We start from the raw sequence: 112,789 nt of genomic DNA, 5'->3' as shown, positions 1-112,789 counted from the left end.
TGCGGGACGAGCTGCTTGGCGTTCTGTCCGCCGGCGACGACGAGCTTGTCACCGACCACCGCGGCCGCCGGTGCCGCCCGAGCGTGGGTGAGGCCGGCCAACTCCACCCAATTACCGCCCCGCAAGGCGAACACCTTGGTGGACGCCTGTGTGAGATCGCCGCTGGCGCCGCCGAGCACGACCACCTCGCCGCGATAGGTGGCAGCCGCGGCGTGGTGGAGCGGAACGGGCAACGGGGGTTGCGTCTGCCAGGCGCCGGTGCGCGGGTCATAGCTCTCGACCGTCTGGAGGGCGGCCCCGTCCCGTAGGCCGCCCATGATCCAGATCTTGTCGCCCAGCACGGTCCACGCGGTCATCAGCCTCGGTGTCGGCGCGTCCGGTAGGGCGCGCCACTGCGCGGCCGGCTGGGTCAGGCGCGCCGGCAGCTGCAACGCTTCGGCCGTGGAGGTCACCTGCTCGTCGCCGGCAGCGGTCGACCCGCCGATGGCGTAGACCGCTTTCCCCACCGCATCGACCGCCATACCGTGGCGTGCAGTTCCCATGTCCGGCAGGCCATCCCACGTCTTCGCCGACAGGTCGAACACCGCCACGCTCTTGAGAACCTGCCCCGCCGCCTGGCCCCCGGCGGCGACCAGGCGGCGATCGGCGATCGCCACGCCGAGGTCGCTGCGCGGTTGGGGAAGGTCGGGCAGTTTCGTCCAGGTTTTCGCGACCGGGTCATACGCCTCGACCGCCGCCAGGTCGGAATTCCCGTTGGTTCCGCCAACCGCGTACACCAGCTTCCCGTCCGACGCCGCGGCCAGCATCTGTCGCGGGGTCGGGATGGGCGTGGCGAGGGTCCAGGCGTTGCCGTCGAAGATCTCGGTGGTGTTCAGCAGGGCCCCGTTGGCATCGACGCCGCCCGTGACGACGATGCGGTCCCCCGCCCCGGCCGCCGCCGCTGCCGCGCGGGGCTGTAACAAATGGGGCAGCTCCACCCAGTGGCTGTTGACCACACGCCAAACCTGGTCGCTGGCAACCTTTTGCGCGCCCGCGGCACGCCAGCCGCCGAGCACAATCGGGTTACCCTGCCACGTGACGGCCATGGCGTGCTGAACCGGAACCGGCAGGTCGTCGCCGCTCTTCCAGCTGTCGATGACGGGGTCATACCCCTCGTGATTTGCGACGACAGCGTGGTCGCTCCCGGTTCCGCCGAAAATCCAGATCGTGCCGTCGGACTGGGTGGTTGCCGCCGCGTCGCGCGCGATGCGCGCGTTCGTGATCGGCTGCCACTTCACCAACGCCTGGCTCGGCCGGCCCGCGGCGGCCTGGGTGTGCCGTTTGCCGTGCGTCAGCAGCACGTAGACGCCGCTGCCCAGCACCAACACCGCCACCACGATCCCCACGGCGATCAACGCCGCCGTGACGCGACTCCGCTTCGTTTTCGACGGCTTCAGCCACGCCACCGCTCCGGTCGCCAGTCCGCGGGGCGTGCTCGTCGGCGCGATCGCGTCGGTGGCGCTGGTCTGTTCGGGGATCGCTCGGGTCGGCTCGGAGGTGTTGGGCGAGGCCGGATTCGGGCGCCTCGATCCCGCTCCGTATGGGCCGCGCGCGACAGCGGGCGCGCCGCCCGGCTGTTGCCGGCCGGCCGGCCGTGACGGCGGTAGCGGTGGCGTCGACGTGGTGCGATCGCCCAGCGCATTCATCAGCGAGGTGGCGCTTTCCGGGCCGGCGATCCGTGGGCCCGGTTTGGCGATCCTCGGCGGTCTCGGCGCCGGCCGCGCGATGCGCCCCGAATTCGCACCGGTGGCGGTAATCGCCATGGAATCGGGCTTTAACCCGTTGCGGCGCAGGCTCTCCTGCAATCCGCGGCCAAACTCCGCCGCCGAGGCCGGCCGTTGCGCCGGGTCGAACGCCATCGCCTTCTCGATCGCCGAACATACCGCGTCGGGGATTCCATTGGAGCGTAAGTCCGGGACCCGCGTGCTGCTGATCCGCGTGTACTGCGCGAGGAGGTCTTCGCCGCTGCGGCGCTCGTATGCGGCGTTGCCGGCAATGAGCGCATAAAGCGTGGCGCCGAGGGAGTAGACATCGGTCTCGACCGTCGCCGGATCGCCGGTCATCACCTCGGGAGCGAGGAAATCGACTGTGCCAGAGAATAACCCGGATGCCGTTTCATATCCCCCGGCGATGTGCGCCGTCCCGAAATCGGTGAGTTGCGGTTCGCCGTAATCGTTGACGAGGACGTTGGCGGGCTTGATATCGCGGTGCAAAGTGCCGGTCAGGTGGGCGGTTTCGAGCGCCCCGCACAATTTCACACCGATCCGCATGGCTTCGGGCCAGGCGATCGGCCCCTCGCGCTGCACCCGGAGGCCCAGGGAACCGGCCGCGCAGTAGGACATCACGATGTAAGGACGGGCGCCCGCGGTGACGCCGACGCGCAGAATGTTGACGATGTTGGGATGCCCCGAGAGCCCGCCCATGGCGTAGCCCTCGCGGAGGAATCGTTCACGACTCTCGTCGTCGACGAACGTCGGCAACACCTTGATGGCGACGTTTCGCCCGAGCGCAGTCTCGCGACAGCGATACACCACGCCGGCGGCGCCTCGAGCGATCTGGCGCGCATTGTCGAATCCGGCGGCAGCCAACTCCGCGACGATGTCGCTCGGTCCCGCCGCTGGAGGGCGAGCCTTGGGTCTTTCAGCCATTTCGTGGCCTCAACTTCCCAGGCGACTACTGAATGCAGCTAAGGGTAGCGAACATCGACTCGCGGCTGAATGGTTCCGGCGAGGATGGTTGCGCAGGGAGTTCGCCGAATGCACTGGAGACCACCGGGCCTACCGAGCAAGACTGGCGGCTATGAGTTTCGTGGAGGAAAAGGTGCTCCCGCCGCTGCTGCGGGTGCACGACAAGGTGTATCGGAAGACGAATGGGTGGATCGGTCACCGCGCGCTGTGGATCCCGAGCCTGCTGCTGCATACGGTCGGCGCGAAGACCGGTCAAAAGCGCACCACGTCGCTGACCTACGCCCGCGACGGCGATACGTATCTGGTCGTCGCTTCCAAGGCGGGTTCGCCCCGGGCCCCCGGCTGGTACCACAATCTGAAAGCCAATCCCGATGTCGAGATCAACGTCGGCCCAAGGCGTTTCGCTGTCACCGCCCGGGCGGTGCTGCCCGACGAAGCCGACTACCCGCGGCTGTGGCGGGTCGTCAACGACAACAATCAAAACCGCTACGTGGAATATCAGAAGCGGACGTCGCGCCCGCTGCCCGTGGTGGTCTTGACGCCGAAAAGCTAGAGCATCCCCGTGACGTCGTCGAACAAGGTTTGAAAGCGGCGAGTCTGGATAAGCCACAGGAACCAGGAAGGAGTTTTGAGATGATGCTCTCCAAGGTTGCCATGAAGACGACGGCGGCCGCCGTCGGCGTCGCGACGGCAGGAATCCTGATGGCCACGCCGGCCTGGGCGGACCCGCAAGTCGTGGCGTTCGGCCAATCGGCAGAAATTCCGAGCGCAAACGGCGCAGAGGCCATCAACTACACCGTGAACAACCTGCAGCCCAGCGGTCACAACGACGGAATCTGGTACTCCGACGTAACGGCCACGGGTGTGCGCGGTAACGCGACTCCTGTCATTGCCGACTTCAACGCGCGTGCCGTCAACAGTTCGACCTATGCGGTGATGAAGGGGCATGAAGTGGACGGCCTTCCTAACCAGCCGATCGCACCGGGCGCCCAGGCAACCGGGCGGCTGTACTTCGACGTCCGCGGGGGCACGGCGCCGGACAGCGTCGTCTACCGGGATGCCGCCGGCGTCGACAAGGTCGTGTGGAAGAGCTAACGGCGCAGACGGGCTGTTGACCGCTCGTCAGCAATTGAGCTGCGGCGCCGAGGCACGATGTCTCCCATGGTCGCCGTCTACCGCGCGCCGATGCGATCCCGCAACGATGCCGTCGAGCCACAAGCCACGATCGATCGGGCTCGCCGGCTCGGGCTGTGCGGCTTCGGGCAATCCGTGAGTCGGTCGGGCGAACAAGAGCGGCTTGCCCGTCGGGTGGGCCGATTCGCCGAGGTTGACGACGGCTCGTTCGTATGGACCCGCGACACCAATGGATGGTTCTGGTTGGGGCGTATCTGCGGGCCTTACTTCTACGACGCCGACGAAACCGCTGCAGCGGTGGATTTGGTGCACACAAGACCCTGCGAGTGGGCGCCGACGCCGGTGCTGGAGCAGGATGCGCCGACCGCGGTCGTTGCCACATTTCGCCGGGGTGGACGGAACTTCCAGGAAATCCACCACCCGTCGATCGGTGGGGAGACACAAAGTATTTGGAATGCGCGGGCAAAACAGCGAGACGGATGCGATTGAAAAAGAACTGGCCAGACGTTGTGAGCTCTGGCCAGTTCGCTTTCGGTGGAGCTGCCGGGAATCGAACCCGGGTCCTACGGCATTCCCTCAAGACTTCTCCGTGCGCAGTTCGCTATGCCTCTGCTCGGATCTCCCGGTCACGCGAACAAGCCGAGATGACGATCCCAGTCGCTGTTGGTGTCCCGATAAGTCCCGCGACCGGACTCATCGGTGGATCCCTCTAGCTGACGCCAGGCTCCGGGTCGAGGGCTTTCCCGGTCTGACGGACTAGCTGTCGCTTAGGCAGCGAGAGCGTAGTCGCGCTGATGTGAATCGGCGCTTATCTGTTTGCAACGACGCTCACGGTGGTCGGTTGCCTGCACCGGCACGCTTCCCTTGATTCGATGCGCGAAGTCGAAACCTTTCAGCCCCTCGCACCCCGCCGACTTTCGGCAGGAACATCAATGGTACCTGCCTATCAACCAGCGGCAACGGGATTATCTTCCCCGCCGGGCTGCGATCAGATCACAAAGTTGAGGTGCTCGACGATCTGGCCGGCGACCTTTTCGTCACCGCCGAGCTCGACGTCCTGGGCGCGCGCCGGGCACATCGGGCGCCCGCCGGCCAGTCGGGTGAACTGCAGCCCGTCCAGCCGGATCGTCGCGGTGGGTTCCTGTCCCGCGAAGTTGTCGACGACGGCGGCACGGCCGTCGACGCTGACCCGGATGGTGCGGGCCAGCGGTCCGGTGAGCTCGAACTGGACGCGCGAACCCTCGGGCGCTTTGGCCAGCCGGCCCACGACGTAGCCCATCGTGGCGGCGATCTCGTCGACGGCCAGCGACGCCGCAGGGCCGGCGAGTTCGTCGTCGGAGGGCGGCCGCTCCAAGGCCACGCGGATGTCTTGCTCGTGCATCCAGCAGTCGAACACCCGGATCCGCATGAATCGGCCATAGGAATCCGGGCCGGTGGGAGTCGCCGTCACCGCGTCCCACTCCTCGTCGGGCAGGGCCGTCAGAGCAGCGCGCCGGTCGTCGGTGATCGCCCTGAAGCTTTCCAGCACATCGGAGTCGGCGTGCGCACCGAGATGACGAACCCAGCACTCGTTCATCACCCCGATGTCGTTGCGCACGTGCTCGAGCGCGGAGACGTCGACATCGGGCTGGGGTGCGGCGATACCGGCCAGGAAGGACTCGGTGCCGATCATGTGCGACACCAGGGCTTTGACGTCCCAGCCCGGCAACGGACTCGCGGCCCGCCACTCCGCCTCGGACAACCCGGCCAACAGCGCGTCGAGGTCATCCCAGACGGCGAAAAGACCGGAGAGCACGGCGGACTTGTCCAGCTTGGTGACGGGGCGATCGGCCATGGTCAGGATCGTAGGCGGCTCAGGCCGACGCGATCATCGCCACGGACCCCATGGCCAGCACCATGCCGATCCCCTGCCAGCGGGTCACGCGCTCGCGCAGCACGACCATCGCCAGCACGACCGTCGCCGCCGGATACAGCGAGATCAGGATGCTGGCCAGCGACAGCAGCCAGGTGTGCAGGGCCGCCAGCATGGTGATGTTGGCGAAAATGTCCAGCACGGCCACCGCCACCGCCAATCGCAACGGCTTTCCGCGCGGCATCTTCAGGTTTTGGCTGGTTCCCGCCATCGCGAAGATCACCAGGCTCGCCGCCACTCGGGCGAAGACCAGGGGCCACAGCTTGCAGACGTGGGGCGCCTGATGCAAAAACACCAGGTTCAGTCCCATCGCCGAGCCCGCAACGACTGTGAGCCAGGCCACCTTTGGGGTGAACCGATACGGGGTGCCCTCGACGGGCGCCTCGCGGCTGACCAGCATGACCGCCGCCAGCGCCAGCACGACGCCCACCAGGGCCGCCTGACCCGGCCGCTCCCCCAGGGCCATACCCACCGCGACGGGCACCGCGGCGTTGAGCACGGCGGCCAGCGGTGAGACGACCGAGATCGGCCCCGAACCCAGCGCGGCAAAGAACGCCCACATACCGAAGGCCATGCCGATGCCGTACAGGGTGCCCCACAAAACGGCCCCGACATGAATAGGGCCACCGACGAAGATGGCCATCACACCGAGTAAGACTGTCTCGATCGGATAGGCGACCAGCATGACGCGCAGCGCGGCCACTCGCCGAGCTGCGACGCCGCCCACAAAATCGCTGACACCGTACGTAACGGCTGACAGCTGGGCGTAAGCGGCCCCGATCAGGTCATGCCCTTTGCTCGGCGCCCAAGTTCACGAACCACTTCGCGCTGTGCGTCGCGCTGGGCCATGTCCTGGCGTTTGTCGTAAGCCCTTTTGCCGCGCGCGAGGGCAAGTTCGACCTTGACCTTGCCCTCGGAGAAATACAGAGAAAGCGGCATCAAGGCGAGGTTACCATCTCGAATCTTGCCCACCAGCCTGTCGATTTGTTGCCGATGTAACAACAACTTTCGGTTGCGCCGCGGGTCATGATTGGTCCAGCTACCGTGCTGATACTCGGCAATGTACAAGTTGCGCAGCCACACTTCGCCGTCGTCGATCGTTGCGAATGCGTCGGCTAACGAGGCTTGACCTTCGCGCAGGCTCTTGACCTCGGTGCCTTGCAACGCCACCCCGGCCTCGAAGGATTCGATGATCGAATAGTTGTGCCGCGCTTTGCGATTGGTGGCCACAACTTGTTTGCTGCCACCTTTGCCGCCCGCCGCCTTGGCCCGGCCGGATCCCTTGGCCACAGCTACCGCCGGATATAGAGGCGCAAGGTCGCATACGCCGTCAGGGCCGCCATCGACACGCCGAGCAGGAACAGCCACGGCGAGATATAGAGGATGTCGGCATAGTCGACCTTGGCGATCAGGTGAGCTTGGTAGAACTGGCTCAGCGCGTTGTCCAGGAACAATGCCCGCACCAGCATCAGGCCGATGACCGCGATGGCGACACCGAGGGACGCGGCCAGCATCGCCTCCACCAGGAAGGGCAGCTGCGTGTACCACCGGCTGGCGCCCACCAGTCGCATGATCCCGATCTCCGTGCGCCGCGTGTAGGCAGCGACCTGCACCATATTGGCGATCAACAGGATCGCCCCGACGGCCTGCACGAGCGCGACGGCGAACGCGGCGTCCCGCAACCCGTCCAGCACCGCGAACAGCCGGTCGATGAGGTCCTTCTCGTTGAGGATGCTGCGCACGCCGGGCTGCCCCTGCATCGCGGCATCGAATTCCGCGTGCTGTTCGGGGTTGTTCAGTTTGACGATGAACGACGCGGGAAACGAGTCCTTGCCCGCGACGTCCTTGAACTCCGGGAACTTCTTGATGGCGTCGTTGTAGGCGTCCTGCCGGTTGACGAAGCGCACCGACTTGACGTCCTGTCGCGCATCGACCTTGTCCCGCAGCGCTTTACACGGCGCGGACGCGCACGTCGCATCGTTGGCGGAGATGTCGTCGGTGAGGAACACCTGCGTCTCGACGCGGTCGAGATAGATCTCCCGGGAATTGTCGGCCAGCCGAACCACCAGCAGACCGCCGCCGAACAGCCCGATCGAGATGGCGGTCGTCAGGATCATCGCGGCCGTCATCGTGACGTTGCGGCGAAGGCCGGTCAGGACCTCGTTGAGCAGGAAGCCGAAGCGCACTTAGCGGTCCATCCCGTAGATGCCGCGCTGCTCGTCGCGCACGAGCCTGCCCAGCGACAGCTCGACGACGCGCTGGCGCATCGAGTCGACGATGTGATGGTCGTGCGTCGCCATCAACACCGTCGTCCCCGTGCGGTTGATGCGCTCCAACAAATCCATGATGTCCTTACTGGTATCTGGGTCGAGGTTGCCCGTCGGCTCGTCCGCCAGCAGCACCAGCGGCCGGTTGACGAACGCGCGGGCGATCGCCACCCGCTGCTGTTCACCACCGGACAACTCGTGGGGCAGCCGATTGGCTTTGCCGGACAGGCCGACGGTTTCCAGCACGTCGGGCACCACCCGGTTGATCGCGTCGGTTCGTTTGCCGATCACTTCCAGGGCGAACGCGACGTTCTCGTAGACCGTCTTTTGCTGCAGCAGCCGGAAGTCCTGGAAAACGCAGCCGATGACTTGCCGCAACCGCGGGATGTGCCGCCCGCGCAGCTTGTTGACGTGGAACTTTGACACCCGGACGTCGCCCGCTGACGGGGTTTCCGCGCCCAGCAGCAGGCGCATGAACGTCGACTTGCCCGAGCCCGACGGACCGATCAGGAAGACGAATTCACCCTTGTCGATCTTGACGTTGACGTCCTCCAGCGCCGGGCGCGCCGACGCTTTGTACTTCTTGCTGACGTGGTCCAGGGTGATCATCACGGCACGCCAGTGTAGCGGTGATTTTCGCTGGCAGGCGAAGTCAACGGGCCGGGGGCGGCGTAGTGGGGGTCGGACCGGGGCCCGGCTGCGGTTGCTCCGGCGTCGGTGTGGGTGGGGTCGTGCTGGGCGGGCAGAACGGCGCCGGGAGTATGCACGGCAGCTTCGGCGGCTGGAACGGCGGCGTGGTGGTGGTGGTCGTGGTCTCCGGGGGCGGCGGCGGAGGCGTCGTGGTCGTCGGGGTCGGCGTATAGGTGACGGTGGCCGGCGGCTGCTGCACGCGGCTGCGCGGCACCCAGGTGTAGTTGGGGTCAGGCACGAACCCCGGCGGCACCACTTGCTGGGCCGGAGGCTTGGGCGCCGGTTCCGGGCGGTAGGTGTCGTAGGTCCACCACACCACAAAAAACGCGATGATCAGCACAAAGGTCGACGTGCGCATCCGCCCGCCGAAGACGTAATTCGGCCAGCGGTGTTCGGCATCCGTGTCGTCGCCGCGCTTCTCGAAGATGTTCAGCGTGAACTTCAACGCTTTTGCCCCGCACCTTGGACGTCATCGTCGGTTTGCTGTTCGGCGGCCTGGGCGGCCGGGACGGACGGATCCTCGACGATTCCCACCCGCGCGTCGGCCGCCGTCACGATCCCGACGCGGGCCAGCGCTCGAATGACCAGGACACGCAGCTGGCGGCCGACCTCGAACTGCTTGCCGGGCAGGGTCCGGGCCACCAGACGCAGGGTGACGGTGTCGACCGCGATGCTTTCGACGCCCATCACGGTGGGCGCATCCAGCAGCAGTTCGCCCAGCACGGGGTTGTCCATCGCGTGGTCGCATTCCTGGTGCAGCACCTCGTTGACCTGATTCAGGTCGGCGCTGGTCGACACCGGGATGTCCACCACCGCGCGCGCCCAGTCCTTGGACAGGTTGACCACCTTGACGATCTGCCCGTTCGGGATGGTCAGCACCTCGCCGTCGGGCGAGCGCAGTCGGGTCACCCGCAGGGTGACATTCTCGACCGTGCCGCTGGCCTCCGTGGCGGCGACGACGGTGAGGGTGACCAGGTCTCCGAAGCCGTACTGCCTTTCCATCAGGATGAAAAAGCCGGACAGCAGGTCCTTCACCAGCTGCTGGGCGCCGAAACCGAGGGCCGCACCGACCACGGTGGCCGGCGCGACCAGGCCCCCGACCGAGAATTGCAGCACGTCGGCGATCTGCAGCATGACCCAGATGCCGATGATGACGACCGACACCCAGGAGATCACCGAGGCCAGCGCCTGGCGGTGCTTGGAGGCTTCCGAGCGGACCAGCGCGTCGCTTTCGGCGAAGCCCAGGTTGAGCTGTCGGGTCACCTGCTGTGCCACCCAGTTGACGAACCGGGCCGCCAGCACCGCGGCGATCAGCACCATGACGATCCGAAGACCGCGTGTGATGATCCACTCACCGAGTTCGCCCCGCCAGAAGTCGTGCCAGCGGTGCGTCATAGGGGCGGCAAGAATGTTTGTGTTATTCGTCATCTTTTCGGTTGCGCCAACGGATTCCCGCTTCCAGGAATCCGTCGATGTCTCCATCCAGGACGGCCGCAGGATTGCCGACCTCGTACTCGGTCCGCAGGTCCTTCACCATCTGATAGGGGTGCAGCACGTAGGAGCGCATCTGGTTGCCCCACGAACTACCACCTTCGCCTTTTAACGCGTCCAGCTCCGCGCGCTCTTCGGATCGCTTGCGCTCCAACAACTTTGCCTGAAGCACGCGCATTGCCGAGATCTTGTTCTGCAACTGCGATTTTTCGTTCTGGCAAGTCACGACGATACCCGTTGGGACGTGGGTTAAACGTACCGCGGAGTCGGTGGTGTTCACGGATTGGCCACCGGGGCCACTCGAGCGGTAAACGTCAACGCGCACATCGCCTTCCGGAATGTCGATGTGATCGGTGGTCTCCACCACAGGCAGCACCTCGACTTCGGCGAAAGAGGTCTGGCGCCGGCTTTGGTTGTCGAACGGGCTGATTCGCACCAACCGATGGGTGCCCTGCTCCACCGACAGCGTGCCGTACGCGAACGGGGCGTGCACCGCGAACGTCGCGCTCTTGATGCCGGCCTCCTCCGCGTAGGAGGTGTCGAACAGCTCGACGGGATACTTGTGCTGCTCGGCCCACCGGATATACATCCGCATCAGCATCTCGGCCCAGTCGGCGGCGTCCACCCCACCGGCCCCGGAACGGATCGTGACCAGCGCCTCGCGCTCGTCGTACTCGCCCGAGAGCAGAGTGCGCACCTCGGTGGCTTCGATCTCGGCCTGCAGCGCCTTCAGCTCGGCGTCGGCCTCGGCCAGCGCGTCCGCCGCGCCTTCGCCCTCCTCGGCGGCCAGCTCGTAGAGCACGGGCAGATCATCCAGACGCCCCCGCAGCTCTTCGATCCGGCGTAGTTCGCCCTGCGCGTGGGACAACTCGCTGGTCACCCGTTGGGCGCGGGCCTGGTCGTCCCACAACTGCGGATCCGACGCCTCGTGTTCGAGCTTCTCGATGCGGGCGCGCAGACCGTCCACATCGAGCACCCGCTCCACCGTGGTCAGGGTGGAGTCGAGGGCGGCGATGTCGGCTTGACGGTCGGGTTCCACAGCCGACAACGTTACCGGGGGCCTCCAAGCTGCTCGGCCACCGGCGAGTGCTGAGGTCACGACCAGCGGTCATGCGTTTAGAGTCGAGGCACGATCATGTGCGCCCCGCGTTGCGCGCGACAGCCCCCTGCGCGCTAACCGGGCCCGAACAGAAGGTCAGAATGCGCCCATACCACGTTGCAATCGTCGGCTCCGGACCGTCGGGGTTCTTCGCCGCGTCGTCCTTGCTGAAGGCGGCCGACGGATCCGAGGAGGTCGACGTCGCCGTTGACATGCTGGAGATGCTTCCCACCCCGTGGGGGCTGGTGCGCTCCGGTGTCGCGCCCGATCACCCGAAGATCAAGTCGATCAGTAAGCAATTCGAGAAGACGGCCCAAGATCCGCGCTTCCGGTTCTTCGGCAACGTCGCGGTCGGCGAGCACGTGCAGGCCAGTGAGCTCGCCGAGCGCTACGACGCTGTCGTCTATGCCGTCGGGGCGCAGTCCGACCGCGCGCTGAACATCCCCGGCGAGGAGTTGCCGGGCAGCATCGCCGCCGTCGATTTCGTGGGCTGGTACAACGCGCACCCGAACTTCGAGGAGGCCACGCCCGACCTGTCGGGCGCGCGGGCCGTGGTGGTCGGCAACGGCAACGTCGCCCTCGACGTCGCCCGCATCCTGGTCACCGATCCCGACGTGCTGGGCCAGACCGACATCGCCGACCACGCGCTGGAGTCGTTGCGGCCGTGCGGGGTCGACGAAGTGGTGGTCATCGGTCGGCGCGGCCCGCTGCAGACCGCCTTCACCACGCTCGAACTCCGGGAGCTGGGCGATCTGGAGAACGTCGACGTGATCGTCGATCCGGCGCAGCTCGAGGGCGTGAGCGACGAGGATGCCGCCGCGGCAGGCAAGACGGCCAAGCAGAACATCAACGTGCTGCGTGACTACGCGAAGCGCTCCCCGCGCCCGGGGCATCGCCGGATCGTCTTGCGCTTCATGACCTCGCCGATCGAGATCAAGGGGACGGAGAGAGTCGAGGCAATCGTGCTCGGCCGCAACGAACTGGTCACCGACGACAGTGGGCGGGTGTCCGCCAGAGACACCGGCGAGCGCGAGGAGCTACCGGTTCAGCTGGTGGTGCGCTCGGTCGGTTACCGCGGAGTGCCCACACCGGGACTGCCGTTCGATGAGAAGAGCGCAACGATCCCCAACAGCGGCGGCCGGATCGAAGACCGCCGCAACGAATACGTGGTGGGGTGGATCAAGCGCGGGCCGACCGGCGTTATCGGCACCAATAAGAAGGACTCCCAGGACACCGTGGACACGCTGCTCGCCGACCTGGCCGGTGGCGGTACCGAGGGCGGTCTGGCGGATTTTCCCGCCGACCACGCCGACCAGCTGGCCGACTGGCTGGCGTCGCGGCAACCCAAACTGGTCACCTCGGCGCACTGGGAGCTCATCGACGCCCATGAGCGGGCGGCCGGCGAACCGCACGGGCGGCCCCGCGTCAAGCTGCCGAGCCTGGCCAAGTTGCTTCGGATCAGCCACGGCTAGATTGGGGTCGTGGGTGGCGACGAACCAGTGAGCGTGCTTACTGAAGACGAGAGCTGGAATCTGTTGGGCAGCGTCACGCTGGGCCGGCTGGTCACCAACTTCGCCGGTGAGCCCGAGATCTTTCCGGTCAACTTCGTGGCCCAAGAACGCACCGTGCTGTTCCGGACCGCCGAGGGCACCAAGCTGTTTTCGGCCGTGGCGAACCACGCGGTGGTCTTCGAGGTGGACGACCACAACCTCGTCGAGGGGTGGAGTGTCATCGTCCGCGGTCGCGCTCGGCTGCTGAAAACCGACGCGGACATCGCCAAGGCCGACCGCGCGCAATTACTGCCGTGGACGGCCATGCCCAAGCCGCACTATGTGCGGATCACGCCGACCGAAGTCACCGGTCGTCATTTCCGGTTCGGCCCGGAGCCCGAGTTATAGGTTGCCGCAGCGGATCGCGAGCACGGAGTGCCCCGCGTCGCACAGCGGCTCGGCACGGTAGGTGTCGGTGACCACCAGCCCGCCCGCCTCGTGGTGGGTGCGCAGATACCGGTCGACCGTGCCGCCCGCGACCGCCTGCTCGGCGTGCACGTCGGGATACAACCGCATCCACCGGGCGAGTCGGCGATCCAATTGCGCGTGCGCCGTGGGGTTTCCGAGCGCACCGCCGCTCCCGCGGCGCGAGATCGATACCGCTCGCAGTGTGGCTCCGCGTAGCCGCGCTTCCTCGAACGCGTGCCGCAGCACCGTCCCGTTGTCCACTTCGGCGACGACGCTGCCGACCCGCGCGATTGCCCCACGGCCGGTCGACGGTTGGATGACGGCAACCGGACACAGGGCCGCGCGGACCAACGAGGATGCCACCGAGGGTCCGCCGCGGCAGGCGTGGTTGATCCCGATCCGCCCGACGCAGATCATGACCGCCGACCTCGATTCCTCGATCAGCTTGAAAACCGTTTTGCCCCATAGGATATCCGTTTCCACCTTGACCGGCTCGCCAGCGGCGTCGACGGCGCGATGGGCGTCGGCCAACGCGGCGCGCGCGACGGCGAGACGGGTGTCGCCGCCGCGCACGCCGGAGGCATCGCGCGGATCGATGACGTAGACCAGTCGCAGCGGGATATCGCGGCTGACCGCCTCGTCGATCCCCCATACCGCCGCATGGGTCGCCGCCCGGGATCCGTCGACTCCCACGACAATTGCCGGAGCTGGATATATTTTGCTCATCGCGACTTCCTCCGTTGAGCCATCGGGCCTTCGCTACACCGTTCACCCTTAGGCTATTGCCCGTAAAGCGCTCTCCCCCAGAGGCATTGGTCCCGAAATTGGTGCCATTGGACCCTACTGACCGCGAAGCCGCGCGAATTAACTGTTGCCATCGCGACGCCGGCAACCGAATACTGGGTGCGGACGAAAACCGGGTTTGTATGACATGCGAGACAGCGGGCACCACAGCCATCACCGAGACGGGAGACCTCGCGCATGACCGCTCAACCGACATCCGCCCAACAGCCATCGTCACAGCCCCTGGTCGGCAAGGGCTGGGTTCAGGGCGTCGCCCTCGTCATGATCTTCGGCTTTTTGGTCATGGGCATTTTGGCCTACCGCACCTATTCGGCGTCGATGCCGATGCCGGACAAAGTCGTCAGCGAATCCGGTCGGGTGCTGTTCACCGGTGCGGACATCACCCGTGGGCAAGAGCTCTACCAGGCCCGCGGACTGATGGAATACGGCTCGGTGCTGGGCCATGGCGCCTACCTGGGACCTGACTACACCGCCGAATACCTGCGCTCGGCAACGCAGGATGTCGCCGATCAACTGCGGGCGCAGGGCGTCACCGACCCGCGTGATCGGGTGGTCACCGAGTTCCGCACCAACCGCTACAACCCGGCGACGAAGACGTTGGTGTTCACCGATCGGCAGGCCGCGGCGTTCGACAACATCCAGAGCCGGTACGCCGCCTACTTCGGGGAGAACTCGACGAAATACGGTCTGCTGCCGCACCTGATCACCGACAAGGCGCAAATCCGTGACCTGACGGGATTCTTCGCCTGGACGGCGTGGGCCGCGGCGGCCGAGCGACCCGGCCACAAATACACCTACACCAACAACTGGCCCGCGGAGCCACGCGTCGACAACGGCCCCACCGCGTCGGTGATCGTCTGGTCGGCGCTGTCGCTGATCGCGTTGCTCGGCGGCATCGGGGTCATGTTCGCGGTCTACGGCCGGTGGAGCCAGAAGGTCGGCTGGCACAGCGCCGAGGCGTCCACCCTGTCGTTCCGCCAACCCGGCGAGGTGAGCCTGACCCCGGCGCAGCGGGCCTGCATCTGGTTCTTCGCGATCGTGTCGGTGCTGTTTTTGGCGCAGACGCTGCTGGGCGCGGCGGCCGAGCACTACCGTGCCGATCTGTCGACGTTCTTCGGCATCGATCTGGCCCGGATCTTGCCGTACAACCTGGCCCGCACCTGGCACCTGCAGTTGTCGCTGTTCTGGACCGCGGCGGCCTTTCTGGCCGGTGGCATCTTCTTGGTGCCGTTCATCGCGCGCCGCGAGCCCAGGCGCCAGGCGTTGCTCGCCTACGTGCTGCTCGGCGCCGTCGCCGTGGTGGTGTTCGGCTCGCTGATCTGTGAAGCGCTTTCCATCTACGGCGTGATCCCGGCCGGCGGGCTGTTCTCCCAGCAGTGGGAGTACCTCGACCTGCCGCGGCTGTGGCAGATCCTGCTGATCATCGGCATGTTCCTGTGGATCGCCATCATCTGGCGCGGCATCCGGGGCCGGCTCAAAGGCGAGTCGAAGATGAACATGCCCTGGCTGTTCTTCTTCTCCGGGCTGGCCATCCCGGCCTTCTACGCGGTGGGCCTGTTGGCCGGCAGCGACACTCACTACACGGTCGCCGATTTCTGGCGGTTCTGGGTCGTGCACCTGTGGGTGGAGGACTTCCTGGAGCTGTTCACCACCGTGATGGTGGCCTACATGTTCGTCCTGCTCGGCGTGGTGCGCGAGCGGATCGCGCTGGGCGTGATCTTCCTCGACGTCATCCTGTACTCGGCCGGCGGAGTCATCGGCACCATGCATCATCTGTACTTCTCCGGCACGCCGGTGGAGCACATGGCGTTGGGCGCGTTCTTCTCGGCGGCCGAGGTCATTCCGCTGACCTTCCTGACCGTCGAGGCCTGGGCGTTTCTGCAGCTCGGCGCGCGCCAGCAGTCCGGTGACGCCAACCCGTTCCCCCATCGCTGGGCGGTCATGTTCTTGGTGGCGGTCGGGTTCTGGAACTTCTTGGGGGCGGGCATCTTCGGGTTCCTGATCAACCTGCCCATCGTGTCCTACTACCAGATCGGCACCGCGCTCACAGCCAACCACGGGCACGCCGCGATGATGGGTGTCTACGGCATGCTCGCGGTGGGGCTGGCCATGTTCGCCTTCCGCTACGTGATCCCTGCCGACAAGTGGCCAGAGAAGCTGGCGCGGATCTCGTTCTGGTGCATGAACATCGGGCTGGCCTGGATGGTGTTCGCCACCCTGCTCCCGCTCGGCGTGCTGCAGCTCTACCACTCGGTCAACGACGGCTACTTCGAGGCCCGGTCGCTGGGCTACATCACCAAGCCGGGTAACGCGGTGCTCGAGTGGCTGCGGCTACCCGGTGACGTCATCCTGATCGTCGGCGGGGTCGTGCCGTTCGTCTGGATCGCCTGGACGGCGCTGCGCAACTTCCGGACGGGCACGACGGCGCAGGAGCTGCCCGAAAATCCGCTGTACACCCAGGCCGCGGCCGAGCCGGAGGCCGGCGCCGCGGTGCCGGCGAAGGATTGACGGTGACCGCGCCGGCGACCTCGGTGTGGTTGATCGCGGGGTACTCCGTGGCCCTGCTGGGCGTCGGCTGGAGTTTCGACGTCATGGCGCGACGGGCGTCGGCGCACGCGGCGCGCTGGCGCACAGGACAATTCACCTACCGGCCCGACCATGACGCGTGGATATGTCCCCAGGATCATTGGCTGTGGCCGACGTCATTCGATCCGAGGCATCGGGTCATGCGCTATCGCGCGTTGCCGGTGGTCTGTAACAGCTGCCCCGTCAAATCCGACTGCACCACGTCCGAGCACGGTCGCGAGATAAGCCGAGAGGTAGACCCGTGGCCGCATTCGGATGCCGGCCGCTTTCACCGCGGAATCGCCTGCTGCGTGGCCGCATTGGGGATCGTCTTACCGCTGGCCACATTGGTCGCCAACCACTCCGCTGCGGACACGCTGATCCTGATGGCGACCGTGCTTCTTGTCGCGCTGCTCGGGCTGCCGCTCGTCCGCCACCTGTGGAACACTCCTTCCAACGCGCCCGAATACCTTCCGCACCGCACCGCGATCGAGGACCAGGCGGCCGCGGCGATCGACCGCTATTCCACGCGCTGGGGCGGCTGGAAGCCCAAGGAGGACAACACGACATGACCACGCTGTTGATCGGCCTCGTCGCCGCCGGACTCGTTGTGCTCGCGGTACTCGCGACGTGGTCGCTGGCGGTGCTGCGCGAGTACGAACGCGGGGTGGTGTTCCGGATGGGACACGTACGTCCGCTGTACTCCCCGGGCCTGCGCCTTCTTATTCCGCTTCTGGACAAGATGATTCGCGTCGACCAACGCCTGGTCACCCTGACCATTCCGCCGCAGGAGGTCATCACCCGCGACAACGTGCCGGCCCGTGTCAACGCCGTCGTGATGTTCCAGGTGACCGATCCGCTGAAAGCGATTCTGGCGGTGGAGAATTACGCGGTCGCCACCTCGCAGATCGCCCAGACCACCCTGCGTTCGCTGCTGGGCCGTGCGGACCTGGACACGCTGCTCGCGCACCGCGAGGACCTCAACAGCGATCTGCGCACGATCATCGAGAAGCAGACCGAACCCTGGGGTGTTCAGGTCCGTGTCGTGGAGATCAAAGACGTCGAGATCCCCGAGTCGATGCAGCGGGCGATGGCCCGCGAGGCCGAGGCCGAACGCGAACGCCGCGCCAAGGTCATCAACGCCCGCGGCGAGCTGCAGGCCTCCGAAGAGCTGCGCGAGGCCGCCGAGACCCTCTCGAAGAGCCCAGCCTCGCTGCAGTTGCGTTACCTGCAGACGCTGCTGGAGCTGGGGGCGGATCAGAACTCGACCGTCGTCTTCCCGTTGCCGGTCGACATCATCACGCCGTTTTTGCGCAACCCGGAGATGCTGAAGGGCGTGGTCGACAACTTCAACCACCGCGGCTGACGCGGCGTCAGCCCAGATACCAAGCGCGTCAAACGCTTTCGGTATTCGACACGCGTAGATCTGGACCCGCATTTGGTTAACGGACGATGAACAACAGCCAAACGCCGTCTTAAATCTGCCTGGTCGACCCCGCGAAATAGGCAAAACCCCGCACGTGTGGGCCGCAGCTGCGATTTTTGAAGGGCCCAAAAACCGAAGGTCTCTCGCGATGCCCTGTGCGCACAGTCCGCCAACTCGATAAGTACCGCGCTGCCCCCTAGGCAGGCGCGGAGCAATCGCGCCCGGCCGTTCCATCCCCCGACGCGGGGGTGATCTGTGCCGGCTTGCACAGCCGGCTCGGGATCGGCCCACCAACTTTGATCAACGCCGTTGCGGCAGGCGCCGGCGCCAGTGCCGTTTGTCCGCACACCGCACTTTGAGGGGATGTATCCACATGGATTGGGCTTTTGTTCCACCAGAATTCAACTCCGCCCGGATGTATACGGGTCCCGGGATGGGCTCGCTGTTGGCCGCGGCGGGAAGCTGGGACGCGCTGTCGGCCGAGCTGAGCTCGGCGGCCGAGGGCTACGAATCGGCGCTCGCCGGCCTGGACCTGCAATGGCGTGGTCCCGCAGCGCAGGCGGCGGCGCTCGCGGCCGCCCGCTACGCGCAGTGGCTGCAGGCGACCGCCGAGCAGACCAGGCAGACGGCCATGCAGGCGCGGACGGCCGCGGCCGCCTACGAGCAGGCCTATGCGATGACGGTGCCACCGCCGGTGATCACCGCCAACCGCGCCCTGTTGGCCGCGTTGGTCGCCTCGAACATCGTCGGCCAGAACACCGCGGCGATTGCGGACACCGAGGCGCAGTACGCCGACTATTGGGCACAGGACGCCGCCGCCATGTCCGGCTACTCGGTGTCCTCGGCGGCCGCGACCCAGTTGCCGCAGTTTGCGCCCGCGAACAACTCCACCAACGAGTCCGGGGTGACCGCCCAGAAGGCCGCCGTGACCACGGCCAACACCAACGCCGCTGCCAACAAGGCCGTCACGCAGACGTTTTCAGCGCTAGACGCAACACCGGGAACGACGGAGAACAACTACTACTACTTGGACGCATCGACAACCAACGCGGCCAACGCCAATGCCAACGCGTTCCGGGTCCTCGACGCCATTCAGGGGACGGGCCTCGGCTTCAGCGCTCCCTACAACATGGAACAGTTCGTGTCGGGCATCATCGGGGCCGAGAACAATCTGGGCGTCCTCGCCAAGCCCTTGGCCGCCGCTCCCGCGCTCGCCGCACCCGCACTCTCCGGTGCTGCCACGAGTCTCGGCGGCGGTCTGGGCGGGGGCCTGGGCAATGTCACCGCAAGCCTCTCGCGCGCCGGATCGATCGGGCCGATGTCCGTGCCCGCAAGCTGGGCCGCGCCCACGAGCACCCATATCTCGCCCTTGGAACCGGCCGGTTTCACCACGTTGCCGGGAACCGAAGAGCCGGTGGCGTCCGGTTATCCCGGCTACCCCGGCATGCCGGGCGGCGGCGCCTCGCGAGCCGCCGGCGCGGGTGTCCCGCCCCGCTACGGTGTGCGGCTCACCGTGATGCCCCGCCCGCCGGCCGCCGGGTGACGTGCCGCCAATCCGCCAACTGCCGTCGGTTAGAGAACAAACCGTTATCCGCGAGCAGTTTCGTTGTACGCAGCCGATAGCGCTGTAAGACAATGGATTTCGAATTTCTTCCACCAGAGGTGAACTCTGGCCGCATGTATGCAGGCCCCGGGTCGGGCTCGCTGCTGGCTGCTGCCGGAAGCTGGGACTCGCTCTCGGCCGAGTTGAGCATCACGGCCGCCGTGTACGAATCGGTGCTGTCCGGCCTGACGGCCCTGTACTGGCACGGGCCCGCCTCCCAGGCGATGGCGGCCAGCGCCGCCCCCTATGTGGGATGGCTGTACGCGACGGCCGAGCGCGCACAGCAGACGGCCACACAGGCGCGGGCGGCCGCGGCAGCCTACGAGTTGGCGCGCGCCATGACGGTGCCCCCGCCCGTGATCGCGGCCAACCGCACCCAACTGGCGACGCTGGTGGCAACGAACTTCTTCGGGCAGAACACCGCCGCGATCGCGGCCACCGAAGCCCAATACGGCGGATATTGGGCCCAGGACGCTTCCGCGATGTATGGCTATTCCGCCAGTTCTACTGCGGCCGTGCAGTTTTCGCCGTTCTCCGCGCCGCGCCAGGCCACCGACCCGGCCGGGGTGACGGCTCAAAACGCCGCGGTCGCCCAAGCCGACACCAGCGCCGCCGGCTCCAACGCGGGCTCGCAGGCCGCGTCCGCCGCGCCCGGGGCGTCGCAAATCCCGGCCAACTTTCGGATCCTTGACACGATCCTGGGCACCCAGGTCGCGTTCAGGTCTCTCTTCACGGCGGAAGGCTTCAACGCCGGAATCATCCAGGCCGACAAGAACTTGGGCATCTTGCCGAACCTCGCGGCGGTTCCGGCCTCGCTCCCGAAAGCGCCCGCGCTCAGCGGTGCCGGGGCCGGTCTGGGGCGCGTCAATGCGGTGCTCGCCCGCGCCGGCCGGATCGGCTCGATGTCGGTGCCCGCGGGCTGGGCCACCGCGGCGGGCGACCCCGTCACGGCGGGGTCCGGCGGCGGCCTGTCCGGCCTGCCTGCGACCGAGTCGATAGCCCGTACCGGGCCCGCCACCGCCGGCGTGCCCGGAATACCCGGAGGGACGGTCCGGCGGGCCGCGCTGGTGGTGCCCCGCTACGGCGTTCGCATCACGGTCATGGCGCGCCCGCCCGCGGCCGGCTGATCCGCGCTAGCCCGCCGGTGGCTGCTGCGGCGCGGGCGGAGCGGACGGAGCGAATTTCCAGTTGTCCGGATTCTTCGGCGAATACAGCACCGGAAACAGTTGACCGATGGTCGGCCATTGATTCACGTCGACGGCCATGCGCTGATACACCGCGTGCTCGTTGACCGACGGGCCGTTGATCACCCCGGCGATGGTGACGAATTGCTCGCCGGTGGCGTCGGGTCGCGGGCTGACTCCGGTCACCAGCAGCGTGCCGCTCAGCTGCTCACCCCGGGGGCCGCGCGGCACGAACCGCTGGACGAGAAATACCGCGAGCACCGCGACCAGCAGGACCAGCAGTCCAAATTCCCACACCCCGCCATCGTAGGGCCGTGATAAGACTGCGTCATGAGTCGCACGAGTTCCGACGATCTGGCGCTGGCACTGACGCTGGCCGACCGCGCAGACTCGTTGACTTCCTCCCGATTCGGCGCGCTGGACCTGCGCGTCGACACCAAACCGGACCTGACGCCGGTGACCGACGCCGACCGCGCGGTCGAAACCGAGCTGCGGGAGGTGCTCGCACGCGAACGCCCAAGCGACAGCATCGTCGGCGAAGAGTTCGGCGGGGACACCACGTTCACCGGGCGGCAGTGGATCATCGACCCGATCGACGGCACCAAGAACTTCGTCCGCGGGGTGCCGGTGTGGGCCAGTTTGATCGCGTTGCTGCACGACGGCGTCCCCATCGTCGGCGCCGTGAGCGCCCCGGCTTTGCAGCGCCGGTGGTGGGCCGCGCACGGCCACGGCGCCTTCGTCGTGGTCAACGGTGCCCCGGCCCGCCGGATATCGGTTTCCTCGGTGACGCAACTGAATTCGGCCAGCCTGTCGTTCTCCAGTCTGTCCGGGTGGGCGCAGCTCGGTGTGCGGGACCGCTTCATCGCGCTCACCGACGCGGTGTGGCGGGTGCGCGCGTTCGGCGACTTCCTGTCCTACTGCCTGGTGGCCGAGGGGGCGGTCGACATCGCCGCCGAACCGGAAGTGTCGGTGTGGGATCTCGCGGCGCTGGACATCCTGGTGCGCGAAGCGGGTGGGACGCTGACCGCGCTGGACGGCACCGCGGGACCGCATCACGGCAGCGCCGTGGCCACCAACGGCCTGCTGCAGGACCAGGTGCTCGGCAGCCTCGCTGTGAATTAGTTAACAAGTGTTCTCTCCGATCTTACTCCGGAGTAAGATCGGCTCTATCCGCTTGCCCGACAACCTGAGGCCGCTGACCAATGACCGATTCCGGTTCCCCACAAACGACCGCCCGCCCCCGCGTCAAACGCCGCGACCATAAGTCCGCCGTCGGGCTGCAACCGCACAAACGCACCGGCGTCGACATCGCCATCGCGCTCATCACGCCGCTCGTCGGGCAGGAATTCCTGGACAAGTACCGGCTGCGCGACCCCCTCAACCGCGCTCTGCGCTACGGCACCAAAACCGTCTTCTCCACGGCCGCCACGACGTCTCGTCAGTTCACGCGGGTCCAGAACCTGCGCGGCGGTCCGACCCGGCTCAAGTCCAGCGGCAAGGACTATTTCGACCTGACACCCGACGACGAGCAGAAGATGATCGTCGAGACCCTCGATGACTTCGCCGCAGAAGTGTTGCGCCCCGCGGCGCACGACGCCGACGAGGCGGCGACCTATCCGCGCGACCTGATCGCCAAGGCCGCCGAGCTGGGCATCACGGCGATCAACATTCCCGAGGACTTCGACGGCATCGCCGCCCACCGGTCCAGCGTGACCAACGTGCTGGTCGCCGAGGCGCTCGCCTACGGCGACATGGGTCTGGCGTTGCCGCTGCTGGCCCCCGGTGGCGTCGCCTCCGCGCTGACCCACTGGGGCAGCGCCGACCAGCAGGCCACCTACCTGCCGGAGTTCGCCGGCGAGAACGTGCCGCAGGCCTGCGTGGCCATCGCCGAACCGCAACCGCTCTTCGACCCCACCCGGCTGAAGACGACCGCGGTGCGCACCCCGAGCGGCTACCGCCTCGACGGCGTGAAGTCATTGGTGCCGGCCGCGGCCGACGCCGAGCTCTTCATCATCGGCGCCCAGCTCGACGGCAAGCCGGCCTTGTTCCTCGTCGAGTCGTCGGCCAAAGGCCTGACCGTGAAAGCCGATCCCAGCATGGGGCTGCGCGCCGCGGCCCTGGGCCACGTCGAGCTCTCCGGCGTGTCGGTGCCCCTGGGCGCGCGGCTCGGCGAGGATGACGCGTCCGATCAGGATTACTCCGAGGCGATCGCGCTGTCCCGGCTGGGCTGGGCGGCGCTGACGGTCGGCACGTCGCATGCCGTGCTCGACTACGTCGTCCCCTACGTCAAGGAACGCGAGGCCTTCGGGGAGCCGATCGCGCACCGCCAGGCGGTGGCCTTCATGTGCGCCAACATCGCCATCGAATTGGACGGGCTGCGGCTGATCACCTGGCGCGGCGCGGCGCGCGCCGAGCAGGGCCTGCCCTTCATCCGGGAGGCGGCACTGGCCAAGCGGCTCGGCGCCGACAAGGGCATGCAGATCGGCCTGGACGGTGTCCAGCTGCTCGGCGGCCACGGCTACACCAAAGAGCACCCGGTCGAGCGCTGGTACCGCGATCTGCGGGCCATCGGCGTCGCCGAGGGTGTCGTCGTCATCTAAGTCGAATCCGACTCGAGCTGAAAGTTCAATCATGGCAATCAATCTGGAACTGCCCCGCAAGATGCAAGCGGTCACGACCAAGACGCATCAGGGCGCTGCCGAGCTGATGCGGCCGATCGCCCGCAAGTACGACCTCAAGGAACACGCGTACCCGGTCGAGCTCGACACCCTGTTCAGCCTCTTCGAAGGGGCTTCGGAGTCAATCGAATTCGCCGGCGCGAACGCGCTGGGAGGCGAGGACGAAGAACGGGACAAGAACCACAACGGCGCCAACATGGCCGCGCTCTTGCAGACGCTGGAAGCCAGCTGGGGTGACCTCGCGATGATGCTGTCGGTTCCCTACCAGGGGCTGGGCAACGCCGCGATTTCCGCGGTCGCGAACGAGGAGCAGCTGCAACGCCTGGGCAAGGTGTGGGCGGCGATGGCGATCACCGAACCCGGCTTCGGGTCGGACTCGGCGGCGGTCGCGACGACCGCCACCCTGGACGGCGACGAGTACGTGATCAACGGCGAGAAGATCTTCGTCACCGCCGGGTCGCGCGCCACCCACATTGTGGTGTGGGCGACCCTGGACAAGACACAGGGCCGCGCGGCGATCAAGTCGTTCGTCGTGCCGCGCGAGCACCCGGGCGTCACCGTCGAGCGGCTCGAGCACAAGCTGGGCATCAAGGGTTCCGACACCGCCGCCATCCGGTTCGACAACGCCCGCATTCCGAAGGAAAACCTGCTCGGCAACCCCGAAATCGAGGTCGGCAAGGGCTTTTCCGGGGTCATGGAGACCTTCGACAACACCCGGCCCATCGTCGCCGCCATGGCCGTGGGTGTCGGCCGCGCGGCACTGGAGGAAATCCGCAAAATCCTCACCGAGGCCGGCGTGGAGATCTCCTACGACCGGCCGTCGCACGTTCAGAGCGCGGCGGCGGCGGAGTTCTTGCGCATGGAAGCCGACTGGGAGGCGGCCTACCTGCTGTCGCTGCGCGCTGCCTGGCAGGCCGACAACAAGATCCCGAACTCAAAAGAAGCGTCGATGAGCAAGGCCAAGGCCGGCCGGATGGTCACCGACGTCACCCTCAAGTCCGTCGAATTGGCCGGCACCGCAGGCTATTCCGAGCAGACTCTGCTGGAGAAGTGGGCGCGCGACTCGAAGATCCTGGACATCTTCGAAGGAACCCAACAGATTCAGCAGCTGGTGGTCGCACGGCGCCTGCTGGGCCTGTCTTCGGCGGAGCTCAGGTAGCGACCGAGTCCAGCCGCGCGCGGTCGTCGTCGTCGAGTTCGACCGACGCCACGTCGACGTTCTCCTCCAGGTGCCGCACCGACGACGTGCCCGGGATCAGCAGCACATTGGGAGCCACGCCGAGCGTCCACGCCAGCGCGACCTGAGCCGGGGTGCGGCCGAGCCGCTGCGCGATGCCCTGGACCAGCGGATGGCCGAGCACCGGGTTGGGCCTCATGAACGCCGCGCCGAGCGGAAAGAAGGGGACGAAGGCAATCCTCCGCGTCGTGCACTCGGAGAGCACCGCGGCCGATTCTCGGTGGATGAGATTGAATGCGTTTTGCACACAGGCGATTTCGGTGCGCTCGCACGCATGCGCGAGCTGCTCACGGCTGACGTTGCTCAACCCGATTCCGCCGATCAATCCGGCATCGCGGGCGTCGATCATGGCTGAGAGCTGGTCGTCGAACAGCTGATTGGGGGCCCCGCTTTCGAACACCCGCAGGTTGACCACGGCGAGCTGCTCGACGGCGAGGGTGCGCAGGTTCGTCTCGATTTCGCGGCGCAGTTCGGCCGGATCGCCGGCCGGCAGCCAGGCCCCGTCGTCGTCGCGGCGCCCGCCGACCTTGCTGACCAGCGCCAGGTTTGGCGGATAGGGATGCAGCGCCTCGCGGATCAACTCGTTGGCGACGTCGGGCCCATAGATCTGGGCGGTGTCGATGTGGTCAACGCCGAGTTCGATCGCGCGCCGCAGCACGGCCAGCGCCTCGCCGCGGTCGCGCGGCGGGCCGAAAGCGTTCGGCCCGGGCAACTGCATGGCGCCGAAGCCGACCCGGTTGACCGAAAACCTACCGAGTGGAAAGGGATCCATACGGTGAGGTTAGCGTCGAAGCATGGACACGTTTCACGCGCTTGTCGCGCGCCAAGATGGTGACCGGATCACCGCATCGGTGGAGACACTTCGCCCCGACGACCTGCCGCCCGGGGACGTGACGATCCGGGTCCTGTATTCGAGCGTCAATTACAAGGACGCCCTGGCATTGACTCCGGGCGGCGGCGTGGTGCGCAACTATCCGGTGGTGCCGGGCATCGACCTGACCGGCGAGGTCGTGGAGACCGCCTCACCCGATTTCGCCGTCGGCGACGCGGTGCTGGCCCACGGCTATGCGATCGGCACCGGCCACCACGGCGGCTACGCCGAATACGCGCGGTTGCCGGCCGACCAGGTGGTGGCGCTCGGCGCGTTGAGCCCACACGAGGGCGCGGCGATCGGCACAGCGGGCTTCACCGCGGCGATGAGCGTGCAGGCGCTCATCGACTGGGGCATTGCGCCCGACGCCGGCGCCATCGTGGTCACCGGTGCCACCGGCGGTGTCGGCTCGGTCAGCGTGGACCTGCTGGCGGCGGCCGGGTACCGGGTGGTCGCCTCGACCGGCAAGGCCGATGCCGCCGAGCGGCTCAAAGCCCTTGGCGCCGCTGAGGTTATCGGTCGCCTGCCCGCCGATCCCGACGCCAAGCCGAGACCACTCGGCAAGGCGCGCTGGGCGGGCGGGGTGGATTGCGTGGGCGGAGCGACGCTCGCCGACGTGCTCAGCACCATCGACTACGGCGGCGCGGTGGCGGCCAGCGGCCTCACGGGCGGTCCGGCCCTGCACACCACGGTGATGCCGTTCATCCTGCGCGGTGTGTCGCTGCTGGGAATGGACTCGGTGCTGATGCCGATCGGGCCCCGGCGCGCGTTGTGGGCCCGGCTGGGGGATTCGTTGCGGCCGCGTCACCTGGACTCGCTGGTCAGCGATGTCGACGTCAAGGACGTCGTCGCCGTGATCGACCAGGTACGCGCGGGCAAGTTCTCCGGCCGGGCGGTGGTGCGGGTCGCGGGCGGTTTTTGAGCCGGCAGTAGGCTGGTCGAGCTTTATCCGAGGCGACGACGGAGGTGGCATGCGCGCGGTACGGGTGACCCGGCTCGATGGTCCGGACGCGGTCGAGTTGGCCGACATCGACGAACCGACGGGTGAGGGGGTCGTCGTCGACGTGCACGCCGCCGGGGTTGCCTTCCCGGACGCCCTGCTCACCCGCGGCCTGTACCAATACCGCCCGGAGTTGCCGTTCGTGCTCGGCGCCGAGATCGCCGGCGTGGTCCGGTCGGCGCCCGAGGGCGCGCACGTGCGTCCCGGCGACCGCGTCGTCGGGCTCACGATGCTCTCCGGCGGCATGGCCGAGGTCGCAATCTTGGCCCCGGACCGGGTGTTCAAGCTTCCCGACAACGTCAGCTTCGAGGCCGGCGCCGGCCTGCTCTTCAACGACCTGACGGTGTACTTCTCGCTCACCGTGCGGGGCCGGTTGCAGCGGGGCGAGACGGTCCTGGTTCACGGTGCGGCCGGCGGCATCGGGACTTCGGCGCTGCGGCTGGCCCCGGCGCTGGGGGCGTCGCGCACCATCGCCGTCGTCAGCACCCAGGACAAGGCCGACATCGCCACGGCCGCCGGCGCGACGGACGTGGTGCTGGCCGACGGGTTCAAGGACGCGGTCAAGGAGTTGACCCACGGCCGTGGCGTCGACATCGTCGTCGACCCGGTCGGCGGTGACCGGTTCACCGACTCCCTGCGCTCGCTCGCCCCCGGCGGACGACTTCTGGTCGTCGGATTCACCGGCGGTGAGATCCCCACAGTCAAGGTGAATCGATTGCTGCTCAACAACATTGACGTCGTCGGCGTGGGCTGGGGCGCGTGGGCGGGGACGCATCCCGGCGCGCTGGCCGAGCAGTGGGCCGGACTCGAGCGTCTGCTCACCTCCGGAGAGCTGGCGCCGCCCGAGCCGGCGACCTACCCGCTGGACGATGCCCCGGCCGCGGTCGCCTCGCTGGAGAACCGGACCGCCAAGGGCAAGGTCGTGCTCCGCGTGCGCGGTTGACGGGCGTCGACGACGCTTGCACCGGTCTTGTGTCAGCCCAAAAGAGAAAGTAATGTCACTTTCAGTTTTGTGACCGCCGATCGTGCCCCCATCGGAGGAGCCGCCATGGAATCCTTTGTGCACCTGCGAAAAGGCCGAACACCGCGCCGCCTGCACGCCGATCTTGACGGGCTCAAGGACGACGAGCTGGGCCGCGGCGGATTCACCGGCCGCACCGCCAACCTCTACCGGCGCAACGATCCCACCGCCTACCGGTCGGTCGGCCCGTTGCGTCCCCTCGACGTGCTCTCCAGCGAGCTCAAGCCCGCCGACGCGACGGACGCGGGCGGCGGGCCCTTGCTGATGTTCAGCAACGACGACTGCCGAATCCTGTTGAGCCGGCGCCATGAGCCGATGCCGTTCTACGCCCGTCACGTCGACGGCGACCTGCTGTGCTTCGTCCACCAGGGCAGCGGTCTGGCCGAGACCGAGTTCGGGCCGCTGCGCTATCGGGAGGGTGACTGGCTGTACATCCCGAAGGCGTGCACCTGGCGCCAGCTGCCCGACAGCCCGACGACGATGCTGATGATCGAGGCCAGCGACGAGTTTCGGATACCGCCGCCCGGCGCGCTGGGCCGCCACTTCCCCTTCGACCCGTCACAGGTCGTCATCCCCGAACCGGCGCCCGCCGACGACGGCGAATCCGGCGGCGACTACGAGGTCCGGCTTATCCATGGCGGCGGCCCGACAACGCTGTTCTACCAACACAATCCGCTCGACGTCGAGGGCTGGCGCGGTGACAACTTCGCGTTCACGTTCAACATCGCCGACTACAACGTCGTCACCTCCGACAGCGTCCACCTGCCGCCGACCGTGCACCTGTTCATGCAAGCCACCGGCGTCTACGTGATGAACTTTCTGCCCAAGCCCGCCGAGGGCATCGCGGGCACCGAGCGCACACCGTGGTATCACCGCAACGTCGACTACGACGAGATCGCCTTCTTCCACGGCGGCTCGCTCTACGGCATACCCATGCCCCCCGGCTTGATTTCGCATGCGCCGCAAGGGGTTCACCACGGCGCACCGGAGAAGGCGCGCGAGCGGGCGCGGCGAAAGTTCGACGAGTACTCCCGCGTCGACTGGCAAGTGATCGCGATCGACACCCGCCGGCGGCTCACCCCGTCGGCCGAGGTACTGGCAAACGACCTAGGACAACATTGATGACGCAAGCGCAAGCAGTGAAACCCACGAAACACGAATACGAGCGGATCCCGTATCTCGTTGCGTTCCAGAATAATTCCGGTGTCCGGGATGTCTACGGCGGCTTGGCCGAGATCACCGTGCTGGAAAGCTATCTGCTCAAGCCGAAGGACAAGCCGTCGGATACCGTGCTGGTGTTCATGCACCCGATCGGCGGCGGCGCCTACCTGCCGATGACGGGCGCCCTGGCCCGCGCCGGCCATCACGTCATCTACTGCAACAGCCGCTTCCGCGGCACCGACTCCGCGCTGCTGATGGAGAAGGTGGTCGAGGATCTCGGCGAGTGCATCAAGGACGCAAAGAAACGGCTGGGCTACTCCAAGGTGGTGCTGGCCGGGTGGAGTGGCGGCGGTTCGCTGTCGGTGTTCTACCAGCAGCAGGCGCAGAATCCGACCATCACGTCCAGCCCCACCGGTGACGGCCCCGACCTGACGAAACTCGACCTGCCCGTCGCAGACGGCATCATGCTGCTGGCCGCGCACATCAGCCGGCACGGCACGCTGACCGAATGGCTGGACGCGTCGATCCTCGACGAATCCGACCCCACCAAGCGCGATCCCGAGCTTGACCTGTACAACCCCGACAACCCGAACCAGCCGCCCTACAGCCAGGAATTCCTGGCCCGCTACCGCCACGCGCAGATCGAACGCAACCGCCGCATCACCGCGTGGGTCAAGGACAAGCTGGCCGAGCTGAAGGCGGCCGGTCGGCCCGACGACGAGTTCGGGTTCGTCGTGCACGGCACCATGGCCGACCCGCGGTGGCTGGACCCGACGGTCGATCCCAACGAACGCGTCCCGGGGACGTGCTACCTGGGGGATCCTCAGGTGGTGAACATGAGCCCGGTCGGGTTGGCCCGGTTCTCCACCTTGCGCGGCTGGCTCTCGCAGTGGAGTTACGACGACGCCCGTGGCGACGCGGTGTCCTGCGGCCCGGACATCGCGATCCCGGCACTGGTGATCGGTAACCTGGCCGATGACGCGTGCACACCCAGCCACACCCGGCGGCTTTTCGAAGCGATCGGGCACCCCGACAAGGAGATCCACGAAATTCCCGGCGCCACACATTATTACGCGGGACCCGACCAGCGCGACGCGCTGCGGGCCGCCGTCACCATCGTCACCGACTGGCTGATCCGGCACGATTTCGCGGAGAGCCCGTGACTTCCGCCGGCGATGATGCAGAGCGCAGCGATGAGGAGGAGCGGCGCATCGATGTAGCCGGCCCCCTCGACGGCGTCCGGGTGCTCGAGCTCGGCACGTTGATCGCCGGCCCGTTCGCCGGGCGGCTGCTGGGCGACATGGGCGCCGACGTCATCAAGGTGGAACTGCCCAAGGCCCCGGACCCGTTGCGCACCTGGGGCCAGGCCGAAGTCGACGGGCAGCACGTCTTCTGGACGGTGCACGCGCGCAACAAACGCGCCATCACCCTCGACCTGCGCCACCCCCGGGGCCGCGAACTGTTCTGCGACCTCGTGGAGAAATCCGACATCGTGGTGGAAAACTTTCGCCCGGGCACCTTGGAGAAGTGGAACCTGGGCTACGACGTGCTCAGCGAACGCAATCCGGGCATCATCCTGGTGCGCGTGTCCGGCTACGGCCAGACCGGACCGGACGCCGCCAAGGCCGGTTACGCCTCCGTCGCCGAGGCGGCCAGCGGGCTGCGACACCTCAACGGTTTCCCGGGTGGCCCGCCGCCGCGGCTGGCGCTGTCGCTCGGTGACAGCCTGGCCGGCATGTTCGGCGCCCAGGGCGCGCTGGCCGCACTATACCGCCGCGGCATCACCGGGCGCGGCCAGGTCGTCGACGTCGCGCTCACCGAATCCTGTTTGGCCGTCCAGGAATCCACGATTCCCGACTACGACGTCGGCGGTGTGGTGCGCGGACCGTCGGGCACCCGGCTCGAGGGCATCGCCCCGTCCAACATCTACCGCAGCGCCGACGGTTCGTGGGTGGTGATCGCCGCCAACCAGGACACCGTCTTCGCCCGGCTCTGCAAGGCCATGGGACGCCCGGAACTGGCCACCGACGACCGGTTCGCCACGCACGTCGCGCGCGGCCGCAATCAGGACGAGCTCGACAACATCATCGGCTGCTGGGCCGCCGAACGCCAGCCGGGAGAGATCATCGAAACCCTTTCCGCCGCAGGCGTGATCGCGGGGCCGATCAACACGGTCGCCGAGGTCGTCGACGACCCGCAACTGCGGGCCCGCGACATGCTGGTCGAGCACTATGACGAACGGCTGCAGCGCAACGTCCTGGGCCCCGGCATCGTTCCGGTGCTCTCGGAATCTCCCGGCCGGCTGCGCAACGCCGGTCCCGCGCGTCCGGGCGAGCACAACGACGACGTCTACGTCGGGTTGCTGGGCAAGACCGCCGAGGAGCTCGAGGAGCTGCGCGCCCAGGAGGTGCTATGACCCCCCATGTCGACATCCGCGAGGTGGCCCTGCGCGACGGCCTGCAGATCGAGTCGCCAATCCCGTTGTCGGCCAAGCTCGAACTGCTCGCCGCGGTGGCTGCCACCGGGGTCCGCGAGGTGGAGGCCACCGCGTTCGTCTCCCCCACGAAGGTGCCGTCGATGGCCGACGCCGCCGAGCTCGCCGCCCATCTGCACGACTATCCGGACATCGAATTCTCGGCCCTGGTCGCCAGCCCCAACGGGGCCAAGCGGGCCGTCGCCGCGGGGCTGCGCTCCATCGAATACGTGGTGGCCGCCGACGACACGTTCAGCAAGGCCAACGTCGGGCGCACCAGTGCGGAGGCCACCGCGGCGATCGACGAGATCGTCGCCATCGCCCACGACGCCGAGCTCACCGTCGAGGTCGTCATCGCCACCGCGTGGGATTCACCGTTCGAAGGCCCCACGCCGCCGCAGCGGGTCCTCGACATCGCCGCGGCCGCGCGCGAGCGCGGCGCCGATCGCCTGTCGATCGCCGACACGATCGGCACCACCACCCCGGGCCGCGTGAGTTCACTGATCGCACAACTGCGTCCGGTGATTTCGGACCTGCCGCTGGGCGGTCACTTCCACAACACCCGCGGTTCCGGGCTGGCCAGCGCCTACGCCGCGGTCACCGCCGGGGTGACCCGGCTGGACGCCTCGGTCGGCGGCCTGGGCGGCTGCCCGTTCGCGCCGGGCGCCACGGGCAACATCGCCACCGAGGATTTGGTGTACCTGCTGCGCGACAGCGGTGTCGACGTCGACGTCGACCTGGACGCCGCCATCGCCGCGGCCGCGGTAGCGAAGTCGTTGGTGGGCCACGATCTGCCGAGCTCCCTGTTGCGCGCCGGCGACAGGATCAGGACCTAGATGTCGGCCCCGGAGGCAACCCGCGAGCTGACCGCCAAAGGCCGCCAGACCAGGCAGGCCATCGAGCAGGCCGCCCGAAAGCTGTTCGCCGAACGGGGTTTCCACGGCACCACGCTGGCCGATATCACGTCGGCCGCGGGGAAATCGCCGGCGGTGTTCTACCGGTACTTCGCCGACAAGGAAGACCTGCTGGCCGGCCTCGCGGAGTCATTCCTGCACGAGGTGGTCACACCGTCGGGGCTGAGCGTTCACCTGCCGGACTCCCCCGACGACGACGCCTTCTTCACCGCGGTGGTCACCGGTTACTGGAACATGTTCAAACAGAACATCGGCATCATGATCGCGGTGGCCCAGCTGGCCGCCACCCAACAGCGATTCGCCGCGGTGCAGAACGAATTCCGCCGCTTCGGCATCGATCTCGTGGCGGCGTCGGTGCGCCGGGCCCAGGACCAGGGTTACGGCGCCGAGCTGCACCCCCAGCACACCGCGGCCGCCATCGCGCTGCTGTTCGAGAATTTCACCACCGTGTTCGTCGGCCAGTCCGGTCTCGGCATACAGATCAGCGACGAGGACGCCATCACCACGCTCTCGACGGTGTGGAAGAAGACCCTGTACGGCGCGTAAGGAGATCAACGTGGAATTCACCCTGCCCGAGCACCTTCCGGGTGTGCTCGCCGAGATGGACGAGTTCATCGAGGCCGAGATCAAACCCCTGGAACGCGAGAACATCCAGTACTTCGACCAGCGTCGCGAGCACGCGCGCACCGATTGGGACAACGACGGCATCCCGACCCGCGAGTGGGAGGACCTGCTCGCCGAGATGCGCCGCCGCGCCGACAAGGCGGGCTGGCTGCGCTACGGCCTGCCGGCCTCGCTGGGCGGCCGCGACGGCAGCAACGTCGACATGGCCGTCATTCGGGAACATCTGGCGCACAAGGGCCTTGGCTTGCACAACGACCTGCAGAACGAGTCGTCGATCGTGGGGAACTTCCCGCAGGTGATCATGATGGAGCGCTTCGGCACCGACGAGCAACGCCGGGTGTGGTCGGAGGCGCTGATCACCGGGGAGCGTTCGATGGCGTTCGGGCTGACCGAGCCCAAGCACGGGTCGGATGCCACCTGGCTGGAAACACGCGCCCAACGCGACGGTGACAGCTGGGTGATCAACGGCTCCAAGCGGTTCAACACCGGCGTGCACCGCGCAACCCACGACCTGGTCTTCGCGCGCACCTCTGGTGAGCCCGGGGGCGCGGTCGGCATCACCGCGTTTCTGGTGCCTACCGATACGCCCGGATTCAAAGTTCCCTACTACTGGTGGACGTTCAACATGCCCACCGATCACGGCGAGGTCGAGCTGACCGACGTGCGGGTGCCCGTGGACGCGGTGCTCGGCGAGGTGGATCGCGGTCTGGAGGTGGCGCAAACCTTCCTGCACGAGAACAGGATTCGGCAGGCGGCCAGCAGCCTGGGCGCCGCGCAGTACTGCATCGACCGAGCCGCCGAATATGCCGCCGGACGAACCGTGTTCGGCAAGCCGCTGTCGGTCAACCAGGCCGTGCAGTGGCCGCTGGCCGAATTGGCGACCGAAGCGCAGATGGTGCGCCTGCTGGTCCAATACGCCGCCTGGCATCTGGACCGCGACCACCACATGGAGGTCTCCGACAAGGTGTCGATGGCGAACTACCGCGCCAACCGACTGGTCTGCGACGCCGCCGACCGCGCCATGCAGATCTTCGGCGGCCTCGGGTACAGCCGGCACGAACCGTTCGAGCACATCTACCGCCACCACCGTCGTTACCGGATCACCGAGGGCGCCGAAGAGATCCAGATTCGCCGGGTGGCGCAGCGGCTGTTCAAATTCGGCAAGCACTGATGCACAGCGACGAACTAGCCTCCAAACTGGCCTCCGAACTGGCCACTGTGCTCACGTCGGCCATCGGTGCCGACACGGCGGTCGAGAACCTGCGCGCGCTGACCGGCGGCGCCAGCAGAACCACCTGGGCGTTCGAGGCCGTGACCGGCGGAGGGCACCGCCCGCTGATCCTGCGCACCGGACCGCCCGACGACGTGCACGCCGGCATGGAACTCGAGGCCCGGTCCCAGGCCGCCGCCGCGGCCGCCGGCGCGCCCGTCCCCCACGTCCTGATCGCCGACGATTCGCCTGCCGCGCTGGGCAATCCGTTTCTGATCTGCGATGAGATCAAGGGTGAGACCATCGTGCGGCGCATCCACCGCCAGCTCGACGCCGCCGACGGGCACGCGAGCCGCGCCCGATTGCTGCAACAGTGCGCGCAGGCCGCGGCCGCCATCCACCGCGCCGACCCGCGCGGTCCGGGCCTGACCCACGAGGACCAACTCGACGAATGGCGCCGGCGCCTCGACGACATGGGCGACACCACCGCCACCTTCGAGTGGGGCTTTCGCTGGCTGGCCGCCCACCGGCCCGAACCGACGCCGGCGGTGCTGGTGCACGGCGACTTCCGGATGGGAAACCTCATCGTCGACGGATCCGACCTTGCCGCCGTGCTGGATTGGGAACTCGTGCACGTCGGCCAGGCGTACGAAGACCTGGCGTGGTTCTGCATCCGGGCCTGGCGATTCGGCGCCCCGGCCAGCCTGGGCGCCGGCGGCCTCGGCAGCATCGAGAGCTTCCTGCGCGCCTACGAACAGGCCGGCGCGGCTACCGTCGACCGGGTGGCGTTTCACTGGTGGCTGGTCCTGGCCACGCTGCGCTGGGGTGTCATCTGCCGATTCCAGGCGGAACGGCATCTGAGCGGTCAACACCGTTCGGTCGAGCTGGCCACCATCGGGCGCCGCGTCTGCGAGACGGAGTGGGACCTGCTCAACCTGCTCGCGCCCGCCGACGATACGCGCCGCGCGGCGGCGCGAGGAGGAGGCGGGCAATCGGGGCGAGGCGACACCGTGACCGGCGCGTACGGCCGCCCACTGGCAGCCGAACTCGTGGCCGCGGTGGCCGAATTCCTGGAGACCGACGTGCGCGCGGCGACCGAGGGCCAGGTCAACTTTCACGCCAGGGTGGCGGCCAACGCGTTGCGCATCGTCGAGCGCGAACTGCTCGACGACAGCGAGGCCGAATCTCGTGCGGCGCTGGCCGGGGTGGGTGTCACCGACGAGGGCCAGCTGGCCGCCGCGATCCGGTGCGGTGAGATGGATGACCGGGCCGTTGACGTCACGGCCTGCCTGCGGACCCTGGTACGGCGCCGGCTGTCCGTCGCCCACCCCGGATACGACAGCGAATAGGAGCCAGTGCCATGCCCGCATCCCGCGCAGAAACGGTCGTCGAGGCGGCCGATCGCCTGTTCACCGCGATCGAGCGCGGCGATGTCGCGGCGGTCGACGCAATGTGGAGCGAGCACATCGCGGTGTGGCGCGTCGGCTCGCGCCGCGGCCCCCTCGAAGCAGATGACAAGACCCGCGCGATGCGGGTCATCGAGTGGTTCATCGGCGCGACCGCGCAACGACGCTACGAGATTCTCGACCGGCAATTCTTCGACGACGGTTCGGCCCAGGGCTTCGTCCAGCAGCACATCCTGCACGCCACCGGGCATGCGGGGCAATCGATCTCGCTGCGGGTGTGCATCGTGATCCGGGTGGGCACCGACGGCCGCATCGAGCGCATCGACGAATACTTCGACCCCGCAGGGATCGCGCCGTTGATGAATTGAGGCTAGATTCGCCACGACACATGGGGGTGACGATGACGACTTTGGAGACACTGCTGCACGATCCCGACATGGCCGGCGTGTGGAGCCTGGTCCCGGATCGCTCGGCCATTACGTTCAAGGTCCGCAACATGTGGGGGCTGGTGAACGTCAAAGGCCGTTTCACCGACTTCACCGGCGACGGCCAACTGACCGGCAAGGGAGCGGTTTTCGGGCGCGTCGACATCCGTGCCGCCTCGCTGGACACCGGGATCGGACGCCGCGACAAACACCTGCGCTCGGCCGACTTCTTCGACGTCGAGCGTTTCCCGGAAATCAGCGTCGTCGTCACGGCGGTGCGCCCGGCTCAGGGCCCTCCGAAGGGCAAGGCCGCCGACGTTCGGGCCGACTTCACCGTCAAGGGCGTCACCGCGGAGCTGCCGTTGCCCGTCACGATCTCCGAGCTCGACGACGGCTCGATCCGCATCAGCGGCGAGACCACCATCGATCGGGCCTGTTTCGACCTGGGCTGGAACCGGCTCGGCATGATCGGTTCGACGGTGACCGCGGCAACGGAAGCCATCTTCGTGCGCGAAGCGCGATGAGCATTCTGCGGGCACCGGGGATATCTGCGCGGCGACCCCAGTAGCATCTGCACCGTGTCCGACTCCATCGCCCAACCCAGCGTCGCCCTGCGGATCCTCGTCTACAGCAGCAACGCCCAAACCCGCGAACGGGTGATGCGCGCGCTGGGCAAGCAACTGCACCCGGATTTGCCCGAGCTGAGCTACGTCGAGGTGGCGACCGGCCCGATGGTCGTGCGGACGATGGACGAGGGCGGGATCGACTTGGCCATCCTGGATGGCGAGGCCACCCCGACGGGCGGCATGGGAATCGCGAAACAGCTCAAGGACGAACTCGAGACCTGCCCGCCGCTGGTGGTGCTCACCGGGCGTCCCGACGATGCGTGGCTGGCGTCCTGGTCGCGCGCCGAGGGCGCGGTGGCGCATCCCATCGACCCCATCCTGCTGGGCCGCACGGTCCTCAGTTTGTTGCGAACCCCGGTTCGCTGACCCCCGCATAGCCGCGCCTTGCCGCGGCTTTTGCCTCTCGGCGCCCGCCCGCGGCGGTTCTGACCTCTCCGACGCCGGACCGCGCCCGTTGCTCTCCGCGCGCGTCCCGATCGCGCCATGTCCGGAGTTCGCGCAGCACAGCACGCGCGCGGCGTCCCAATACTGCAAAACGCCCACCCCGGGCAAGCGCACCGCACGCAGCGACGCTATGTTGAAGATCACTGTGACGGGCTTCAGACCCAGTTCGTCACAGCAGCCCGGTTACCGCCTGGCCGCTGCAGGCGGCTCGTACGACGGATCATGGAGCGAATTGAACGTCTACATACCCATCCTGGTGCTCGGTGCGATTGCCGCGGCCTTTGCCGTGGGCTCGGTCGTGATCGCGAGCCTGGCCGGCCCGTCCCGGTTCAACAAGTCGAAGATGGCGGCCTACGAGTGTGGAATCGAACCCACCGAGACCTCGGTGAGCGGCCCGCATGCGACGGCGGGACAGCGGTTTCCGGTGAAGTACTACCTGACCGCGATGCTTTTTATCGTCTTCGACATCGAAATCGTGTTCCTGTATCCGTGGGCGGTCAGCTACGACGCGCTGGGCACGTTTGCTCTGGTCGAAATGGTGGTGTTCATGCTCACGGTTTTCGTGGCCTACGCCTATGTGTGGCGCCGCGGCGGCCTGACCTGGGATTGAGGTAAAACGTGGGTCTTGAGGAACAGCTGCCCGGCGGGATTCTGCTGTCCACGGTCGAGAAGGTGGCGGGCTACGTCCGCAAGAACTCGCTGTGGCCGGCGACGTTCGGGTTGGCCTGCTGCGCCATCGAGATGATGGCAACCGCCGGGCCAAGATTCGACATCGCGCGGTTCGGCATGGAGCGCTTCTCGGCCACCCCCCGCCAGGCCGATCTGATGATCGTCGCCGGGCGGGTCAGCCAGAAGATGGCCCCGGTACTGCGGCAGATCTACGACCAGATGGCCGAGCCGAAATGGGTACTGGCCATGGGCGTGTGCGCGTCGTCGGGCGGAATGTTCAACAACTACGCGATCGTCCAGGGCGTCGATCACGTGGTTCCGGTGGACATCTACCTGCCCGGATGCCCGCCGCGCCCGGAGATGCTGCTCTACGCAATTCTGAAGCTGCACGAGAAGATTCAGGAGATGCCGCTGGGCGTCAACCGGGAGGACGCCATCGCCGAAGCCGAGCAGGCGGCGATGTCGGCGCGGCCCACCATCGAGATGCGCGGGCTGCTCCGATGAGTTCGCCGAACCAGGATCCCCAAGAGGCAATCAGTCGCGCCGACGAAGAAGTCATCGACGTGCGCCGCGGCATGTTCGGCGTCAAGGGCTCGGGTGACACGTCCGGCTACGGCCGGCTGGTGCGCGAAGTCCTGCTCCCGGGCAGCAGCCCGCGGCCCTACGGCGGCTATTTCGACGAGCTCGTCGACGGCCTGGCCGAGGCGCTGAAAAAGGGCGGCGTCGAATTCACGGACGCAATCGAAAAGGTCGTGGTGTACCGCGACGAGCTCACCCTGCACGTGCGCCGTGAGGCGCTGCCGCAGGTCGCCCAGCGCCTTCGCGACGAACCGCCGCTGCGCTTCGAAATGTGCCTGGGCGTCAGCGGGGTGCACTACCCGCACGAGGCGGGGCGAGAACTGCACGCGGTGTATCCGCTGCAGTCGATCACGCACAACCGCCGCGTCCGCCTGGAAGTCTCTGCGCCCGACGGTGATCCGCACATCCCCTCGCTGTTCGGCATCTATCCGACCACCGACTGGCACGAGCGCGAGACCTATGACTTCTTCGGCATCATCTTCGACGGTCACCCGTCGCTGACCCGCATCGAAATGCCCGACGACTGGCACGGATATCCGCAGCGCAAGGACTACCCCCTCGGCGGAATTCCCGTCGAATACAAAGGCGCACAGATACCCCCGCCCGACGAGCGGAGAGCGTACAACTGATGAGCACCACCACTGAATCGACGCACGACGGCGCCGGCGAAACCCTCGTGGTCGCCGGCGGCCAGGACTGGGACAAGGTCGTCGAGGCCGCCCGCAGTGCCGATCCCGGCGAACGCATCGTCGTCAACATGGGTCCCCAGCACCCGTCCACCCACGGGGTGCTGCGGCTGATCCTGGAAATCGAGGGCGAGACGGTCACCGACGTCCGCTGCGGGATCGGGTATCTGCACACCGGTATCGAAAAGAACCTCGAATACCGCTACTGGACACAGGGTGTCACGTTCGTGACCCGGATGGATTACCTCGCACCGTTTTTCAACGAGACCGCCTACTGCCTGGGTGTGGAGAAGCTGCTCGGGATCACCGACCAGATCCCGGAGCGCGTCGACGTCATCCGGGTGTTGATGATGGAGCTCAACCGGATTTCGTCGCACCTGGTGGCCCTGGCCACCGGCGGGATGGAACTGGGCGCCATGACCCCGATGTTCGTCGGCTTCCGGGGCCGCGAAATCGTGCTGACCCTGTTCGAGTCGATCACCGGCTTGCGGATGAACAGCAACTACGTCCGGCCCGGCGGCGTCGCCCAGGACCTGCCGCCGAACGCGCAAACCGAAATCGCCGAGGCCCTCGACCCGCTGCGCGAAGTGCTGCGCGAGATGAGCGGCCTGCTCAACGAGAACGCCATCTGGAAGGCCCGCACCCAGGACGTCGGCTACCTGGATCTGACCGGATGCATGGCGCTGGGCATCACCGGACCGATCCTGCGCGCGACCGGGCTGCCACACGATCTGCGCAAGAGCGAACCGTACTGCGGATATGAAAACTACGAATTCGACGTAATCACCGAAGACACGTGTGATGCTTACGGGCGCTACATGATTCGAGTCAACGAGATGTGGGAGTCGATCAAGATCGTCGAGCAGTGTCTGGACAAGTTGAAGCCGGGCCCGATCATGGTCGAGGACCGCAAGATCGCGTGGCCGGCCGACCTGAAGGTGGGACCCGACGGCATGGGCAACTCGCCGGAGCACATCGCCAAGATCATGGGCGGCTCGATGGAGGCCCTGATCCACCACTTCAAACTGGTCACCGAGGGCATCAGGGTTCCGCCCGGGCAGGTGTACACGGCCGTGGAGTCGCCGCGCGGAGAGCTCGGCGTGCACATGGTCAGCGACGGTGGCACCCGGCCCTACCGGGTGCATTACCGGGACCCCTCGTTCACCAACCTGCAGTCGGTCGCCGCGATGTGCGAGGGCGGGATGGTCGCCGACCTGATCACCTCGGTCGCCAGCATCGACCCGGTCATGGGCGGGGTGGACCGGTGACCGGCCCGCAGGGACAGCCGGTCTTTCTGCGGCTCGGCCCGCCGCCGGACGAGCCCAACGCGTTCGTCGTCGAGGGCGCGCCCACGTCGTATCCGCCCGAGGTGCGGGACCGGCTGGAGGTCGACGCCAAGGAGATCATGGGCCGCTACCCCGAGAAGCGCTCGGCGCTATTGCCGTTGCTGCATCTGGTGCAGGCCCAGGATTCCTACCTGACACCGGCGGGCCTGGAGTTCTGTGGTGAGCAGCTCGGACTCAGCGGGGCCGAGGTGTCGGCGGTGGCCAGCTTTTACACCATGTATCGGCGCGGCCCCACCGGCGACTATCTGGTGGGCGTCTGCACGAACACGTTGTGCGCCGTGATGGGCGGCGACGCCATTTTCGATGCCCTGAAAGAACATTTGGACATCGGCAACGACGAGACCACCGCCGACGGATCGGTCACCCTGCAGCACATCGAGTGCAACGCCGCCTGCGACTACGCGCCCGTGGTGATGGTGAACTGGGAGTTCTTCGACAACCAGACTTGCGATTCGGCGCGCGCACTCGTCGACTCGCTGCGTTCGGGTCAGCCGCAGTCCCCCACCCGCGGCGCGCCGCTGTGCGCCTTCCGGGAGACGTCGCGCATCCTGGCCGGCCTGCCCGATGAGCGGCCCGACCAGGGGCAGGGTGGCGCCGGCGCCGCGACCCTCGCCGGCCTGAAGGTAGCCCAGGAACACGGCATGGCTGCGCCCAGCGCGCCGGAAGGTCAGCAATGACAACCACTTCCGAGACGTCGGGCGCCACGCCGCTCACCCCGGTACTCAGCCGCTTCTGGGACGACCCCGAGTCCTGGACGCTGCAGACCTACCGCCGGCACGGCGGCTACGAGGCGATGAAGAAGGCGTTGGGGATGGAGCCCGACGCGGTGATCGGGGTGGTGAAGGATTCCGGGCTGCGGGGGCGCGGCGGCGCGGGCTTCTCGACCGGGACCAAGTGGTCGTTCATCCCGCAGGGCGACACCGGTGCGGCCGCCAAGCCGCACTACCTGGTGGTCAACGCCGACGAGTCGGAACCTGGTACGTGCAAAGACATTCCGCTGATGCTGGCGACACCGCACGTCCTCGTCGAGGGCGTCATCATCGCCGCCTACGCGATCCGCGCCAACCACGCGTTCATCTATGTGCGCGGCGAGGTGCTGCCGGTGCTGCGCCGCCTGCAGAACGCGGTGGCCGAGGCGTACGCCGCCGGCTACCTGGGCCGCGACATCAACGGCTCGGGATTCGATCTGGAGCTGGTGGTGCACGCCGGCGCCGGCGCGTACATCTGCGGCGAGGAAACCGCGCTGCTGGATTCGCTGGAAGGCCGACGCGGCCAGCCGCGGCTGCGCCCGCCGTTCCCCGCGGTGGCGGGCCTGTACGGGTGCCCCACGGTGATCAACAACGTCGAGACCATCGCGAGCGTGCCGTCGATCATCGGCAACGGCGTGGACTGGTTCCGCTCGATGGGTAGCGAGAAGTCCCCGGGCTTCACGCTGTATTCGCTGTCCGGGCACGTCACCCGTCCCGGGCAGTACGAGGCCCCGCTGGGAATCACGTTGCGGGAGTTGCTCGCCTACGCCGGCGGGGTGCGGGCAGGTCACCGGCTCAAGTTCTGGACGCCCGGCGGCTCGTCGACGCCGTTGCTGACCGACGAGCATCTCGACGTCCCGCTGGACTACGAGGGCGTGGGCGGCGCCGGCTCGATGCTGGGCACCAAGGCGCTGGAGATCTTCGACGAGACCACCTGCGTGGTGCGCGCGGTGCAGCGCTGGACGTATTTCTACAAGCACGAATCGTGCGGCAAGTGCACGCCGTGCCGCGAGGGCACCTTCTGGCTGGACAAGATCTACGAGCGGCTGGAGGCCGGTACGGGCACGCACGAGGACCTCGACAAGCTGCTCGACATCTCCGACTCCATCCTTGGTAAGGCGTTCTGCGCCTTGGGCGATGGCGCCGCCAGCCCCGTCATGTCGTCCATCCAGTACTTCCGCGACGAATACGTCGCCCATGTCGAGGGCGGCGGGTGCCCGTTCGATCCACGAGACTCCATGCTGATGCCGAGCGGAAAGGCATGACGCGCTGATGACTAGCCTTGCCAAAACCGAGACCGGCGACGAGGTGCGTCCGCCGGAGATGGTGACGCTGACCATCGACGACATCGAAATCAGCGTTCCCAAAGGAACTTTGGTGATCCGGGCCGCCGAATTGATGGGCATCCAGATCCCGCGCTTCTGCGACCACCCGCTGCTGGAGCCGGTCGGCGCGTGCCGGCAGTGCCTGGTCGAGGTCGAGGGCCAGCGCAAGCCGATGGCGTCGTGTACCACCGTGGCCACCGACGACATGGTGGTGCGCACCCAGCTCACCTCCGAGGCCGCCGACAAGGCGCAGCACGGGGTGATGGAGCTGCTGCTGATCAACCATCCGCTCGACTGCCCCATGTGCGACAAGGGCGGCGAATGCCCGCTGCAGAACCAGGCAATGTCCAACGGGCGGGCCGATTCCCGCTTCACCGACGACAAGCGCACCTTCGCCAAGCCGATCAACATCTCCTCGCAGGTGCTGCTCGACCGCGAGCGCTGCATCCTGTGCGCGCGCTGCACGCGATTCTCCGAACAGATCGCCGGCGACCCCTTCATCGACATGCAGGAGCGGGGCGCCCTGCAGCAGGTCGGCATCTACGCCAACGAGCCGTTCGACTCCTACTTCTCGGGCAACACGGTGCAGATCTGCCCGGTGGGCGCCCTGACCGGAACCGCCTACCGCTTCCGAGCCCGTCCCTTCGATCTGGTCTCCAGCCCGAGCGTGTGTGAACACTGCGCCTCCGGGTGCGCGCAGCGCACCGACCACCGCCGCGGCAAGGTGCTGCGCCGGCTGGCCGGCGACGACCCGGAAGTCAACGAGGAGTGGAACTGCGACAAGGGGCGGTGGGCGTTCAACTACGCCACCCAGCCCGACGTGATCACCACTCCCCTGGTGCGCGATCCCGACGGCTCGCTGCAACCGGCCTCGTGGTCACACGCGATCGCCATCGCGACGCAGGGCCTGGAAGCCGCGCGCGGGCGCGCCGGGGTCCTCGTCGGCGGCCGCGCGACCCTCGAGGACGCCTACGCCTACTCCAAGTTCGCGCGAATCGTCTTGGACAGCAACGACATCGACTTTCGGGCCCGCCCCAGTTCGGCCGAGGAGGCCGACTTTTTGGCCGCCCGCGTCGCCGGCAGGCCGATGTCGGTCAGCTACGCCGATCTGGAATCGGCCCCGGTGGTGGTGCTGGTCGGGTTCGAGCCCGAGGACGAGTCGCCGATCGTGTTCCTGCGGCTGCGCAAGGCGGCCCGCAAGCATGGGTTGCCGGTCTACGCGGTGGCGCCGTTCGCCACCCGGGCGCTTCAGAAGATGGCCGGCCGGCTGATCAAGACCGTGCCCGGCGCCGAGGCCTCCGCCCTGGACGGGTTGGCCACCGGCGAGGTGGGCGACCTGCTGTCCACCCCGGGCGCGGTCATCATGGTCGGCGAGCGTCTGGCCACCGCGCCGGGCGGGTTGTCCGCCGCGGCCCGGCTCGCCGACAGCACCGGCGCCCGCCTGGCGTGGGTGCCGCGGCGCGCCGGCGAGCGCGGTGCGCTGGAGGCGGGCGCGCTGCCCGGGTTGCTGCCGGGCGGTCGCCCCGTGGACGACGAGACCGCCCGGGCCCAGGTGGCGCAAGCCTGGAACGTGTCCGAATTGCCGTCCGGCCGTGGGCGTGACGCCGACGGCATCCTGGCCGCCGCCACCGACGGAACGCTGGGCGCGCTGCTGGTGGGCGGTGTCGAGCCCGACGACTTCGCCGACCCGCAAGCGGTGCTGGCGGCGCTGGACGCAGCCGGCTTCGTGGTCAGCCTGGAGATGCGGCACAGCGCCGTCACGCAGCGCGCCGACGTGGTGTTCCCGGTCGCCTCGACGACCCAGAAGGCCGGCGCGTTCGTCAACTGGGAGGGGCGCTTCCGGCCATTCGATGCCGCACTGCGCAACACGCAGGACGCCAGCCAATCCGACCACCAGGTGCTCGACGCGCTGGCCGACGAGATGGGCGTCTATCTGGGCATGGCCAGCGTCGAGGTGGCCCGCGAAGAGCTGTCCGCGCTGCGGGGATGGGACGGCAAGCGCGCCGCCAGTCCCGACGTCGCGGCGCCACAGCCGGCCGCGCCCGGGCCCGAAAAAGGACAGGCGGTGTTGGCCGGCTGGCGGATGCTGCTGGACAACGCCCGGATGCAGGACGGTGAGCCACATCTGGCGGGAACGGCGCGCAAATCCGTGGTGCGGCTGTCCGCCGATACGGCCGCCGAAATCGGCGCCGCCGAGGACGACGCGGTGACCGTGTCCACGTCACGCGGATCCATCAGCCTGCCACTGGTCGTCACCGACATGCCGGACCGGGTGGTGTGGCTCCCGCTGAACTCGTCGGCGTCGGCGGTGCACCGCCAACTCGGCGTGACCCTCGGCAGCACAGTGACAATCGGAGTGGGCACCGGCGGCGACGATGCAGAGCGCAGCGATGAGGAGGAGCGCCGCAAATGACTACCGGCCTGACCGTCTTCGGACACGACACCTGGTGGCTGGTGCTCGGCAAAGCGCTGGCCATCTTCGTGTTCCTCATGCTCAACGTGCTGGTCGCGATTCTGCTCGAACGCAAGATCCTCGGCTGGATGCAGCGGCGGCCCGGCCCCAACCGGGCGGGGCCCTGGGGCGTGCTGCAGAGCCTGGCCGACGGAATCAAGTTGGCGCTCAAGGAGACCATCACCCCCGGCGGTGTCGACAAGTTCGTCTACTTCGCGGCGCCGGTCATCTCCACGATCCCGGCGTTCACCGCCTTCGCGTTCATCCCGTTCGGACCCGTGGTGTCGGTGTTCGGCCACCGCACGCCGCTGCAGCTGACCGACCTCCCGGTCGCGGTGCTGTTCATCCTGGGTCTGTCGGCCATCGGCGTGTACGGAATCGTGTTGGGCGGCTGGGCATCCGGGTCCACCTACCCGCTGCTGGGCGGGGTGCGCTCCACCGCCCAGGTCATCTCCTACGAGGTGGCGATGGGGCTGTCGTTCGCGGCGGTGTTCCTCTACGCCGGCTCCATGTCGACGTCACAGATCGTCGCCGCGCAGGACCGGGTCTGGTACGTGTTTCTGTTGCTGCCGTCGTTCGTGATCTATCTGATCTCGATGGTCGGCGAAACCAACCGCGCGCCATTCGATTTGCCCGAGGCCGAGGGTGAACTGGTCGCGGGATTCCACACCGAGTACTCGTCGCTGAAATTCGCGATGTTCATGCTGGCCGAGTACGTCAACATGATGACGGTCTCCTCGCTCGCCACCGTCTTGTTCTTCGGTGGCTGGCACGCGCCGTGGCCGCTGAACATGTGGGCGGGCGCCAACACCGGATGGTGGCCGGTGCTGTGGTTCACCGCCAAGATGTGGACCTTCTTGTTCTTCTACTTCTGGCTGCGGGCATCGCTGCCCCGGCTGCGCTACGACCAGTTCATGGGGCTGGGCTGGAAGCTGCTGATCCCGGCCTCGCTGGTCTGGGTCCTGATCGCCGCGGTGGTGCGCACGCTGCGCAACCAGGGCTATCAGCACTGGACCCCGGTGCTGGTGGTGAGCAGCATCGTGTTCGCCACCGCGCTGGTGCCGTTGCTGCGAAAACCGTTCAGCGCGCCGGGTATTCGCGCGCTGGAGCGCCAGCTGCGGCGTGAGGCGAAAAAGCTCCCGGCCGTAGCGAGCTCCACCCCGGTATTCCCGACACCGCCGCTGCCGGCGAAAGAGATGAAGTCCCTGGCGGCTGCGAGCAAGGAGGAAGCACGTGGCTAGATTCTTGGACGCCATCGCCGGATTCGGCGTGACGTTCGGATCGATGTTCAAACGCAACGTCACCGAGGAGTATCCGGAAAAGCCGGGCCCGGTCATGCCCCGCTATCACGGGCGCCACCAGCTCAATCGCTACCCGGACGGCCTGGAGAAGTGCATCGGCTGCGAACTGTGCGCGTGGGCGTGCCCGGCCGACGCCATCTACGTCGAGGGCGCCGACAACACCGAGGAACTCAGGTATTCGCCCGGGGAACGCTACGGCCGGGTGTATCAGATCAACTATCTGCGCTGCATCGGCTGCGGCCTGTGCATCGAGGCCTGCCCGACCCGGGCGCTGACGATGACCAACGACTACGAGATGGCCGACGACAACCGCGCCGACCTCATCTACGAGAAGGACCGGCTGCTGGCCCCGCTGCTGCAAGACATGCTCGCGCCGCCGCACCCCAGGACTGACGGCGCCACCGACAAGGACTACTACCTGGGCAACGTGACCGCTCAGGGGCTGCGGGACACCCAGCACGCCAAGGAGTCCCGGTGACCGGTGTCGCGGGCCACGCCGTCACGTCAATTCTGGCCTCCAGTTTCGCCCACGACAGCATCTCGCGAACCTCCACTGGCGAAGCGGTGACGTTCTGGGTGCTGGGTGCGCTGGCCGTGATCGGCGCGCTTGGGGTGGTGTTGGCGGTCAACGCCGTCTACTCGGCGATGTTTTTGGCGATGACGATGATCATCCTGGCGGTGTTCTACATGATCCAGGACGCGTTGTTCCTGGGCGTCGTTCAGGTCGTGGTCTACACCGGCGCGGTGATGATGCTGTTCCTGTTCGTGCTGATGCTCATCGGCGTGGACTCCGCCGAATCGCTGCGCGAGACGCTGCGGGGTCAGCGCGTCGCCGCGGTGGCCGCCGGCGTCGGATTCGGCATCCTGCTCATCGCCGCCATCGGCAACGTGACCACGGGCGGTTTCGCCGGGCTGACCACCGCGAACGCCGCCGGCAACGTGGAAGGTCTGGCGGCGCTGATCTTTTCGCGCTACCTGTGGGCCTTCGAGCTCACCAGCGCGTTGCTGATCACCGCCGCCGTCGGGGCCATGGTGCTCGCGCATCGCGAGCGTTTCGAACGCCGCAAGACGCAGCGCGAGCTCTCCCAGGAACGATTCCAGCCCGGCGGGCACCCCACCCCGCTGCCCAGCCCCGGTGTCTACGCCCGCCACAACGCCGTCGACGTGGCCGCGCTGCTGCCGGACGGCTCGTACTCGAAGCTGTCGGTGTCGCCGATGCTGCAAAGCCGCGGCGCCGACGGCAAGAAGACCCCGTCCCCCGAGGCAAGCCCGAGTCTGTCACAAGGCGGTGCGTCGTGAATCCCGCTAACTACCTGTACCTTTCGGCGCTGCTGTTCACCATCGGGGCCTCCGGTGTGTTGTTGCGTCGCAACGCCATCGTGATGTTCATGTGCGTCGAGCTGATGCTCAACGCGGTCAACCTCGCGTTCGTCACGTTCGCGAGGATGCACGGCCATTTGGACGGGCAGATGATCGCGTTCTTCACGATGGTGGTGGCCGCCTGCGAAGTGGTCATCGGCCTGGCCATCATCATGACGATTTTCCGTGCCCGCAAATCGGCGTCCGTCGACGACGCGAATCTACTCAAAGGCTGAAGACGCCAAGATGACTCAATACACCTGGCTGCTGGTCGCGCTGCCGTTGGCGGGTGCCACCATCCTGCTGTTCGGCGGGCGTCGCACCGACCGCTGGGGGCATTGGCTGGGCTGCGCTACCGCCCTTGCGGCGTTCGGCGTGGGCCTGGACCTGCTGAGCGAGTTGCTCGGCCGCGCCGCCGACGACCGCGTCATCCACCAAAAGGTGTTCAGCTGGATCCCGGTCAGCCAGCTCCAGGTCGACCTGGGGATGCAGATCGACCAGCTGTCGGTGTGTTTCGTGTTGCTGATCTCCGGGGTCGGCTCGCTGATCCACATCTATTCGGTCGCCTACATGGCCGAAGATCCGGACCGCCGAAGGTTTTTCGGCTACCTCAACCTGTTCCTCGCCTCGATGTTGCTGCTCGTGGTCGCCGACAACTACGTGGTGCTCTACGTCGGCTGGGAAGGGGTGGGCCTGGCGTCCTACCTGCTGATCGGGTTCTGGTACCACAAGCCGACGGCGGCCACGGCGGCCAAGAAGGCCTTCGTGATGAACCGGGTCGGTGACGCCGGGCTGGCGCTGGGAATGTTCTTGATGTTCAGCACTTTCGGCACGCTGTCGTATGCCGGGGTGTTCGCCGGGGCGCCGGCCGCCGGGCCGGGCGCGCTGACCGCGATGGGGTTGCTGTTGCTGTTGGGTGCCTGCGCCAAGTCCGCGCAGGTGCCGCTGCAGGCCTGGCTGGGCGACGCCATGGAAGGCCCGACCCCGGTGTCCGCGCTGATCCACGCCGCCACCATGGTGACCGCCGGGGTGTATCTGATCGTGCGCTCCAACCCGCTGTACAACCTGTCGCCCGACGCGCAACTGGCGGTGGTCGTCGTGGGTGCGGTCACGTTGCTGCTCGGAGCTTTCATCGGCTGTGCCAAGGACGACATCAAGCGGGCGCTGGCGGCCTCCACGATGAGCCAGATCGGCTACATGGTGCTGGCCGCCGGCCTGGGTCCGGCCGGCTACGCGTTCGCGATCATGCACCTGCTCACCCACGGCTTCTTCAAGGCCGGGCTGTTCCTGGGATCCGGCGCGGTGATCCACGCGATGGACGAAGAGCAGGACATGCGCCGGTACGGCGGGCTGCGCGCGGCGCTACCGATCACGTTCGCCACGTTCGGCCTGGGATACCTGGCGATCATCGGTGTGCCGCCGTTCGCGGGTTACTTCTCCAAGGACGCCATCATCGAGGCGGCGCTGGCCGCCGGGGGCGTCCGGGGTTACCTGCTGGGCGGGGCGGCGCTGTTGGGCGCGGGCGTCACCGCGTTCTACATGACCCGCGTGATGCTGATGACCTTCTTCGGTAAGAAGCGCTGGGCTCCGGGCGCCCACCCGCACGAGGCGCCGGCCCTGATGACCTGGCCGATGATCCTGCTGGCGTTGGGTTCGGTATTCTCCGGCGGCCTGCTGGCGGTCGGCGGCACCTTGGCGCGCTGGCTCGAACCGGTCGTCGGAAAACACGAAGAGGTGACCCACGCGTTCCCGGTGTGGGTCAGCAGCGCCCTGGCGCTGGGCGTCGTCGTCATCGGGATCGCGGTGGCTTACCGGCTCTACGCCACCGCGCCCATCCCGCGGGTGGCCCCGCTGTCCGTCTCGGCCCTCACGACGGCCGTCCGCAGGGACTTCTACGGCGATGCCTTCAACGAGGAGGTGTTCATGCGCCCCGGTGCGCAACTGACCCACGCGCTTGTCGAAGTCGACAACGCGGGAGTCGACGGCTCGGTCAACGCGCTGGCGGCGCTGGTGAGCCGGACGTCAAATCGCCTGCGGGGCCTGCAAACCGGCTTCGCCCGCAACTATGCGTTGTCCATGCTGACGGGCGCGGTGCTGGTGGTCGCGCTGATCCTGGCGGTGAAACTGTGGTGAGCACGAACATCCCCTGGCTCAGCGTCCTGTGGCTGGTCCCGCTGGCCGGCTCGGTGCTGATCATCCTGATGCCGCCCGGGCTGCGACAGCTCGCCAAGTGGACCGGCCTGGTCTTCGGCGTCGCGACCCTGGCGGTGGCGATCGTCGTCACCCTCGGGTTCAAGACCGGGGGCGACGCTTACCAGTTCGTCGAAAAGCACGAGTGGATCCCGGCTTTCGGCGCCGGCTACACCCTGGGTGTGGACGGCATCGCTGTGGTGCTGGTCCTGCTGACCGCGGTGCTGATCCCGGTGCTGCAGGTGGCCGGCTGGAACGACGGCGGCGAGCGGACGCGTGGTGTGCACGCCTACATCGCCCTGACACTGGCCATCGAGTCCATGGTGCTGATCTCGGTGATCGCGCTGGACGTGTTGCTGTTCTACGTGTTCTTCGAAGCCATGCTCGTCCCGATGTACTTCCTGATCGGCGGGTTCGGCGGGGGGCCTGGCCGCTCACGCGCGGCCGTGAAGTTCTTGCTCTACAACCTGTTCGGCGGGCTGATCATGCTGGCCGCGGTGATCGGGCTCTACGTGGTGACCTCGGAGCACGGGTCGGGCACGTTCGACTTCCGCGAGATCGTGGCAGGCGTCGCGTCCGGCCGCTACGGCGCGGACCCCGCGGTGTTCAAAGCGCTGTTCCTGGGTTTCATGTTCGCGTTCGCGATCAAGGCCCCGCTGTGGCCGTTCCACCGCTGGCTGCCCGACGCCGCGGTCGAGGCCACCCCGGCGACCGCGGTGCTGATGATGGCGGTGATGGACAAGGTCGGCACCTTCGGCATGTTGCGCTACTGCCTGCAGCTGTTCCCCGACGCCTCAACGTATTTCCGCCCGCTGATCGTCGTGCTGGCAGTCATCGGGGTGGTCTACGGGGCGATCGTCGCCATCGGCCAGACCGACATCATGCGCCTGATCGCCTACACGTCGATCTCGCACTTCGGGTTCATCATCCTGGGCATCTTCGTGATGACCAGCCAGGGCCAGAGCGGGTCGACGCTGTACATGCTCAACCACGGCCTGTCCACCGCGGCGGTGTTCCTGATCGCGGGGTTCCTGATCTCGCGGCACGGCAGCCGGGCGATCGCCGACTACGGCGGCGTGCAGAAGGTGGCGCCCATCTTGGCGGGTACCTTCCTGGTCTCGGCGATGGCCACCCTGTCGCTGCCCGGCCTGGCCCCGTTCATCAGCGAATTCCTGGTCCTGCTGGGGACTTTCAACCGGTACTGGCTGGCCGCCGGGTTCGGCGTCACCGCGCTGGTGCTGTCGGCCGTGTACATGTTGTGGCTCTACCAGCGCGTGATGACCGGGCCGGTGGCCACCGGCAACGAGAAGATCGGCGACCTGAGAGCGCGCGAACTGGTCGTCGTCGCTCCGTTGATCGCGCTGCTGCTCGTGCTCGGGATCTACCCCAAGCCGGTCCTCGACATCATCAATCCGGCCGTCGAGAACACCATGACCACCATCGGCCAGCACGATCCCAAACCGACTGTGCCGGTGGGAAATCCCAGGCCCGCTGAAGCAGCCCGGACCGCGGAAGGACCGCGATGACCCTCCCCACCCCCAGCATCCAGTATTTCCTGCTGTCCCCGACGCTCATCGTGTTCGGCATCGCCGTGGTGGGTGTCCTCGCCGAAGCGTTCCTGCCCAGGCGCATTCGCTACAGCGGCCAGGTGACGCTGGCTCTCGGCGGTTTGATCGCGGCGTTCGTCGCCGTCATCGCCGTGAGCCGCTCGATCAAGAGCTCCGGGCGGCCCGCGGTGCTGGGGGCCATGGCGATCGACCGGCCGACCCTGTACCTGCAGGGCACCGTGCTGCTGGTCGCGGTGATGGCCGTCATCTTCATCGCCGAACGCACCCAAACCAGAACGGAGAGCAAGGTTTCCGTCGCGGCAGGCTCCGGCGGCACGGGCGGCCTGGACTCGTTCACCCCACAGGCGTCCGCGGTGCCCGACAGCGACGCCGAGCGCGAGGCCGAACGGGCCGGCGCCGCCCAGACGGAGCTGTTCCCGCTGGCGATGCTGTCGGTCGGCGGCATGATGGTCTTTCCGGCGTCCAACGACCTGCTGACCATGTTCGTCGCGCTGGAAGTGTTGTCCCTGCCGCTGTACCTGATGTGCGGTTTGGCCCGCCACCGCCGCCTGCTCTCGCAGGAAGCGGCCATGAAGTACTTTCTGCTGGGCGCGTTTTCGTCCGCGTTCTTCCTGTATGGTGTGGCGCTGCTGTATGGCGCGACCGGCACGCTGCTGCTGACCGGTATCCGCGATGCGCTGACCACGCGCGGCGACAGTTCGCTCGCGCTGGTCGGTGTCGCGTTGCTGTCGGTCGGGCTGCTGTTCAAGGTCGGCGCCGTCCCGTTCCACTCCTGGATTCCCGACGTGTATCAGGGCGCCCCCACCCCCATCACGGGGTTCATGGCGGCGGCCACCAAGGTCGCGGCCTTCGGTGCGCTGCTCCGGGTGATCTATGTGGCTCTGCCGCCGCTGCACGATCAGTGGCGGCCGGTGCTGTGGACGATTTCCATCCTGACGATGGTGGTGGGGACCATCACCGCGGTGAACCAGACCGACGTCAAACGGATGCTGGCATACTCGTCGGTGGCCCACGTCGGATTCATCCTCACCGGCGTCATCGCCGACAACCACACCGGGCTTTCCTCCACGCTGTTCTACCTGCTTGCCTACAGCTTCAGCACCGTGGGCGCGTTCGCCATCGTGGGCCTGATCCGCGACGACGACGGTGTCGAGGACGCCGCGCTGTCGCACTGGGCGGGGCTGGGGCAACGCTCACCCATTGTGGGCGTGATGTTTTCGATGTTCCTGTTGGCTTTCGCCGGTATCCCGCTGACCAGTGGATTCGTCAGCAAGCTCGCCGTGTTCAAGGCCGCCGCCCAGGGCGGTGCCGTGCCCCTGGTGATCGTCGGTGTGGTCGCCAGCGGGGTCGCCGCCTACTTCTATGTGCGGGTGATCGTGTCGATGTTCTTCACCGAGGCGACCGAGGACACGCCGCACGTGGTGGCGCCGGGCATCCTGAGCAAGGCCGCGATCGCGGTCTGCGCCGCGGTCACCGTGGTGTTGGGCATCTTCCCGCAGCCGCTGCTCGACCTGGCCGACCAGGCCGCGCACCTGCTGCACTGACCGGTGTCCGACATCGGCGTTCAGGCCAAAAACGGCCGGATCGTCAACAGATAGATCACCAGCGCGCCCAGCGGTGCGGCCAACGGCAACCACGGCAACTGCAGCGGAAACGACGTTGCGACCAGCCCGGCGAACGTAAACCCCACGGCGGCAACGGCCGTCGGCCAGCTGCTCAGCACCACCGGGGCGGCCACGCCGGTCGCGTGGCGGCACACCAGATAGGCGGCCCCGCACAGGCCGGACAGCGCGACGAACACGAGCGCCGGATCGGACAGCATGACCGTCACGACCGCCAGCAGCACGGCAACCGTTGCGGCGGGACGCAATACCGTCCCCACCCCCACCGCAACCAGCGCCGCCACCCACGCGACGACGGCGGACCCGTGCGAGCCGCCGGCCGCCAACCCCACCATCAGCAGACCGAATCCGGTCGCGAACGCGGGCGCCCCCAGGCGCCCCAGCGCACCCGCGCCACCGCTATCCACGAAGCCTCCCGCGCACCCGGCGGCGGCGATCGGGCAGCACACCCATCGACTGCTCGAGACCGCTGTCGCCTCGCCAGGACACGATGTCCACCCCGATGGTGGCCATGTCGCGGTACATCGCGGAGCGCTGCAGCGCCCACATCCGGTCGACCAACGGGTCCTGCTCGTCTTCGAAGGGCGAACTGTCGAGGATGTCGACGGCCAACACGACATGGCCCCGCTTGCGCAGATCGATGAGGGCGAGCGCGAATTCGGTGTCGAGCAACGTGGAGAACGCGATGACGATCGCCCCGGCGGGTACCGCCGCGCGCGGCGCCAGCGTGCCGGTCGTGCGCTCGAATCGCTCGCCGGCACCGAGCACGGTATCGAGCACCCGATAGAACTGGCGCTGCCCGATGTCGGCGCCGAGCCAGCGCGGACGGTTGCCCCCGAGCGCGACGATCCCGGCGCGATCACCGTGCCGCAACGCGGTTTGCACCACTTGCGCCGCGCCCCGGACGACCCGTTCGGTGGCCTGGGTCGCCGGGCCCGCCGGCTGCCGGTATCCGTCGATCAGCACGACCACATCCGCCGCGCGATCGGTCAACCGCTCCGTGACGTGGAGTTGGCCGCGGCGCGCGCTCACCGGCCAATTCACCGCGCGCAGTTGGTCGCCGGGCACGTAGGGGCGAATGTCGGCGTATTCCACGCCGGGGCCGACGTGCCGGGTCAGATGGGCGCCCAGCCGGTCAAGCAACTCGGTCTGCGGGATCGGCGTCGACTGCGGCGGCGTCAGCGGAAAGACGATCACCTCGGCGGTGTCGACGACGGCCGTGCCGGTGAGCAACCCACCGCGCGCAACGACGTCGACGCGGGCCGCGATCGGGTACCGTCCCCAGCGTTGCGCCGTCGCCGTGACCGACTTCTCCTGGCCCGCAACAGCATCGGAGATCTCGAGATCCATCCCCTCGACGTCTCCGACCGTGAGCCGGGCGGCCGACAGCCCCTGTTCTTCTCCGGTGATCCACACCCGCAGGTGCGCCTGCTCGCTTTCGAAGCATCGCTGCGCGTCGGGCACACCGTGCACGCGAATCGCCGGCACCGGCCGCTGCCAGCTGATCGAACACAGCACGCCGAGCAGCGGCGCCGCGAACGCGATCAGCTGCCACCGGGCGCCGATGACGGCAGCGGCCATCGCAAACCCCGCGCAGCTCGCGATCGCACGCGTCAATGATGATGCGCGCCAGCGGAACTCGGCCTCGCGGCTCTGCGTCACGCCGGGCTCATCCGGTCTCCCCCGGGCTCGCACCGGTGCGCGGCACCGGCAACCGGTGCAACAGCTCCCCGATGACGTCGGTGCCCTGGATCTTTCGGACCCACATTTCCGGGCGCAGGGTGATGCGGTGCGCGACCGCCGCGGTGGCGAGCGCCTTGACGTCCTCGGGGATCACGTAGTCGCGGCCGAGCAGCAGCGCGCGGGCGCGGGCGAGTTGGACCAGATCGAGTTCGGCGCGCGGGCTGGCGCCGACCGCGACCTGCGGATGGTGCCGCGTCGCATTGGCCAGTGAGACCACGTAATGCAGGACGTCTTCGTGCACGGTCACCTGCTCGACCGATTCCCGCATCGCCAGCAGGTCGTGCGCGTCGACGACCTGGTTGACCGTCGGCTCGGCCGAACCGCGTTCGAGGCGACGGCGCAACATCGAGGTCTCGTCGTGTTCGGAGAGATACCGCAGTTCCAGCCGGATCGCGAACCGATCGAGCTGCGCCTCGGGCAGCGGGTAGGTGCCCTCGTACTCGATCGGGTTGTCGGTGGCCAGCACGATGAAAGGCCTTGACAGTTGGTGTGTTTCGCCGTCGATGCTGACCTGTCGTTCGGCCATCGCCTCCAGCAGCGCGGCCTGGGTTTTCGGCGGCGTGCGATTGATCTCGTCGGCGAGCAACAGGTTGGTGAAGATAGGTCCGGGCCGAAACGCGAACCGGCCCGATTGCATGTCGTAGATCGTCGAGCCGAGCAGGTCCGCGGGCAGCAGATCGGGGGTGAACTGTACGCGGGTGAATTGTAGGCCCAGCGCGGCCGCAAACGATCTGGCGATCAGCGTCTTGCCGAGGCCAGGCAGGTCCTCGATGAGGATGTGGCCGCGCGCGAGAACCGCGGTGAGGATGAGCTTGAGCGCGGAGCGCTTCCCCACCACCACGCGTTCTATCTCGTCGAGAATCGCCTCGCAGTGTGCGGTCGTGGTTGCCGCCGGCAGCGTCATGTCCGGATCGCGCCCCCTGTCATACCTGCTCCAACTTTCGCAGAATCTCTTCCAGCGCCGCCCGGCCCGGTCCCGGATGGCGGTCACCGTTGCGCATGACGTTGTTGGGGTTCACCCAGTCCCACAGTTCGACACCGAAGAGCATTCGGCCGGTCGCGTGGAACGCCGCACGGTCTTTGGCTTGCCTTTGGCCCGTGGCGATTTCGTAGCGTCGGGCCAGCATCGGCCGCAGATGCCGGTCCCAGTCGGCCCGGGTGGCCTCCGACCAGCGGATCGTCGTCTCAGTGGTGGTAAGCCAGCGGCGCAACGAATCCCCGAGGTCGTCGGCGTCCGGCTCGGTGTCGGGCTCGAGTCCGCGCCCCAGGGTGCGCCGCAGGCTGAGCAGCACCAGGGCCAGGCCGATGCCGGAGGCCGCCAACACGAGTCGGCGGTCCTGCTGCGTCAGCGCCAGCAGCTCGATGCCGATGATGAGGAAAATCCCCAGGGCCGTGGTCTTTTTCATGCGGCGCTCCGCGATCGGAGTTCGTCGAGGACCAATCGAAGCACGCGCACCGCCTCGTCGCGGTGGCCCTCGTTCATCACGTGCGGGCTGAACCGCGCCTCGGTGAACAGGTTCACCAATTCGACGGCGTTATCGGCGTGCAGGGCATGGTGTTCGACGGCGCGGGCCAACACCTCGGACGGGGTGTCGAAGTCCTGGGGGACGGCGCCGGGAACATGCGCGAGTTCGCGTTCCATCGCGGCGTAGCAGGCGATGATCGCCTCGCGCGGTTCGCGGCGCAGGTCCGTCATCTCGGCCAGTCCGCGTTCGGCCGCCCGGGCCAACGACCGCGAAGGGGCCCGCGGCGCCGGGGGCTCGGCCGGGTCGTCGGCGATGCCGGGCGGCACCGGACGCCACCGTCGCCTCGCCGTGGCGACCGTTCCGGCGACGATCATCAACAACATCGCGACCGTGGCGGCGAGCAAGGCGCCCAGCATGTTCTGCGAGCCGTCGCGCGGACGGTGCTGATTCTGCTGCGGCGGCGGTGTGGCCCCCGGCGACGAGGGAGGGGCGCCGGTCTCGGATGGCGACGACGGGGGCGTGACGCCGTGCGCCGCCAAGAGTCGGGCCAGCAGCATCACGATCAACAGCCAGGCCACGATCACCGCGAGGCCGATCAGCAACACGCGCCAGCTCGGTCGGCCCCGTCCGGTACCGAGCATGTCGGATAGTGCGCCGGCGGATGGCGCGGGCACCCGTGGATCTCGCAACCGCGCGACGACCGCGATGGCGACCAATGCGAGCGTCGCCGCCAGCATCGTGACCACGAACACCATCGCCGCCCGGCCCCCCGACTCGCTGCGCGCGACGTGGTGTTGGGCCGGGAGATACCCGCGCAGGGCGGCCGCGACCACGAGCAGAAGGACGATCAGGGCCACGACCCGCCCTGTCGGCTTGTCCATACCAGGCATGGGCACACCACTCAACCGGTTGCCTGCCGCCGTTGCGGCACTAACTTTGCTCATACTTGCACGTCAGGCGGCCCCAGTGCCAGGACTGGCGCCGTCGCTTATCCACAGTCGGCGGTTCATCCACAGATTGCCCTCGCCGTATGTCCATCGAACACATATTCGATACCGTCGTCTGCATGGGCGCCTTCTGGAACTCGGCGCAGGCGCAGGAGCGGCTCGGCGCTGCGCTCGACGCGATCGACGCGGCCCACGACGTGCTGCGCCAGACCTCATCGGATGTGGTCGGTAACGCCTTTCGGGTCGAGGTCGCCGAACGCCTGGAGATCCAGCACCGCACCAACCGGGGTCTGATGTATCGGGTCTTCGGTGAGATCGCCGACCCCCCGGACGGCCCCGGGTCGGTGCCGTCGGTGCGCACCACGCTGTGGGCGCGACTTCGTATCACGCCCAAGGAGATCACCCGCCGCTTCAAACTCGCCGCCCGTATTCAGCCGCGGCGTTCCCTGACCGGTTTACCGCTGGAACCCGAGTTCCCGGCCTTGTCGGCGGCGGTGTCAGCCGGCACGGTCGGCGAGGACCACATCCGCGCCGTGTGCGCCGCTGTCGACACGTTGCCCTCCCGCGTCTCCCCCGCCGACGCGGCAGACGCCGAGCGCAGGCTGGTGCAACACGCGGCGACAGTGGACGCAGCCGTGGTCACCAAACTGGGCCGGCGCATTGCCGACTACCTAAATCCGGACGGTCTTTTCAACGACGTCGACCGGGCCCGCCGCCGTGGGCTGCACCTCGGCCCTCAGGGCCCAGACGGAATGTCACGACTGTCCGGTCTGCTGGATCCCGAGACCCGCGCCTATTTTGAAGCCGTCGAGGCGGCCGTGCGGCCCGGCCGCCATCAGCCCGATAGTGCGGATGGCGATACCGAGGCGCGCGATGAGCGCACACCGGCCCAGCGCTGCCACGACGCCCTCAAGATCGGCCTGGAATCGGCCATCGGCTCCGGTCAACTCGGCGTGCACCGCGGTCATCCCGTCACGGTGATCGCCACCACCACGCTCGCCGAACTCGACCAGGCCGCGCACGCCGCCGTCGACTCGTCGGTCCCGATGCCTACACCCGCGCACACCGGCGGTGGCTCGCGCCTGCCCATGCCGGATCTGCTTCGCATGGCGTCCAAGGCAATTCACTATCTGGCCGTGTTCGACGAGCACACCGGGCGTCCGTTGTATTTGGGCCGCCAAAAACGGATCGCGACCGCAGATCAACGGATCATCTGCTATGCGCGCGACCGCGGATGCACCCGGCCCAATTGCCTCGAACCCGGTTATCACTGCGAGGTCCATCATGCGCCCGAGTGGGCGGACGGGGGCCGGACCGACGCGGACAAGCTGTTTTTCGCCTGCGGCTCCGACCACCGCGCGGCGAGCCGGGGCGAATGGCGAACCGCGGTCTCCGGCAATGGGCGCCTAGGCTGGACCGACGGGGCCGGACCGCCGGGCATCAATCACGCGCACCATCCCGACGAGCTACTTCGCGGCGACCCCGATCCCCCTGCAGGCGATTGATGGTGCGCACAAACGCCATGGCGGCACGCCAAACGTGAGAAACTGCGCGGATGCCGCCCTATCGCGATCTCGGCGCGTTCAACGACCGCGCGACCGGTTATGACGGCGGCTGGCGGGGCCGGCTGCATCACACGATCTCCGACCGCACCGCGGACCTGGCGGTGCGGACGGTTCCGGTCGCCGAGAGCATTCTCGATGTGGGTTGCGGGACCGGCTATCTGCTACACGCGCTCGCCGACCGGTACCCGGACGCCCAGCGGCTCGCCGGCGTCGACGCCGCACCCCAGATGGTAGAGGTCGCGCAGTCCGGTGCGCGCGAAGATCGGTTGAGCTTCACCCACGGAGTGGCGGAAAGGCTCGACTACCCCGAGGACACCTTCGACCTGATCGTCAGCACAACATCATTCGATCACTGGTCCGACCAGCAGGCGGGCCTCATCGATTGCGCCCGGGTGTTGCGACCGGGCGGCCACCTCGTGCTGGTCGATCAGTTCTCGTTGCTGCTGATGCCGACCCTGGTGTCCAGCCGCCGGGGAAAAGCGCGCACCAGGCGCCGCGTCGATCGACTGCTGCAACACGCGGGATTTGAGTCGCCGCAATGGCACAGGCTGCATGCCGTGATCATCAACGCGGTGACGGCGACCTCCCCCGCCTAGCCGAGCGCGAACGGCCGGAAGCTGCCGTCGAGCACCTGCAGGTGGCCGATGGTGCGTCCGGTGACCTTGCCGGGGTCGACGAGCGCCAATTCCACCGCCGCACGGGCGAATTCATCCGCGGAGGCGGTGTCATCGAAGTTGCGGGCATAGTAGGACAACCCCGGCGTGAGGATCGGCTTGGACGGCGACAGCGCATTGACGGCGATGTTGTGGTCGGTGAGATCGAACGCCGCGCACTGGGTCAGATGCTCCAGCGCGGCCTTGGAGCCGCCGTAGCCGGGCAGCACACCGCCGCTGCGGTCGGCGTACGGGCCATCACCGGGCAATCGCGACGCGACCGAGGTGATGTTGACGATCGACCCGCCGCCCGCCTCGATCATGTCGGGGCACACCAGCTGCATCAGTTCGTAAGCCGCGAACACCGCGATATCGAAATGCCGGCGATATGCGTGCAGGGGCGTGCTGACGAACCCCGGCCAGCCGGGCTTGGCGGCGCCACTCGGCGGTTTGGCGGACTTGGTGCGCGGTTCGGCGCCAGGCACAGGCGGACGGCCAGGCGCGGTGAAGGCCGCGTTGTTCACCAGAATCGCGATGGGGCCCAACGCATCCCGCGCCGAGTCCACCAGCCGGGCGATCTCGTCGCGGTCGGTCAGATCGGCGCGCACCGCGACGGCACGCCCGCCCGCGGCCTCGATGTCGGCGACCGTCTCACCGATCGTTCCCGGCAGCCGCTCATCCCAGACCTCTTCGGTGCGTCCACCGACCGCCACCGCCGCACCCTCGGCCGCCAGCGCCAGCGCGATCGCGCGGCCGAGCCCGCGGCTGGCGCCGGTGACGATCGCCGCGCGCCCGGCGAGCCGGCCCGTCATCGCCGCACGCCGTGCACGACGATGGCCGTGGTCTGTTCCACCCACGCATCGTCGAGTTCTTCCTCCGGGCGCAGCAGCATCCGTAGCATCGTCGCTCCCCCAATCAACTCGATCAACCGGTCCGGATCCACATCGGGATGGGCTTCGCCCCGGTCAACCGCCTCGCGCAGCCGCAGCCGCACCGCGGTGAACAAGTCCGCGAATCGCGACATCACGCGCGCGTTGAGTGCGGGATCGGCCGTCATGTCGGCAACCAGGCCGGGCAGCGCGGCGCGCACCACCGGGGTGGTGAACACGTCGCGGGTGGCCTCGATCATCATCCGCATGTCGGCGGCGATGTCCCCGGCCGGCGCCTCCAGCGCGGTCGGGGCAACCGGGAAGGCCGCCTCATGCACCAGTTCGGCCTTGCTCGACCATCGCCGATACAGCGCCGACTTCGTTGTGCCGGCGCGTTCGGCCACAGCGGCCAGACTGATATTTGAATAGCCCGTTTGGACAAGCAGTTCCGCGGTCGCCGACAGGATGGCCGAGTCGATACGGGGATCGCGCGGGCGGCCGGCGCCGGGGGCCTTGTCAAGGCCGGACGGGTCTGCTTTCATAACGCTACCTACCGTATCGTAATTGCCGCGAAAAAGTCTCAAAGGACGGAGGCACTCCCGTGGCCACTGAACCGGCAGTCGACAACGTCGACCGGCTGCAGCGCTCCAGCCGCGACGTCACCACGTTGCCGACGGTGATGTCGCGCTGGCTATCCACCGTACTGCCCGAGGGCGCAAATCCCGAGGTGAGGGTGGAAAGCGGCGTGGATTCGACGGGCATGTCGTCGGAGACCATCATCTTGACCACCCGCTGGCAGCAGGACGGGCAGCAGACCGAGCAGAAACTGGTGGCGCGGGTGGCGCCCACCGCCGAGGATGTGCAGGTCTTCCCGACCTACCGACTCGACCACCAATTCGACGTCATCCGCAAGGTCGGCGAAGTCACCGACGTGCCCGTGCCCCGGGTGCGCTGGCTGGAGAACACCGGCGACGTCCTGGGCACACCGTTCTTCGTGATGGACTACATCGACGGCGAGGTGCCGCCCGACGTCATGCCCTACACGTTCGGCGGCAACTGGTTCGCCGACGCGCCCGCCGAGCGGCAGCGCGAACTCCAAGACGCCACCGTGGGCGTCTTGGCCAAGCTGCACTCGATTCCCAACGCACAGAGCACTTTCGGCTTCCTCACCGAGGGACAGACCGGGGACAGCGCGCTGCGCAAGCACTTCAACTGGGTCCGGTCCTGGTATGACTTCGCGGTGCCCGACATCGGGCGATCACCGCTGCTGGAACGCACCTTCGACTGGCTGGAGGCCAACTGGCCGGCCGAGGCGGCCGCCGCCGAGCCGGTGTTGCTGTGGGGTGACGCGCGGGTCGGCAACGTGCTGTACCACGACTTCGCGCCGGTGGCGGTGCTGGACTGGGAAATGGTCACGTTGGGGCCGCGCGAACTGGACGTGGCGTGGATGATCTTCGCGCACATGGTCTTTCAGGAGCTCGCCGGCCTGGCCACGCTGCCGGGGCTGCCGGGGGTGATGCGCGAGGACGACGTGCGCGCCACCTATGCGCGCCTGGCCGGCATCGAAGTCGGCGACCTGCACTGGTTTTACGTGTACTCGGGCGTGATGTGGGCGTGCGTGTTCATGCGCACCGGCGCGCGGCGGGTGCACTTCGGCGAGACCGAAAAGCCCGACGACGTCGAATCATTGTTCTACCACGCGGGATTGATGCGCCGGTTGATCGGAGAGGACCAGTAATGCTCGGACCGCTCGACGAGTTCCCGGTACACCAGATTCCCCAGCCGATCGCGTGGCCGGGCTCCTCGGACCGCAATTTCTACGACCGCTCCTACTTCAACGCCCATGACCGCACGGGGAACATCTTTGTGATCAGTGGCATCGGGTACTACCCCAACCTCGGGGTCAAGGATGCGTTCCTGCTGATCCGGCGCGGGGACACCCAGACCGCCGTGCACGTCTCGGACGCCATCGACCAGGATCGCCTCAACCAGCACGTCAACGGCTACCGCGTCGAGGTCATCGAACCGCTGCACCAGCTGCGGATCGTGCTCGACGAAACCGAAGGCATCGCAGCCGATCTCACCTGGAAGGGGCTGTTCGACGTCGTCCAGGAACAGCCGCACATCCTGCGGTCGGGCAACCGGGTCACGCTGGACGCGCAGCGGTTCGCCCAGCTCGGCAGCTGGAGCGGGCACATCGTCGTCGACGGCGAGGAGATCACCGTCGATCCCAACACCTGGCTGGGCAGCCGCGACCGGTCCTGGGGCATCCGTCCGATCGGCGAGGCCGAGCCCGCCGGCCGGCCCGCCGACCCGCCCTTCGAGGGCATGTGGTGGCTGTATGTACCCATGGCGTTCGACGATTTCGCGATCGTCCTGATCATCCAGGAGGAGCCCAACGGGTTCCGCTCGCTCAACGACTGCACGCGGATCTGGCGCGACGGCCGCGTCGAGCAGTTGGGCTGGCCGCGGGTCAAGATCCACTACCGCTCCGGCACCCGGATCCCGACCGGCGCGACCATCGAGGCCACCTCGCCCGACGGCACCGACGTCCACTTCGACGTGGAGTCCAAGCTGCCGGTCCCGATCCACGTCGGCGGCGGCTACGGCGGCGACTCCGACTGGATCCACGGCATGTGGAAGGGCGAAAAGTTCGCCGAGCGGCTGACCTACGACATGACCGACCCGGCGATCGTCGCGCGCGCGGGATTCGGCGTGATCGACCACGTCGGCCGGGCCGTGTGCCGCGACGGCGACAAGGCGCCGGTGGAGGGCTGGGGCCTCTACGAGCACGGCGCGCTGGGCCGGCATGACCCGTCGGGATTCAAAGACTGGTTAACGGTCGCGCCGTAACGGCGCTTCACAATTCCGCCCCGCGAATCCGCCCTGCGAATCGCGGAAATGCGGTTCACTAGAGCGCGTGTCAAAGCCGCCCCGGATCGTCGACGTCGTCGTGGTCGGAGCGGGCTTTGCCGGACTGGCCGCCGCGCTCGAGCTGACCCGGCAAGGCCATGACGTGGTGGTCTTCGAGGGTCGCGACCGGGTCGGTGGGCGGTCGCTGACCGGCAGCGTCGCCGGATTGCCGGCCGACCTGGGCGGCACTTTCGTCGGCCCGACCCAGGACGCCGTGCTGACGATGGCGGCCGAGCTCGACGTTCCCACCACTCCCACGCACCACGACGGCAAGAACCTGATCCACTGGCGCGGCTGGACGCACGCGTATCGCGGCACCATCCCCAAGCTGTCCCTGACCGGCCTGCTGGATATCGGCCGGCTGCGCTGGCAGTTCGACAGGATCGCCCGCGGCGTCCCGCTGGCAACCCCGTGGGACGCGCGCCGGGCGCGCAAACTCGACGAGCTGTCGCTCGGTGGCTGGCTGCGCTCGGTGCGGGCGAGCGCATCGTCGCACGACCTGCTGGCGATCGTGGCGCGGGTGACCTGGGGATGCGAACCCGACGACGTCTCGATGCTGCACGCCGCCCGCTACGCGCACGCGGCCGGCGGCCTGGACCGGCTGCTCGACGTCGAGGACGGAGCCCAACAGGACCGCTTTCCCGGCGGCACGCAACAGATCGCCGAGGCCGCGGCCGCCGAACTGGACACGCGGGTGGTGCTGGGCGCACCGGTGCGGCGCATCGAACGCCACGGCGCAGGCGTGACCGTCACGACCGACGTCGGCGAGAGCGAGGCGGGCTTCGTCATCGTCGCGATCCCCCCGGCCCATCGCGCCTCGATCGAATTCACTCCGCCGCTGCCCGCGGAGTACGAGCAACTCGCCCAGCACTGGCCCCAGGGCCGGCTCTCCAAGGCGTATGCGGCCTATTCCACGCCGTTTTGGCGGGCCGACGGCTTCTCCGGGCAGGCATTGTCCGACCAGGGCCCCGTTTTCATCACGTTCGACGTCAGCCCGCACCCCGACGGCCCGGGCATCCTCATGGGTTTCGTCGACGCCCGCGCATTCGACTCGCTGCCCGGAGATCAGCGCCGCCGCGACGTGTTACGGTGCTTTGCAACGCTTTTCGGCGACGACGCCCTCAAACCGCTGGACTACGTCGATCACCGTTGGGGGGCAGAGGAATTCGCGCCCGGCGGCCCGACCGCGGCGGTGCCGCCCGGGTCGTGGACGCGGTTCGGGCGGTGGTTGCGCGAACCGGTCGGGCCGATTCACTGGGCCGGTACCGAAACCGCCGACGAATGGACCGGGTTCCTCGATGGGGCGATCAGATCCGGTCAACGCGCCGCCGCCGAGATCACCGCGCTGCTATGAGCTGATCCGGCGGGTCGCCGAGTGGTGGACCGCCGCTTCGGCCAGCACGCGCAGCTGGCGGCTCACCTCGCGGGGGTGCTCCAGCATCGAGCAGTGCCCACCGGGCAGCTCCACCAGCCCGGCCAGGTTGGGCGCGTCACGTGCGATCCTGCGGGACTGGCCGATCGGTGTCAGCCGGTCGCGTTCGCTGCCGATGACCAGGGTCGGCACCGTCAGCCCGCTCAGGTCCAGATAGCGAGTCCCCACCGCCGCGACCAGCGCCCGCGCGCATCCGGCCCGCCCCAGTGGGGACGTCTTTTCGAAGAGCTCGTAGACGACGCGGGCGATGCTCGGGTCGGCTTCCCGTCCGGTCGCCAGCATCGCGACCACGTAACGGCTCGGGATGCGTGCCGCACCCGGGACGGGAAGCCCGCCGAACGCGCTGATCAGGGCCCGTCCGGCGAACACTCGCGCCGGCGACAACCCGGGCGGCACCGCGAGTAGTTGCACGTTGCGGATCAGGTCACCGGTCGTGGTGTTGATCAGCGCGACGGCGTCGGCGCGCCGTGCAACCTTGTGCCGGTAACGCTCCGACCACGCGGCGATGGTGATGCCGCCCATCGAGTGACCGGCCACCACCGCCCGCTCATGCGGCGCCAGCGTCGCATCCAGCACCGAATCCAGATCGCACGCAAGGTGTTTGAGGCTGTAATCCTTGGCCCGCGGCACACCGCTGCGGCCGTGCCCGCGGTGATCGAACGCGATCACCCGGTAGTCGCCGGCCAGGTCGGCGATCTGGTAGGCCCACGCGCGGATGGCGCACGTGATGCCGTGCGTCAGGACGATCGGATAACCGTCGGGAGGGCCGAACACCTCCGCGTGCAGCCGGGTGCCGTCGGCCGCGCGGACCGTCACAGTCTCACTCGGCGGCAGCCGTTCGGGGAACGGGTCAATCGCGCGTACCGCCCGTCGAGCACCCATGCGCCGCTCCCCCCTCGAACGCGGCCCCGTCGCCGCAGCTAAGGATGAGACGATTTTATCCCGATACTCGGCTGGGATTTGGGAAATCCGGCAAACGATTCTTATGGGACGCTTAGAGCCGTGTCTGGGGTGTCGCGGCGGGCGTTTCTCGCGGCCACGACGAGCGTGGTCGGCGCCGGGCTGGCGGGATTGTCCACCGCGCGCAACCTCGCCGACCCCGGGCACGCGGTGCGCATCATGGAGGCCCGCGACCGCATCGGCGGCCGGGTCTACACCGACCGCGGCTGGGGGGTGCCGCTGGAGCTGGGTTGCCGCGAACCAACTGCTGCACCGGTTGAGCGGTTGACCGCGCGCGGCCATCAGGCGAAACTCTGTTGCCGCAGCGTGTTGTGGGGACTTTGCCCGTAGGTTTGCCGGTACAGCACCGCGAATCGCCCGGTGTGCGCGAAGCCCCACCGCTGGGCGATTTCGGAGACGGTCGACGTGCCTGCCGTCGCCGCGACGAGCTCCTGGTGGGCGCGACGGAGCCGGACACGACGCATGTACTCGGTGGGTGTGGTGTCGAGCTGGCGGCGGAACAGGTACTGGACCGCGCGGGGTGTCAGATGCACCGCGGCCGCGACATCGTTGATGCCGATGTCCTCGGTGGTGTGGCGGTGGATGAAAGACACCGCCTCCTTGAGTGTTTCGGGCATCGCAACGTCGCCGGCCGGATCCTGCTCGGTCAGATTGGACGGATAGCACTCGAGCAACGCGCTGGCCAGCAGGTTGGCCATGCCCGCGGCGATCATCGGCTGCTGGGCGGTGTCGGCGGAGGCCAACGTCGTCACCACGTAGTCGAGCGCTCGCTGCCAGGCCCGCACGGCCGCACGTGAACGGGGACGCCACTTCAGGAACTGGGTTTGTTGCGACAGCGCCGTGTGCCATTCGGCGGCGACCGCATGCAGCACCTCCGCCGCGAGCACGACGACATCGAAATGTCCACCGTTACAGTGCAGTACACACGACATGCCGTGAGCGACGAGAATCGGCGAGTCCGGGGTCGCCGGCGTACCGCTCGCGACGCTCAACGATCCCGTGCGCGGCTGGATCACGATGATGGTGTCGCCCGCCGGGACTTCGAGCGTCAGCCGCCCCCGGATCGCCACCTCGTCCACCGTCATCGTTCCGGTGTCCCTGCGGCGATGCGACACCGCGCAGCGGCCGGTGAGCCCGGAGAGCCGCCATCCCGGCCGGTAGGCGCCGGCGAAAAACCGCTGGATCGCTTGCGCGTTCACGCTGCGAAATTGCTTGCATTCCACGGCGACTGGACGGACCTTGTGCTCCGACTCGCTGACGAGCACCGGACGGGCGGGACAGTATTCGGGCGTGCTTTCGGTCCGGCGCGTCGCGGTGGTGGTCATGGCCGGCCCGGATGACAGACCGCGTGTGCCCTCGTCATGGCGTCACCGTGCCGCCGCCGATGGCAGACCCGCCGGTGCCCGGTCAGGCGCTCCCAGGCTTTGGTAGATATTCAGCGCGTCGAGCGCGATCCGCTGCCACGCGAAGCGTGACTGTGCCCGACTTCGACCGGCCGCACCCATGCTCTCGCATTGGAAGCTCTGGGCGAGAAGCCTTCTCAACGCGGCAGCCAGCCCGACGGGATTTTCCGGCGGCAGCACGACGCCGGTGATGTCGTCGAGGACGACGTCGGCCAGCGCGCCCACGGTCGCCGCGACCACCACCACGCCGCTGGCCATCGCCTGTAACGCGGTCGTGGGGCGCGCCGGGTGCCGCGGTGTGCACACCATCACGTCGGCGGACCGGATCCACATCGGCAGGTCGTTGCCGGGGATCGTGCCCGCGAAGTGGACGCGGTCGGCAACGCCGAATTCCTTGGCAAGGTACTGCAACTGGGCGCGGGCGTCGTCGTGTACGGCATTGGTCGCATCGGTTTCCGCGATGACCAGTTCTGCGCCCGGGACCCGGTATAGCGCGCTGATCGCGACATCAAACCCATTGTGCCGCAATGGATTAGGCGCCACACACAAAACGCGTTGCAGCCCGCCGCGGACCATTTCCGGACCGGCCGGGGTGTAGCGATCGGAGTCCACGCCGCAGGTCAGGGCGGACACGCGCGCCCGGCTGCGGCGCAGGTGGGCGAGCATATCGACGTCGGCGCTGCTCTCGCCGGTCGCCCACGCCGCACCGCGGGCCAGCAGGGGCTCGATACGGTCGCGTTCGCTCCCGTGCGCGGGGGCCAGGGCGTGGGAGCGCGTTGTCGCGGCCAGGCCCAAAAACGTCTGCACGACCGGGAGACGCTCTCGTCGTGCGGCCAGTTGGGCGGCCAATCCGCCCAGCCACCCGTACGCGTGCACGACGTCGGGTTGTTCCTTCGCCCAGAGTCGCTCGAGCTTCGCCGCCCAGTCGCCGACGTAGGGCAGCACGTCGACGGCGGAGGCCGCCGTGCGGGGGCCGACGGGGACCGACGCACACCGATAGCCGCCCGCGGCGGACTTGGCTCGCCGGCGACCGTTTTGCCTCAGGCAGACCGTCGCGTCATGCCCCTGGGTCGTCAGCGCGGCGCCCAGCTGCTCGGGGTCCTCCCCGACCACGTCGTCACCGCTGACAATTGCGATCTTCAACCGCGGTTCCCTCCGCGCGCGTCGTCCATCCGCCCCAACATCACGAGGCATACCACCTGCGGGCGTCCGCGAAACGAACAAGATCACCGCTGCTCGTCCCGGCCGAGAGTTTGTCCGCGAAACCGTCGGCTGAACTGCCAAAACGCGGTCCCGTGGGCCCCCTACCGCGTCCGCGGGCCGATGCCCGAAGCTGCGGCGACGGGCTCGACCATCTCCCGCATCAAAGTTGATTTTCCCGACCGAGCAATGCCCAGACCGTTTTGCCCGACGGCGTCGGCGCCGTGCCCCACTTCCTGGACACCGCGGTGACGATGGCCAGCCCGGAGACGATGTCTGCGCCACGCAGGCCATCCTCATGCCGGCCCGGCAAATACGAACTCTTGTCCTCGACTGCGACCGTCACGGTGTCGCGATAGTTCTCGACGATCAACACCGGCTCACTTTCGGTGTGGTCGAGCGTGTTCTCGACGAACGCGGTGGCCACCGTGGACGCGACCGCGATCACGTCATGCAGATCCCAGTCGGTTAGCCAGTCAGTGACCACGCCGCGGGCAAGATCGATGCTCTCGGTGGTTCGCGAAAGCTGGGTCCGGGCGCGTCGCCTGTCCTTGGAGGATTGGCGGCGCGCCGCGTCCAGCGCGAGTTCTCGGGCGGCGTATATCGGCACATAGCGGGTGATACCGGCCGAGGCGACCGCCTCGCGCATCCCCGGTTGCGCGCACACCAGCAGGATCGGGACGTCTGGCCACACGCTGACGTGCCAACGAGCGCTGGTGAACACGGCCCAGGCCGATACAGCCGGCGCGTACAAACGGTCCACATCGGCGATCACCGCGCGGGGCGCCGCGTCGATCGCGACCTTGATCACGGTGTCGCGGACCGTCCGATAGCTGGCACTGTCGAGCACGCCCTCCAGCTTCAGGATCGGCACGTCCTGATCGGCTTCTATCTCGATCCGGATATCCGGAAGATGGGCATTCACCGAGCCTTTCACCCCCGATGCATGTATTCGATCGTCCGCAGAGGCGCCGGTCGACACGTTGCCGCCCACATCGTCGTCTCCGTTGGCCGCTGCAACCACCATTGGCGACTACCCCGATCCATTGCGGGTAACCCGCCAATGAAGAACAGAGCCGCATTTCGGCCGTTTTGCACCCGTTTGACGGTGGTACCCCACACCGTTGAGCGGCCCAGCACAGCAAATCACCCAGAGAGGCAGGCCATGGCCAGCGACCAGAATCCCAAGCAGCGCGACCTGGAGTCCGCACGGTTCCGTCGGGACACCGGATACCTGACGACCCAGCAGGGGGTGCGCGTCGACCACACCGACGATTCGCTGTCCGTCGGCGAGCGGGGACCGACGCTGCTGGAGGACTTTCACGCCCGGGAGAAGATCACCCATTTCGACCACGAACGCATCCCGGAGCGCGTGGTGCACGCGCGCGGCGCCGGCGCCTACGGCTACTTCGAACCGTACGACGACTCACTGGCGCAGTACACCGCGGCGAGATTCCTGACGACACCGGGCCTGCAGACCCCGGTGTTCGTGCGCTTCTCCACGGTGGCCGGGTCCCGGGGTTCGGCCGACACCGTGCGCGACGTGCGCGGGTTCGCCACCAAGTTCTACACCGAACAAGGCAATTACGACCTGGTGGGCAACAACTTCCCGGTGTTCTTCATCCAGGACGGCATCAAGTTCCCCGACTTCGTGCACGCGGTGAAACCCGAGCCGCACAACGAGATTCCGCAGGCGCAGTCGGCGCACGACACGCTGTGGGACTTCGTGTCGCTGCAGCCCGAGACATTGCACACCATCATGTGGCTGATGTCGGACCGGGCGCTGCCCCGCAGCTACCGCATGATGCAGGGCTTCGGCGTGCACACCTTCCGCCTGGTAAACGACCGCGGTGAGGGAACTTTCGTGAAATTCCACTGGAAGCCGCGACTCGGCGTGCACTCCCTGATCTGGGACGAATGCCAGAAGATCGCGGGGAAAGATCCCGACTACAATCGCCGCGACCTGTGGGAGGCCATCGAGTCGGGCCAGTACCCGGAATGGGAGCTGGGCGTCCAGCTCGTGCCCGAGGAAGACGAATTCAAATTCGACTTCGATCTGCTTGACGCGACGAAAATCATTCCGGAGGAACAGGTTCCGGTCCGGCCCGTGGGCAAGATGGTGTTGAACCGCAACCCGGACAACTTTTTCGCCGAGACCGAGCAGGTCGCGTTCCACACGGCGAACGTGGTGCCCGGCATCGACTTCACCAACGATCCTCTGCTGCAATTCCGCAACTTCTCCTACCTGGACACCCAGCTGATCCGGTTGGGCGGCCCCAACTTCGCCCAACTGCCGATCAACCGCCCGGTGGCCGAGGTCCGCACCAACCAGCACGACGGTTACGGGCAGCACGCGATTCCGCAAGGCCGCTCCAGCTACTACAAGAACAGCATCGGCGGCGGCTGCCCCGCGCTGGCCGACGAGAACGTGTTCCGGCATTACACCCAACGCCTCGACGGGCAGACCATGCGCAAGCGGGCCGAAGCCTTCGAGAACCACTACAGCCAGGCGCGGATGTTCTGGACGAGCATGACGCAAGTGGAAGCCGAACACATCGTCGCCGCGTTCGCCTTCGAACTCGGCAAGGTGGAAGTGCCCGAGATCCGTTCGGCGGTGGTGGCGCAGCTCGCGCGGGTCGACGGCGAGCTCGCCGCCCAGGTCGCCGCGAAGCTGGGGCTTCCCTCGCCGCCCGAGGAGCAGGTCGACACGGTGACCGCCTCACCGGCGCTCTCACAGGTGACCGACGCGGGTGACACCATCGAGTCGCGCAAGGTCGCGGTGCTGGCCGCCGACGGCGTCGATGTGGTGGGGACGCAGCGCTTTATCGAGCTGATGGGACAGCGCGGCGCCATGGTCGAGGTGCTGGCCCCGGTGGCCGGCGGCACGCTGGAGGGCGGATCGGGCGGCGAGCTTCCCGTCGACCGATCCTTCACCACGATGGCGTCGGTGCTCTACGACGCGGTCGTGGTGGCGTGCGGACCGCGGTCGATCGCGACGCTGTCCAACGACGGCTACGCGGTGCACTTCGTGACCGAGGCCTACAAACATCTCAAGCCCATCGGCGCCTACGGCGCCGGCGTCGACCTGTTGCGCAAGGCCGGTATCACCAACCAGCTCGCCGAGGACACCGAGGTGCTCAACGATCAATCCGTGATCACCACCACGGCAGCCGCCGACGAGTTACCCGACCGCTTCGTCGAGGAATTCGCCGGCGCGCTCGCCCAACACCGTTGCTGGCAGCGGCGCACCGACCCGGTTCCGGCCTAGCGCCGGTGTTTTCCCCGCGGCCGGGGCGGGCATAACTGATAAGGCGTCTCATCGCAGACAGGAGGATGGATCATGCCGCGCTCGTCGATCAAGAACGAAAAGATGTACCAGGATCTGCGCAAGAAGGGTGACTCCAAGGAGAAGGCCGCGCGGATTTCGAATGCGGCCGCGGGCCGGGGTAAGTCCTCGGTGGGCCGCAAGGGTGGTAAGTCCGGGTCGTACCAGGACTGGACCGTCACCGAACTGAAGAAGCGCGCCAAAGAGCTTGGCATGTCAGGCTATTCGAGTCTGACCAAGGATAAGCTCGTGGCCAAGCTTCGTAATCACTGACGCATCAGCCCGAGCCGGTCGGCGAGCACCAAGAAAGCGGCCGCGTAGTCGTTTTCGGCGGTCTGCGCCGTGATGCGCTGCCAGTCCAGGCGTTCGCGCACCGCGCGCACGGCCGGCAGCAATCTGGCGAAGTCGCAGTGATGCTCCCCCAGGGAGCGCAGCTGCTGGACGAGCACCATGGTGGGTGGCAGCACCGGCATGCCGATCGCCAGGACCTCCTGCTGCTCGGCCTGATCCAGCGTCTCGGCATCGACGGGGACGCCATTGATGCGATGCAGGACGTCGACGAGCGTGCCGCCGGTGCGTGCCTTGAACAACCAATCCTCCGGGGGCCGTTCGATCGCGAACCCGGCATTGGTCAAGGTGGCCACCGCGGTCTCCACGTCGGCCTCGGCCACCACCAGGTCGACGTCGTGACTGGGTTCCGGTGCGCCGTAGGCCCATAACGCGTAGCTGCCGGCCAAAGCGAAGCGCGGCCCGTGCTCCTTGAGCGCCGACGCCGCGGCCTTCAACGCCTCACGTAACCGCGAGGCGCAGTCGGCATGTGCGGCATGTACGTCCGGGGCTGCCATGGTGCATTAGGTGATACCCCGCCGGCGGCACGGGCAACCTGCCGACGGCCGATGATAAGACCGTTTAACTTGCCCGCAACGGGGAAATCGTCCGGTTATGTCAACCGCGGTGCCACGCCCATACGATGCTGCGGCCGTCGTGATTCCGGTCCGTGCCTTCGACCGCTCTCCGGCGGGTGGTCCGGCGTGACCGCGGGTCTGGTTGAGCACTGGCTCGAGTCCGGACGGCTCGAGCTTCCCCTGCCCGCGTCGGGACGCACGGCCGAGCGCTGGCAGCGGCTGGCGCGGCTGGCCGAGGACAACATCGTCGCGGCCAGGATCGCCGAGTCCCACGTCGACGCGGTCGCGATACTGCACGAGTTGGGCGGTAAACCCCCCGATCCGGGTCAGCTGTGGGGTGTGTGGACCGCCGAGGCCGCGGACACGGCGCTCACGGCTACCGACACCGACGGCGCGTTCACCCTGCACGGCACCAAGGTGTGGTGCGCGGGCGCAGGGTTCTGCACGCACGCGCTGGTGACCGCGCGACTCGAGGACGGGACGCAGGGCCTGTTCGCGGTGACGGTCACCGACCCCGCCGTCAAGGCGTTGCCCAGCACGTGGTGGAACGCGGGGATGGCCGGCAGTGACACCAGGCCGGTCCAGTTCACCAACGCCCAGGCCGTCGCCGTGGGCGACCCCGGCGCCTATCCGAATCGGCCGGGGTTCTGGCACGGCGCGATCGGTGTCGCCGCCTGTTGGCTCGGCGGGGCGCGGCGGGTCGCCGACCCGTTATACCGCTGCGCCGCAAGCCAATCGGCCGACGCGTATTCGCTGGCCCACTTGGGTGCCGTGGATGCCGCGCTGGCCGCCAGCGACGCGATCCTCGCCGAGGCGGCGATCCAGGTCGACGCCGACCCGTTCGACCGAGCCGGCACGGCGCAACTACTGGCGCGTCGCGTCCGCACGGTCGTGGAACACGCTGTCGACGAGGCGATTACGCGCACCGGCCGCGCGCTGGGCCCGGGCCCGCTGTGCCAGGACGGGCGGCACGCCCAACGGGTCGCCGACCTGAGCATCTACATCCGGCAGAGCCACGCGGAGCGAGACCTGGCCGAACTCGGGCGGCTGGCGGGCAAGCGGGCGATGAGGGCGCCGTGAGAACCGTGCCGGCGGGCAACTGCGCGTTTGCGGCCGACCCGCTGACCCACGGCGGCACCCCGGTGCCGTTGTGGCTGGCCGCGTTCGAGGAAAGACCCCTGCCGGCCCTGGATCTGACACAGTGTCGACGGCTGATCGTCGTGGCCCCGCATCCCGACGACGAAACCCTCGGCCTGGGCGCGATGGCCACCCAACTGACGGCGACGGGCGTGGACGTCCAGGTGGTCTCGGTCAGCGACGGCGGCGCCGCCCGACCCGGCGTGACGGCCTGGGAGCGGCTTCGGATGGAAACCATCCGAAGGTACGAATTGGGCCGGGCGACCAGCCTTTTGAATGTCCCCAGCCCGATTTCGCTGGGTTTTCCCGACGGTGAGCTGACGGATCGCGAGGACGCGCTGGCCGACACGCTGACTCAGCTCCTCGGGAGCGGCGGCCCGGCGACCTGGTGCGCGGCGACATGGCGGGGCGACGGGCATCCCGATCACGAAGCCGTGGGACGAGCGGCCTTGACCGCGTGCGCCCGCACCGGCGCGACGCTGCTGGAATATCCGGTGCTGATGTGGCACTGGGCGCACCTCGGTGATCCGGTGGTGCCGTGGGCCCGGGCCTATGCGGTGCCATCGCCCAGCTGGGCATTGGGCCGCAAACGCCGTGCGGCGCAATGCTATCGAAGCCAGCTCGAACCCACAGACGGCGAATCGTCACCCACCCTGCCGAGGTTCGTGCTGCAGCGGCTGCTCGCAATGGGAGAAGTCGTATTCCGGTGATCCGCCTGACCCGCTGCGGAAACGCCGCGTGAGTGCCCGAGCGGGAAAGTGGGTAGGCGAAAACCTATGCGCGTGGCGACCTTCAACATCCTGCACGGCCGCACGGTCGGGAACGGTGTCGACGTAGCGCGCCTGCGCGATTGCGTGCGCCGCCTCGATCCGGACGTGCTCAGCCTGCAGGAGGTCGACTGCGATCAGCCACGCTCCGAGCGGGCCGACCTGACCGCCGCGGCGGCCGAGGCCATGGGTGCCGTGGAACACCGGTTCGTGGCGGCGATTTCCGGCACCCCGGGTGCGACCTGGATGGCCGCCACCGGCCGCGAACAACCCGGGACCGCCGCATACGGCATTGCCCTGCTGTCGCGATACCCGGTGGCCAGCTGGCAGGTGTTGCGACTGCCCCGCATCCCGATGCGGTTTCCGATGTACCTGCCCGGACCCAACCGGGTGATGATCGTCGACGAGGAGCCGCGCGCGGCCGTGATCGCGCAGCTGCGCACCCCGATGGGCGGGCTGACGGTGGCCAACACCCACCTGTCCTTCGTTCCCGGCTGGAACCGGCGCCAGCTGCTGCGCGTGATTCACGACCTGCGCGGCTTTCCGGGCCCACGGCTGCTGACCGGCGACCTGAACATGACACCGAAAACCGTTAACCGCTGGTCGGGGATGCGGGCGTTGGCCGTCGCCGAAACGTTTCCCGCCGATGCGCCCAATCGCCAGCTCGACCACATTTTGACCGACGACCCCGGGCTGCGCGGCGGCGTGGTCGACGCCAGCCCCATGCCCATCTCCGATCACCGCCCGCTGGTGGTGGACCTGCAGCGGGAGTGAGTCCCCCCGTTCAGCGCGGGCGAACGGCGGCTGATCTCATCGCGACCAGAACACGGTCGATGTCGTGGATCGACGGCGCCTCGCCGGTGACCCTGATGATCTCCACTCCGACGTCGGCACTGTCGACGGAATCAGCCTGGGGCGCAACGAGTCTGCGGGCGATGGACATGACTTCGTCGTCGCCCACCCGTCGCGGCAACAACGACAGAAGCGGTGCATATCCCGTGGCCGGCGCGCTCGGCGGGCAGCCCGCACGCAGAAAAGCGACCATCCGGGACAACGGAGCGCCCACACCCATGTTCCCCCTATAACCCCGCGCCGCGGTTTGAAACCCCACGCGCAAAACGGGGTCCGGCCCGACAAGCGGACCGGACCCCGTTCAGAAAGCGGCTTACTGGTTTTTCTTCTGGCGCTCCTCGGCCGCGTCCGCGCCGGCTCGCGCCGACTCGGCTTCGGCCTCCTTCTTGCCCGCGTCGCGTTGGGCGTCGGCTTTGTCTTGCTGCGCCCGGCCCTCGTCGGCGAGGTCGTCGCGGCCGAGCACGGCCCCGCCGACCTCCTTGGCCTTGCCCTTCACGCCCTCGACGGCGCCCTGCACCGCTTCCTGCGGCCCGCTCTTCTGGTCCCCCATGGGTCGACCTCCCTTTCGGTGGTGAGTGAGCTTGCGCTCGATGGCACCTAAGGCGTTCCCGCCGCGCGCCGCGCCAAACGGCCCGTCCCCCGTTACCTGCGCCACCGCGCATCGGCCACCGGCACGTCGGTTTGAACGGAGTTTTACCGGGTAGTCCTAGCCGGCGGCGCGAAGGGGGGTGAGGGCGGTGACCACCATCGCCGTGATAGGGGCGACCGGCACGGCCGGATCCCGCGTGGTCGCCCGGCTGAGGTCGCGCGACGTCGCGGTGGTCGAGATCTCCCGCGAGCAGGGCGTCGATCTGTTCAGCGGGCCGGACCTGTGCGAGGCGCTCAAGGGGGTCGACATCGCGATCGACGTATCCGATCCGGTGCCGCCCCAGCCGTCGGACGTCGGCCAATCCCTGGCCACCGCCTCCCACAACATCGTGGGCGCGTGCGCCACTCAGGAAGTGCAGCGCCTGGTGGTGCCGACGATCGCGGGCATCGACGACCCGGAACTCGACGGCATCCCCTACTACGAAGCCAAACGTGCGGCGAAGAACATCCTGCTCGACGGCCCGGTGCCGACGACGATCGTCAAGTCCACGCAATGGTATGAATGCGCCACCCACTGCGATGCGGTGAGCTGCGACGGCGACGAGGTGATCGTCGAGGACTGGCTGATCCAACCGATCGCCGCCGACACCGTCGCCGACGTCCTCGTCGAGGCGGCGCTGGGACAGTCGCACACTCCGCGCACCATCACCGGCCCGCACCCCATCCGCCTACCCGATCTGACGTCGAAACTTCTTGCCCAGCAAGGTGATAGCCGACCGGTCCGGACGGTGCGACCCGCAGTCGCCGCGCTCGCCAACGGGGCGCTGTTGGCGTCGGGTCACGCGGTGGTCGTCGGTCCCGACGTCGACACGTGGTTGCAGACCTTGGCACCGCCCAGCACCGACGGACACCACGCGGTCGACGGCGAAGAACCCAGCGGCAGCTGAGGATTCGGTGTGCTCACAGCAGCAACGCACAACTGACGGCGATCATCCCGACGGTGACGAAGGCGGCGTAGTCGTTGATACTCCCGGTGTGGACGCGTCGTAACCAGCCCAGCGACCGCGCCACGCCTTCGCCGCGCAACGCCAGCACCAGCACCGACACGCCGAGAATCAGTTCAATCGCGATGATCCCCAACGTTTTCGGTTCGAGATAGACGAATTCCACGCCCGCGTCCGGCAGCGTGACGCCCGTCCCCAGGGCGGCCGCCGCGTAGCCGGCGGGGTCGAGCAACCCGGCGGTCGCGGGCCCGGCGACGTGCGCGACGAACGGGCGGGCCAGCGCGCCGAAGCCCAGGCAGCCCACGCTCAACATGATCAGGCTGGCCTTCATGCCCGACCGGATCGGCTCGAAGTGGGAGTACGCCTGGTTGCGGCGGCGGTAAAAGCCCAGGTACGCGGCGCGCGCCAGGGCGGCGACGGTCAGGACCTGCGCCAGCAGCGCACAGCCCAGCACGACGGGCCGACCCGACAATCCCTCGTGTATCAAGCCAAGTGAGGCGTAGCCGTTCAGCGGCGGCACCCCGGCGATCGACAACACCCCCACCGTGAAAGCCGCCGTCAGCAGCGGACGCCGACGGGCCAGCCCGCCCATCTCGGAAAGTTTGGTCAGGCCGGTGGCGTGCACCACCGCGCCGGCACACAGGAAAAGCAACGCCTTGAACAGGCCATGATTGACCAGGTGGTATGCCGCACCCGCGACGCCGTCCACGGTTCTGCTCGCGAAACCCGCTGTCAGTACGCCGGTTTGGGCGACGGTGTCCCAGGCCAGCAGTCGCTTGAGGTCGTCCTGCAGCAAGGCCATCGCCGCGCCGACCAGCGCCGAGGCCACGCCGAGTGCGGTCAGCAGCGTCGGCAGCGACGGAAGGTTCACGAAAATCTGCAGCCTGAGGCGGGCCAGCGCGACCACCCCGAGGTCGACCATCAGCGCCGAGAACAGCGCAGAGACGGCACCCGGGACGGGAGTGTGCGTGTCGGGTAGCCAGGCGTGAAACGGCACCAATCCGGCCTTGGTGGCAAAGCCCGCCACCAAAAAGGCGACCGCGAGCAGCATCGCCCGGGTGACGCCGGTGGTGACGGCCTCGTGGAGTTGCCCGAAGTTCAGCGCCCCGGTCGCGGAGTAGAGCATCGCGCTGCCGATGAACACCGAGAACCCGGCGATGCTGGTGAGGACGAGATTTTTGAAAGCCGCCTCCACCGCGATGGGCCGCTCCAGGAAGAAGCCGGTCAGGCCGTAGCTGGCCAGGGCGGCCACCTCGAACCAGACGAACAGATTGACCGTGTCCGCCGTGAGCGCGGCCCCGATCAGCGCGGCCAGCAGCAGCTGCACCAGGCAGGCCAGGCCGCCCAGCTCTCGCGGGCCGAGCTCGCCGAGTTCGGACAGCGCGCTGACCACCAACACCACGCCGACCCCGGCGGTCAGTGTCGCGAAGGTGAGCCCGAAAGGGTCGGCCACCAAGGCGATTCCGAGCGACGCGCCACGCACCGGGTGTTCGTTGGACAAGAAGTGCGTCAACAAATGACCGGTCCCCGCGAACACCGCCGCGGCGGCGTACAGCAGCACCCCCAGCGCCGCGCTCACAGCCGTCACCGCCACCCACAGCGGCGCCCGCCGCGCCCGCCGGGCGGCCAGCGGGGCCAGCACCGCGCCGATCAGGGGGAGCACCACTGGCAGCGGGAGCAGCTGCGCGGGCGTCGGCACCGCTCAGCCCCGCAGCTCGGTCAGGTCGGCCGCGTCGACGCTGCGGTAGTGCTGGGCCACCCGGACCACCACGGTCAAGAACACCGCGGTGATCGCCACCCCGATGACCACCGCGGTGATGCAGAAGTTCTGCAGCACCGGATCGGCCACATTTCCGGCCACGAGGTCTTTTTGAGTGCGCCCGGCCGGCAGCCCGGCCAGCACCGGCGCGGTCGAGTCGTTGCGGTAGGCCATGGACACCAGCAGCAGATACGTCGAGGACTCCATCAGCGAGAGACCGAGGACGATTTTGATCAGGTTGCGCCGCGACACCACCGCGAACAATCCGAGACAGAACAACACCCCGGCGGCGACGTAGTTGGCGACGATCATGACTCGTCCTCGTCGGGTGTCCATTCGTGACCCATGCCCAGCAACGCGAACACCGCGATCGTGATGCCGGTGGCCACCTCCACCAACTCGGCGGCCGAGATCAACTGCAGCGTGCCGCCGGCGCGGATCGTCTGTTGCGGTGCCAGCGGCAGCCAATTGTCCAAGAACGAGCCGGTCAGCCACATGCCCACCAGACCGACGGCGACAATGGCTGCGGCACCGGCCATTTCGGCGACCTCCAGCGTGGCCGGGCGCACCGCGGCGCGCACCGCCCGGTGCCCGAGCGCCGTATAGAGCAAGATGACGCAGCCCGCCAACACCACCCCCGCGGGAAAGCCGCCGCCGGGCGTGTAGCCCCACGCCGCCAGGTAGACGCCGGCGACCGCCAGGATGACCGCGGCGACGCGCGCGCCCACTCGCACCACCACCGTCATCGCGACCGCCCGCTCCGGGGCGGGCGCGCCCAGCGCGGCGTCGTCGGCGTGCTCGGGCGCCGGCTCCGGCTCGTCGTGGCGCTCTTGGTCTTCCGCCTCGCGCGCCTGCGACTCCTGCTCATCGGGGCCCTCGTCGGGGTCGGCCTCCTGCTGCTCGACGCGCCCGGCGCTGGCTTCGCCGACGAACTCCGAGCGCGGCTCGCGGCCCCGCGAGAGCAGCAGCACCGCGACGACGGCGGCGAGCAACAAAAACGTCTCGCCGAACGTGTCGAAGGCCCGGCTGCCGTACACCACTTCGCTGACCACCTCGGTAGTCCCCCACCGCGGCAACGCGATCGCCATCGCGTGTCTTGCGATGTCGGGCAACGGGTTTGAACCGGCGGGCAAGGACGTGAGTCCGACGCCCACCACGGCGGCGAAACCACCGACCAGCAGCCCGCCCAGCCACGCGCGATGCCAGCCGGCCTCGCGCGGCAATCGTCGATCAGCCACCGCGACCGCCGCCGTCGTCGGGGGCCTCACCCAAGTCACCGCGGTCGAAAACGTCGGTGCGAATTTTTCCGATCGCGATCAGATACAGCACCGGCTGGGCGATCGCGCCGACGGCGACCGTGGCCAGCGCGACGTCCGGCGCGGCCAGCACCACGAACAGCGCGCCCAGCACGGTGCCCATCGCCGACAGGGCCATCACCGAACCCGTGATGCTGCGCAGGAACACCACCAGCACCGCACAAGCGATGACCAGCCCCAGGCACAGATAGTCGACGGCCCACAGCGATGTCACCGGCCGGCTCCGGGCCGGTCCGGTTGGTCGACGACCGCGCCGCGCCACATCGGCACCCCGGTCTTGTACGCGGCGCGCGCCAACGCGTGCGCGGCGATCGGATTGACCAGCAGAAGCAGCGCCGCGACCAGGAGCGCCCGCGATCCGTACTCGGTGAGAGGTCCCTTGGCCACCGCGAGGGCGCCCAACAGCGGCACCGCGCCGGCGGTGATTGTCTTGGAGGAGCACTGAATTCGCGTGTAGACGTCGGGCATACGCAGGATGCCGATCGCCCCGCTCAGCGAAAAGAACACTCCCACAACGCATAAGAGGATCACCAGCGTGTCGGCCAGGGCGGAGTTCACAGCAGTCCCCGCTCCAGGTATCGCGCCCACACCAGCGCGCCGAGGTAACTGAACGAGGCCAGCCACAGTGCCACGTCCAGATAGATCGGGCGGTCGGCGACGGCGGCGTAGAACAACACCACCAGCGCGCATTGCGTGGAGATGGTGTTGAGTGCGACCACACGATCCGACACCGAGGGGCCGCGCGCCAGCCGAACCAGCAGGAGGCACGCCACCGACAACTGCGCGATGCACACCCCCGCCAGCACGCCACTCATCGGTTCGCCCCGCCTCTTCTTCCGGCTCGGAGCCGGGCCACGGCAATCACCCGCCGTTCCAGCGGCCCGTTCACCGATTCGCGCGCCGGGCCCCGCGGCACGGCCATCGCGTGATACTGCAGCAGGTGCCGGCCGCGATCGAGGTCGACGAACTGGTTGTCCACGACCAGGGACGTCAGCAGGCCGGTCGCCGCGAGTTCGCCGTCCGACCGCGCCTCGCTGGGCACGATGATCATGCCGGAACGCAGCGGCCGTGACGGCGACAGGATGCGGCGGGTCAGCGAGAGGTTGGCCACCACGATGCGCGCCGCGCAGGCGGCCGCGAGCATGACCAGCGCGGCGAGGCGGCGCGGCGTCACCGCCGACCACGGTCCGGCCACCGGCCCCAGCGGAGCCATGGCGAACCCGCAGCCCACCGCGACGGCCAGGCCCACCAGCAGGTTTTCGACCGTCGGGGTCCACGTCAGCAGGATCCACAGCGCGAAGGCCCACGCCGTCAGCGCCGCCACCCGCTGCGCACGCACCGCACTGCCCACCCCGATGCCACCTTTCGCCCTCGTATCGCGGGGACGTCCCGGGATACCCGTCGCGCCGGACGATCAACCGTGTATTCCGGGCCCCGCCGCGGATAACGATTGCGTCACGATGGAGATCACGATTCGTTAAGAACCGGCGCACATTCTTAAAAATTTGCCGACCGCTTGACCGTTCGCTTAGCAAACACCCCCGCGAACGGCCACAACGACCCGAACGTGGCGCGGCGTTCGTCGTCAGCGAACATTCGCCACTGTTGGCCTCCGCTACTTTGGATTTCGAGGATCGGGAGCCTCAGTCGAGAGAAATCCATTTCGTTTCGAAGGACAACAAACATCATGAAATTCAGCAGTATTGTCGCGCGCCGTCGAGTGGCCGGAGTCAGCGCCGGCTGCCTGCTCGGGGGGATGGTCATGGGCGTCGTCGTCGCGCCGACGGCGGCCGCCGCACCCGACTGCAGCCCGGCCGGTGTGAACTCCACCGTCTCCTCGGTGCAGGGATCCGCCGAGCAGTATCTGGCGGCGCACCCGGGGGCCAACCAGGTGGTGACGGCCGCCTATGGTCAGCCGCGGCCCGAGGCTGCATCGAGCCTGCGCAGCTACTTCACGGGCCACCCGCAGGAGTACTACGACCTGCGCGGCATCCTGGCACCGATCGGTGACACCGAACGGCAGTGCAACGTCACCGCCTTGCCGCCGTACCTGGAATCGGCCTACCACGAATTCATGGCCGGCTGATCCAGCCCGAAAGACGACCCGCCACGGACCCGTTTGCCGGCCGTGGCGGGTCGTTTCGCGTTTGAGCCGTCACGCGCCGTGTGAACGGCGTTGCGGGCGGGTATTTCTGGCGAATATCGGTGCGGGTGGCGGAACTGGAGGGTCGACGATGCGACTGCGGCGCAGCGAGCTGAGCAAGCCGGGGATCGCGCGCAAGCGCCGGGGAAAGGGCTTTTCCTACTGCGACCCGAGCGGCGAGGCGGTCTCGGATCCGGAAACCCTGGCGCGCATCAAGGATCTCGTCATTCCGCCGGCGTGGAAGAAGGTGTGGATCTCGCCGTACCCCAACGGCCACATCCAGGCCGTCGGCGTCGACGCGGCGGGCCGTCGCCAGTACCTTTACCACTCCGCGTGGCAGCAGGAACGCGCCGAGGAGAAGTTCGACCGCGTGCTGGAACTGTCGACGCGGCTTCCCGCGTGGCGCGCCGAGATCGCCAAAGACCTTGCGCGCAAAGGCTTGACCCGCAAGCGGGTGCTGGCGCTCGCGCTGCGGCTGCTCGATCGCGGCTACTTCCGCGCCGGCGGCGAGCAATACGCCGAGGAACACGAGTCCTACGGGTTGTCCACCCTGTTGTGTGAACATGTGGTGGTCCGCCGGGACGCCGTCGAATTCGACTTTCCGGCCAAGAGCGGGGTGCGGCGCACCGTGGAAATCGAGGACGCCGACGTGGTCCGCGCGGTGCGCGCGCTGATGCGCAGGCCCAACCGCACCGAGCGATTGCTGGTGTGCCGCAACTCTTCCGGATGGCTCGATGTGCGCGCCGATGACCTCAATGCCCGGTTCAAGGAGCTGGCCGGCGACGACTACACCGTCAAGGACCTGCGAACGTGGCATGGCACCGTGCTGGCGGCGGCCGCGTTCGCCGACGCCGACCCCGCGGTGTCGGGCCGGGTCGCCAAGCGCGTCGCGGCCGCCGTGATGAAAGAGGTGGCCGAGGAGCTGGGCAACACGCCGGCCGTGGCCCGCGGTTCCTATGTGGATCCCCGCGTCGTCACCGGCTACGAGCAGGGCCTGACCATCGCGGCGGCGGTCCGCCGCGCCGAGCGAGCCCGCAAGCCCGACGTGGCCCAGGAGATTCTGGACAAGGCCACCCGGATGCTGATCCGGCGCGTGGCCAAGGGCGACAGCGCCGGCGCCGCGACCGGCCTGCGCAAGACGGCGTGAACGATCCCACGGCCGTCACCTGTTAACTGGCTGTGAGTCGCCTGGCCGGCTCGTGAAGGCGAATAACAACAGCGATTGCGGGTAACCCGGCACCTGTGGGAAGTGCCGAAGCCGCCCGTGCGGGGCATTCTGCCGTAGTCATGCCTGCCTGAAGAACCGTCTGCCCAGGAGGGAAAACATGTCCAAACAAGAGGTCTCCGACTACCTGCTGGAGCGGTTGCGGGCGTGGGGCGTCGAGCACGTGTTCGGCTATCCCGGCGACGGCATCAACGGGCTCCTCGCCGCATGGGGCCGGGCGGACAACAAGCCCCAGTTCATCCAGTCTCGGCATGAGGAGATGAGCGCCTTCGAGGCGGTCGGCTACGCGAAATTCACCGGCCGGGTCGGGGTGTGCGCGGCCACGTCGGGGCCCGGCGCGGTCCACCTGCTCAACGGCCTCTACGACGCCAAACTCGACCACGTTCCGGTGGTGGCGATCGTCGGTCAAACCAACCGCAGCGCCATGGGCGGGAACTACCAGCAGGAGGTCGACCTGCTGAACCTGTTCAAGGACGTCGCCAGCGACTACGTCCAAATGGTCACCGTCCCCGAACAATTGCCCAACGTCCTGGACCGCGCGATCCGCATCGCGATGACCCAGCGGGCGCCGACGGCACTGATCATTCCCAGCGACGTCCAGGAGCTGCCGTACTCGCCGCCCGAGCACGCGTTCAAGATGGTGCCCTCCAGCCTGGGCATCGAGTACCCGGATATCGCCCCCGACGACGCCGCCATCGCCCGCGCCGCCGACGTCCTCAACGCCGGCAAGAAGGTCGCCATGCTGGTGGGTACCGGTGCGCGCGGGGCCCACGAAGAACTGGCCGAGGTCGCCGAGCTGCTCGGTGCCGGCGCGGCCAAGGCGCTGCTGGGCAAGGATGTCCTCTCCGACGAATTGCCTTGGGTCACAGGCTCTATCGGGTTGCTGGGGACGCGGCCGAGCTACGAGCTGATGATGGGCTGCGACACGCTGCTCACGGTCGGGTCCAGCTTCCCCTACACGCAGTTCCTGCCGCAGTTCGACCAGTGCCGGGCGGTGCAGATCGACGTCGACGGCCGCATGATCGGGATGCGCTACCCGTACGAGGTCAACCTGGTCGCCGACGCGAAGACCGCACTGCGGGCCCTGATTCCGCACCTGCGCCGCAAGGAAGACCGGTCGTGGCGGGAAGGCGTCGAGAAGAACGTAACCCGCTGGTGGGAGACCATGGACAAGGAGGCGATGGTCAGCGCCGATCCGATCAACCCCATGCGGCTGTTCTCCGAGCTGTCCCCGCAGCTGCCCGAGAACGCCATCGTCACCGCCGATTCGGGCTCGTCGGCCAACTGGTACGCGCGCAACCTGCGCTTCCGCGGCGACATGCGCGGCTCGCTGTCGGGCACGCTGGCGACGATGGGCCCCGGGGTCCCTTACGGCATCGGCGCGAAGTTCGGCCATCCGGACCGGCCGGTGATCGTGTTCGCCGGTGACGGCGCCATGCAGATGAACGGCATGGCCGAGCTGATCACGATCAAGCGCTACTGGAGCGAATGGAAAGACCCCCGCCTGGTCATCGCGATCCTGCACAACAACGACCTCAACCAGGTCACGTGGGAAATGCGCGCGATGGCCGGCGCCCCGAAATTCGCGGAGTCCCAGAACCTTCCCGACGTCGACTTCGCCGCGTTCGCGGCCAGCCTGGGCCTCAACGCCATGGCCATCAAGGATCCCGACGAACTGTCGGACGCGTGGCGCAATGCCTTGTCCGCCGACCGTCCGACCGTGCTGGACGTGTTCACCGATCCCGACATGCCGCCCATCCCACCGCATGCCACCTGGGAGCAGTTCAAGTCGGCCACCGCGGCGGTGCTCTCCGGTGACGAGGACCGGGTGGGCTTCGTCAAGGTCGGCCTGAAAACCAAGATGCAGGAGTTCATGCCGCACAAGAAGAGCTGACCCCGGGGGTCGGCCGCCGGTTTACGCGAGGCCGGCGCGCGCGCTGCGCAGGTCGTCGACGAACGACTGGTAGACCTCGTCGTGCCGGTCGCTGCGGTCCCGCAGCACCGACGACGGGTGAACGGTCGCCACCACGATCGGTTCGGGCGTCATCGCGATGTCGACCGACGACGGGAGCCTCAGCTCCCGTCCGCGCTGCTCCGAGACCCGAAAAGTGGTGCCCAGCAACGATTGTGCGGCGGTCGCTCCCAGGCACACGATGACTTCGGGCGCCACGGCCTCGATCTCGGCGATCAGCCAGGGCCGGCAGGCGACGACCTCGGTCCGGCCCGGTTTTTGGTGGATGCGGCGTTTGCCGCCCTTGCGGGTGAATTTGAAATGCTTGACGGCGTTGGTCTGATAGGTCAGGACAGGGTCGATGCCGGCGTCTTCGAGCGCCCGGGCGAGCAGTCGCCCCGCCGGGCCGACGAACGGCTCACCGGCGCGGTCCTCCTGGTCGCCTGGTTGCTCGCCGACCAACATGATCGGCGCCCCGCGATGCCCGTTACCGAACACGGTTTGGGTCGCGTCTTCGAAAAGCGAACAGCCATGGCACGTTTCGGCGGCGCTCCGCAGCGCGTCGATGTCACGCTCCTGGGGCAGGTAGCGGGCGGCGCCGGGTGCCTTCGATGTTTTCGATGTGGTGGTCATGAGAATGTGGTGGCGTGGGTACCCCCGCTCCCCCACCGAGCGGGGGTACCCAGCCTCGGGTGGCTCCTCAGCCCTTACCGATGATCGCGTCGCGGGCGCGGTCGAGCATTGCGGCGAACGGACCCGCGGCCAGATTGGCCACCTGGGATTCCACACCGGCGTGCGGCCGGGTCGGAGCGATGGCTTCGGCGAGCTTCGCGGCGCGGCCCATCCGTTCGAGCTCTTCCGCACTCAATTCCTCGCCCAGCTTGGCGAATTCGTCGTGCTCCTCGTGCTCGGCGTGGTCGATCACCGCGTCGCGCAGCTTGGTCAATTCGCGGGTGAATTCCGCGCTGTCGACGTCGAGTGATTCCAGCCGCTGCAGCACGGTCTTGGCCTCGTGCTCTTCGTGCAGCCGCTTGTCGACCACGGCGGTGCCGCCGGCGATCTTGCGCTTGGCGCGCGGATGAACGATTTCCTCCTCGGCGGTTTCGTGCACGGCGAGTAGTCGCCGAAGCTCGACGAAGGCCTTCTCCCGTGTTTCTCCGGACGCCGCCAGGGTTTCGGCGAACATCGCCTTGATCTGCTCGTGCTGACTGACGAGAAAGTCGACCACATCGGTGGGCGACGTGATGGCGGTGCGTGCCACGGTGTCCCTCCCATCTCCCTTGGTTCGACGCGCAGGGCTGTTGCGCGCTCACCGAAGCGGCTACCCGGCGAAATCGGCCGTCAAACGGGTGTGGCCGCGGCCGGGCGGGGTATGTGCTCAGCATCGCCAAGCCGCATCTGGGGTGGCCTCGGTTCAGGCGCGGCCCCCCGCCATCGGTTACATTTCGGGCAGGTTCGGCCGCGAAGGAGGCACGGCGTGACCAACCAGCAGGACCCGTACTGGCAGAACCCGCTGAGTTACGACCCGCTCGGCCGGGTCCCGCCGCCACCGATCGAGCCGCCGATCGAGCCGATCGAGCCGCCCGCGTTTCCGCCGCCACCCGCGCCCCCGCCCTACCGCCCGCCCGTCAACACCCTGGCGACGCTGTCCCTGGTTTTCGCGTTCGTGTTCGCGCCCGCGGGAGCGGTTCTGGGACACCTCGGGCTGGCGCGGATCCGGCGCACCGGCGAACTCGGCCGCGACCGCGCCCTGGTGGGCATGACGCTGTCGTACGTGTTCATCTTGTTGGCGGTCGTCGCGCTCGCCGGGTGGGCGACGCTGGGCGGTTCCACGTCCGCGCACCGGGCGGCGCGCGAGGCCACCACGTCCAGCGGGCCCCCGCCGCCCACCGTCCCGCCGGACACCATCACCACACTGCTGCCCGGGTTGGACGCGCTGCGCAACATCACCGACGATGCGAACCTCGCGGTCGGGCCGACGTGGAACAGCCCCGGCCGCTCGGCGCAGGACGGCAGCATCGACCGCCCGGAATGCTGGGGAAGTATCGCCGCCGGCAGCCCGGACGCCTATACCCCCGGCTCCTTCACCGGTTATCACGCGGGCGAATTCACCGACACGCGCAGCATGCTCAAGTCGATCCAAGTCATCCAGGGCGTGGCGGCGTTCCGCGATCCCGCCGGTGCGCAGGCACAGCTGGATGCGCTGCTGTCGGGATGGCGCCAGTGCGGCGGCTCGACCGTCACCGTGACGGCCCCCGGCGGGCAGCCGATCGCGATGGCGGTGAGCGCTCCCGCCGACGCGGGCAACGGCATCACCACATTGGGCTTGACCCCCAAGGGAATACAGGTGCGCTCGGCGCGGGCGGTGGCGGCCAAGGCCAACGTCGTCCTCGACTTGAACGTATCCGCCAGCGGCACCACGGACAGCGAGCGGCCGCGGCTGGTCGCAGTCAGCATCGCCAACTACATCCTCGGCAAGATCCCCGGCTAAACCGCGGCGACCCGCTGCGCCCGGGCTGAGTACGCTGAGCGGATGAAATATGTCGACGTCGACGGGGTCGGACGAGTCAGCCGGATCGGCTTGGGAACCTGGCAGTTCGGTTCACGCGAATGGGGTTACGGCGACAGCTATGCCGCCGGCGCCGCGGGTGACATCGTGCGGCGCGCCCGCGCGCTGGGGGTGACGCTGTTCGACACCGCCGAGGTCTACGGGCTCGGCAAAAGCGAGCGGATCCTGGGCACCGCACTCGGCGACGAACGCGCCGAGGTCGCGGTGGCCAGCAAGATCATGCCGGTCGCTCCCTTCCCCGCCGTCGTCAAGCAACGCGCGCGGGCCAGCGCCCGCCGGCTCGGGCTGGACCGCATCCCGCTGTACCAGATCCACCAGCCCAACCCGGTGGTGCCGGACTCCGTGATCATGCCCGGGATGCGAGACCTGTTGGCGGACGGCACGATCGGCGCGGCGGGCGTCTCGAACTATTCGCTGCAACGGTGGCAGAAGGCGGACGCCGCGCTGGGCGCGCCGGTGATCAGCAATCAGGTGCACTTCTCGCTCGCCTATCCCAAAGCGCTCAAGAATTTGGTGCCTTTCGCCGAACGGGAGAACCGCATCGTGATCGCCTACAGCCCGCTGGAACAGGGGCTGCTGGGCGGCAAGTACGGCGTCGACAACCGCCCAGGCGGGGTTCGCGCGGTCAACGCGTTGTTCGGCACCGAGAACCTGCGCCGCGTCGAACCACTGCTGCAGTTGTTGCGCGACGTCGCAACGCAAGTCGGCGCCAAGCCGGCGCAGGTGGCGCTGGCCTGGTTGATCAGCTACCCGGGCGTGGTGGCCATTCCCGGGGCGTCCAGCGTCGAGCAGCTCGAGTTCAACGTCGCCGCCGCCGACATCGAGCTGCCCACCGAATCCCGTGACGCGCTGACCGAGGCGGCGCTGGCGTTTCGGCCGACGTCGGCCGCGCGGTTCCTCACCGACCTGGCGCGGGAGAGGCTCGGCCGCAAGTAATCCGGCCGATCAGGACTGGTTGGCTTCCGCGAATGCGGCGGGGCTGGCCGGCGCGCCGCGCGCGACCACCAGCGGCATCGACGTCGAGGCGTTGGTGCGCAGGATGGTGTGCACGACGTCGATCAGGTCGTCGACGGGCATCAACTTGCCGGGCATGCAACCGCGCGACGACCACAGCGGAACCGCCTTCATGGCGAGGTCCATGTCCCAGTCGGCGTTCATGCCCGTCGCCGCGTCGCCCTCGCCGCCCGCGCACTCCCCGACGATCAGGTTGGTGAAGCCGACGTCGGAGTGTTCGGCCCGCCACGCCTCCACCAGCCGCTCCAGCGCGGCCTTGCTGACGCCGTAGGCGCCCAGTCCCGGCCACGGCGGCCCGAAGGTGCCGGCGTCGGAGGACAGGTACACCGCCTTGCCGGCCGACGCGGTCAGGTGCGGCATCGCCGCGGCCGTCACCAACGACGCGCCGATGACGTTGGTGTCGAAAATGCGCCGCCACGTCTCGGCTCCGGTGTCCACCATCCGGACCAGCGGCCCGACGGCGGGCGTGTAGACGAGGTTGTCGATCCCGCCGAGGGCGTCGGCGGCCGCACCGATGGCCGTGCGGCAAGACGCCTCGTCGGTGACATCGCATTCGACGGCGACCGCATTCGGGCCGGCCTCCTTTGCCGCGGCCTCGATGCGCTGCAGACGCCGGGCAAGCAATGCGACCTGGTCGCCGCGCTGCGCGAGACCGACCCCGATGCAACGCCCCAGCCCGCTCGAGGCGCCGACCACCACTGTCCTTGACATATTCGCCCTCTCTTGTAACGCGAGACGCTGTCGCGAGAAACCTACCGGATGGGCCGCGTCCGGTGGCGATCGCTGGCCACTTAGGTCGCCACTTACGTCGCCACGACGGCGTTCCGGTCGCCCGATTTGGCCCGGTACATGGCCTCGTCGGCACGCGCGGTGACCGCGTCGACGGACTCGGCGGGACGGGCGAGCGTGGCGCCGATGCTCAGGGTCGCGCCGATCGTGTTGCCGCAGGCGTGGATGGGTTCGGCGACGCGGCGCCGAATCTTCTCGGCGATCTGGGCGAGTTCGTCGGCGCTGCGGACGCCGGGCAACAGGATCAGCATTTCGTCGCCGCCCGTGCGTCCCACGGTGTCCCCGCGGCGCACGCTCGCCCGGATCCGCGCCGCGACGGTGGCGAGTACGACGTCGCCCGTCCCGTGTCCCCACCGGTCGTTGATCGCCTTGAAGCGGTCGACGTCGCAGAACAGCACGCCCACATGTGTTCCGGGCGGCTGCGGTTGCCCCAGCGCGGCCTCCAGCCGGGCCAGGGCCTCGGCTCGGTTCACCAGGCCGGTGAGCGTGTCGAAGCGCGCCAACCGTTCCAGTCGCTGTTCGGCCTCGACCTGGTCGTCGACCACCCGCAACGCCGCGATCAGCCCGTCGGTGTGGCCCCGGGCGTCGGTGTAGGGCTTCCCGTGTCCGTCGACCCAGTGGTATTCGCCGTCGAGCGAACACACCCGGAAGCGTTGGAGCACCCGTTCCCCGCCCGCGATGCGGCGCAGGGCGGTCTGGAGGTTGTCGCGATCCTCGGGGTGGATGCGGCGGGCGAAATCCGGGCCCGTCCACTCGGTGAGCGGCCCACCGAGCGCGGGTTCCACGGACGGGGAGATCCACACGACCTCGCCGCCACGGAAGTGCACGATGATGTCGACGGCATTGTCCGCGAGGATGCGGTACCGGATCTCGGCCTCAGCCCGTTGCTTGCTGGCCAGCTCCTTGGCGATCAGCAGCTGCTGCTCGCTCTGGCTGAAGTAGAAGGTCACCGCCCCGACGACCGCGGTCCCCAACAGGATCGAGAAGGTCCACTGCGCGTTGTCGTCCGGGCCGAGCCGCAGGAAGACCGGCCTTGCCACGGCCACGACGAGCGGAAAGCCGCCGAGGATCCCGAGCAACCGAATCAGCGACCGGCGGTCGGGACGCGCGAGCAGCCATGCGAGCGGAAACCGGTCGGCGCGCGCCAGCGCGGTAGCCGCGACGAGCAGCAAAAGGGCCACCGCCGTCAGGAACGCCTGCCCCTTGGACGGCGAGACGCCCACCAGCGCCAGCGCGTCGAACAGGTAGGCCCCGGCGGTGACGAACGGGATGGCCGCGCTCGCCGCCAGGCACAGCGGCCAGAGCAGCCTGCTGCGGCGGCGGTCCACCCGGATCAGCGCGACGGCGATCGCCAACGGCAGCGCGGACAACGCCGTCTGAACGCTCGGGCGCCCGGGCCAGGACCACTCGTGCAGGCCGACCGCCTCGCCGAACCAGATACGGTCGACGGTGAACGACCCGAGGCTCGCGTATTCCGCGAGGACGATGAGCGCGAAGGCGCCCGCGGCCACGGCCAAAGCCCGTCCGGCCCAGCGGCGCTCGCGCGACGGACTTCCCCATTGCGCCAGGATCGCCGCGCCCAGCGTGGCCAGCCACAGCGCCGTCCACGGCATCATCTGCGGCCAGGTCGGATAGATCCGCGTCAACCGCTCGATGCCGGCCGTCCAGCCCACCCACGTCAGCGCCGCGACCATGAGCACCAATAGCGCGGCGGCCCGACCGACGGTGTTCATCGCCGATGCCAGACGCGCCTCGGGACCGGGCCTGTCCATCGGTTGTCCCTTTCGCTCCCGGCGGTCGACGCGCGGCATCAATGTTGCCGCCGAGAAAGTTAGCCGATGTGGCTTGTCGGCGAGGGCAATTCGCGCGATCCGGGCAGAAGGGACACGGATAGCCGCGGATAGGCGTGGCCGGCCGGCTAGCTCGAAGGAAGCCCCCGCAGCACCACCGCGGTGTGAGCCTCCACGGTCAGGCTCCCCCCGCCGGGCACCTCGTCGGCCGGGGTGCTCTCTTCGGGCCCGGTGTATACCACGAGCTGCCAGGATTCACCGAATTCTTTTGGTGGAAGGGTGAATTCGATCGGCTCGTAGTGGGCGTTGAAGCACAGCAGGAACGAATCGTCCAGCACCCGTTGGCCCCGCTCGTCGCGGCCGGGAATGCCGTGGCCGTTGAGGAACACCGCGACCGACTTGGCGAAGCTCGCGCCCCAGTCCTCGTCGGTCATCTCCGCGCCCTCCGGGGTGAACCAGGAGATGTCCGGCAGGCCGTCCTGCCCGCGCCGGCCGACCGGCTTGCCGGAAAAGAACCGGCGCCTGCGGAACACCGGATGCTCGGCCCGCAGCGCCGACACCGTGCGCGCGAACTCGAGCAGCCCCGCATCGGCGGCGCCCCAATCGATCCAGGTGAGTTCGTTGTCCTGGCAATAGCCGTTGTTGTTGCCGTTCTGGGTGCGCCCGAGTTCGTCGCCGTGACAGATCATCGGCACGCCCTGAGACAACAGCAGGGTGGTCAGGAAGTTGCGCTGCTGTCGGGCGCGGAGCTGGTTGACGGTCTCATCGTCGGTGGGCCCTTCGGCGCCGCAGTTCCAGGACCGGTTGTGGCTTTCGCCGTCGTTGTTGTCCTCGCCGTTGGCCTCATTGTGCTTCTCGTTGTAGGACACCAGGTCGCGCAGCGTGAACCCGTCGTGGGCGATGACGAAGTTGATCGACGCCACGGGGCGGCGCGCGGTGTGCTCGTAGAGGTCGGCCGATCCGGAGAGCCGGTAGGCGAATTCGTCGAGGGTGGCCGGCTCGCCGCGCCAGAAGTCGCGGACGGTGTCGCGGTACTTGCCGTTCCATTCCGTCCACTGCGGCGGGAAGTTGCCCACCTGGTAGCCGCCCGGCCCGACGTCCCACGGCTCGGCGATCAGCTTGACCTGGCTGACGGTCGGATCCTGTTGCACGAGTTCGAAAAACGTCGACAGCCGGTCCACGTCGTAGAACTCGCGGGCCAGCGTCGAGGCCAGGTCGAAGCGGAAGCCGTCGACGTGCATCTCGGTCACCCAGTAGCGCAGGGAGTCCATGATCAGCTGCAGCGAGTGCGGATGCCCGACGTTGAGGCTGTTGCCCGTGCCGGTGTAGTCCATGTAGTACTGCTTGTCGTCGTCGACCAGCCGGTAGTAGGCGGCGTTGTCGATGCCGCGCATCGACAGCGTGGGGCCGAGGTGGTTGCCTTCGGCCGTGTGGTTGTAGACCACGTCGAGGATGACCTCGATGCCGGCCTCGTGCAGCGACCGCACCATGGCCTTGAACTCCTGGACCTGGCCGCCCGGCGTGGTGGCACTGGAGTACTTGAAGTCGGGCGCGAAGAATCCGATCGTGTTGTAGCCCCAGTAGTTGGACAGGCCCTTGTCGACCAGCGTGGAGTCGTTGGCGAAGTGGTGCACCGGCATCAACTCGATGGCCGTGATGCCGAGACTCTTGAGGTGCTCGATGATGACCGGGTGCGCCACCGCGGCGTAGGTGCCGCGCAGCTGTTCGGGGACGTCCGGGTGAGTCTGGGTCAGGCCCTTGACGTGTGCCTCGTAGATGACGGTGTCGGCGTAGTGGCGGTCCGGTGGGCGGTCGTTGCCCCAGTCGAAGTACGGGTTGATCACGACCGACTTGGGCATGCTGTCCGCCGAGTCGTCGTCGTTGCGGCTGTCGGGGTCGCCGAAGTTATAGCTGAAAAGCGACTGGTTCCACTCGAACGAGCCGTCGATGGCTTTGGAGTACGGGTCCACCAGCAGCTTGTTCGGGTTGCACCGGTGCCCGGCCTGCGGGTCGTACGGACCGTGCACGCGGTAGCCGTAGCGCTGGCCGGGTTCGATGTTGGGGATGTAGGCGTGCCAGATGAAGCCGTCGACCTCGGGCAGGGGGACGCGGCTCTCGTTGCCCTCGGTGTCGAACAGGCACAGCTCCACCCGCTCGGCCACCTCACTGAACAGGGCGAAATTGGTGCCCGCGCCGTCGTACGTCGCGCCCAGTGGGTAGGCCCTGCCCGGCCACACCTCGCCGGTGGGCGTGGGGGCAGACCCTGCTGCGGCCTCTGCGGAAGTCATGGCGCATTCAATACCCGGCCGGCGCGGCGGTCAAACTGCCGTGCCACTCGCCGCGTCGGACGACGCAACGTGGAAAGCCTTGTGGCATAGGTGATCACGGATTGAGGATTACCTTTACCGCCCCGTCCTGTTTCTTCTGGAAGATCTCGTAGGCGTGCGGGGCCTCGTCGAGCGGAAGCACGTGGGTGGCGAAGGTGTCGACGCCGAGCGGGTCGTCGTCAGTGAGCAGCGGCATGATGTCGTCGACCCAGCGTTTGACGTTGGCCTGCCCCATCCGCAGCGTCACCTGCTTATCGAACAGGGTGAGCATCGGCAGCGGGTCCGCCATGCCCCCGTACACGCCGATCAGCGAGATCGTTCCGCCACGCCGCACGATGTCGATGGCCGAATACAGGGCGGACAACCGGTCCACGCCGGCGGTCTGCATGAGCCGCTTGGCGAGCGCGTCCGGCAACAGCCCGGTCGCCTGCTGTGCCAGTTTCGCGGTCGGCGAGCCGTGCGCCTCCATGCCCACCGCTTCGATGACCGAATCGGATCCACGTCCGTCGGTCAGGTCACGGATCGCGTCGCCGAGCGAGGAGTCGAGCCGGCTCAAATCGATGGTGTGGATGCCGCGTTGCGCGGCGCGGCCCAACCGCTCGGGGACCAGATCGACGGCGATGACGCGGTAACCGAGGTGATCAGCGATGCGGGCGGCCATGTCGCCGATGGGACCCAAGCCGAGCACGGTGACCGTGCCGCCGTCGGGGATGTCGGCGTAAGCGACCGCCTGCCACGCGGTGGGCAGCACATCGGACAGGTAGACGAACCGCGAATCTGGCGGCCCCACAGGGACTTTGATATGAGTGAACTGGGCCTGGGGTACGCGCAACAACTGCGCTTGCCCGCCGGGGACTTCGCCGTAGAGCTCCGAATAGCCGAACAGCGCCGCCCCCATGCCCTGGTCGCGGACCTGGGTGGTCTCGCACTGGGTATAGAGCTGCTGACCGCACATGTAGCAACTGCCGCAAGAGATTTGGAACGGGATGACCACCCGGTCCCCCACCCGAAGGTCGCCCGTCTCCGTACCAACCTCGCGCACGATGCCCATCGGTTCGTGGCCAAGGATGTCGCCCGGCTTCATGAAGGCCCCGAGGATCTCGTAGAGGTGCAGGTCGGACCCGCAGATGTTGGTGGAGGTGACTTCGATGACGGCATCGGTGGGCTGCTCGATCTTCGGGTCGGGCACCGATTCCACCCGCACATCGCGCTTCCCGTGCCACGTGACAGCCTTCATGGAAAGGGCGCATACCCGTCTGCCACCCATCGAAACGGCAGCGAAACGGCAGCGAACGGGCCCTGGCCGCCGGCGCCGGTCAATGCCGGCGGTGCTTGAGCGGATGCTCGCTTTCGATCAGCGCCCGCGCGATTTCGATCAGCTTGATGTTGGATTGCTGCGAAACCCGGGTCAGCAACTGGAACGCTTCGACGGCGTCGATACCGAAGCGCTCCATGATGACCCCCTTTGCCTGTCCGATGATGTCGCGCGAGGCCAGGGCGCTACGGAATTGGTCGTTGCGGCGCATCATCGACCATGCCAGGGCGATGTGGGTGGCGAAGACCGTGCCGATCTCCACCGACTCCTCGTTGAACGCGTGCGGACGGTCGGCATAGAAGTTCAGCGCCGCCATGCTGCCGCCGTCGACGAACAACTCGTAGGACAGGATGGAGCGGATCGGGGTCTGCTCGAGCGCCAGTCGGCGGTAGCGCAGCCAGCGCTGTTCGGCGTTGAGGTCGGCGATGTGCATCATGTGGTGCTCCCAGGCCGCGTCAGGCAAGGCCCTTCCCCGGAGCTGTCCTGGATGGCGTCCAGGACCATCGGGTAGCGATGCGTGGCGACCACATTGCTGACCGTCGCACCCTTCTCGGCCAGGGTGATCCCGGCGTACTGTGAGCCGCCCACGTGGCGGACCCCGTTGTCGATCAGTTCGTGCAGCCCGGCAGCGGTGCCGCTTTGCTCGCGCTCCAGATTGGCCACCAGCTCCACCAGCTGGTTGGCGATCGTAGCCTCTCGCATCGCATCACCCCCCGAACCGTCGTGGCCCGCGGAGCCCTTTCCGATAGGCGTCGCGGTGGCATCGGCAACCCGCGTATACCAACGCTCACCAGCAGTCTATGGGCCATCCAACGAAATGCAAGGCGCGATAACGAAACCGGTCGACGGCGGCGGCGGCCGCGGCATCCCGGGGAGGAGGCTCCTGAGGTCTCTTTGCCCGGCCTCGGGTTGTTGAAAAGGGTTGCTGAGCAAAAGTTTTCACGATCGCCGTCCAGCTTGCGAGCGGCGAGGGGCCCCCTCCACCACGAAATGCACCTACACTCGGATCGGTGACCTCCATTGTGATCGTGGGAAGCGGCTTCACCGGATTCACCTGCGCCCGCCACCTGGCGCGAATTCTGCGCCGGCGGCACGCACCCGTCGACATCACGATAATTTCGCCGGTCGACTACATGCTCTACACGCCCTTGTTGCCCGACGTCGCCGGTGGAGTGCTCGATGCCCGTTTTGTCGCTGTCCCCCTGGCCAATTCGCTGCGGGGCGTGCACGCGGTGCGCGGCCGCGTCGACGGTGTCGACTTCGCGCAACAGACGCTGACGTACTGCGATCCCGAAGAGCGCAGCCATTCCCTGTCCTGGGACCGGCTGGTGCTCACGCCGGGGTCGGTGACGCGGCTGTTCGACGTACCGGGGCTCGCGAGGCACGCGCGCGGGTTGAAGACCACCGCCGAGGCCCTCTATCTGCGGGACCACTTCGTCGAACAGCTGGAACTGGCCAACATCGACGACGATCCCCGGGTGGCCGCGGCCCGGCGCACCGTCGTCGTGGTCGGCGCCTCCTACTCGGGTACCGAACTGGTGGCGCAGCTGCGCGCGCTGGCCGACGCGGCCGCCAAACAGATGGGCTTCAACCCGGCCGAGGTGCGTTTCCTGCTGCTCGACCTGGCCGAGCAGGTGATGCCCGAGGTGGGCAAGAAACTCGGGGATGCCGCGATGAAGGTGTTGCGCCGGCGTGGTATCGACGTGCGGCTCGGCATCACGCTCAAGCAAGCGCACGCCGATCACGTTGTGCTCAGCGATGATTCGCGCATCGACACCCACACGATCGCCTGGGTGACGGGAGTGACCGGCGCCCCGTTGATCCAAGAGCTCGGACTACCGACCGAAAAGGGCCGGCTCACGGTGCAGCCCGATCTGCAGGTGCCCGATCACCCCGAGGTGTTCGCCGCCGGCGACGCGGCCGCGGTTCCCGATCTGACCCAGCCCGGCAAAATCACGCCGCCGACCGCCCAGCACGCCACCAGGCAGGGCAAGGTGCTGGCCCGCAACGTCGCCGCCAGCCTCGGTTACGGCAGCCCCAAGCAATACAAGCACCGCAACCTGGGACTGGTCGTCGATCTGGGGCCCCGTTACGCGGTGGCCAACCCGCTCAACATCCATTTGTCCGGCCTGGCCGCCAAATTCGTGACGAGGTCATATCACCTGTATGCGATCCCCCGCGGCGTCAACCGGTGGGCGGTCTCGCTGGCCTACCTGACCGACCTGCTGTTCAACCGCTCCGTGGTCTCCATCGGGTTGTCCTCCGAGGACGACGCCCAATTCATGGCCAGCGAGGGCATCCCGATGCCCAAGACGAGCTGATCGTCAGCCTTCGGCGGACTGCTGGGCCATCGCGTAGGCGAGCTGAAGGAAATCCGCCCCGGCCAATGCGCTGAAGACGCCCGCGATGAGCCGGGTGAACCGGGGCACGAACACCAGGCCGATCGCGAAGGCGGTGGCGACCCACATGTCCAGGCAGAACGGACAGGTCAACAACTCGCCCAGGCTGTGCCGGAGCTGGCTGTGTTCCCGCACCTCTTCCTGGACCTCGGCCGGGCCGCCCGTGCCCGCGTAATGCGTGAACGGGGCGCGCAGCGGGCTGGTCACGGCGTCTTTGGTCAAGGTCCGCGACAGCTTGTGGGTGCCCAGCGTGAGGATGATCAGATCCTGGATCCGCCAGCGCGACGGCAAGGTGCGGCCGCTGACCACGGCGGCCACCACCGCGACCGCCACGACGAGGCCATAGACCAGCAGAACCACCAGATAGCCCCCCAGCGGGCGGGGATTGTCGCCGCGGTAGGCGTCGGCCTCCTGGCGTGCGCCGTCCACCACCTGGGCGCCGGTTTCCGTCAACTCACCCATCGCTTCTCCTTGAAGGCATAACGGGTCGGGTACCCGGCGCCGCTGAACACAATCGGCGATCAGCTCACGGGCGCGTGACCGTCCCCGTCCCGGGACTCGGCGGGCGTCGCCGCCTTCGCCGCCTCGCGCAACGTACGGTTGGTGGACCGCAAGTCGGTGTTGGCGGCCGACAGCGTCTCGTTGTGGTCCTCGAGATCGAGGATGCGCGCAATGCCGGCGAGGTTGACGCCGGCCTCGACCAGCCCGCTGATGCGGCGGAGCCGCGCCAGGTCGTCGGCACTGTAACGGCGTGTTCCGCCTTGACTTCTCGCCGGCGTGACCAGTCCATAGCGCTCGTAGAGCCGCAACGATTGCACCGGGATCCCCGACAGTTCGGCCGCCACCGAGATGCCGTACACGCCGTGGCCGGACGCCGGAGCCCCGGCGTCGCCGCGGTGCTCAACCATTGCACATCCCTTCAGCTGATTCACTCAGAAAATCTGTCTAACACACTTGCATGAATATGTCGACGGTGCTATATCAAATCTATGTCAGTAGACATAGGAAATTACCGGACCATCACGTAGATCGGAGTGAGAGGTGACAACCATGCTGATGCGTTCAGATCCCTTCCGTGAGCTCGACCGCTTTGCGCACCAGGTGCTCGGTACGGCCGCCCGCCCGGCGGTGATGCCGATGGACGCGTGGCGCGAAGGCGAGAAGTTCGTCGTCGAGTTCGACCTGCCCGGCATCGATGCCGACTCGCTCGACATCGACATCGAGCGCAATGTGGTGACCGTGCGCGCCGAACGACCGGCCGTCGATCCCGACCGCGAGATGTTGGCCACCGAGCGGCCGCGCGGCGTGTTCAGCCGCCAGTTGGTGCTCGGCGACAACCTCGACACCGACAAGATCCAGGCGTCCTACTCCGAAGGCGTCCTGAGTCTGCACATCCCGGTGGCCGAGAGGGCCAAGCCTCGCAAGATCACCGTCGGCCGCAGCGACGCACCCCGGGCGGTCGCGGAGGGCGCCGCTCCGCGCGAGGTCATCAACGCCTGACCGTACGGCGGGTGGGCGGCCGCCGTCGCACACGTTCTCGTGTCGGCGGTGGCCGCCCGCCATCGGCGGGGGGCACTACGAGGAGCCACGGTGGAATCGGCATGGAAGCTCAACGGCCAAACGGCCAGCGTCGAGCAGGCGTTGTCCGCCGGTGACGCGCAACCCGCGGGCTGGTTTCGGTTCTACTTCACCGATCAACGGTGGGAGTGGTCGGAACAGGTGCAGCGGATGCACGGGTACGAACCGGGCAGCGTCGTTCCCACGACCGACCTGGTGCTCTCACACAAGCACCCCGATGACCGCGGACAGGTCGCCGCCACCATCGATCACATCGTGAACACCCGCCAGGCGTTCTCCACCCGCCACCGGATCCTCGACACCGGCGGCAACGTGCGCCACGTCGTCGTGGTCGGCGATCGGCTCTACGACGACGAGGGTGACGTGATCGGAACGCACGGGTTCTACATCGACGTCTCCGCACCGAACGAGCAGCTGCACGAGGAGGCTGTGAGCGCGAAACTCGCTGAGATCAGCGAGAATCGGGCCGGCATCGAACAAGCCAAGGGCATGCTGATGCTGGTCTACGGGCTGGGCGACAGCGCGGCCTTCGAGTTGCTCAAATGGCTGTCACAGGAGGCGAATGTCAAGCTGCGACCGCTCGCCGAGCAGATTGCCGAGGACTTCCGCGGCGCGGGCTTGCCGCTCAACACCCAGTCGGAATTCGACCATCTGCTCCTGACGGCGCACCGCCGTGTCCGCCCCGCCGATGACCGCGGTTAAATTGCTGCGGGACAGGGGGTTTCGTCGTCACGGGTCGAGCAGTGGGGCGATCCAGTGCACGCGGGTGCCGCCCTCCGGGGGACCGGTGATCTCACAGGCGCCGCCGAGTTGCTCGGCGCGCCGCTTCATGTTGGCCAGGCCGCTGCGACGCGTATTGCCGGCCGGTATGCCACGGCCGTTGTCGGTGACATCGAGGACGAACATGTCGGCGACGCTGATCGCCACCGTCAGACGCGACGCACCGGAGTGGCGAAGGGCATTGCTGACGGCTTCGGTGGCTACCGCCTCGGCGTGGTCGGCGAGTTCGGCGCCGACGGCGCTCATCGGCCCGTCCAGGCGCACGGTCGTGACCAGATCCCGGTCCCCGGTCAGGTCGGCGACGACCCGTTGAATGCGGTGCCGGAAATCGCCGCTGGCCGCCGTCGGCGATTTGAGCTCGAAGATCGTCGTGCGGATTTCCTCGATGATGGTCTGCAGATCGTCGAGTGTGCGGTTGAGCCGTTCGGCCACTTCCGGTGACCGCGCCCTGGCCAGCGTGCCCTGTAGGTCCATGCCGGCGGCGAAAAGGCGTTGGATGACATGGTCGTGCAGATCATGGGCGATGCGCTCACGCTCGGCCAAGATGGTCAGCTGGCGCGCATCCTCGCGGGCCGACGCCAGCACCAGCGCTATCGCGGCATGGGTGGCGAAGTCGCTCACCAGATCGAGATAGCTTTCGTTGAAGGGGGGTTGGTCGGCGCCGCGGGCGACGACGATCACGCCGACCACTTCGTCGTGGGCGCGCAGCGGCATCAGGATCGCGGGGCGCTGTCCGACGTCGGTAAACGCCTGGATGGGGTAGCTCAATTTCTCGGTGATCAGCGGTTCGCCGGACCGGAACACGGCGCCACTGGTGGACCCCCGCACCGGAACCCGCTGTCCGAGAACGTCGGAGACAAGCAGACCCACCGCGGCGGAGACCACCAGGGTCTCCACATCCTCGAGGGGCGCGTCGGCATCGTCGGGTACCAGCACGATCGCCTGTTGGGCGTCGGTCAAGGAGCGGGCGCGCTCGGCGATCAACTGCAGGGGGCGGCGGTGCGGCTCGGCGCGGGACAACAGCGCGGTGGTGATCTGGCGGCTGGCCTCCATCCACTTCACCGAGGTGCGCTCGCGTTCGAAGACCTGCGCGTTGTCGATGGCGACCGCGGCGGCGAACGCCAGTGCGCGAGCGGCGACTTCGTCGGACTCGGAGAAGACCCGCGCCGGGTCGACGTGGGTGAGGTACAGGTTGCCGAAGACGGTGTCGCGGATGGTGATCGGGACCGCGAGGAACGCCCGCATCGGCGGATGGTGCTCGGGGAAGCCGGCGGCGGCGGGGTGGATGGTCAGATCGTCCATCCGCAGCGCCGGTGTATCCAGGAGCGACAGACTCAACAGGCCCTTGCCGACCGGCAGGTGCCCGATGCGTCGCACCGTCTCGGCGTCCATGCCTTCGTGGGTGAACGAAATCAGGTTGCCGTCGTGATCGCGGACGGCCAGGGCGCCATAGGGAGCGGACGTCAATTCCCTTGCCGCGCTGATGATCCGGTGCAGCGTCGCGTCGAGATCCAGGCCGGCGCCGATCTCGACGATCACCCGCAGCAATTGCTCCGAGCCGAGCCCGGCGAACGCGGAGCCCTCGCGGTCGCCGCTCACCCCGACCAGTCCGGCGTAGTCGGCGATTGCCTGGGCCGCTGAGTCAATTTCGACGCGAACACCGCCGCCTGGGTGCGCCGCTCCATGCCGAGTTTGGCGAGCAAGCGCGACACGTAATTCTTCACCGTCTTCTCCGCGAGGAACATTCGCGCGGCGATTTGCCGGTTGGTCAGCCCTTCGCCGAGCAGTCCGAGCAGCGTGCGTTCCTGTTCGGTCAGGCCGGACAGCGGGTCTTCGCGCGTTGCCGCGCCGCGCAACTTCGCCATCAGCGCGGCGGCCGCCCGGTTGTCCAGCAGCGATTTGCCGGCGCCCACCTCTTTGATCGCGTGGGCCAGCTCCATGCCCTTGATGTCTTTGACGACGAATCCGCTGGCGCCGGCAAGGATCGCCTCGAGCATCGCCTCGTCGGAGGTGAACGACGTCAGCATCAGGCATCGCAGATCGGGATGGTCGGAGACCAGGTCGCGGCACAATTCGATGCCGTTGCCGTCGGGCAGGCGGACGTCGAGCACGGCGACGTCGGGCTGCAACGCCGGGATGCGGGCCTTGGCTTCGGCGACCGTGCCGGCCTCGCCGACGATCGTCAGATCGGGATCCGAGGACAAAAGATCGGAAAGGCCGCGGCGGACGACTTCATGATCGTCGACCAGGAACACCTTGACCATGGCGCGCCCTCCTGCCGGTCTCGCACTGGTTTGCGACCGACAACTCCAATATCCCATAGCTGGCCGCCACGGGGAATGGAGACTCCGGCCGGCGTCGCCCCGTGCCGCGTGAATAGCGTTGCGGGAGAGGATGATTGCGAGACGTCGCGATCAATTCGCCCACTCGACGAAGTCGTCGACGTCGCGTCGCGGCGTCGCCGGCAACGGGTCGGCATTGATCGGCGCCCAGCCCACCCGCAGCAGCATCTGCGGGTGGTCGCTGTCCCCGAAGACGTCAGAGCGGACGGCGTCACGCGTGGCCGCGGTCTCCAGCGGTTCGGTGACCGGGCAGCTCGCCAGCCCCGTCGACGTCGCGGTGAGCAGCACCGCGCTGGTGGCTTCGCCCGCGCGGAGCTGCGCGAGCCGATCGTCGCGGCGGGTCCCGAGCGCGAGCACCACGGCGTTGTCGTCGGCCGCACAGGAGTCCGGCGCCATCGGCAGCGCCGCACCGGCGAACAACCGGCCCGGGATCTTGGCCTCCGGGTCCGGCAGGGGCGCGTTGCGGGCGGGGACGCCGGCGACCGAGAAGTAGCGCCCGCTCCATTCGGTGAGCTCGGCGAGATAGTCCTGGGTCAAGTGGTCGCGGACCGATTGGGCGACGATCTCGTGCAGGCGGTCGATGTCCTCCACCTGGCACAGCGTGACACCGGCGCGCGCGGCGCGCGCCGCCATGAGCGCGATATCACCGACGGGCACCGGCCAGGAGCTGTAGTGGCGCCGGTCCGTTCGCCGCCGCGGGATGGCCGCGGCCAGGGCGATGTCGACGAAATCGGCCGGGTGCGGGGACAGTTCGAGGGTGGCGAGGTGGCTGGGGTCGGCGGGGTCCGGCAGGCGCGTGACCTTGGATCGCCATCCCACCGCCGCGAACGCCGCCACGCAGTGATGCAGCGCCGTGCCGCAACTCAGGATCAGGTCGCGGCCGTCGGGGTCGGTGTTGGGTAATTGCCGACCGGCGTCGGCGTACAGGTGCACGCCGGCCGCGTCGACCCGCCACCGCCACGGTTGGGTGTTGTGCACCGACGGGGCCCGCGACGCCAGCGTCAGCGCCGTCCGGACCGTTGCTGCGTCGGGAACGTGGTTGTCCATGCCGATGGTCCCCCTCTCGCGGCGCCTTCCTGGTTTCACGATCGCGCCTTCAATTCGTCGGCGCGAGGGCACGATGGCACCCGGCGAAGGGACTTTTGGCAATCCGTGGCCGCCCCGCCGCGGCACCGCCCGCATTTATGCTGACCACGATGGCGAATCACGGCCCCGATCCCACGACGCCGCTGTGGCGCGCGGCGCAGGTCTTTCGGCTGCTGAGTTGCCTGTATGCCGCCGGCTTTCAAATCGCGATCAATCACGATCTACGCCGGCCCGCGCTGGGCTGGGTCCTGTTCGCGGTGCTGATCGGGTGGAGCGCGGCCTGCGCGGTCGCCTACCTGCGGGGGTTCGGCCGAAGACCGTCGTGGGTGCTCGCCGAGATCGCGGTCGCGGTCTTGCTCATGTGGTCGAACACCGTCGTCGCGACGCCGCACTGGGCGGCCCAGAACCAGACCTGGCCGACGACGCTGTGGGCGAGCAATCCGACGATTTCGGCCGCTATCGAGTTCGGCCCCGGCGGCGGGATGCTGACGGGTCTGGCGGTGATGGCCACCAATTTCGCCGTCAAGGACTACCTCGCCCTCAACCTGGGGCATAACGCCACCGTCATCATCGAGCTGGCGATCGGCATGGCGATCGGTATGGCCGCGCAAACCGCGCGGCGTGCGCACGCCGAACTACAACGGGCGGCCCGGTTGAGCGCGGCGGTGCAAGAACGCGAGCGGCTGTCCCGAGAGGTCCACGACGGGGCCATCCAGGTACTGGCGTTGGTCGCCAAGAAGGGCCACGAAATCGGCGGAGCCACGGCGGAACTCGCGGATCTGGCAAGCGAGCAAGAACGTGCGCTGCGCCGATGGGTGGCGTGCGCCGACATGGATCCGGACGCCGACGACGCCACGATCGATCTGCGCACGCTGCTGCGTTGCCGTGCATCCGACCGGGTGTCGGTCAGCCTGCCGGCGACCCCGGTGTCGCTGGGCCGCCGGGTAGGCACCGAACTCGACGCCGCGGTGGGCAACGCGCTGGACAACGCCATGGCCCATGCGGGCCCGGACGCGCGCGTCTACGTGCTCGTCGAGGACCTCGGCGAGCACGTTGTGGTAAGTGTCCGCGACGATGGCGTGGGCATTGCCGCCGGCCGACTCGGGGAAGCGGCGCGACAGGGACGCCTGGGCGTCTCCCAATCGATCGTGGGGCGGATGACGTCGCTGGGCGGCACCGCCCGATTGCACAGCGCCCCCGGCGAGGGCACCGAGTGGGAGCTGTGCGTACCGCGCGAGGAGGGGCACGGTGACTGACGGCGAGGCGCCGGTGACGGTGATGGTGGTCGACGACCACCCGATCTGGCGTGATGCGGTCGCCCGGGACCTGGCCGAGGGCGGATTCACCGTGGTGGCCACGGCGGACGGGGTGGGAGCCGCGGGCCGGCGGGCGGCCGTGGTCAGGCCCGACGTGGTGGTGATGGATATGCAACTGCCCGACGGCAACGGCGCGCAGGCCACGGCCGCGGTGCTCGCGGTGTCGCCGTCGACGCGGGTGCTGGTGCTGTCGGCCTCCGACGAACGTGACGACGTCTTGGAGGCCGTCAAGGCCGGGGCGACAGGTTATCTGGTCAAGAGCGCGTCGAAATCCGAACTGGCACAGGCCGTGACGGCGACGGCCGCGGGGCGGGCCGTGTTCACCCCGGGTCTGGCCGGACTCGTGTTGGGTGAATACCGGCGCATCGCGCAGAGCAAGGACGGCGGCCCGCTCCGCCCGAGCCTGACCGAACGCGAAACAGAAGTGTTGCGCTACGTCGCAAAAGGGCTGTCCGCCAAGCAGATCGCCGGGAAGCTGTCGTTGAGCCACCGCACGGTCGAAAACCATGTGCAGGCGACGTTTCGCAAGCTCCAGGTCGCCAATCGGGTGGAATTGGCGCGCTACGCCATCGAGCATGGCTTGGACCTGGAACCGTAAGCCGCGGGACGGGCCACCGCCCGCGCGGCGACGAGTGCGGTCACGACGACGGCCATGCACACCAACCCGTCGTCCTTGAGGCCCCATCGGATCGCGGCCAGGATGGCGACACCGGCCACGCACAGCAGGGCGCCGACGACGGCGCCCCGTCCGCGCGAGGTGATTCTCGCGGCTCCGTCCCAGCCGGCCAGCGGGTTGTTCTCCAGCGGCCGCAACACGACAAACAGCGCCGCCACCGCGAGGACCACGACGAGCACCTGCGCGACGCTGACGGCGAGGAAATCCGGTTGGCCCGGAAACCGCGGGCAGCCAAGGTAATCGAAGAGCAGATGCACGCCGAGCAGCACCGGCATGTGCCACAGGTAGAGGGTCATCGCGCCGGAGTTGCCGATCGCGGTCCACCACCACACCCGTGGCCGTTGCGCCCAGCGCGCGATCGCCGGTGCGGCCGCGATGGCCAAGGCGCTCAGGATGATTGCGTGTCCGGCCAGCAGCAACGACGGCGGGCTGGTGTTGGAAAGGTGGTGATCGCCGGTGCCGACCATGCTGATCTGGTACGGCCCCCAGCGCACCAGTGCGACATCGACGGCGAACAAGGCGCCGGCCACCGCCAGCGCGGCGCGGCCGCTGAGCAGCTGGCGGCGGTAGGCGACGCCGAACATCGCCGGAATGAGCCAGACGGCCAGGTTCAGGTAGCCCAAAGGCATCATCGTCGGCCAGTGCAGCCGGATCAGGTCGATGAGCGCGATCGCCCCGTAAACCGCGGCCACACCCGCGGCGAGGCGCCGCGCCGTGGTGATGCGGTACAGCACCGGCATGGCGGCGAGCACCAGGACGTAGGCGCCCAGGAACCACAGCAGCTGCGTGCTGACGCCGGCGATCGGCTCGTAGATGTGTTGCGGCAGCGCCCGATACAGCACGGTCAGCGCGACGGCCCAGAAGGCCAGGTAATAGAACACCGGCCGGAACAGCCTGGCGCAGCGCTTCATCAGCCAGTCGCCCCAGTTGGTGCCCGGCGACCAGGACGACAGGCAGGCCGCGGCGCCGGCGAAGAAGAAAAGCGGCATGATCTGCAGCAGCCACGTCGCGGCCTGAAACAGCATCGAGGTGGTGAGCAGGTTATCCCAGATCAGGACGTGATTGCGGATGACGCTGATGGCCATCACGGTATGGCCGAGCACCACACCGATCAGGGAGGTGATGCGGATGACGTCCAGCACGCGGTCGCGGTCGGCCGGCGTGCGCGCGGCCACCTCGGCGACGTCGGGAAACCTCGCAAAAGTTGTCATGGGTGTGTCAGTGCCTTTCTGCGGCGTCAAAAGCTTTGTCGTTGAGACGAAATCGTGCGTTGCAAGAAGCATTGCCGCCCACACGGGCGAGGGCCTGCGCAGTCCTACGCGTTGCGCCTGAGTAGTTCTACTCAGCTCGCGGCAGTGAGGGGGTCGTAATCGGCCAGCAACTTCTCGATGCGGGCTTCATCGAGCCGGACCCGCACGGTCGCGGCCTCCTGCTGGTCGCGGATCACCTTGGCCAGGGTGAACGCGCTCGACACCAGGAACAAAAAGGTGATGCCGAGGAACAGTCGTTGCCACGCGTCCAGCGGAAGGAAGTAAATGCCACCGAGCGCGGTGACGAAGCTGATCGCGAAGGCGACTGCGGCCTGAACGAAGAAGGCGGCGGTGGTTTTCGACATGCTGTTGGGAACGGTCATGCCGATAAGCGTGCGCCGGCGCCCCCTTTGCGGGGATCCGTAAGACTACTCAGATTTGGCGGGGGTGCTCGGCGCGCTCGCCTGCGATGCCGCGGCTACCGCGGCGCACACCCCGAGCAGCGTGGCGATCACCGTGGCCACCTCCACCGCAGCGAAATGGGCATCGACGACCGGCTTGACCACCGCCACCACGCCCACCGCGGGCACGATCAGCCGTACCCACCAGGCTACGACGCTGTCACCGGGAATGCGTGAATTGGCCTCTGTGACAGAGACATACAACACAACGAGCAAGAGCGTGGCCGCGCTGAAAACGATGGTGGCGATCTCGCGCACCCCGTGCGCCGAGAGGACGGCCGCCATCGCCGCGACAAGCCCCGCCACCGCCACTTGCAGGCCGGCATTCGGCATCGCCGCACGAGTGACCGCCAGGCCGGCGGCGGCGCGCACGGCCGCCCATCCCGAGGCCAGCGCGGCCGCCGCCGCCAACGCGATGCCGCTGGCACCCATCCACATCCAGCCGGCATCGGCGTAGAACTCCGGCACCGCTTCGCCCAGGAATTTGGCGCTCCACCGCCACGGCCCCGCCACCCCCTGATGGTCGCCCACCCACAACACCACCGCCGCCCCGGTCACCACCGCGACCGCCAGCGACATGGATCGGCCCGGCGCGCCGACGCGCGCGACGCGCACCGTGACGAGTTCGACGCCCACCATTCCCAGACCGAAGCCGACGAGCTGGCCGGAGATCTGAGTCGGCGATGCGGCCGTGCCGATGACGACCGCGACATCGCCCGCCGCGACGCGGGCGGTGACCGCCACCGCGAGATAGACGTAGACAAGCAGGCCCGCGATGACCAGCAGCGCCGCCACCCAGGCGACGGCCCGAGTCGATGTCCAGCAGACGACGGCGCCGACGGCGACCGCGGCCACCAGTGCGCCAACCGGCAGCCACGAAATAACCCTGGCGGGGTCGTCAGCGCTGGAAAATTGCAGCAGCACAACCGCTCCGAGCGTGATGGCAAACTTGGCCGCCAGCGCGAGGTAGGCAAGCAGCTGAATGGCGCCCGCCGCGAATCCCACCCGGGGGCCCAGCGTGGCGCCGATCAACTCGGCGGTACTGCGCGCGTGTGGGGCGTAGGCGCGCAGCCGCGTCAAGGCGTAGATCACCGGCATCACGACCGCCGCTGAAAGCAGCGCGCCCAGCCCGTACACCATCGCGGACGCGATCACCGCCATGCTCAGCCCGGCTGCTAGCCACGCCCCCAGCAGCGGACCATCCGGTCCGGATTCCGGCTGCGCGGGCGGGCGTAACGATTTCTTCGGCATCGCCTCATCATGACGCAGCGGCTCGCAATCGAACACCGAACTCCGACGCATTCCGATACGTTTGTAGCCCCCAGGGTCAAGGTAGGTAGGGCTCCATATGTCTGACACGGTGAAGGTGACCGTTGACCGCGACTCGGTCGCCATGGGCGACGACGTCGACTCCCATCGCGAGTTCTGGGTCTATCTCGCCTCGGCCACCATCGATGACCTGCTGGTTGAGATTTCTTCCCACTATGTGCCGGGGATCTCCGGGCCAGCCGGGTGGTGCGTGTATCTGGATAACGACGACCAGTCGCGGCACCGGGAGATCGGCCTTGTCTATAGCCGGGATGACCTCGGGCAGCGGGATCACATCTGCAGGTTGTTGCCCGGAAAGACGACGATGGGCGATTTGGCACAACGCGTGGGGTCGGCGGAATTGGGCATCTATGCGTCCTATTTGACCTTTGATGAGGCGCGACCCCTAAGCCTCGACGAGGTTGAAGGCGGCCCCACGTTCACCGGGTGCCGGCCCACCAAGCTGGAATCCGAGGCCGCCGCCGACGCCAACCGCGACTGGGTGCTGGTGCGCGAGCTCGACCGGCTCGCACGGACCGTCGCCGGGGCGCGCCGCGACTGGGTTCGGGCCAATCTCCTGGCGGCACCGCCGCCGTGGATCGACATTTTCATCGCCCGCAACTTCCACTACCTGACCGAACTGCACTGCCCCGCCAGCATGTCTGTGGCCGCAGAGCTCCTCGGGCTCGACGCAACCCGCGACGAGGACTTGGCGGCACGGGCACACGCCGACGCGCGCCCCGTCGTCGTGACGCTCGCGATGGTGCTGGCCGCCTTCGAATGGGGAACACAGCGCGGCACGTGGCGCGTAGGGGAACGGCCATATTGCAAGGCCTATTTGGAGTTGCTCGCCCATTGCGGCTACCGGCTCTCGCCGATCGAACAGGTCATGGCCGGCCACATCAGCGTCGAGCAGCTCAAGTTCGGCGCCACGGACGCCGCCAGGCTCGATCGGATCCGCCAACTCCGCGACCAGCAATACCAGCTGCGCATGAGCCGCTACTACGCCAAGACCCTCACCGACGAGCAATACCAATCCGCGATCGGACCCGTGCACGCCGAACTGTCCCGCTTGGGAGAGCTTCCGGGACCCGTGTAGGCGTCCTCAGGCGTCGATGACCACGCGGCCGTTTTTCGCACGGGACACGCAGACCAGCATCTCGTCGCCGCCCTCGCCGGCGCTCCCCCGCCGATCGACCTGTCCGGCAAGCACTTTCACCTTGCAGGTGCCGCAGAAGCCCTGCTGGCAGGAATAGGCCGTCGTGGAATCGCGGTCAAGCATGACGTCCAGCGCCGACCGGTTGGCCGGCACGGTGAGCACCCGCTGCGAGCGCGCGAGTTCCAGTTCGAACGGCGTGCCGTCGATCACCGGCGGCGGTCCGAACCGTTCGTAGTGCAGCGGCGCGCCGGCGTGTGCGTCACGCGCACTGCGCACCGATTCCAGCAGCGCGGTCGGGCCACACACGTAGACCGCGGTCGTCGGGCCGGCGTCGGCAAGCAGGTCCGCCGCGGTGGGGATCCGGCCGCGCTCGTCGTCGGCCCACACGGTGACCCGCTCCGGCGCGACCGCCACCACGTCGTCGAGCAGCGGCATGTAGTCCCGGCTGCGCCCGGCATAGACGGCGCGCCAAGCGATTCCGCGCTGCTGCGCGGTCTGGATCATGGGCAGGATGGGCGTCACCCCGATGCCGCCGATCACGAACAACACCTCGTGCTCGTCGGTGACGAGATAGAAGGCGTTGCGGGGGCCCTCGAATTCGAGCGCATCTCCCACGGTGAAGGTGTCGTGCATCTCGTTGGAGCCACCGCCGCCGTCGGGGATGCGCCGCACGGCGATGCGATAGTCGGTGCGCCGGCCGGGTGAACCGCACAGCGAATATTGCCGGCGGCGCCCCGACGGAAGCCGGACGTCGATGTGCGCGCCGGGCGTCCAGGACGGCAGCAATCCGCCGTCCGGGTCGGCCAGCGTCAGCGCGACCACGTCGGGTGTCAGCTCCTCGCGTTTGGTGATGACCGCGGTGTTGGTCCGCGGCACGGGCAGCACCCGCGAGGGCGTCCACCGCGACGCCGACGCCATGCCGCCGAACAGGGTGCCCACCCCGTACAACGCCGTGTACATCCGGTCGCGTTTGCGCCGGCCGTAGAGGTCTGCCGGGATGCTGTCCCAAATCGCCCGCGTCACAGCCATCCTCACACCTGTCCCATGCCGTGGCGGCCCGCGGGCTCCGAGGTCAGATCGACCCACTCCCCGGTCAAACCGGCGATGACGTCGGGATGCGAGGTGACCACCCAATGGCCGCCCTCGATTCCGACTATCCTGCCGCCGTCCGGGATGGAGCCGGTAAACCGTTGCAGGGCAGGCGAAACGAAATAATCCCGGCGGGCGACGAGCACCTGCACCGGCACCCGGGTCTGCGGCAGCGGCCGCACCGGGACGAAGAACGGCGCCGGCATGTTCGCCCGGTACAGGTTGAGCCCGTTGAGGTAGTCGTCGATAGACCGGGTGGTGGCCGCGCGTTGCCGGTCGCTGCCGCGGCGGCGGCCGATGCGTTCCACCGCGGCAAAGACTTTCCCGGTGGCGCGCGCCCGGATCGCCAGCTCCGGCACCACCGGGCACAGGAAGAACCAGATGTATGACGATGCGACGGCCTGCTTGACGACGTCGAAGACGGCACGCGGTGTGCGCGGGGACCGCAGGAAGCTGCCCGCATAGTTCAGGTGCGGCCCGGAGATCGGCGTGAACGAGGCGACCTTGGCCATCACCGTGTCGTCGGTGACCGCCGCCCAGCCCTGGATCGAACCCCAGTCGTGGGCCAGCAGGTGAACCTGGCCGACCCCGAGGCTGTCGATGACCGCGCCGACGTCGGAAACGAGCTGCGGCAGAACGTAATCCGCCCGGCGTGCCGGTCTGGAGGATTTGCCGGAGCCGCGCACGTCATAGGCCACGACGTTGAACCTGCCGGCGAGTTCGCCTGCGACACCGTCCCACACGCGGTGGTTATCGGGGTAGCCGTGGATCGCCAGAACGGTGGGCCGGCGCGGGTCGATCTCCGTGTAGGCGTGGACGGCCAGCGAAACCCCGTCGGAGGCGATCACTGTGCTGGACTGAGTCATCCCGAACGCTCCGGTGTTCAATGCGACGCGCGGGCTGCGGGTGAGCGGGCCAGGTAGTCGACCGCGCGACCCACCCCGCCCAGCTGGGACGGATGGAAACTCGGCGTGTAATAGGCGCCGATGACCCGCAGGAACTGGAATGGCCCGGGCACCAAGCCCCTTCGCGCCGCGCGGAAGTAGTCGCGCCAGCGCGGTTTGGTCCCCGGCGCCAGGTACGGGTCAACCGAATACATGAACCGCACGCCCCGGATGAACAGCCACAGCAGCGCCGGCGTCACCAGCAGCTGGGTGCGCACCTGCCGCCAGTACCCGGCGCGCAGATGCTTCATGGTGTCGAACGCGACCGCCTTGTGCTCGACCTCCTCCGCGCCGTGCCAGCGCAGCAAGTCCAGCATCACCGGATCGGTGCCCAGGGCGTCGTGCTGCGGGGTGTCCAGAATCCATTCGCCCAGGATCGCGGTGTAGTGCTCGAGGGCCGCCACCATCGAGACCCGTTCGAGCAACCAGCTCTGCCGGCGGCGCCGGCTCCAGTGCGGGCGGTCACCGATGAGTTGGGTGAACAGCCAACGCATTTGGTCGGTGAACGGCGTGACGTCGATGTCGTTGGCCGCGAAGTGCCCGAGCACCCCCGCGTGCGCCTGGGAGTGCATGGCCTCCTGGCTGACGAATCCCTGCACATCACGCCGCAATTGATCGTCCTTGATCAGCGGCAGGGTGTCCTTGAACGCGTCGACGATGAACTCCTCGCCCGCCGGCAACAGCAGGTGCAGCACGTTGCAGAAGTGGGTGGCGAAGGGCTCGTTGGGCACGTAGTAGAACGGCAGCGTCGACCAGTCGAAGTCGACGTCACGCGCCTGCAGGACGATGCGCTCGTGATCGAGCGAGGCGTCATGCGGGCCCGCTGCCATGTCATCGACGGTGAACATCGTTGCCATCCCCTTTCGTGCTGGGCCGTGCTTAAGCGCTGCGCTGGGCCTCATCCTCGACTTCAGTGATCAGCCGCTCGCTGCGCAAGAACCGGACGAGGTGATCGACCGTTTCGGTCAGGGCCGGCTCGCGCAGTCGGACCGTGGCCAACCCCCGCCGGTGACGGTACTGGGTGTTGTCGTAGCGCTTGTCGCGCATCGCCGCGATCTTGCCCGCCGACCGGGTGAGGAAGTCGACCAGCGGGTACATCTGGTCGTTCGGCGTGCAACGGCGGTCCAGCTGCTCGGCGAACGAACCGATGTCGTGGTAGTCGAAGCGATACCCATAGCGTTCGGACAGGATCCGGGTGATGTCGGTGAGGTTGTAGTAGTCGTCGGCGGTCATGTTAAAGACCGCGCCCGACTCGTCCTGCAGGTCCATCAGCGCGACGATGTGATCCGCGATCAGGTCCGCCGGCAGCAGGCTGATCTGGTTGAGCGCGTTGACGGCCAGACCGTGCTCGATCATGAACGCCGTGAGGCGCACCAAGATGTCGTCCGAGCTACCGAAGCCCGCCCGGGTCGGAGAGATCAGCGACGGCCGGTAGATGCGGACGTCGAGTCCTTTCCGCTGCGCGGCCAGCGCCAGCTGCTCGCCCACCCACTTGGTTTGCGAGTAGCCGAAGTCCAGCCCGGCCATCTTCTCGTTCGCGTCCCACTCCCCGACCACCGGCTCGGTGCTCCAGCCGTAGATGAAGGTGCTCGAGACCAGGTGGAAAGTCTTGCGGTGGTTGGACATCGCCAGCCGCAACAGCTCGCGGGTGCCCTCCACGTTGGCGGGCCGCAGGGCGT

The 112,789-nt window shown here is 68.0% G+C and carries 113 protein-coding genes, 1 other RNA gene and 1 pseudogene (2 of these 115 running past the window's edge); 62 read left to right on the top strand and 53 right to left on the bottom strand.

Features of this window, described 5'->3' with window-relative positions; all coding sequences use genetic code 11:
• Positions 1–2,687 carry the 5' portion of a Kelch repeat-containing protein gene (locus ACZ50Z_RS01380; RefSeq protein ID WP_464481929.1) on the bottom strand. 457 nt of this gene lie to the left of the window's left edge, so the window shows 2,687 of its 3,144 coding nt (coding positions 1–2,687); it begins with the start codon at positions 2,685–2,687; the stop codon falls past the left edge of the window.
• Positions 2,688–2,838: 151 nt separating this feature from the next.
• On the opposite strand from ACZ50Z_RS01380, the gene ACZ50Z_RS01375 reads away from it, so the two are divergent.
• From ACZ50Z_RS01375 to ACZ50Z_RS01365, 3 genes are all read left to right on the top strand, one after another.
• Positions 2,839–3,279 carry a nitroreductase family deazaflavin-dependent oxidoreductase gene (locus ACZ50Z_RS01375; RefSeq protein ID WP_464481928.1) on the top strand — a complete coding sequence of 147 codons (441 nt, stop codon included), beginning with the start codon at positions 2,839–2,841 and terminating at the stop codon, positions 3,277–3,279.
• An 80-nt stretch (positions 3,280–3,359) separates the two neighbouring features.
• Complete coding sequence (locus ACZ50Z_RS01370; RefSeq protein ID WP_464481927.1) at positions 3,360–3,821, top strand: DUF1942 domain-containing protein; 462 nt, start codon at positions 3,360–3,362, stop codon at positions 3,819–3,821.
• Positions 3,822–3,887: 66 nt separating this feature from the next.
• Entirely contained in the window at positions 3,888–4,349 is a 462-nt protein-coding gene (locus ACZ50Z_RS01365; protein WP_464481926.1) for a GAF domain-containing protein, read from the top strand.
• 43 nt (positions 4,350–4,392) lie between these two features.
• Here the strand turns inward: ACZ50Z_RS01365 and ssrA are convergent.
• The 9 genes from ssrA to prfB form a co-directional block, all read right to left on the bottom strand.
• Positions 4,393–4,760, bottom strand: a transfer-messenger RNA (tmRNA) gene (gene ssrA, locus ACZ50Z_RS01360).
• Between the two features lie 88 nt (positions 4,761–4,848).
• Positions 4,849–5,694 carry a maleylpyruvate isomerase family mycothiol-dependent enzyme gene (locus ACZ50Z_RS01355; RefSeq protein ID WP_464481925.1) on the bottom strand — a complete coding sequence of 282 codons (846 nt, stop codon included), beginning with the start codon at positions 5,692–5,694 and terminating at the stop codon, positions 4,849–4,851.
• Positions 5,695–5,713: 19 nt separating this feature from the next.
• A complete protein-coding gene (locus tag ACZ50Z_RS01350; RefSeq protein ID WP_464486037.1) occupies positions 5,714–6,457 on the bottom strand; it encodes an EamA family transporter in 744 nt (247 codons plus the stop codon).
• A gap of 95 nt (positions 6,458–6,552) precedes the next feature.
• The gene (gene smpB, locus ACZ50Z_RS01345; RefSeq protein WP_009954261.1) at positions 6,553–7,062 is read right to left on the bottom strand and encodes an SsrA-binding protein SmpB; all 510 of its coding nucleotides are present in this window, start codon (positions 7,060–7,062) and stop codon (positions 6,553–6,555) included.
• Positions 7,063–7,064: 2 nt separating this feature from the next.
• On the bottom strand, positions 7,065–7,958 hold the full coding sequence (gene ftsX / locus ACZ50Z_RS01340) for a permease-like cell division protein FtsX (protein ID WP_464481924.1): 894 nt from the start codon (positions 7,956–7,958) through the stop codon (positions 7,065–7,067).
• Positions 7,959–8,648: a cell division ATP-binding protein FtsE gene (ftsE, locus tag ACZ50Z_RS01335; protein WP_464486036.1), complete on the bottom strand. Its 690-nt coding sequence runs from the start codon at positions 8,646–8,648 to the stop codon at positions 7,959–7,961.
• A gap of 43 nt (positions 8,649–8,691) precedes the next feature.
• A complete protein-coding gene (locus ACZ50Z_RS01330; protein ID WP_464481923.1) occupies positions 8,692–9,174 on the bottom strand; it encodes a hypothetical protein in 483 nt (160 codons plus the stop codon).
• Positions 9,171–10,124, bottom strand: a complete 954-nt coding sequence (locus tag ACZ50Z_RS01325) for a mechanosensitive ion channel family protein (protein ID WP_464481922.1) — start codon at positions 10,122–10,124, stop codon at positions 9,171–9,173. The genes ACZ50Z_RS01330 and ACZ50Z_RS01325 overlap by 4 nt, the downstream gene beginning before the upstream one ends.
• Before the next feature lie 22 nt (positions 10,125–10,146).
• On the bottom strand, positions 10,147–11,259 hold the full coding sequence (gene prfB / locus ACZ50Z_RS01320; protein WP_464481921.1) for a peptide chain release factor 2: 1,113 nt from the start codon (positions 11,257–11,259) through the stop codon (positions 10,147–10,149).
• Positions 11,260–11,420: 161 nt separating this feature from the next.
• On the opposite strand from prfB, the gene ACZ50Z_RS01315 reads away from it, so the two are divergent.
• Both ACZ50Z_RS01315 and ACZ50Z_RS01310 read left to right on the top strand, forming a co-directional pair.
• The gene (locus ACZ50Z_RS01315; RefSeq protein ID WP_464481920.1) at positions 11,421–12,791 is read left to right on the top strand and encodes an FAD-dependent oxidoreductase; all 1,371 of its coding nucleotides are present in this window, start codon (positions 11,421–11,423) and stop codon (positions 12,789–12,791) included.
• A 9-nt stretch (positions 12,792–12,800) separates the two neighbouring features.
• Positions 12,801–13,217 (top strand): pyridoxamine 5'-phosphate oxidase family protein, encoded by a 417-nt coding sequence (locus ACZ50Z_RS01310; protein WP_464481919.1) that lies wholly within the window; start codon positions 12,801–12,803, stop codon positions 13,215–13,217.
• Here the strand turns inward: ACZ50Z_RS01310 and ACZ50Z_RS01305 are convergent.
• Positions 13,212–14,003, bottom strand: a complete 792-nt coding sequence (locus tag ACZ50Z_RS01305; RefSeq protein ID WP_464481918.1) for a universal stress protein — start codon at positions 14,001–14,003, stop codon at positions 13,212–13,214. The two genes, ACZ50Z_RS01310 and ACZ50Z_RS01305, sit on opposite strands and share 6 nt — an antisense overlap.
• 255 nt (positions 14,004–14,258) lie before the next feature.
• Here ACZ50Z_RS01305 and ACZ50Z_RS01300 point away from each other — a divergent pair, with 255 nt between their 5' ends.
• The 5 genes from ACZ50Z_RS01300 to ACZ50Z_RS01280 all read left to right on the top strand — a co-directional run bounded on the left by ACZ50Z_RS01300 (position 14,259) and on the right by ACZ50Z_RS01280 (position 20,802).
• Positions 14,259–16,589 carry a nitric-oxide reductase large subunit gene (locus tag ACZ50Z_RS01300; RefSeq protein ID WP_464481917.1) on the top strand — a complete coding sequence of 777 codons (2,331 nt, stop codon included), beginning with the start codon at positions 14,259–14,261 and terminating at the stop codon, positions 16,587–16,589.
• Positions 16,590–16,591: 2 nt separating this feature from the next.
• The gene (locus ACZ50Z_RS01295) at positions 16,592–17,218 is read left to right on the top strand and encodes a hypothetical protein (protein WP_464481916.1); all 627 of its coding nucleotides are present in this window, start codon (positions 16,592–16,594) and stop codon (positions 17,216–17,218) included.
• A complete protein-coding gene (locus ACZ50Z_RS01290; protein ID WP_464481915.1) occupies positions 17,215–18,012 on the top strand; it encodes a slipin family protein in 798 nt (265 codons plus the stop codon). The genes ACZ50Z_RS01295 and ACZ50Z_RS01290 overlap by 4 nt, the downstream gene beginning before the upstream one ends.
• A 433-nt stretch (positions 18,013–18,445) precedes the next feature.
• Positions 18,446–19,615, top strand: coding sequence for a PPE family protein (locus ACZ50Z_RS01285; protein WP_464481914.1), 1,170 nt, complete (start codon positions 18,446–18,448; stop codon positions 19,613–19,615).
• Positions 19,616–19,707: 92 nt separating this feature from the next.
• Positions 19,708–20,802, top strand: coding sequence for a PPE family protein (locus ACZ50Z_RS01280; RefSeq protein WP_464481913.1), 1,095 nt, complete (start codon positions 19,708–19,710; stop codon positions 20,800–20,802).
• Between the two features lie 6 nt (positions 20,803–20,808).
• Here ACZ50Z_RS01280 and ACZ50Z_RS01275 read toward each other — a convergent pair whose 3' ends face one another.
• Positions 20,809–21,156, bottom strand: coding sequence for a hypothetical protein (locus ACZ50Z_RS01275; RefSeq protein ID WP_464481912.1), 348 nt, complete (start codon positions 21,154–21,156; stop codon positions 20,809–20,811).
• 33 nt (positions 21,157–21,189) lie between these two features.
• Here ACZ50Z_RS01275 and hisN point away from each other — a divergent pair, with 33 nt between their 5' ends.
• The 3 genes from hisN (at position 21,190) to ACZ50Z_RS01260 (ending at position 24,696) form a co-directional block, all read left to right on the top strand.
• The gene (gene hisN, locus ACZ50Z_RS01270) at positions 21,190–21,981 is read left to right on the top strand and encodes a histidinol-phosphatase (RefSeq protein WP_464481911.1); all 792 of its coding nucleotides are present in this window, start codon (positions 21,190–21,192) and stop codon (positions 21,979–21,981) included.
• A gap of 80 nt (positions 21,982–22,061) precedes the next feature.
• Positions 22,062–23,459, top strand: a complete 1,398-nt coding sequence (locus tag ACZ50Z_RS01265; protein ID WP_464481910.1) for an acyl-CoA dehydrogenase family protein — start codon at positions 22,062–22,064, stop codon at positions 23,457–23,459.
• A gap of 31 nt (positions 23,460–23,490) precedes the next feature.
• A complete protein-coding gene (locus ACZ50Z_RS01260) occupies positions 23,491–24,696 on the top strand; it encodes an acyl-CoA dehydrogenase family protein (protein ID WP_464481909.1) in 1,206 nt (401 codons plus the stop codon).
• Here ACZ50Z_RS01260 and ACZ50Z_RS01255 read toward each other — a convergent pair.
• Positions 24,689–25,546, bottom strand: coding sequence for an oxidoreductase (locus ACZ50Z_RS01255; protein ID WP_464481908.1), 858 nt, complete (start codon positions 25,544–25,546; stop codon positions 24,689–24,691). The two genes, ACZ50Z_RS01260 and ACZ50Z_RS01255, sit on opposite strands and share 8 nt — an antisense overlap.
• A gap of 22 nt (positions 25,547–25,568) precedes the next feature.
• On the opposite strand from ACZ50Z_RS01255, the gene ACZ50Z_RS01250 reads away from it, so the two are divergent.
• The 26 genes from ACZ50Z_RS01250 to nuoN all read left to right on the top strand — a co-directional run bounded on the left by ACZ50Z_RS01250 (position 25,569) and on the right by nuoN (position 52,717).
• Entirely contained in the window at positions 25,569–26,567 is a 999-nt protein-coding gene (locus ACZ50Z_RS01250) for an acrylyl-CoA reductase family protein (RefSeq protein WP_464481907.1), read from the top strand.
• Between the two features lie 49 nt (positions 26,568–26,616).
• Positions 26,617–27,588, top strand: coding sequence for an NADPH:quinone oxidoreductase family protein (locus tag ACZ50Z_RS01245; protein ID WP_464481906.1), 972 nt, complete (start codon positions 26,617–26,619; stop codon positions 27,586–27,588).
• Positions 27,589–27,693: 105 nt separating this feature from the next.
• Positions 27,694–28,788, top strand: a complete 1,095-nt coding sequence (locus ACZ50Z_RS01240) for a homogentisate 1,2-dioxygenase (protein WP_464481905.1) — start codon at positions 27,694–27,696, stop codon at positions 28,786–28,788.
• Positions 28,788–29,990, top strand: coding sequence for an alpha/beta hydrolase family protein (locus tag ACZ50Z_RS01235; protein WP_464481904.1), 1,203 nt, complete (start codon positions 28,788–28,790; stop codon positions 29,988–29,990). Before ACZ50Z_RS01240 ends, ACZ50Z_RS01235 begins: the two co-directional genes overlap by 1 nt.
• A 47-nt stretch (positions 29,991–30,037) precedes the next feature.
• A complete protein-coding gene (locus tag ACZ50Z_RS01230; protein ID WP_464486035.1) occupies positions 30,038–31,243 on the top strand; it encodes a CaiB/BaiF CoA transferase family protein in 1,206 nt (401 codons plus the stop codon).
• Positions 31,240–32,136: a hydroxymethylglutaryl-CoA lyase gene (locus tag ACZ50Z_RS01225; RefSeq protein ID WP_464481903.1), complete on the top strand. Its 897-nt coding sequence runs from the start codon at positions 31,240–31,242 to the stop codon at positions 32,134–32,136. Before ACZ50Z_RS01230 ends, ACZ50Z_RS01225 begins: the two co-directional genes overlap by 4 nt.
• Positions 32,137–32,760 (top strand): TetR/AcrR family transcriptional regulator, encoded by a 624-nt coding sequence (locus ACZ50Z_RS01220; protein ID WP_464481902.1) that lies wholly within the window; start codon positions 32,137–32,139, stop codon positions 32,758–32,760.
• 10 nt (positions 32,761–32,770) lie between these two features.
• On the top strand, positions 32,771–34,009 hold the full coding sequence (locus ACZ50Z_RS01215; RefSeq protein WP_464481901.1) for an acyl-CoA dehydrogenase family protein: 1,239 nt from the start codon (positions 32,771–32,773) through the stop codon (positions 34,007–34,009).
• Positions 34,009–35,397: a phosphotransferase family protein gene (locus tag ACZ50Z_RS01210; RefSeq protein ID WP_464481900.1), complete on the top strand. Its 1,389-nt coding sequence runs from the start codon at positions 34,009–34,011 to the stop codon at positions 35,395–35,397. The genes ACZ50Z_RS01215 and ACZ50Z_RS01210 overlap by 1 nt, the downstream gene beginning before the upstream one ends.
• An 11-nt stretch (positions 35,398–35,408) precedes the next feature.
• The gene (locus tag ACZ50Z_RS01205) at positions 35,409–35,822 is read left to right on the top strand and encodes a nuclear transport factor 2 family protein (protein WP_464481899.1); all 414 of its coding nucleotides are present in this window, start codon (positions 35,409–35,411) and stop codon (positions 35,820–35,822) included.
• A 32-nt stretch (positions 35,823–35,854) separates the two neighbouring features.
• Positions 35,855–36,403, top strand: a complete 549-nt coding sequence (locus ACZ50Z_RS01200) for a YceI family protein (protein WP_464481898.1) — start codon at positions 35,855–35,857, stop codon at positions 36,401–36,403.
• Positions 36,404–36,457: 54 nt separating this feature from the next.
• The gene (locus ACZ50Z_RS01195) at positions 36,458–36,871 is read left to right on the top strand and encodes an Rv3143 family two-component system response regulator (RefSeq protein ID WP_464481897.1); all 414 of its coding nucleotides are present in this window, start codon (positions 36,458–36,460) and stop codon (positions 36,869–36,871) included.
• Between the two features lie 310 nt (positions 36,872–37,181).
• Complete coding sequence (locus ACZ50Z_RS01190; protein WP_008259436.1) at positions 37,182–37,559, top strand: NADH-quinone oxidoreductase subunit A; 378 nt, start codon at positions 37,182–37,184, stop codon at positions 37,557–37,559.
• A gap of 8 nt (positions 37,560–37,567) precedes the next feature.
• Complete coding sequence (locus ACZ50Z_RS01185) at positions 37,568–38,122, top strand: NuoB/complex I 20 kDa subunit family protein (RefSeq protein WP_464481896.1); 555 nt, start codon at positions 37,568–37,570, stop codon at positions 38,120–38,122.
• Positions 38,119–38,826, top strand: coding sequence for an NADH-quinone oxidoreductase subunit C (locus ACZ50Z_RS01180; RefSeq protein WP_464481895.1), 708 nt, complete (start codon positions 38,119–38,121; stop codon positions 38,824–38,826). Before ACZ50Z_RS01185 ends, ACZ50Z_RS01180 begins: the two co-directional genes overlap by 4 nt.
• Entirely contained in the window at positions 38,826–40,151 is a 1,326-nt protein-coding gene (gene nuoD / locus ACZ50Z_RS01175) for an NADH dehydrogenase (quinone) subunit D (RefSeq protein WP_464481894.1), read from the top strand. Before ACZ50Z_RS01180 ends, nuoD begins: the two co-directional genes overlap by 1 nt.
• Positions 40,148–40,906, top strand: coding sequence for an NADH-quinone oxidoreductase subunit NuoE (gene nuoE / locus ACZ50Z_RS01170; RefSeq protein WP_464481893.1), 759 nt, complete (start codon positions 40,148–40,150; stop codon positions 40,904–40,906). The genes nuoD and nuoE overlap by 4 nt, the downstream gene beginning before the upstream one ends.
• The gene (gene nuoF / locus ACZ50Z_RS01165) at positions 40,903–42,243 is read left to right on the top strand and encodes an NADH-quinone oxidoreductase subunit NuoF (RefSeq protein WP_464481892.1); all 1,341 of its coding nucleotides are present in this window, start codon (positions 40,903–40,905) and stop codon (positions 42,241–42,243) included. Before nuoE ends, nuoF begins: the two co-directional genes overlap by 4 nt.
• A gap of 7 nt (positions 42,244–42,250) precedes the next feature.
• On the top strand, positions 42,251–44,716 hold the full coding sequence (locus tag ACZ50Z_RS01160; protein WP_464481891.1) for an NADH-quinone oxidoreductase subunit G: 2,466 nt from the start codon (positions 42,251–42,253) through the stop codon (positions 44,714–44,716).
• Positions 44,717–44,724: 8 nt separating this feature from the next.
• Positions 44,725–45,996, top strand: a complete 1,272-nt coding sequence (gene nuoH / locus ACZ50Z_RS01155; protein WP_464486034.1) for an NADH-quinone oxidoreductase subunit NuoH — start codon at positions 44,725–44,727, stop codon at positions 45,994–45,996.
• The gene (gene nuoI, locus ACZ50Z_RS01150; RefSeq protein WP_464481890.1) at positions 45,989–46,534 is read left to right on the top strand and encodes an NADH-quinone oxidoreductase subunit NuoI; all 546 of its coding nucleotides are present in this window, start codon (positions 45,989–45,991) and stop codon (positions 46,532–46,534) included. The genes nuoH and nuoI overlap by 8 nt, the downstream gene beginning before the upstream one ends.
• Entirely contained in the window at positions 46,531–47,355 is an 825-nt protein-coding gene (locus tag ACZ50Z_RS01145) for an NADH-quinone oxidoreductase subunit J (RefSeq protein WP_464481889.1), read from the top strand. The genes nuoI and ACZ50Z_RS01145 overlap by 4 nt, the downstream gene beginning before the upstream one ends.
• Positions 47,352–47,651, top strand: coding sequence for an NADH-quinone oxidoreductase subunit NuoK (gene nuoK / locus ACZ50Z_RS01140; protein WP_025735676.1), 300 nt, complete (start codon positions 47,352–47,354; stop codon positions 47,649–47,651). Before ACZ50Z_RS01145 ends, nuoK begins: the two co-directional genes overlap by 4 nt.
• Positions 47,652–47,661: 10 nt before the next feature.
• On the top strand, positions 47,662–49,548 hold the full coding sequence (gene nuoL / locus ACZ50Z_RS01135; RefSeq protein WP_464481888.1) for an NADH-quinone oxidoreductase subunit L: 1,887 nt from the start codon (positions 47,662–47,664) through the stop codon (positions 49,546–49,548).
• Complete coding sequence (locus ACZ50Z_RS01130; protein WP_464481887.1) at positions 49,545–51,131, top strand: NADH-quinone oxidoreductase subunit M; 1,587 nt, start codon at positions 49,545–49,547, stop codon at positions 51,129–51,131. Before nuoL ends, ACZ50Z_RS01130 begins: the two co-directional genes overlap by 4 nt.
• Entirely contained in the window at positions 51,128–52,717 is a 1,590-nt protein-coding gene (nuoN, locus tag ACZ50Z_RS01125) for an NADH-quinone oxidoreductase subunit NuoN (protein WP_464481886.1), read from the top strand. The genes ACZ50Z_RS01130 and nuoN overlap by 4 nt, the downstream gene beginning before the upstream one ends.
• A gap of 20 nt (positions 52,718–52,737) precedes the next feature.
• Here nuoN and ACZ50Z_RS01120 read toward each other — a convergent pair whose 3' ends face one another.
• From ACZ50Z_RS01120 to ACZ50Z_RS01100, 5 genes are read right to left on the bottom strand one after another with little or no spacing between them, the layout of a single operon-like run.
• The gene (locus tag ACZ50Z_RS01120) at positions 52,738–53,202 is read right to left on the bottom strand and encodes a hypothetical protein (protein WP_464481885.1); all 465 of its coding nucleotides are present in this window, start codon (positions 53,200–53,202) and stop codon (positions 52,738–52,740) included.
• Positions 53,195–54,457, bottom strand: a complete 1,263-nt coding sequence (locus tag ACZ50Z_RS01115) for a DUF58 domain-containing protein (protein WP_464481884.1) — start codon at positions 54,455–54,457, stop codon at positions 53,195–53,197. Before ACZ50Z_RS01115 ends, ACZ50Z_RS01120 begins: the two co-directional genes overlap by 8 nt.
• Positions 54,458–54,464: 7 nt before the next feature.
• The gene (locus tag ACZ50Z_RS01110) at positions 54,465–55,442 is read right to left on the bottom strand and encodes an AAA family ATPase (protein ID WP_464481883.1); all 978 of its coding nucleotides are present in this window, start codon (positions 55,440–55,442) and stop codon (positions 54,465–54,467) included.
• 19 nt (positions 55,443–55,461) lie between these two features.
• On the bottom strand, positions 55,462–55,944 hold the full coding sequence (locus tag ACZ50Z_RS01105) for a hypothetical protein (RefSeq protein WP_464481882.1): 483 nt from the start codon (positions 55,942–55,944) through the stop codon (positions 55,462–55,464).
• Complete coding sequence (locus ACZ50Z_RS01100; RefSeq protein WP_464486033.1) at positions 55,941–56,885, bottom strand: DUF4129 domain-containing protein; 945 nt, start codon at positions 56,883–56,885, stop codon at positions 55,941–55,943. The genes ACZ50Z_RS01105 and ACZ50Z_RS01100 overlap by 4 nt, the downstream gene beginning before the upstream one ends.
• A gap of 185 nt (positions 56,886–57,070) precedes the next feature.
• Between ACZ50Z_RS01100 and ACZ50Z_RS01095 the strand changes: the two genes are divergently transcribed.
• Together ACZ50Z_RS01095 and ACZ50Z_RS01090 are read left to right on the top strand one after the other, a co-directional pair.
• The gene (locus ACZ50Z_RS01095; RefSeq protein WP_464486032.1) at positions 57,071–58,456 is read left to right on the top strand and encodes an HNH endonuclease signature motif containing protein; all 1,386 of its coding nucleotides are present in this window, start codon (positions 57,071–57,073) and stop codon (positions 58,454–58,456) included.
• Between the two features lie 50 nt (positions 58,457–58,506).
• Positions 58,507–59,112: a class I SAM-dependent methyltransferase gene (locus tag ACZ50Z_RS01090; RefSeq protein ID WP_464481881.1), complete on the top strand. Its 606-nt coding sequence runs from the start codon at positions 58,507–58,509 to the stop codon at positions 59,110–59,112.
• Here the strand turns inward: ACZ50Z_RS01090 and ACZ50Z_RS01085 are convergent.
• Both ACZ50Z_RS01085 and ACZ50Z_RS01080 read right to left on the bottom strand, forming a co-directional pair.
• Positions 59,109–59,981 (bottom strand): SDR family NAD(P)-dependent oxidoreductase, encoded by an 873-nt coding sequence (locus ACZ50Z_RS01085; RefSeq protein ID WP_464481880.1) that lies wholly within the window; start codon positions 59,979–59,981, stop codon positions 59,109–59,111. The genes ACZ50Z_RS01090 and ACZ50Z_RS01085 overlap by 4 nt on opposite strands.
• On the bottom strand, positions 59,978–60,580 hold the full coding sequence (locus ACZ50Z_RS01080) for a TetR/AcrR family transcriptional regulator (protein WP_067176821.1): 603 nt from the start codon (positions 60,578–60,580) through the stop codon (positions 59,978–59,980). The genes ACZ50Z_RS01085 and ACZ50Z_RS01080 overlap by 4 nt, the downstream gene beginning before the upstream one ends.
• Positions 60,581–60,639: 59 nt before the next feature.
• Between ACZ50Z_RS01080 and ACZ50Z_RS01075 the strand changes: the two genes are divergently transcribed.
• The 3 genes from ACZ50Z_RS01075 (at position 60,640) to ACZ50Z_RS01065 (ending at position 64,305) form a co-directional block, all read left to right on the top strand.
• Complete coding sequence (locus tag ACZ50Z_RS01075; RefSeq protein WP_464481879.1) at positions 60,640–61,776, top strand: phosphotransferase family protein; 1,137 nt, start codon at positions 60,640–60,642, stop codon at positions 61,774–61,776.
• Positions 61,776–62,891, top strand: coding sequence for an Rv3169 family protein (locus ACZ50Z_RS01070; protein WP_464481878.1), 1,116 nt, complete (start codon positions 61,776–61,778; stop codon positions 62,889–62,891). Before ACZ50Z_RS01075 ends, ACZ50Z_RS01070 begins: the two co-directional genes overlap by 1 nt.
• A 67-nt stretch (positions 62,892–62,958) precedes the next feature.
• Entirely contained in the window at positions 62,959–64,305 is a 1,347-nt protein-coding gene (locus tag ACZ50Z_RS01065; protein WP_464481877.1) for a flavin monoamine oxidase family protein, read from the top strand.
• On the opposite strand, the gene ACZ50Z_RS01060 is transcribed toward ACZ50Z_RS01065, so the two are convergent.
• On the bottom strand, positions 64,300–65,265 hold the full coding sequence (locus ACZ50Z_RS01060) for an alpha/beta fold hydrolase (RefSeq protein ID WP_464481876.1): 966 nt from the start codon (positions 65,263–65,265) through the stop codon (positions 64,300–64,302). The two genes, ACZ50Z_RS01065 and ACZ50Z_RS01060, sit on opposite strands and share 6 nt — an antisense overlap.
• A gap of 120 nt (positions 65,266–65,385) precedes the next feature.
• On the opposite strand from ACZ50Z_RS01060, the gene ACZ50Z_RS01055 reads away from it, so the two are divergent.
• Complete coding sequence (locus ACZ50Z_RS01055) at positions 65,386–65,673, top strand: FAD-dependent oxidoreductase (protein ID WP_464481875.1); 288 nt, start codon at positions 65,386–65,388, stop codon at positions 65,671–65,673.
• Here the strand turns inward: ACZ50Z_RS01055 and ACZ50Z_RS01050 are convergent.
• From ACZ50Z_RS01050 to ACZ50Z_RS01040, 3 genes are all read right to left on the bottom strand, one after another.
• Positions 65,625–66,668, bottom strand: coding sequence for a helix-turn-helix domain-containing protein (locus ACZ50Z_RS01050; RefSeq protein ID WP_464481874.1), 1,044 nt, complete (start codon positions 66,666–66,668; stop codon positions 65,625–65,627). The genes ACZ50Z_RS01055 and ACZ50Z_RS01050 overlap by 49 nt on opposite strands.
• Before the next feature lie 42 nt (positions 66,669–66,710).
• On the bottom strand, positions 66,711–67,889 hold the full coding sequence (locus ACZ50Z_RS01045; RefSeq protein ID WP_464481873.1) for a glycosyltransferase: 1,179 nt from the start codon (positions 67,887–67,889) through the stop codon (positions 66,711–66,713).
• Positions 67,890–68,109: 220 nt separating this feature from the next.
• A complete protein-coding gene (locus ACZ50Z_RS01040; protein ID WP_464486031.1) occupies positions 68,110–68,871 on the bottom strand; it encodes an STAS domain-containing protein in 762 nt (253 codons plus the stop codon).
• A 240-nt stretch (positions 68,872–69,111) separates the two neighbouring features.
• Between ACZ50Z_RS01040 and ACZ50Z_RS01035 the strand changes: the two genes are divergently transcribed.
• Together ACZ50Z_RS01035 and ACZ50Z_RS01030 are read left to right on the top strand one after the other, a co-directional pair.
• Positions 69,112–71,214 carry a catalase gene (locus tag ACZ50Z_RS01035; RefSeq protein ID WP_464481872.1) on the top strand — a complete coding sequence of 701 codons (2,103 nt, stop codon included), beginning with the start codon at positions 69,112–69,114 and terminating at the stop codon, positions 71,212–71,214.
• A 72-nt stretch (positions 71,215–71,286) separates the two neighbouring features.
• A complete protein-coding gene (locus tag ACZ50Z_RS01030; RefSeq protein WP_067175296.1) occupies positions 71,287–71,544 on the top strand; it encodes a DUF7218 family protein in 258 nt (85 codons plus the stop codon).
• On the opposite strand, the gene ACZ50Z_RS01025 is transcribed toward ACZ50Z_RS01030, so the two are convergent.
• Positions 71,538–72,116 (bottom strand): nucleotidyltransferase family protein, encoded by a 579-nt coding sequence (locus ACZ50Z_RS01025; protein WP_464481871.1) that lies wholly within the window; start codon positions 72,114–72,116, stop codon positions 71,538–71,540. The two genes, ACZ50Z_RS01030 and ACZ50Z_RS01025, sit on opposite strands and share 7 nt — an antisense overlap.
• Positions 72,117–72,302: 186 nt before the next feature.
• Between ACZ50Z_RS01025 and ACZ50Z_RS01020 the strand changes: the two genes are divergently transcribed.
• The 3 genes from ACZ50Z_RS01020 to ACZ50Z_RS01010 all read left to right on the top strand — a co-directional run bounded on the left by ACZ50Z_RS01020 (position 72,303) and on the right by ACZ50Z_RS01010 (position 74,854).
• Positions 72,303–73,256, top strand: coding sequence for an acyl-CoA dehydrogenase family protein (locus tag ACZ50Z_RS01020; RefSeq protein WP_464481870.1), 954 nt, complete (start codon positions 72,303–72,305; stop codon positions 73,254–73,256).
• Positions 73,253–74,023: a PIG-L deacetylase family protein gene (locus ACZ50Z_RS01015; RefSeq protein WP_464481869.1), complete on the top strand. Its 771-nt coding sequence runs from the start codon at positions 73,253–73,255 to the stop codon at positions 74,021–74,023. The genes ACZ50Z_RS01020 and ACZ50Z_RS01015 overlap by 4 nt, the downstream gene beginning before the upstream one ends.
• 66 nt (positions 74,024–74,089) lie before the next feature.
• On the top strand, positions 74,090–74,854 hold the full coding sequence (locus ACZ50Z_RS01010; protein WP_464481868.1) for an endonuclease/exonuclease/phosphatase family protein: 765 nt from the start codon (positions 74,090–74,092) through the stop codon (positions 74,852–74,854).
• A 10-nt stretch (positions 74,855–74,864) separates the two neighbouring features.
• Here the strand turns inward: ACZ50Z_RS01010 and ACZ50Z_RS01005 are convergent, their stop codons facing one another.
• Together ACZ50Z_RS01005 and mbp1 are read right to left on the bottom strand one after the other, a co-directional pair.
• The gene (locus ACZ50Z_RS01005) at positions 74,865–75,152 is read right to left on the bottom strand and encodes a DUF3349 domain-containing protein (RefSeq protein ID WP_464481867.1); all 288 of its coding nucleotides are present in this window, start codon (positions 75,150–75,152) and stop codon (positions 74,865–74,867) included.
• A gap of 93 nt (positions 75,153–75,245) precedes the next feature.
• Positions 75,246–75,482, bottom strand: a complete 237-nt coding sequence (gene mbp1 / locus ACZ50Z_RS01000) for a microaggregate-binding protein 1 (protein WP_008259513.1) — start codon at positions 75,480–75,482, stop codon at positions 75,246–75,248.
• Positions 75,483–75,660: 178 nt separating this feature from the next.
• On the opposite strand from mbp1, the gene ACZ50Z_RS00995 reads away from it, so the two are divergent.
• Positions 75,661–76,467, top strand: a complete 807-nt coding sequence (locus ACZ50Z_RS00995; protein WP_464481866.1) for an SDR family oxidoreductase — start codon at positions 75,661–75,663, stop codon at positions 76,465–76,467.
• A 13-nt stretch (positions 76,468–76,480) separates the two neighbouring features.
• Here the strand turns inward: ACZ50Z_RS00995 and ACZ50Z_RS00990 are convergent, their stop codons facing one another.
• The 7 genes from ACZ50Z_RS00990 to ACZ50Z_RS00960 are packed head-to-tail and all read right to left on the bottom strand — an operon-like array spanning position 76,481 to position 80,950.
• Positions 76,481–78,223: a complex I subunit 5 family protein gene (locus ACZ50Z_RS00990; protein ID WP_464481865.1), complete on the bottom strand. Its 1,743-nt coding sequence runs from the start codon at positions 78,221–78,223 to the stop codon at positions 76,481–76,483.
• Between the two features lie 3 nt (positions 78,224–78,226).
• The gene (locus tag ACZ50Z_RS00985; RefSeq protein WP_464481864.1) at positions 78,227–78,595 is read right to left on the bottom strand and encodes a sodium:proton antiporter; all 369 of its coding nucleotides are present in this window, start codon (positions 78,593–78,595) and stop codon (positions 78,227–78,229) included.
• Positions 78,592–79,521, bottom strand: a complete 930-nt coding sequence (locus tag ACZ50Z_RS00980; protein ID WP_464481863.1) for an MnhB domain-containing protein — start codon at positions 79,519–79,521, stop codon at positions 78,592–78,594. Before ACZ50Z_RS00980 ends, ACZ50Z_RS00985 begins: the two co-directional genes overlap by 4 nt.
• Positions 79,514–79,813, bottom strand: coding sequence for a Na(+)/H(+) antiporter subunit B (locus ACZ50Z_RS00975; protein WP_464481862.1), 300 nt, complete (start codon positions 79,811–79,813; stop codon positions 79,514–79,516). The genes ACZ50Z_RS00980 and ACZ50Z_RS00975 overlap by 8 nt, the downstream gene beginning before the upstream one ends.
• Positions 79,810–80,157 (bottom strand): monovalent cation/H(+) antiporter subunit G, encoded by a 348-nt coding sequence (gene mnhG, locus ACZ50Z_RS00970; protein ID WP_464481861.1) that lies wholly within the window; start codon positions 80,155–80,157, stop codon positions 79,810–79,812. Before mnhG ends, ACZ50Z_RS00975 begins: the two co-directional genes overlap by 4 nt.
• Positions 80,154–80,414, bottom strand: coding sequence for an MrpF/PhaF family protein (locus tag ACZ50Z_RS00965; protein WP_464481860.1), 261 nt, complete (start codon positions 80,412–80,414; stop codon positions 80,154–80,156). Before ACZ50Z_RS00965 ends, mnhG begins: the two co-directional genes overlap by 4 nt.
• Entirely contained in the window at positions 80,411–80,950 is a 540-nt protein-coding gene (locus ACZ50Z_RS00960) for a Na+/H+ antiporter subunit E (RefSeq protein ID WP_464481859.1), read from the bottom strand. The genes ACZ50Z_RS00965 and ACZ50Z_RS00960 overlap by 4 nt, the downstream gene beginning before the upstream one ends.
• Before the next feature lie 336 nt (positions 80,951–81,286).
• Between ACZ50Z_RS00960 and ACZ50Z_RS00955 the strand changes: the two genes are divergently transcribed.
• From ACZ50Z_RS00955 to ACZ50Z_RS00945, 3 genes are all read left to right on the top strand, one after another.
• Positions 81,287–81,685, top strand: a complete 399-nt coding sequence (locus tag ACZ50Z_RS00955) for a heme-binding protein (RefSeq protein ID WP_464481858.1) — start codon at positions 81,287–81,289, stop codon at positions 81,683–81,685.
• A gap of 148 nt (positions 81,686–81,833) precedes the next feature.
• The gene (locus tag ACZ50Z_RS00950; RefSeq protein ID WP_464481857.1) at positions 81,834–82,889 is read left to right on the top strand and encodes a DNA topoisomerase IB; all 1,056 of its coding nucleotides are present in this window, start codon (positions 81,834–81,836) and stop codon (positions 82,887–82,889) included.
• Positions 82,890–83,067: 178 nt separating this feature from the next.
• On the top strand, positions 83,068–84,861 hold the full coding sequence (locus tag ACZ50Z_RS00945) for a thiamine pyrophosphate-requiring protein (RefSeq protein WP_464481856.1): 1,794 nt from the start codon (positions 83,068–83,070) through the stop codon (positions 84,859–84,861).
• Positions 84,862–84,882: 21 nt separating this feature from the next.
• Here the strand turns inward: ACZ50Z_RS00945 and ACZ50Z_RS00940 are convergent, their stop codons facing one another.
• Together ACZ50Z_RS00940 and ACZ50Z_RS00935 are read right to left on the bottom strand one after the other, a co-directional pair.
• The gene (locus tag ACZ50Z_RS00940; RefSeq protein ID WP_464481855.1) at positions 84,883–85,551 is read right to left on the bottom strand and encodes a UdgX family uracil-DNA binding protein; all 669 of its coding nucleotides are present in this window, start codon (positions 85,549–85,551) and stop codon (positions 84,883–84,885) included.
• Between the two features lie 67 nt (positions 85,552–85,618).
• Positions 85,619–86,179 carry a hemerythrin domain-containing protein gene (locus ACZ50Z_RS00935; RefSeq protein ID WP_464481854.1) on the bottom strand — a complete coding sequence of 187 codons (561 nt, stop codon included), beginning with the start codon at positions 86,177–86,179 and terminating at the stop codon, positions 85,619–85,621.
• A 216-nt stretch (positions 86,180–86,395) separates the two neighbouring features.
• On the opposite strand from ACZ50Z_RS00935, the gene ACZ50Z_RS00930 reads away from it, so the two are divergent.
• Together ACZ50Z_RS00930 and ACZ50Z_RS00925 are read left to right on the top strand one after the other, a co-directional pair.
• The gene (locus ACZ50Z_RS00930) at positions 86,396–87,409 is read left to right on the top strand and encodes a sensor domain-containing protein (RefSeq protein WP_464481853.1); all 1,014 of its coding nucleotides are present in this window, start codon (positions 86,396–86,398) and stop codon (positions 87,407–87,409) included.
• 42 nt (positions 87,410–87,451) lie between these two features.
• Positions 87,452–88,423 (top strand): aldo/keto reductase, encoded by a 972-nt coding sequence (locus ACZ50Z_RS00925; protein ID WP_464481852.1) that lies wholly within the window; start codon positions 87,452–87,454, stop codon positions 88,421–88,423.
• Positions 88,424–88,432: 9 nt separating this feature from the next.
• Here ACZ50Z_RS00925 and ACZ50Z_RS00920 read toward each other — a convergent pair whose 3' ends face one another.
• The 5 genes and pseudogenes from ACZ50Z_RS00920 to ACZ50Z_RS00900 all read right to left on the bottom strand — a co-directional run bounded on the left by ACZ50Z_RS00920 (position 88,433) and on the right by ACZ50Z_RS00900 (position 95,424).
• Positions 88,433–89,200, bottom strand: a complete 768-nt coding sequence (locus tag ACZ50Z_RS00920; protein ID WP_464486030.1) for an SDR family oxidoreductase — start codon at positions 89,198–89,200, stop codon at positions 88,433–88,435.
• A 104-nt stretch (positions 89,201–89,304) separates the two neighbouring features.
• The gene (locus tag ACZ50Z_RS00915; protein WP_464481851.1) at positions 89,305–91,101 is read right to left on the bottom strand and encodes a diguanylate cyclase domain-containing protein; all 1,797 of its coding nucleotides are present in this window, start codon (positions 91,099–91,101) and stop codon (positions 89,305–89,307) included.
• 107 nt (positions 91,102–91,208) lie between these two features.
• Positions 91,209–93,368: a glycogen debranching protein GlgX gene (gene glgX, locus ACZ50Z_RS00910; RefSeq protein ID WP_464481850.1), complete on the bottom strand. Its 2,160-nt coding sequence runs from the start codon at positions 93,366–93,368 to the stop codon at positions 91,209–91,211.
• A 94-nt stretch (positions 93,369–93,462) separates the two neighbouring features.
• Positions 93,463–94,644, bottom strand: coding sequence for a zinc-dependent alcohol dehydrogenase (locus ACZ50Z_RS00905; protein ID WP_464481849.1), 1,182 nt, complete (start codon positions 94,642–94,644; stop codon positions 93,463–93,465).
• A gap of 79 nt (positions 94,645–94,723) precedes the next feature.
• A pseudogene (locus tag ACZ50Z_RS00900) lies at positions 94,724–95,424 on the bottom strand (GAF and ANTAR domain-containing protein).
• A 308-nt stretch (positions 95,425–95,732) separates the two neighbouring features.
• On the opposite strand from ACZ50Z_RS00900, the gene ACZ50Z_RS00895 reads away from it, so the two are divergent.
• The gene (locus tag ACZ50Z_RS00895; protein ID WP_464481848.1) at positions 95,733–97,043 is read left to right on the top strand and encodes an NAD(P)/FAD-dependent oxidoreductase; all 1,311 of its coding nucleotides are present in this window, start codon (positions 95,733–95,735) and stop codon (positions 97,041–97,043) included.
• A gap of 3 nt (positions 97,044–97,046) precedes the next feature.
• On the opposite strand, the gene ACZ50Z_RS00890 is transcribed toward ACZ50Z_RS00895, so the two are convergent.
• The gene (locus ACZ50Z_RS00890; protein WP_464481847.1) at positions 97,047–97,583 is read right to left on the bottom strand and encodes a DUF1360 domain-containing protein; all 537 of its coding nucleotides are present in this window, start codon (positions 97,581–97,583) and stop codon (positions 97,047–97,049) included.
• Positions 97,584–97,642: 59 nt separating this feature from the next.
• On the bottom strand, positions 97,643–98,029 hold the full coding sequence (locus tag ACZ50Z_RS00885; protein ID WP_464481846.1) for a MerR family transcriptional regulator: 387 nt from the start codon (positions 98,027–98,029) through the stop codon (positions 97,643–97,645).
• A gap of 142 nt (positions 98,030–98,171) precedes the next feature.
• On the opposite strand from ACZ50Z_RS00885, the gene ACZ50Z_RS00880 reads away from it, so the two are divergent.
• Together ACZ50Z_RS00880 and ACZ50Z_RS00875 are read left to right on the top strand one after the other, a co-directional pair.
• Entirely contained in the window at positions 98,172–98,621 is a 450-nt protein-coding gene (locus tag ACZ50Z_RS00880; protein WP_464486029.1) for an Hsp20/alpha crystallin family protein, read from the top strand.
• Positions 98,622–98,711: 90 nt separating this feature from the next.
• Positions 98,712–99,401: a PAS and ANTAR domain-containing protein gene (locus ACZ50Z_RS00875; RefSeq protein ID WP_464481845.1), complete on the top strand. Its 690-nt coding sequence runs from the start codon at positions 98,712–98,714 to the stop codon at positions 99,399–99,401.
• 27 nt (positions 99,402–99,428) lie between these two features.
• Here ACZ50Z_RS00875 and ACZ50Z_RS00870 read toward each other — a convergent pair whose 3' ends face one another.
• From ACZ50Z_RS00870 to ACZ50Z_RS00860, 3 genes are all read right to left on the bottom strand, one after another.
• Positions 99,429–101,078, bottom strand: coding sequence for a GAF domain-containing sensor histidine kinase (locus tag ACZ50Z_RS00870; RefSeq protein ID WP_464481844.1), 1,650 nt, complete (start codon positions 101,076–101,078; stop codon positions 99,429–99,431).
• Positions 101,075–101,743 carry a hypoxia response regulator transcription factor DosR/DevR gene (dosR, locus tag ACZ50Z_RS00865; RefSeq protein WP_464481843.1) on the bottom strand — a complete coding sequence of 223 codons (669 nt, stop codon included), beginning with the start codon at positions 101,741–101,743 and terminating at the stop codon, positions 101,075–101,077. The genes ACZ50Z_RS00870 and dosR overlap by 4 nt, the downstream gene beginning before the upstream one ends.
• Before the next feature lie 150 nt (positions 101,744–101,893).
• On the bottom strand, positions 101,894–102,868 hold the full coding sequence (locus ACZ50Z_RS00860) for an Acg family FMN-binding oxidoreductase (protein ID WP_464486028.1): 975 nt from the start codon (positions 102,866–102,868) through the stop codon (positions 101,894–101,896).
• A gap of 137 nt (positions 102,869–103,005) precedes the next feature.
• On the opposite strand from ACZ50Z_RS00860, the gene macS reads away from it, so the two are divergent.
• Positions 103,006–104,163: a MacS family sensor histidine kinase gene (gene macS, locus ACZ50Z_RS00855; protein ID WP_464481842.1), complete on the top strand. Its 1,158-nt coding sequence runs from the start codon at positions 103,006–103,008 to the stop codon at positions 104,161–104,163.
• A gap of 22 nt (positions 104,164–104,185) precedes the next feature.
• A complete protein-coding gene (locus ACZ50Z_RS00850; RefSeq protein WP_464486027.1) occupies positions 104,186–104,821 on the top strand; it encodes a response regulator in 636 nt (211 codons plus the stop codon).
• On the opposite strand, the gene ACZ50Z_RS00845 is transcribed toward ACZ50Z_RS00850, so the two are convergent.
• The 3 genes from ACZ50Z_RS00845 to ACZ50Z_RS00835 all read right to left on the bottom strand — a co-directional run bounded on the left by ACZ50Z_RS00845 (position 104,785) and on the right by ACZ50Z_RS00835 (position 107,861).
• Positions 104,785–106,110, bottom strand: coding sequence for an acyltransferase family protein (locus tag ACZ50Z_RS00845; RefSeq protein WP_464481841.1), 1,326 nt, complete (start codon positions 106,108–106,110; stop codon positions 104,785–104,787). The genes ACZ50Z_RS00850 and ACZ50Z_RS00845 overlap by 37 nt on opposite strands.
• 131 nt (positions 106,111–106,241) lie before the next feature.
• The gene (locus ACZ50Z_RS00840) at positions 106,242–106,532 is read right to left on the bottom strand and encodes a YiaA/YiaB family inner membrane protein (protein ID WP_464481840.1); all 291 of its coding nucleotides are present in this window, start codon (positions 106,530–106,532) and stop codon (positions 106,242–106,244) included.
• Positions 106,533–106,577: 45 nt separating this feature from the next.
• Positions 106,578–107,861 (bottom strand): hypothetical protein, encoded by a 1,284-nt coding sequence (locus tag ACZ50Z_RS00835; protein WP_464481839.1) that lies wholly within the window; start codon positions 107,859–107,861, stop codon positions 106,578–106,580.
• Between the two features lie 97 nt (positions 107,862–107,958).
• Here ACZ50Z_RS00835 and ACZ50Z_RS00830 point away from each other — a divergent pair, with 97 nt between their 5' ends.
• Positions 107,959–109,017, top strand: a complete 1,059-nt coding sequence (locus ACZ50Z_RS00830) for a hypothetical protein (protein ID WP_464481838.1) — start codon at positions 107,959–107,961, stop codon at positions 109,015–109,017.
• Between the two features lie 6 nt (positions 109,018–109,023).
• Here the strand turns inward: ACZ50Z_RS00830 and ACZ50Z_RS00825 are convergent, their stop codons facing one another.
• The 4 genes in view from ACZ50Z_RS00825 to ACZ50Z_RS00810 are tightly spaced (at most 31 nt apart) and all read right to left on the bottom strand, a layout consistent with a single transcriptional unit that may run on beyond the window.
• Positions 109,024–110,106: a PDR/VanB family oxidoreductase gene (locus ACZ50Z_RS00825; RefSeq protein WP_464481837.1), complete on the bottom strand. Its 1,083-nt coding sequence runs from the start codon at positions 110,104–110,106 to the stop codon at positions 109,024–109,026.
• A 2-nt stretch (positions 110,107–110,108) separates the two neighbouring features.
• Positions 110,109–111,032: an alpha/beta fold hydrolase gene (locus tag ACZ50Z_RS00820; RefSeq protein WP_464481836.1), complete on the bottom strand. Its 924-nt coding sequence runs from the start codon at positions 111,030–111,032 to the stop codon at positions 110,109–110,111.
• A 17-nt stretch (positions 111,033–111,049) separates the two neighbouring features.
• Entirely contained in the window at positions 111,050–111,958 is a 909-nt protein-coding gene (locus tag ACZ50Z_RS00815; protein WP_464481835.1) for a metal-dependent hydrolase, read from the bottom strand.
• 31 nt (positions 111,959–111,989) lie between these two features.
• Positions 111,990–112,789: the end of a thioester reductase domain-containing protein gene (locus ACZ50Z_RS00810; RefSeq protein WP_464481834.1), read on the bottom strand. Its footprint extends 2,452 nt past the window's final position; 800 of the gene's 3,252 nt are visible here — the last part of the coding sequence; its start codon lies beyond the right edge, outside the window — the gene reads right to left on this strand; it ends in the stop codon at positions 111,990–111,992.

It is taken from the genome of Mycobacterium sp. NTMscope_MAC_269 (genome assembly GCF_976985695.1).
This window is presented reverse-complemented; position numbering and strand designations above follow the sequence as displayed.

Bases quoted from the DNA above. Each gene is read 5' to 3' on its own strand.
- ACZ50Z_RS00815 (WP_464481835.1), bottom strand. From the start codon at position 111,958: ATGTTCACCGTCGATGACATGGCAGCGGGCCCGCATGACGCCTCGCTC.
- ACZ50Z_RS00940 (WP_464481855.1), bottom strand. From the start codon at position 85,551: ATGACCACCACATCGAAAACATCGAAGGCACCCGGCGCCGCCCGCTAC.
- ACZ50Z_RS01010 (WP_464481868.1), top strand. From the start codon at position 74,090: ATGCGCGTGGCGACCTTCAACATCCTGCACGGCCGCACGGTCGGGAAC.
- ACZ50Z_RS01370 (WP_464481927.1), top strand. From the start codon at position 3,360: ATGATGCTCTCCAAGGTTGCCATGAAGACGACGGCGGCCGCCGTCGGC.
- ACZ50Z_RS00890 (WP_464481847.1), bottom strand. From the start codon at position 97,583: ATGGGTGAGTTGACGGAAACCGGCGCCCAGGTGGTGGACGGCGCACGC.
- glgX (WP_464481850.1), bottom strand. From the start codon at position 93,368: ATGACTTCCGCAGAGGCCGCAGCAGGGTCTGCCCCCACGCCCACCGGC.
- ACZ50Z_RS01090 (WP_464481881.1), top strand. From the start codon at position 58,507: ATGCCGCCCTATCGCGATCTCGGCGCGTTCAACGACCGCGCGACCGGT.
- ACZ50Z_RS01200 (WP_464481898.1), top strand. From the start codon at position 35,855: ATGACGACTTTGGAGACACTGCTGCACGATCCCGACATGGCCGGCGTG.
- ACZ50Z_RS01095 (WP_464486032.1), top strand. From the start codon at position 57,071: ATGGGCGCCTTCTGGAACTCGGCGCAGGCGCAGGAGCGGCTCGGCGCT.
- ACZ50Z_RS00885 (WP_464481846.1), bottom strand. From the start codon at position 98,029: ATGGTTGAGCACCGCGGCGACGCCGGGGCTCCGGCGTCCGGCCACGGC.
- ACZ50Z_RS01315 (WP_464481920.1), top strand. From the start codon at position 11,421: ATGCGCCCATACCACGTTGCAATCGTCGGCTCCGGACCGTCGGGGTTC.
- ACZ50Z_RS00830 (WP_464481838.1), top strand. From the start codon at position 107,959: ATGTCTGACACGGTGAAGGTGACCGTTGACCGCGACTCGGTCGCCATG.
- macS (WP_464481842.1), top strand. From the start codon at position 103,006: ATGCTGACCACGATGGCGAATCACGGCCCCGATCCCACGACGCCGCTG.
- ACZ50Z_RS01265 (WP_464481910.1), top strand. From the start codon at position 22,062: ATGACCGATTCCGGTTCCCCACAAACGACCGCCCGCCCCCGCGTCAAA.
- ACZ50Z_RS00965 (WP_464481860.1), bottom strand. From the start codon at position 80,414: ATGAGTGGCGTGCTGGCGGGGGTGTGCATCGCGCAGTTGTCGGTGGCG.
- ACZ50Z_RS01100 (WP_464486033.1), bottom strand. From the start codon at position 56,885: ATGGACAAGCCGACAGGGCGGGTCGTGGCCCTGATCGTCCTTCTGCTC.
- ACZ50Z_RS01060 (WP_464481876.1), bottom strand. From the start codon at position 65,265: ATGGGTGCTCGACGGGCGGTACGCGCGATTGACCCGTTCCCCGAACGG.
- ACZ50Z_RS00825 (WP_464481837.1), bottom strand. From the start codon at position 110,106: ATGGCTGTGACGCGGGCGATTTGGGACAGCATCCCGGCAGACCTCTAC.
- ACZ50Z_RS01325 (WP_464481922.1), bottom strand. From the start codon at position 10,124: ATGACGCACCGCTGGCACGACTTCTGGCGGGGCGAACTCGGTGAGTGG.
- ACZ50Z_RS01030 (WP_067175296.1), top strand. From the start codon at position 71,287: ATGCCGCGCTCGTCGATCAAGAACGAAAAGATGTACCAGGATCTGCGC.
- ACZ50Z_RS01290 (WP_464481915.1), top strand. From the start codon at position 17,215: ATGACCACGCTGTTGATCGGCCTCGTCGCCGCCGGACTCGTTGTGCTC.
- ACZ50Z_RS00850 (WP_464486027.1), top strand. From the start codon at position 104,186: ATGGTGGTCGACGACCACCCGATCTGGCGTGATGCGGTCGCCCGGGAC.
- ACZ50Z_RS00915 (WP_464481851.1), bottom strand. From the start codon at position 91,101: ATGCCGCGCGTCGACCGCCGGGAGCGAAAGGGACAACCGATGGACAGG.
- ACZ50Z_RS01245 (WP_464481906.1), top strand. From the start codon at position 26,617: ATGCGCGCGGTACGGGTGACCCGGCTCGATGGTCCGGACGCGGTCGAG.
- ACZ50Z_RS01205 (WP_464481899.1), top strand. From the start codon at position 35,409: ATGCCCGCATCCCGCGCAGAAACGGTCGTCGAGGCGGCCGATCGCCTG.
- ACZ50Z_RS01105 (WP_464481882.1), bottom strand. From the start codon at position 55,944: ATGAAAAAGACCACGGCCCTGGGGATTTTCCTCATCATCGGCATCGAG.
- ACZ50Z_RS00925 (WP_464481852.1), top strand. From the start codon at position 87,452: ATGAAATATGTCGACGTCGACGGGGTCGGACGAGTCAGCCGGATCGGC.
- ACZ50Z_RS01085 (WP_464481880.1), bottom strand. From the start codon at position 59,981: ATGACGGGCCGGCTCGCCGGGCGCGCGGCGATCGTCACCGGCGCCAGC.
- nuoD (WP_464481894.1), top strand. From the start codon at position 38,826: ATGAGCACCACCACTGAATCGACGCACGACGGCGCCGGCGAAACCCTC.
- ACZ50Z_RS00840 (WP_464481840.1), bottom strand. From the start codon at position 106,532: ATGACCGTTCCCAACAGCATGTCGAAAACCACCGCCGCCTTCTTCGTT.
- ACZ50Z_RS01250 (WP_464481907.1), top strand. From the start codon at position 25,569: ATGGACACGTTTCACGCGCTTGTCGCGCGCCAAGATGGTGACCGGATC.
- ACZ50Z_RS00985 (WP_464481864.1), bottom strand. From the start codon at position 78,595: ATGATCGTCGCCAACTACGTCGCCGCCGGGGTGTTGTTCTGTCTCGGA.
- ACZ50Z_RS01005 (WP_464481867.1), bottom strand. From the start codon at position 75,152: ATGGGTGTGGGCGCTCCGTTGTCCCGGATGGTCGCTTTTCTGCGTGCG.
- ACZ50Z_RS01350 (WP_464486037.1), bottom strand. From the start codon at position 6,457: ATGCTGGTCGCCTATCCGATCGAGACAGTCTTACTCGGTGTGATGGCC.
- ACZ50Z_RS00820 (WP_464481836.1), bottom strand. From the start codon at position 111,032: ATGACTCAGTCCAGCACAGTGATCGCCTCCGACGGGGTTTCGCTGGCC.
- ACZ50Z_RS01225 (WP_464481903.1), top strand. From the start codon at position 31,240: ATGACCCCCCATGTCGACATCCGCGAGGTGGCCCTGCGCGACGGCCTG.
- ACZ50Z_RS01355 (WP_464481925.1), bottom strand. From the start codon at position 5,694: ATGGCCGATCGCCCCGTCACCAAGCTGGACAAGTCCGCCGTGCTCTCC.
- ACZ50Z_RS01220 (WP_464481902.1), top strand. From the start codon at position 32,137: ATGTCGGCCCCGGAGGCAACCCGCGAGCTGACCGCCAAAGGCCGCCAG.
- ACZ50Z_RS00835 (WP_464481839.1), bottom strand. From the start codon at position 107,861: ATGCCGAAGAAATCGTTACGCCCGCCCGCGCAGCCGGAATCCGGACCG.
- dosR (WP_464481843.1), bottom strand. From the start codon at position 101,743: ATGGTCAAGGTGTTCCTGGTCGACGATCATGAAGTCGTCCGCCGCGGC.
- ACZ50Z_RS01160 (WP_464481891.1), top strand. From the start codon at position 42,251: ATGACTAGCCTTGCCAAAACCGAGACCGGCGACGAGGTGCGTCCGCCG.
- ACZ50Z_RS00880 (WP_464486029.1), top strand. From the start codon at position 98,172: ATGCTGATGCGTTCAGATCCCTTCCGTGAGCTCGACCGCTTTGCGCAC.
- ACZ50Z_RS00945 (WP_464481856.1), top strand. From the start codon at position 83,068: ATGTCCAAACAAGAGGTCTCCGACTACCTGCTGGAGCGGTTGCGGGCG.
- ftsE (WP_464486036.1), bottom strand. From the start codon at position 8,648: ATGATCACCCTGGACCACGTCAGCAAGAAGTACAAAGCGTCGGCGCGC.
- nuoN (WP_464481886.1), top strand. From the start codon at position 51,128: ATGACCCTCCCCACCCCCAGCATCCAGTATTTCCTGCTGTCCCCGACG.
- ACZ50Z_RS00955 (WP_464481858.1), top strand. From the start codon at position 81,287: ATGAAATTCAGCAGTATTGTCGCGCGCCGTCGAGTGGCCGGAGTCAGC.
- ACZ50Z_RS01235 (WP_464481904.1), top strand. From the start codon at position 28,788: ATGACGCAAGCGCAAGCAGTGAAACCCACGAAACACGAATACGAGCGG.
- ACZ50Z_RS00950 (WP_464481857.1), top strand. From the start codon at position 81,834: ATGCGACTGCGGCGCAGCGAGCTGAGCAAGCCGGGGATCGCGCGCAAG.
- ACZ50Z_RS01260 (WP_464481909.1), top strand. From the start codon at position 23,491: ATGGCAATCAATCTGGAACTGCCCCGCAAGATGCAAGCGGTCACGACC.
- ACZ50Z_RS01070 (WP_464481878.1), top strand. From the start codon at position 61,776: ATGCTCGGACCGCTCGACGAGTTCCCGGTACACCAGATTCCCCAGCCG.
- ACZ50Z_RS01280 (WP_464481913.1), top strand. From the start codon at position 19,708: ATGGATTTCGAATTTCTTCCACCAGAGGTGAACTCTGGCCGCATGTAT.
- ACZ50Z_RS01305 (WP_464481918.1), bottom strand. From the start codon at position 14,003: ATGAGCAAAATATATCCAGCTCCGGCAATTGTCGTGGGAGTCGACGGA.
- ACZ50Z_RS00905 (WP_464481849.1), bottom strand. From the start codon at position 94,644: ATGAAGGCTGTCACGTGGCACGGGAAGCGCGATGTGCGGGTGGAATCG.
- ACZ50Z_RS01110 (WP_464481883.1), bottom strand. From the start codon at position 55,442: ATGACGCTGCCGGCGGCAACCACGACCGCACACTGCGAGGCGATTCTC.
- ACZ50Z_RS01180 (WP_464481895.1), top strand. From the start codon at position 38,119: ATGAGTTCGCCGAACCAGGATCCCCAAGAGGCAATCAGTCGCGCCGAC.
- ACZ50Z_RS01285 (WP_464481914.1), top strand. From the start codon at position 18,446: ATGGATTGGGCTTTTGTTCCACCAGAATTCAACTCCGCCCGGATGTAT.
- ACZ50Z_RS01035 (WP_464481872.1), top strand. From the start codon at position 69,112: ATGGCCAGCGACCAGAATCCCAAGCAGCGCGACCTGGAGTCCGCACGG.
- hisN (WP_464481911.1), top strand. From the start codon at position 21,190: ATGAGTCGCACGAGTTCCGACGATCTGGCGCTGGCACTGACGCTGGCC.
- ACZ50Z_RS01240 (WP_464481905.1), top strand. From the start codon at position 27,694: ATGGAATCCTTTGTGCACCTGCGAAAAGGCCGAACACCGCGCCGCCTG.
- ACZ50Z_RS01025 (WP_464481871.1), bottom strand. From the start codon at position 72,116: ATGGCAGCCCCGGACGTACATGCCGCACATGCCGACTGCGCCTCGCGG.
- ACZ50Z_RS01255 (WP_464481908.1), bottom strand. From the start codon at position 25,546: ATGGATCCCTTTCCACTCGGTAGGTTTTCGGTCAACCGGGTCGGCTTC.
- ACZ50Z_RS01375 (WP_464481928.1), top strand. From the start codon at position 2,839: ATGAGTTTCGTGGAGGAAAAGGTGCTCCCGCCGCTGCTGCGGGTGCAC.
- mbp1 (WP_008259513.1), bottom strand. From the start codon at position 75,482: ATGGGGGACCAGAAGAGCGGGCCGCAGGAAGCGGTGCAGGGCGCCGTC.
- ACZ50Z_RS01210 (WP_464481900.1), top strand. From the start codon at position 34,009: ATGCACAGCGACGAACTAGCCTCCAAACTGGCCTCCGAACTGGCCACT.
- nuoF (WP_464481892.1), top strand. From the start codon at position 40,903: ATGACAACCACTTCCGAGACGTCGGGCGCCACGCCGCTCACCCCGGTA.
- ACZ50Z_RS01365 (WP_464481926.1), top strand. From the start codon at position 3,888: ATGGTCGCCGTCTACCGCGCGCCGATGCGATCCCGCAACGATGCCGTC.
- ACZ50Z_RS00845 (WP_464481841.1), bottom strand. From the start codon at position 106,110: ATGACAACTTTTGCGAGGTTTCCCGACGTCGCCGAGGTGGCCGCGCGC.
- ACZ50Z_RS01080 (WP_067176821.1), bottom strand. From the start codon at position 60,580: ATGAAAGCAGACCCGTCCGGCCTTGACAAGGCCCCCGGCGCCGGCCGC.
- ACZ50Z_RS01300 (WP_464481917.1), top strand. From the start codon at position 14,259: ATGACCGCTCAACCGACATCCGCCCAACAGCCATCGTCACAGCCCCTG.
- nuoL (WP_464481888.1), top strand. From the start codon at position 47,662: ATGACTCAATACACCTGGCTGCTGGTCGCGCTGCCGTTGGCGGGTGCC.
- ACZ50Z_RS01050 (WP_464481874.1), bottom strand. From the start codon at position 66,668: ATGACCACCACCGCGACGCGCCGGACCGAAAGCACGCCCGAATACTGT.
- ACZ50Z_RS00860 (WP_464486028.1), bottom strand. From the start codon at position 102,868: ATGGACAACCACGTTCCCGACGCAGCAACGGTCCGGACGGCGCTGACG.